The sequence below is a fragment of the Aquimarina atlantica genome, from assembly GCF_000626715.1.
GTDB lineage: Bacteria > Bacteroidota > Bacteroidia > Flavobacteriales > Flavobacteriaceae > Aquimarina > Aquimarina atlantica.
On sequence record NZ_AQRA01000007.1, the window covers coordinates 230,686 to 346,028 of the forward strand.

General features: G+C 33.8%; 100 protein-coding genes, 2 tRNA genes and 1 pseudogene (1 of these 103 running past the window's edge). 47 read left to right on the top strand and 56 right to left on the bottom strand.

What is annotated here, in order from left to right; all coding sequences use genetic code 11:
* On the bottom strand, positions 1-850 hold the 5' portion of the coding sequence (cysS, locus tag ATO12_RS17080; protein ID WP_034244043.1) for a cysteine--tRNA ligase. It extends 647 nt beyond the left edge of the window; 850 of the gene's 1,497 nt are visible here — the first part of the coding sequence; the start codon lies at positions 848-850; its stop codon lies beyond the left edge, outside the window.
* A 38-nt stretch (positions 851-888) separates the two neighbouring features.
* Positions 889-1,566, bottom strand: coding sequence for a GTP cyclohydrolase I FolE (gene folE, locus ATO12_RS17085; protein WP_025666690.1), 678 nt, complete (start codon positions 1,564-1,566; stop codon positions 889-891).
* A gap of 231 nt (positions 1,567-1,797) precedes the next feature.
* Between folE and ATO12_RS17090 the strand changes: the two genes are divergently transcribed.
* Positions 1,798-3,285 carry a T9SS type B sorting domain-containing protein gene (locus ATO12_RS17090; RefSeq protein WP_165583403.1) on the top strand — a complete coding sequence of 496 codons (1,488 nt, stop codon included), beginning with the start codon at positions 1,798-1,800 and terminating at the stop codon, positions 3,283-3,285.
* A gap of 84 nt (positions 3,286-3,369) precedes the next feature.
* Here ATO12_RS17090 and ATO12_RS17095 read toward each other — a convergent pair whose 3' ends face one another.
* Together ATO12_RS17095 and ATO12_RS25825 are read right to left on the bottom strand one after the other, a co-directional pair.
* On the bottom strand, positions 3,370-4,881 hold the full coding sequence (locus ATO12_RS17095; protein ID WP_034244049.1) for an OmpP1/FadL family transporter: 1,512 nt from the start codon (positions 4,879-4,881) through the stop codon (positions 3,370-3,372).
* 96 nt (positions 4,882-4,977) lie between these two features.
* Positions 4,978-6,087 (bottom strand): hypothetical protein, encoded by a 1,110-nt coding sequence (locus ATO12_RS25825; RefSeq protein ID WP_131248851.1) that lies wholly within the window; start codon positions 6,085-6,087, stop codon positions 4,978-4,980.
* Between the two features lie 99 nt (positions 6,088-6,186).
* Between ATO12_RS25825 and proS the strand changes: the two genes are divergently transcribed.
* The 4 genes from proS to rpsT all read left to right on the top strand — a co-directional run bounded on the left by proS (position 6,187) and on the right by rpsT (position 8,236).
* Entirely contained in the window at positions 6,187-7,665 is a 1,479-nt protein-coding gene (gene proS, locus ATO12_RS17105) for a proline--tRNA ligase (RefSeq protein ID WP_034244052.1), read from the top strand.
* Positions 7,666-7,742: 77 nt separating this feature from the next.
* A tRNA-Glu gene (locus ATO12_RS17110) sits at positions 7,743-7,814 on the top strand.
* A 67-nt stretch (positions 7,815-7,881) separates the two neighbouring features.
* A tRNA-Glu gene (locus ATO12_RS17115) sits at positions 7,882-7,953 on the top strand.
* A gap of 34 nt (positions 7,954-7,987) precedes the next feature.
* Complete coding sequence (gene rpsT, locus ATO12_RS17120; protein WP_024770782.1) at positions 7,988-8,236, top strand: 30S ribosomal protein S20; 249 nt, start codon at positions 7,988-7,990, stop codon at positions 8,234-8,236.
* A 96-nt stretch (positions 8,237-8,332) separates the two neighbouring features.
* On the opposite strand, the gene ATO12_RS17125 is transcribed toward rpsT, so the two are convergent.
* From ATO12_RS17125 to ATO12_RS17140, 4 genes are all read right to left on the bottom strand, one after another.
* Entirely contained in the window at positions 8,333-8,812 is a 480-nt protein-coding gene (locus ATO12_RS17125; protein ID WP_131248852.1) for a hypothetical protein, read from the bottom strand.
* Positions 8,813-9,044: 232 nt separating this feature from the next.
* Complete coding sequence (locus tag ATO12_RS17130; protein WP_034244063.1) at positions 9,045-10,289, bottom strand: glycosyltransferase family 4 protein; 1,245 nt, start codon at positions 10,287-10,289, stop codon at positions 9,045-9,047.
* Positions 10,290-10,351: 62 nt separating this feature from the next.
* On the bottom strand, positions 10,352-11,128 hold the full coding sequence (locus ATO12_RS17135) for a zinc ribbon domain-containing protein (protein WP_034244065.1): 777 nt from the start codon (positions 11,126-11,128) through the stop codon (positions 10,352-10,354).
* A gap of 3 nt (positions 11,129-11,131) precedes the next feature.
* Positions 11,132-12,226: a Nif3-like dinuclear metal center hexameric protein gene (locus ATO12_RS17140; RefSeq protein ID WP_034244068.1), complete on the bottom strand. Its 1,095-nt coding sequence runs from the start codon at positions 12,224-12,226 to the stop codon at positions 11,132-11,134.
* 105 nt (positions 12,227-12,331) lie between these two features.
* Here ATO12_RS17140 and lpxK point away from each other — a divergent pair, with 105 nt between their 5' ends.
* The gene (gene lpxK / locus ATO12_RS17145) at positions 12,332-13,342 is read left to right on the top strand and encodes a tetraacyldisaccharide 4'-kinase (RefSeq protein ID WP_034244070.1); all 1,011 of its coding nucleotides are present in this window, start codon (positions 12,332-12,334) and stop codon (positions 13,340-13,342) included.
* A 101-nt stretch (positions 13,343-13,443) separates the two neighbouring features.
* Here the strand turns inward: lpxK and ATO12_RS17150 are convergent, their stop codons facing one another.
* The 3 genes from ATO12_RS17150 to lipA form a co-directional block, all read right to left on the bottom strand.
* Positions 13,444-15,570, bottom strand: a complete 2,127-nt coding sequence (locus ATO12_RS17150) for a response regulator (RefSeq protein WP_081802108.1) — start codon at positions 15,568-15,570, stop codon at positions 13,444-13,446.
* Positions 15,571-15,695: 125 nt separating this feature from the next.
* Positions 15,696-16,700, bottom strand: coding sequence for a type I glyceraldehyde-3-phosphate dehydrogenase (gene gap / locus ATO12_RS17155; protein WP_034244073.1), 1,005 nt, complete (start codon positions 16,698-16,700; stop codon positions 15,696-15,698).
* 24 nt (positions 16,701-16,724) lie between these two features.
* On the bottom strand, positions 16,725-17,597 hold the full coding sequence (gene lipA / locus ATO12_RS17160) for a lipoyl synthase (protein WP_034244076.1): 873 nt from the start codon (positions 17,595-17,597) through the stop codon (positions 16,725-16,727).
* Positions 17,598-17,874: 277 nt separating this feature from the next.
* Here lipA and ATO12_RS17165 point away from each other — a divergent pair, with 277 nt between their 5' ends.
* Positions 17,875-18,105 (top strand): hypothetical protein, encoded by a 231-nt coding sequence (locus tag ATO12_RS17165; RefSeq protein ID WP_025666704.1) that lies wholly within the window; start codon positions 17,875-17,877, stop codon positions 18,103-18,105.
* A gap of 15 nt (positions 18,106-18,120) precedes the next feature.
* Here the strand turns inward: ATO12_RS17165 and ATO12_RS17170 are convergent, their stop codons facing one another.
* From ATO12_RS17170 to ATO12_RS17185, 4 genes are all read right to left on the bottom strand, one after another.
* Positions 18,121-18,693, bottom strand: coding sequence for an RNA polymerase sigma factor (locus ATO12_RS17170; RefSeq protein ID WP_025666705.1), 573 nt, complete (start codon positions 18,691-18,693; stop codon positions 18,121-18,123).
* Between the two features lie 38 nt (positions 18,694-18,731).
* Complete coding sequence (locus ATO12_RS26495) at positions 18,732-18,938, bottom strand: hypothetical protein (protein WP_034244079.1); 207 nt, start codon at positions 18,936-18,938, stop codon at positions 18,732-18,734.
* Between the two features lie 149 nt (positions 18,939-19,087).
* A complete protein-coding gene (gene murB, locus ATO12_RS17180; RefSeq protein WP_034244081.1) occupies positions 19,088-20,101 on the bottom strand; it encodes a UDP-N-acetylmuramate dehydrogenase in 1,014 nt (337 codons plus the stop codon).
* A 134-nt stretch (positions 20,102-20,235) separates the two neighbouring features.
* Positions 20,236-21,429 carry a pyridoxal phosphate-dependent aminotransferase gene (locus ATO12_RS17185; protein ID WP_034244084.1) on the bottom strand — a complete coding sequence of 398 codons (1,194 nt, stop codon included), beginning with the start codon at positions 21,427-21,429 and terminating at the stop codon, positions 20,236-20,238.
* A gap of 137 nt (positions 21,430-21,566) precedes the next feature.
* On the opposite strand from ATO12_RS17185, the gene ATO12_RS17190 reads away from it, so the two are divergent.
* Both ATO12_RS17190 and ATO12_RS17195 read left to right on the top strand, forming a co-directional pair.
* A complete protein-coding gene (locus ATO12_RS17190; RefSeq protein ID WP_051575912.1) occupies positions 21,567-22,913 on the top strand; it encodes a PDZ domain-containing protein in 1,347 nt (448 codons plus the stop codon).
* A 79-nt stretch (positions 22,914-22,992) separates the two neighbouring features.
* A complete protein-coding gene (locus tag ATO12_RS17195) occupies positions 22,993-24,342 on the top strand; it encodes an aspartyl protease family protein (protein WP_034244087.1) in 1,350 nt (449 codons plus the stop codon).
* A gap of 55 nt (positions 24,343-24,397) precedes the next feature.
* Here ATO12_RS17195 and ATO12_RS17200 read toward each other — a convergent pair whose 3' ends face one another.
* A complete protein-coding gene (locus tag ATO12_RS17200; protein ID WP_034244089.1) occupies positions 24,398-24,802 on the bottom strand; it encodes a DUF1573 domain-containing protein in 405 nt (134 codons plus the stop codon).
* A 257-nt stretch (positions 24,803-25,059) separates the two neighbouring features.
* Between ATO12_RS17200 and ATO12_RS17205 the strand changes: the two genes are divergently transcribed.
* A complete protein-coding gene (locus tag ATO12_RS17205) occupies positions 25,060-27,693 on the top strand; it encodes a valine--tRNA ligase (RefSeq protein WP_034244092.1) in 2,634 nt (877 codons plus the stop codon).
* Positions 27,694-27,743: 50 nt separating this feature from the next.
* Here ATO12_RS17205 and ATO12_RS17210 read toward each other — a convergent pair whose 3' ends face one another.
* The 6 genes from ATO12_RS17210 to rsfS all read right to left on the bottom strand — a co-directional run bounded on the left by ATO12_RS17210 (position 27,744) and on the right by rsfS (position 32,530).
* Positions 27,744-28,013 carry an acyl-CoA-binding protein gene (locus tag ATO12_RS17210; protein ID WP_034244094.1) on the bottom strand — a complete coding sequence of 90 codons (270 nt, stop codon included), beginning with the start codon at positions 28,011-28,013 and terminating at the stop codon, positions 27,744-27,746.
* 2 nt (positions 28,014-28,015) lie between these two features.
* Positions 28,016-28,663 (bottom strand): phosphatidylserine decarboxylase family protein, encoded by a 648-nt coding sequence (locus ATO12_RS17215; protein ID WP_034244095.1) that lies wholly within the window; start codon positions 28,661-28,663, stop codon positions 28,016-28,018.
* A complete protein-coding gene (locus ATO12_RS17220; RefSeq protein WP_034244097.1) occupies positions 28,653-29,462 on the bottom strand; it encodes a phosphatidate cytidylyltransferase in 810 nt (269 codons plus the stop codon). Before ATO12_RS17220 ends, ATO12_RS17215 begins: the two co-directional genes overlap by 11 nt.
* A gap of 1 nt (position 29,463) precedes the next feature.
* The gene (locus tag ATO12_RS17225; RefSeq protein WP_034244099.1) at positions 29,464-30,075 is read right to left on the bottom strand and encodes an LUD domain-containing protein; all 612 of its coding nucleotides are present in this window, start codon (positions 30,073-30,075) and stop codon (positions 29,464-29,466) included.
* A 116-nt stretch (positions 30,076-30,191) separates the two neighbouring features.
* Entirely contained in the window at positions 30,192-32,144 is a 1,953-nt protein-coding gene (ftsH, locus tag ATO12_RS17230) for an ATP-dependent zinc metalloprotease FtsH (RefSeq protein ID WP_034244101.1), read from the bottom strand.
* A gap of 14 nt (positions 32,145-32,158) precedes the next feature.
* On the bottom strand, positions 32,159-32,530 hold the full coding sequence (gene rsfS / locus ATO12_RS17235; RefSeq protein ID WP_024770761.1) for a ribosome silencing factor: 372 nt from the start codon (positions 32,528-32,530) through the stop codon (positions 32,159-32,161).
* Positions 32,531-32,620: 90 nt separating this feature from the next.
* Between rsfS and ATO12_RS17240 the strand changes: the two genes are divergently transcribed.
* The gene (locus tag ATO12_RS17240; protein WP_034244103.1) at positions 32,621-33,352 is read left to right on the top strand and encodes a biotin--[acetyl-CoA-carboxylase] ligase; all 732 of its coding nucleotides are present in this window, start codon (positions 32,621-32,623) and stop codon (positions 33,350-33,352) included.
* On the opposite strand, the gene ATO12_RS17245 is transcribed toward ATO12_RS17240, so the two are convergent.
* Both ATO12_RS17245 and pyrE read right to left on the bottom strand, forming a co-directional pair.
* The gene (locus ATO12_RS17245) at positions 33,353-33,745 is read right to left on the bottom strand and encodes a hypothetical protein (RefSeq protein WP_034244105.1); all 393 of its coding nucleotides are present in this window, start codon (positions 33,743-33,745) and stop codon (positions 33,353-33,355) included.
* A gap of 15 nt (positions 33,746-33,760) precedes the next feature.
* Positions 33,761-34,402 carry an orotate phosphoribosyltransferase gene (gene pyrE, locus ATO12_RS17250; RefSeq protein ID WP_034244107.1) on the bottom strand — a complete coding sequence of 214 codons (642 nt, stop codon included), beginning with the start codon at positions 34,400-34,402 and terminating at the stop codon, positions 33,761-33,763.
* Positions 34,403-34,410: 8 nt separating this feature from the next.
* Between pyrE and ATO12_RS17255 the strand changes: the two genes are divergently transcribed.
* From ATO12_RS17255 to ATO12_RS17265, 3 genes are all read left to right on the top strand, one after another.
* Positions 34,411-35,019 (top strand): NUDIX hydrolase, encoded by a 609-nt coding sequence (locus ATO12_RS17255; protein ID WP_034244108.1) that lies wholly within the window; start codon positions 34,411-34,413, stop codon positions 35,017-35,019.
* 67 nt (positions 35,020-35,086) lie between these two features.
* On the top strand, positions 35,087-35,548 hold the full coding sequence (gene lysM / locus ATO12_RS17260; RefSeq protein ID WP_034244109.1) for a peptidoglycan-binding protein LysM: 462 nt from the start codon (positions 35,087-35,089) through the stop codon (positions 35,546-35,548).
* Between the two features lie 102 nt (positions 35,549-35,650).
* Complete coding sequence (locus tag ATO12_RS17265) at positions 35,651-36,880, top strand: glycosyl hydrolase family 18 protein (RefSeq protein ID WP_034244112.1); 1,230 nt, start codon at positions 35,651-35,653, stop codon at positions 36,878-36,880.
* 30 nt (positions 36,881-36,910) lie between these two features.
* Here ATO12_RS17265 and ATO12_RS17270 read toward each other — a convergent pair whose 3' ends face one another.
* On the bottom strand, positions 36,911-38,656 hold the full coding sequence (locus ATO12_RS17270; protein ID WP_034244115.1) for a M14 family metallopeptidase: 1,746 nt from the start codon (positions 38,654-38,656) through the stop codon (positions 36,911-36,913).
* A gap of 161 nt (positions 38,657-38,817) precedes the next feature.
* Here ATO12_RS17270 and ATO12_RS17275 point away from each other — a divergent pair, with 161 nt between their 5' ends.
* Positions 38,818-40,659, top strand: a complete 1,842-nt coding sequence (locus tag ATO12_RS17275; protein WP_034244117.1) for a SulP family inorganic anion transporter — start codon at positions 38,818-38,820, stop codon at positions 40,657-40,659.
* A gap of 131 nt (positions 40,660-40,790) precedes the next feature.
* On the opposite strand, the gene ATO12_RS17280 is transcribed toward ATO12_RS17275, so the two are convergent.
* A complete protein-coding gene (locus ATO12_RS17280; RefSeq protein ID WP_034244120.1) occupies positions 40,791-41,939 on the bottom strand; it encodes a hypothetical protein in 1,149 nt (382 codons plus the stop codon).
* Between the two features lie 314 nt (positions 41,940-42,253).
* Here ATO12_RS17280 and ATO12_RS17285 point away from each other — a divergent pair, with 314 nt between their 5' ends.
* The 3 genes from ATO12_RS17285 to ATO12_RS17295 are packed head-to-tail and all read left to right on the top strand — an operon-like array spanning position 42,254 to position 44,593.
* On the top strand, positions 42,254-42,994 hold the full coding sequence (locus tag ATO12_RS17285) for a prolipoprotein diacylglyceryl transferase family protein (RefSeq protein ID WP_034244123.1): 741 nt from the start codon (positions 42,254-42,256) through the stop codon (positions 42,992-42,994).
* On the top strand, positions 42,984-44,378 hold the full coding sequence (locus tag ATO12_RS17290; RefSeq protein ID WP_034244126.1) for a radical SAM protein: 1,395 nt from the start codon (positions 42,984-42,986) through the stop codon (positions 44,376-44,378). The genes ATO12_RS17285 and ATO12_RS17290 overlap by 11 nt, the downstream gene beginning before the upstream one ends.
* The gene (locus ATO12_RS17295) at positions 44,375-44,593 is read left to right on the top strand and encodes a hypothetical protein (RefSeq protein ID WP_034244129.1); all 219 of its coding nucleotides are present in this window, start codon (positions 44,375-44,377) and stop codon (positions 44,591-44,593) included. The genes ATO12_RS17290 and ATO12_RS17295 overlap by 4 nt, the downstream gene beginning before the upstream one ends.
* Positions 44,594-44,816: 223 nt before the next feature.
* Here ATO12_RS17295 and ATO12_RS17300 read toward each other — a convergent pair whose 3' ends face one another.
* Positions 44,817-45,119: a hypothetical protein gene (locus tag ATO12_RS17300; protein ID WP_034244131.1), complete on the bottom strand. Its 303-nt coding sequence runs from the start codon at positions 45,117-45,119 to the stop codon at positions 44,817-44,819.
* Positions 45,120-45,313: 194 nt separating this feature from the next.
* On the opposite strand from ATO12_RS17300, the gene ATO12_RS17305 reads away from it, so the two are divergent.
* Together ATO12_RS17305 and ATO12_RS17310 are read left to right on the top strand one after the other, a co-directional pair.
* Positions 45,314-45,631 (top strand): roadblock/LC7 domain-containing protein, encoded by a 318-nt coding sequence (locus ATO12_RS17305; RefSeq protein ID WP_034244134.1) that lies wholly within the window; start codon positions 45,314-45,316, stop codon positions 45,629-45,631.
* A gap of 41 nt (positions 45,632-45,672) precedes the next feature.
* Complete coding sequence (locus tag ATO12_RS17310) at positions 45,673-46,047, top strand: hypothetical protein (protein WP_034244136.1); 375 nt, start codon at positions 45,673-45,675, stop codon at positions 46,045-46,047.
* A gap of 80 nt (positions 46,048-46,127) precedes the next feature.
* Here the strand turns inward: ATO12_RS17310 and ATO12_RS17315 are convergent, their stop codons facing one another.
* The 4 genes from ATO12_RS17315 to ATO12_RS17330 all read right to left on the bottom strand — a co-directional run bounded on the left by ATO12_RS17315 (position 46,128) and on the right by ATO12_RS17330 (position 48,574).
* Entirely contained in the window at positions 46,128-46,586 is a 459-nt protein-coding gene (locus ATO12_RS17315) for a GyrI-like domain-containing protein (RefSeq protein WP_034244139.1), read from the bottom strand.
* Between the two features lie 86 nt (positions 46,587-46,672).
* Positions 46,673-47,062 carry a VOC family protein gene (locus ATO12_RS17320; protein WP_034244142.1) on the bottom strand — a complete coding sequence of 130 codons (390 nt, stop codon included), beginning with the start codon at positions 47,060-47,062 and terminating at the stop codon, positions 46,673-46,675.
* Positions 47,063-47,071: 9 nt separating this feature from the next.
* Positions 47,072-47,527, bottom strand: coding sequence for a pantetheine-phosphate adenylyltransferase (gene coaD, locus ATO12_RS17325; protein ID WP_034244145.1), 456 nt, complete (start codon positions 47,525-47,527; stop codon positions 47,072-47,074).
* Positions 47,528-47,590: 63 nt separating this feature from the next.
* Positions 47,591-48,574 (bottom strand): D-alanine--D-alanine ligase, encoded by a 984-nt coding sequence (locus tag ATO12_RS17330; protein WP_034244148.1) that lies wholly within the window; start codon positions 48,572-48,574, stop codon positions 47,591-47,593.
* 198 nt (positions 48,575-48,772) lie between these two features.
* On the opposite strand from ATO12_RS17330, the gene ATO12_RS17335 reads away from it, so the two are divergent.
* The 5 genes from ATO12_RS17335 to ATO12_RS17355 all read left to right on the top strand — a co-directional run bounded on the left by ATO12_RS17335 (position 48,773) and on the right by ATO12_RS17355 (position 53,359).
* The gene (locus tag ATO12_RS17335) at positions 48,773-49,369 is read left to right on the top strand and encodes a PASTA domain-containing protein (RefSeq protein ID WP_034244151.1); all 597 of its coding nucleotides are present in this window, start codon (positions 48,773-48,775) and stop codon (positions 49,367-49,369) included.
* Between the two features lie 2 nt (positions 49,370-49,371).
* Positions 49,372-50,421, top strand: a complete 1,050-nt coding sequence (locus tag ATO12_RS17340) for an RluA family pseudouridine synthase (protein ID WP_034244154.1) — start codon at positions 49,372-49,374, stop codon at positions 50,419-50,421.
* Between the two features lie 61 nt (positions 50,422-50,482).
* Positions 50,483-51,574: a helix-turn-helix domain-containing protein gene (locus ATO12_RS17345; protein WP_034244157.1), complete on the top strand. Its 1,092-nt coding sequence runs from the start codon at positions 50,483-50,485 to the stop codon at positions 51,572-51,574.
* Positions 51,575-51,662: 88 nt separating this feature from the next.
* A complete protein-coding gene (locus tag ATO12_RS17350; protein ID WP_081802100.1) occupies positions 51,663-53,006 on the top strand; it encodes an amidohydrolase family protein in 1,344 nt (447 codons plus the stop codon).
* Between the two features lie 161 nt (positions 53,007-53,167).
* Entirely contained in the window at positions 53,168-53,359 is a 192-nt protein-coding gene (locus ATO12_RS17355; protein WP_034244160.1) for a cold-shock protein, read from the top strand.
* 75 nt (positions 53,360-53,434) lie between these two features.
* On the opposite strand, the gene ATO12_RS17360 is transcribed toward ATO12_RS17355, so the two are convergent.
* Positions 53,435-54,811: a glycoside hydrolase family 71/99-like protein gene (locus ATO12_RS17360; RefSeq protein ID WP_051575914.1), complete on the bottom strand. Its 1,377-nt coding sequence runs from the start codon at positions 54,809-54,811 to the stop codon at positions 53,435-53,437.
* A 403-nt stretch (positions 54,812-55,214) separates the two neighbouring features.
* Here ATO12_RS17360 and ATO12_RS17365 point away from each other — a divergent pair, with 403 nt between their 5' ends.
* From ATO12_RS17365 to ATO12_RS17385, 5 genes are all read left to right on the top strand, one after another.
* Positions 55,215-55,616 (top strand): VOC family protein, encoded by a 402-nt coding sequence (locus ATO12_RS17365; RefSeq protein WP_034244162.1) that lies wholly within the window; start codon positions 55,215-55,217, stop codon positions 55,614-55,616.
* 93 nt (positions 55,617-55,709) lie between these two features.
* On the top strand, positions 55,710-56,471 hold the full coding sequence (gene yaaA / locus ATO12_RS17370) for a peroxide stress protein YaaA (protein WP_034244164.1): 762 nt from the start codon (positions 55,710-55,712) through the stop codon (positions 56,469-56,471).
* Positions 56,472-56,590: 119 nt separating this feature from the next.
* Complete coding sequence (locus ATO12_RS17375; protein ID WP_034244167.1) at positions 56,591-57,091, top strand: TRAP transporter small permease subunit; 501 nt, start codon at positions 56,591-56,593, stop codon at positions 57,089-57,091.
* Between the two features lie 2 nt (positions 57,092-57,093).
* A complete protein-coding gene (locus ATO12_RS17380) occupies positions 57,094-58,440 on the top strand; it encodes a TRAP transporter large permease (protein WP_034244170.1) in 1,347 nt (448 codons plus the stop codon).
* Between the two features lie 117 nt (positions 58,441-58,557).
* Entirely contained in the window at positions 58,558-59,658 is a 1,101-nt protein-coding gene (locus tag ATO12_RS17385) for a TRAP transporter substrate-binding protein (RefSeq protein ID WP_117590070.1), read from the top strand.
* A 63-nt stretch (positions 59,659-59,721) separates the two neighbouring features.
* On the opposite strand, the gene ATO12_RS17390 is transcribed toward ATO12_RS17385, so the two are convergent.
* Positions 59,722-60,561, bottom strand: a complete 840-nt coding sequence (locus ATO12_RS17390) for a hypothetical protein (RefSeq protein WP_034244173.1) — start codon at positions 60,559-60,561, stop codon at positions 59,722-59,724.
* A gap of 283 nt (positions 60,562-60,844) precedes the next feature.
* On the opposite strand from ATO12_RS17390, the gene ATO12_RS17395 reads away from it, so the two are divergent.
* The 4 genes from ATO12_RS17395 to ATO12_RS17410 all read left to right on the top strand — a co-directional run bounded on the left by ATO12_RS17395 (position 60,845) and on the right by ATO12_RS17410 (position 68,908).
* Positions 60,845-64,297: a pyruvate carboxylase gene (locus tag ATO12_RS17395; protein WP_034244176.1), complete on the top strand. Its 3,453-nt coding sequence runs from the start codon at positions 60,845-60,847 to the stop codon at positions 64,295-64,297.
* Between the two features lie 184 nt (positions 64,298-64,481).
* A complete protein-coding gene (locus tag ATO12_RS17400) occupies positions 64,482-65,990 on the top strand; it encodes a GDSL-type esterase/lipase family protein (RefSeq protein ID WP_131248853.1) in 1,509 nt (502 codons plus the stop codon).
* Between the two features lie 40 nt (positions 65,991-66,030).
* Positions 66,031-67,257: a GDSL-type esterase/lipase family protein gene (locus ATO12_RS17405; RefSeq protein WP_034244179.1), complete on the top strand. Its 1,227-nt coding sequence runs from the start codon at positions 66,031-66,033 to the stop codon at positions 67,255-67,257.
* Complete coding sequence (locus ATO12_RS17410) at positions 67,250-68,908, top strand: MBOAT family O-acyltransferase (RefSeq protein WP_034244181.1); 1,659 nt, start codon at positions 67,250-67,252, stop codon at positions 68,906-68,908. Before ATO12_RS17405 ends, ATO12_RS17410 begins: the two co-directional genes overlap by 8 nt.
* 120 nt (positions 68,909-69,028) lie before the next feature.
* Here ATO12_RS17410 and ATO12_RS17415 read toward each other — a convergent pair whose 3' ends face one another.
* On the bottom strand, positions 69,029-69,412 hold the full coding sequence (locus ATO12_RS17415) for a VOC family protein (protein WP_034244183.1): 384 nt from the start codon (positions 69,410-69,412) through the stop codon (positions 69,029-69,031).
* A gap of 409 nt (positions 69,413-69,821) precedes the next feature.
* On the opposite strand from ATO12_RS17415, the gene ATO12_RS17420 reads away from it, so the two are divergent.
* On the top strand, positions 69,822-70,475 hold the full coding sequence (locus ATO12_RS17420) for a uracil-DNA glycosylase family protein (protein WP_034244185.1): 654 nt from the start codon (positions 69,822-69,824) through the stop codon (positions 70,473-70,475).
* A gap of 188 nt (positions 70,476-70,663) precedes the next feature.
* Here the strand turns inward: ATO12_RS17420 and ATO12_RS26500 are convergent.
* Positions 70,664-70,738 (bottom strand): annotated as a pseudogene (locus ATO12_RS26500) (30S ribosomal protein THX); the annotation flags it as partial.
* A gap of 653 nt (positions 70,739-71,391) precedes the next feature.
* Between ATO12_RS26500 and ATO12_RS17430 the strand changes: the two are divergent.
* The gene (locus ATO12_RS17430) at positions 71,392-72,045 is read left to right on the top strand and encodes an endonuclease/exonuclease/phosphatase family protein (protein ID WP_034244190.1); all 654 of its coding nucleotides are present in this window, start codon (positions 71,392-71,394) and stop codon (positions 72,043-72,045) included.
* A gap of 46 nt (positions 72,046-72,091) precedes the next feature.
* Here ATO12_RS17430 and ATO12_RS17435 read toward each other — a convergent pair whose 3' ends face one another.
* The 11 genes from ATO12_RS17435 to ATO12_RS17485 form a co-directional block, all read right to left on the bottom strand.
* Entirely contained in the window at positions 72,092-72,682 is a 591-nt protein-coding gene (locus ATO12_RS17435) for a DUF1287 domain-containing protein (protein WP_051575930.1), read from the bottom strand.
* 335 nt (positions 72,683-73,017) lie between these two features.
* Positions 73,018-73,779, bottom strand: coding sequence for a tryptophan synthase subunit alpha (gene trpA / locus ATO12_RS17440; RefSeq protein ID WP_034244193.1), 762 nt, complete (start codon positions 73,777-73,779; stop codon positions 73,018-73,020).
* Positions 73,780-73,859: 80 nt separating this feature from the next.
* Positions 73,860-75,041 carry a tryptophan synthase subunit beta gene (trpB, locus tag ATO12_RS17445; protein WP_034244196.1) on the bottom strand — a complete coding sequence of 394 codons (1,182 nt, stop codon included), beginning with the start codon at positions 75,039-75,041 and terminating at the stop codon, positions 73,860-73,862.
* A gap of 28 nt (positions 75,042-75,069) precedes the next feature.
* A complete protein-coding gene (locus ATO12_RS17450) occupies positions 75,070-75,735 on the bottom strand; it encodes a phosphoribosylanthranilate isomerase (RefSeq protein WP_034244198.1) in 666 nt (221 codons plus the stop codon).
* Positions 75,736-75,771: 36 nt separating this feature from the next.
* Entirely contained in the window at positions 75,772-76,563 is a 792-nt protein-coding gene (gene trpC / locus ATO12_RS17455; protein WP_034244200.1) for an indole-3-glycerol phosphate synthase TrpC, read from the bottom strand.
* A 43-nt stretch (positions 76,564-76,606) separates the two neighbouring features.
* Positions 76,607-76,969 (bottom strand): four helix bundle protein, encoded by a 363-nt coding sequence (locus ATO12_RS17460; protein WP_034244202.1) that lies wholly within the window; start codon positions 76,967-76,969, stop codon positions 76,607-76,609.
* Positions 76,970-76,998: 29 nt separating this feature from the next.
* Positions 76,999-77,994, bottom strand: coding sequence for an anthranilate phosphoribosyltransferase (trpD, locus tag ATO12_RS17465; RefSeq protein WP_034244203.1), 996 nt, complete (start codon positions 77,992-77,994; stop codon positions 76,999-77,001).
* 56 nt (positions 77,995-78,050) lie between these two features.
* Entirely contained in the window at positions 78,051-78,623 is a 573-nt protein-coding gene (locus ATO12_RS17470; protein ID WP_034244206.1) for an anthranilate synthase component II, read from the bottom strand.
* 139 nt (positions 78,624-78,762) lie between these two features.
* Positions 78,763-80,160, bottom strand: a complete 1,398-nt coding sequence (locus ATO12_RS17475; RefSeq protein WP_034244208.1) for an anthranilate synthase component I family protein — start codon at positions 80,158-80,160, stop codon at positions 78,763-78,765.
* A gap of 223 nt (positions 80,161-80,383) precedes the next feature.
* The gene (locus tag ATO12_RS17480; RefSeq protein ID WP_034244212.1) at positions 80,384-80,950 is read right to left on the bottom strand and encodes a YceI family protein; all 567 of its coding nucleotides are present in this window, start codon (positions 80,948-80,950) and stop codon (positions 80,384-80,386) included.
* 13 nt (positions 80,951-80,963) lie between these two features.
* Positions 80,964-81,347, bottom strand: a complete 384-nt coding sequence (locus ATO12_RS17485) for a MarR family winged helix-turn-helix transcriptional regulator (protein ID WP_316932930.1) — start codon at positions 81,345-81,347, stop codon at positions 80,964-80,966.
* 330 nt (positions 81,348-81,677) lie between these two features.
* On the opposite strand from ATO12_RS17485, the gene ATO12_RS17490 reads away from it, so the two are divergent.
* The 4 genes from ATO12_RS17490 (at position 81,678) to ATO12_RS17505 (ending at position 83,712) form a co-directional block, all read left to right on the top strand.
* Complete coding sequence (locus ATO12_RS17490) at positions 81,678-82,202, top strand: TlpA disulfide reductase family protein (RefSeq protein WP_034244218.1); 525 nt, start codon at positions 81,678-81,680, stop codon at positions 82,200-82,202.
* A 40-nt stretch (positions 82,203-82,242) separates the two neighbouring features.
* Positions 82,243-82,869 carry a thioredoxin family protein gene (locus ATO12_RS17495; protein WP_034244221.1) on the top strand — a complete coding sequence of 209 codons (627 nt, stop codon included), beginning with the start codon at positions 82,243-82,245 and terminating at the stop codon, positions 82,867-82,869.
* Positions 82,870-82,988: 119 nt separating this feature from the next.
* On the top strand, positions 82,989-83,306 hold the full coding sequence (locus ATO12_RS17500; RefSeq protein WP_034244224.1) for a rhodanese-like domain-containing protein: 318 nt from the start codon (positions 82,989-82,991) through the stop codon (positions 83,304-83,306).
* 10 nt (positions 83,307-83,316) lie between these two features.
* Entirely contained in the window at positions 83,317-83,712 is a 396-nt protein-coding gene (locus tag ATO12_RS17505) for a rhodanese-like domain-containing protein (protein ID WP_034244225.1), read from the top strand.
* A gap of 33 nt (positions 83,713-83,745) precedes the next feature.
* On the opposite strand, the gene ATO12_RS17510 is transcribed toward ATO12_RS17505, so the two are convergent.
* The 7 genes from ATO12_RS17510 to ATO12_RS17540 form a co-directional block, all read right to left on the bottom strand.
* Complete coding sequence (locus ATO12_RS17510) at positions 83,746-84,657, bottom strand: ROK family protein (protein WP_034244228.1); 912 nt, start codon at positions 84,655-84,657, stop codon at positions 83,746-83,748.
* A 220-nt stretch (positions 84,658-84,877) separates the two neighbouring features.
* Positions 84,878-87,220: a GH92 family glycosyl hydrolase gene (locus ATO12_RS17515; protein WP_051575916.1), complete on the bottom strand. Its 2,343-nt coding sequence runs from the start codon at positions 87,218-87,220 to the stop codon at positions 84,878-84,880.
* 81 nt (positions 87,221-87,301) lie between these two features.
* Positions 87,302-88,600: a sugar MFS transporter gene (locus tag ATO12_RS17520; RefSeq protein ID WP_034244232.1), complete on the bottom strand. Its 1,299-nt coding sequence runs from the start codon at positions 88,598-88,600 to the stop codon at positions 87,302-87,304.
* A gap of 93 nt (positions 88,601-88,693) precedes the next feature.
* Positions 88,694-89,602, bottom strand: a complete 909-nt coding sequence (locus ATO12_RS17525) for an ROK family protein (RefSeq protein WP_034244234.1) — start codon at positions 89,600-89,602, stop codon at positions 88,694-88,696.
* A gap of 79 nt (positions 89,603-89,681) precedes the next feature.
* Positions 89,682-92,687, bottom strand: coding sequence for a GH92 family glycosyl hydrolase (locus ATO12_RS17530; protein ID WP_081802103.1), 3,006 nt, complete (start codon positions 92,685-92,687; stop codon positions 89,682-89,684).
* A 162-nt stretch (positions 92,688-92,849) separates the two neighbouring features.
* On the bottom strand, positions 92,850-94,526 hold the full coding sequence (locus tag ATO12_RS17535) for a RagB/SusD family nutrient uptake outer membrane protein (protein ID WP_034244236.1): 1,677 nt from the start codon (positions 94,524-94,526) through the stop codon (positions 92,850-92,852).
* A 109-nt stretch (positions 94,527-94,635) separates the two neighbouring features.
* The gene (locus ATO12_RS17540; RefSeq protein ID WP_034244239.1) at positions 94,636-97,791 is read right to left on the bottom strand and encodes a SusC/RagA family TonB-linked outer membrane protein; all 3,156 of its coding nucleotides are present in this window, start codon (positions 97,789-97,791) and stop codon (positions 94,636-94,638) included.
* 489 nt (positions 97,792-98,280) lie between these two features.
* Between ATO12_RS17540 and ATO12_RS17545 the strand changes: the two genes are divergently transcribed.
* On the top strand, positions 98,281-98,736 hold the full coding sequence (locus ATO12_RS17545; RefSeq protein ID WP_231389287.1) for an Lrp/AsnC family transcriptional regulator: 456 nt from the start codon (positions 98,281-98,283) through the stop codon (positions 98,734-98,736).
* A 70-nt stretch (positions 98,737-98,806) separates the two neighbouring features.
* Here the strand turns inward: ATO12_RS17545 and ATO12_RS25050 are convergent, their stop codons facing one another.
* Positions 98,807-101,881, bottom strand: coding sequence for a basic secretory protein-like protein (locus tag ATO12_RS25050; protein WP_081802104.1), 3,075 nt, complete (start codon positions 101,879-101,881; stop codon positions 98,807-98,809).
* A gap of 927 nt (positions 101,882-102,808) precedes the next feature.
* Between ATO12_RS25050 and ATO12_RS17560 the strand changes: the two genes are divergently transcribed.
* The 6 genes from ATO12_RS17560 to ATO12_RS17585 all read left to right on the top strand — a co-directional run bounded on the left by ATO12_RS17560 (position 102,809) and on the right by ATO12_RS17585 (position 113,136).
* The gene (locus tag ATO12_RS17560; RefSeq protein ID WP_034244241.1) at positions 102,809-106,018 is read left to right on the top strand and encodes a SusC/RagA family TonB-linked outer membrane protein; all 3,210 of its coding nucleotides are present in this window, start codon (positions 102,809-102,811) and stop codon (positions 106,016-106,018) included.
* A 4-nt stretch (positions 106,019-106,022) separates the two neighbouring features.
* Positions 106,023-107,459 (top strand): SusD/RagB family nutrient-binding outer membrane lipoprotein, encoded by a 1,437-nt coding sequence (locus ATO12_RS17565; protein ID WP_034244248.1) that lies wholly within the window; start codon positions 106,023-106,025, stop codon positions 107,457-107,459.
* Positions 107,460-107,718: 259 nt separating this feature from the next.
* Positions 107,719-108,648, top strand: coding sequence for a dihydrodipicolinate synthase family protein (locus ATO12_RS17570; RefSeq protein WP_034244258.1), 930 nt, complete (start codon positions 107,719-107,721; stop codon positions 108,646-108,648).
* Between the two features lie 84 nt (positions 108,649-108,732).
* Entirely contained in the window at positions 108,733-110,316 is a 1,584-nt protein-coding gene (locus ATO12_RS17575; RefSeq protein ID WP_034244261.1) for an aldehyde dehydrogenase (NADP(+)), read from the top strand.
* 279 nt (positions 110,317-110,595) lie between these two features.
* Entirely contained in the window at positions 110,596-111,888 is a 1,293-nt protein-coding gene (locus ATO12_RS17580; RefSeq protein WP_034244263.1) for an aminopeptidase P family protein, read from the top strand.
* A gap of 27 nt (positions 111,889-111,915) precedes the next feature.
* Positions 111,916-113,136, top strand: coding sequence for a M24 family metallopeptidase (locus ATO12_RS17585; protein WP_034244265.1), 1,221 nt, complete (start codon positions 111,916-111,918; stop codon positions 113,134-113,136).
* A 94-nt stretch (positions 113,137-113,230) separates the two neighbouring features.
* On the opposite strand, the gene ATO12_RS17590 is transcribed toward ATO12_RS17585, so the two are convergent.
* Both ATO12_RS17590 and ATO12_RS17595 read right to left on the bottom strand, forming a co-directional pair.
* Positions 113,231-114,295 carry a proline racemase family protein gene (locus tag ATO12_RS17590; protein WP_034244268.1) on the bottom strand — a complete coding sequence of 355 codons (1,065 nt, stop codon included), beginning with the start codon at positions 114,293-114,295 and terminating at the stop codon, positions 113,231-113,233.
* Positions 114,288-115,247 (bottom strand): ornithine cyclodeaminase family protein, encoded by a 960-nt coding sequence (locus ATO12_RS17595; protein ID WP_051575920.1) that lies wholly within the window; start codon positions 115,245-115,247, stop codon positions 114,288-114,290. Before ATO12_RS17595 ends, ATO12_RS17590 begins: the two co-directional genes overlap by 8 nt.
* Positions 115,248-115,343 lie beyond the last annotated feature (96 nt).

Here is a 115,343-nt window from a genome sequence, read left to right on the forward strand (position 1 = left end):
GCATATTGGCATGCATCCAATAATTTACAGGAGTTTGACCACAAGCGGCTTCTCCCTGTGCAATTTCACATTCGTGATGAGGAAATTTTAAATCCATCCCTCCTCCATGAATATCGAATCGCTCTCCTAGGTATTTAGTACTCATTACAGTACACTCCAGATGCCAACCAGGGAAACCATCACTCCACGGAGATGGCCAACGCATAATGTGCTGAGGTTCTGCTTTTTTCCAAAGCGCAAAATCCTGAGGATTTTTTTTGTCACTTTGAGCAGATAACTCCCGGGTATTTGCAATCATATCCTCTAGATTACGTCCACTTAACTTTCCGTAATGATTGGTATCATTAAATTTTTGAACATCAAAATAGATAGAACCATTAGATTCGTATGCAAAACCATTATCAATAATGGTTTTGATAATTTCAATTTGTTCTACGATATGTCCAGTAGCTGTAGGCTCTATACTTGGCGGTATTGCATTAAATTTAGACATCACATGATGAAAATCTAAGGTATATCGCTGTACGATTTCCATAGGTTCTAACTCCTCTAATCGTGCTTTTTTAGCTACTTTATCCTCACCTTCATCTGCATCATTTTCGAGATGACCAGCATCAGTAATATTTCTAACATAGCGAACTTTATACTCCAGATGTCTCAGGTATCTAAATACTAAATCAAAAGAAATAAATGTACGACAGTTTCCTAAGTGTACATTGCTATAAACCGTAGGGCCACATACATACATTCCTATATTACCTTCTATAATAGATTTAAATGTTTCTTTTTGACCTGAAATGGAATTATAAATTTTTAATTCCTGAGTTTTATACAACGAAGTTGCTGCCATGATGTAGAGTGATGCTTATGATTTTGTTGAAAATAAAATTAAAAGGTAGTGTCTAGTTTGATATAGTCTAAAAATTCTCGTTTTACAGATTGCTCTTTAAATTTACCACCAAACTCGCTGGTAACCGTACTGCTTTCTATGTCTCTAATTCCTCGGGAATTAACACATAGATGTTTTGCGTCGATAACACAAGCTACATCCTTTGTTCCCAGAACTACCTGTAAATCTTGAACAATTTGCATGGTTAAGCGCTCTTGTACTTGCGGACGTTTTGCATAATAATCAACAATACGATTCATTTTGGATAATCCAACTACAGTACCATTAGAAATATATGCTACATGGGCACGACCAACGATTGGGAGTAAATGATGTTCGCAGGTAGAATATACAGTGATGTTTTTCTCTACCAACATCTCTCCGTATTTATAATGATTGTCAAATGTAGAAGCATCTGGTTTTCTTTGAGGATGAAGGCCCGAAAAAATCTCATTTACAAACATTTTTGCTACACGTTGAGGAGTACCTTTAAGGCTATCATCTGTTAGATCTAGTCCCAAAGTTTCCATAATATGTTTTACATCTTCTTTAATCAAAGCAATTTTTTCGGCATCACTAAGTTTAAAGGCATCTTCTCTAAGAGGAGTGGTAGCGCTAGTAGCTACATGATTATCACCTAGCGCTTCAATAGCTTCGAGGGCCTTGTCAATTTTCACACTTCAAAATTTTATAATTTATTAAAATTCTCATTTTTTTGTAACATAAATAGAATCGTATTAATGAATACCTTCTATATTATGGTGTGCAAAGATACAATTTTGTTGTTTTACTTAGTAAAAGCTATGTTAAACAATTGTAGATATTAGTTTTCTTAGAGAAGTTCTGTATATTTAAGTCCCAAATTGAACTGTAACACACGAAAAATAAAGTTTTAACGTTATATGAAAATGGCAAAAGGATTACCTCAAATTTTGTTACTTTTTAGCATTCTTGTTTTTAAAAGTACATTTTTTTATGCTCAGGACTTTGATGTAGCTTGTAGAGCTGCTCAGCCTTTTTGTTCTGATGCTTCTTTAGAATTGACTTTCCCTAATGTAACTGGTGATATGGATGGCCTTGGTGAAGTAGGTTGTTTAAATACTACTCCTAATCCGGCATGGTACTTTATTCGTATCGATCAACCAGGGGAATTGATTTTTGATATCCAGCAATGGGTGGATAGTAATGATAATAGTAATTTAGATAGAGGAGAAAGGCAGCTTGATGTAGATTTTATTGCATGGGGTCCTTTCCCAACTTCATTTGTGAATTGTGATATCCTTTCTCAGGGATGTGATAATAATGGAGACGGAGATAATATACGTCCTGCAGAATGTGTAAATAATGTCGATGATCCAGATTATTATGTTAACAATATGGATAATACCAATATCATAGATTGTAGTTATGCAAGGACGCCGGATGATGATATTTATATAGAAACATTAACGATACCTAATGCGCAATCTGGTGAGTACTACATTATTCTAATTACTAATTTTGCAGATGAGGCAGGAGTTATTCAGCTTCAGCAAACCAATCTTAATGAAGATAATGCAGGAACTACAGATTGTAGTATTTTAGAACCAGGTGTAGGACCTGATATTGCTACATGTGGTGAATTTCCGATTACTATAGAAGGCAGATTTCCCAGAGCTGTAACGTATCAATGGGCCAGAGCAGATGTGGGAACTACTAATTTTGTAAATGTTCCAGGGCCTCCTGGGGTAATACCATTTTTAGAAGTTACTACAGAAGGAGTGTATCAATTAAGAGGTTTTGATGAAACAGGAGCAGAGGTTCCTGATTCTCCCGATGATTTAGTAGTACTGGATGTTTCAGATGCTGTTGTTTCTGTAGGATATTCTATTGCAGAAGAATCTTTTGCAGGAGGGTATACTATTACGGCAGAAGTAGTTGCTGCTCCCGATGTAGAAGCTGCAGGGTTTGATGATTTTGAGTATAGACTTGACCGGGATATAGGAAATGGCTTTTTAGAATATAGACCTTTTCAATCTTCACCAATATTTACTAATGTTCCGCCAGGAGATTATTTTATTACAGCCAGATATGCAAATTGCCCTGCTAGTGAAGAAATATCTGATGTTATTATGATCTTAGGGTATCCAAAATATTTTACCCCAAATGGGGATGGTTTTCACGACACCTGGAGCCTGATTAATATCGAAGACCAGCCTACCGCACTAATCTATATATTTGATAGATATGGTAAGCTGTTAAAACAGCTAAGAGCAGGAGGCCCGGGGTGGGATGGTACTTATAATGGAAAAAATATGCCTTCTTCAGATTATTGGTTTAGGGTAGAGTTTAATGAACCCAGAGATCCGAATATGCGACGGAGAGTTTTTGCAGGTAACTTTTCGTTGATACGATAAAAATACTGTTATACAAAAAAAATACTGTTATACAAAAAAACCGAGATTGTAGTATCTCGGTTTTTTTGTATGATAAATATTATTTTAGAAATTCATGCCAAAAGTGAATGTAAGATTTCGCATTTGGCTATCTACAAGAGCTGCATTGTTAAATCCAGAATTAGGATAAAATTGTTCGGTGCGTTCTTGCTCACTGTAATCATAAGCAATATCAATTTTGAATTTCCCAAAAGAATATCCTGTTCCAACAGAATATCCTGTTTTTTCTCCAAGGATCAAATCGTTTTTATAAGGGCTTTCTTCAAAACGATATCCGCCTCTAATGCTCCAGTTTTCTACCCTCCATTCGGTACCTATTCTTATGGTAGATGCGCCTTGTAGGTTGTCATTAATTTCTCTATTAAGGTTAGAGAAGCTAATGTTTTCGTCAGAGCTTAATTTTGTTGTAGAATAATCTTTATAAGAGTAATCAAGGCTAATTAATCCATGTTGTTTAAATAATATAGCAATACTACCCGTTGCTTTTGCTGGTGTACGTAATTTATATTCTGGAAAAATATTGATAACATCGGGATCAACAATAGACCTCCCGTCTGTATCGCTAAATGTTTCGAGGCGCTGAGTGGTTTCTTCTTCGATGTAGTACCATGTAGGAGATTCAAAAGAAGCTCCTAAACGGATCATTTCGGATACTTTGGCAATACCTCCAATTTGAGCAGAAAACCCTCCACCGGTAGTAGATAATTTATTGGTAAATGTTACTTCGTTAACATTACTACCTGCATTGTTATTTCCTTCAAAAAACTCAGTAACTCTGTCGTAATTAATAAAATGAGAATTAACATTAAACCCTACATAAAAAACTTGATTAATTTGCGCACCTCCATTTAAGGTGAATTTCCCATTTAGACCAGTACTTTCATAATAATATTCCTGATCAAAAACACCAGGTGCAATATTCGAAAAATAAGAAGTGTTATTGGGGTTATCAACATCTGTTGCTTCTATAACAAAAGCTTCGCGACCCAGGAATGCTTGCTGAGTAGCATACCCTTCGGATTCTCCAAGAAAACTATAAAGCTGGTCTATAGATTCTCCCGATCTTCTCGAAATCAAATCGAGAGGTAGTCCTTGTGCTTCGGCAAGAAAAAAGTTATCGATAGAATTAGAACTTCTCCCGAAAGCAGCAAATTCATTAACATTATTTGCAGTTTGATCATACGCTAATCCTAAAGAAAGTTTATTAATGATCGCATCATCATTGTAATGATCGAAAATAAAAACGGCCCCTACCTGGTTAAAATTTAAATTTCTAGAATCACGATTGGCTAAACGATCAGAGTAATTTACATCGTTATCAATATGGCTTGTAGAAATGGTTACCGATCCATGAGAGTTTAAAAAAACGGCTGATCCCGCTGGGTTAATTTGCAGGGCAGACAAATCTCCGCCCAAGGCTCCAAAAGCACCACTCATGGCTCTGTAACGTGCAGTACCAAGGATATCTTGTTGTGAATAACGTAATGCATCGGTCATATCTTGAGCACTCATAAAAGACATAGATAGTACACCTATGAATAAGAATAGCTTTTTCATCAATTTTTTAAATTTTGAATTACAGAATACCTCAAAAATAAGTAAGATATTTGGGAAAGTTATCTAACAATTGTTATAAGGTTTGAATTAAGTTTTTTAGTTTCTTCCGCGACTTCTGCTGCCACCACGACTTCCGCTACTTCTGGATCTACTACTGCTTCCTGATCGTGAATACCCACTGCTGCGAGGTACACTACTTCTTGAATACCCAGAGCTTCTACTTCTTGAAGAATTATTCGACGAAGGAGAGTATCCTCTACTTCTGGTCGAATTACTTCTGGATCTTGTCGTAGTTGCTGGTCTGGAGTATCTTGTCGAATTACTTCTTCCTACCGAAGATGATCGTGAACGAGAATATGTATTATTTGAAGACCTGGATCTGTTGTAATAATTGTTTGATGAAGATCGCGTTCTTCTTGCGGCATCAACTCTTCTGCTGCTATACCCTTGCCTGCTTCTGCTATAAGTTGAAGATCTTCGCGACCTGGTGTTGTATTTTGAATTATTATAAGCTCTTCGACTTCTGGTAGAGTATGCATAAGAGTTTCTTGCACTTCTGTTATATGCTCTATAACGAGATCTCCCATAGTATGGATACCTGTTATAATATGGGCGATGATATCCTCTGTAGTATCCTGCATAACCTCCATAAAAGTAAGGAGGGCAATAGTAACCACCATACCAGTAAGGATTACCCCAACCAAATCCCCATCCAGGGCCATTCCATCCCCATCCGGCGTTCCATCCCCATCCATTGCCGTACCAACCATTCCATCCCCATCCGGAGTTCCATCCCCATCCAGGACCCCAGTTATTCCAACCGGTATTGTAAAGATTAACGCTGATTTCTGTAGGGTTGCTGCCCCATGCTGGTTGTCCAACTTCGTAGTTTAATGCAGTGGCAGTTGTGTCTGCAGCATCATACCCTTCGCTAGAATAAGAATCAATATCAGTAAAAATTACATCTTCCTCAATTGCAGTATCGATTTGTGCAGATTTTTCAGAAAAATAACTAGAATAATAATTAGATTTTTTATCTGTATTATTAGGTTGGGTCTCAATGTTTTTTTGGCTTCCTGCGTCACCATAAATACCATCTCTGTAAGGAGTATATTCATATGAGCCACAAGATGTCAACATAAGGATGGCAGCCAAAAGTAAAAAACCTAAAGCTCCACTTTTCTGAAAATAATTTTTAAGTCGCATATCTTCTTATTTTATTGTTGAACATTACAAATTTAGTTAGTTTTGCGCTAACTAAATTATATTTAACAGAGCCACAACATTTGTGCCAAATAGGAGTTTATGAGTAAGAATTTAACAAAGCGTAGCGAAGATTATTCGAAATGGTATAACGAATTGGTCGTTAAGGCCGACCTGGCCGAGAATTCGGCAGTAAGAGGATGTATGGTGATCAAACCATATGGATATGCTATTTGGGAAAAAATGCAGGCAGAATTAGATAAAAAATTTAAAGAAACAGGGCATCAAAATGCTTATTTTCCATTATTTGTACCTAAAAGTTTATTCGAAGCAGAAGAAAAAAATGCTGAAGGATTTGCAAAAGAGTGCGCAGTAGTTACTCACTATAGATTAAAAACTGACCCAGAAGATAGTTCTAAATTAATTGTGGACCCTAAAGCTAAGTTAGAAGAAGAATTGATTGTGCGTCCAACTTCTGAGGCTATTATATGGAATACATATAAAGGGTGGATACAGTCATATAGAGATTTACCTTTGTTAGTGAATCAATGGGCTAATGTAGTACGATGGGAAATGCGTACCAGGCTATTTCTTCGAACTGCAGAGTTTTTATGGCAGGAAGGGCATACTGCTCATGCCACAAGACAAGAAGCAATTGCTGAGACTGAGCAAATGAATAATGTATATGCAGATTTTGCAGAGCAGTTTATGGCTATTCCTGTAATAAGAGGAAGGAAAACAGAGAGTGAGCGTTTTGCCGGAGCAGAAGATACGTATTGTATCGAGGCACTAATGCAAGATGGAAAAGCATTACAGGCAGGTACTTCACACTTCTTAGGGCAGAATTTTGCAAAAGCTTTTGATGTGAAATTTACATCAAAAGAAGGTAAATTAGATTATGTCTGGGCTACTTCGTGGGGAGTTTCTACTCGCTTAATGGGAGCTTTAATTATGACTCATAGTGATGATAACGGCTTGGTACTGCCACCTAACTTGGCTCCTATTCAAGTAGTGATTGTTCCTATATATAAGGGAGAAGAGCAATTAAATCAAATTTCTGAAGTTGCTAATGCATTAGTCGCTGACTTAAGATCTAAAGGGATTTCTGTTAAGTTTGATAATAGAGATACACATAGACCTGGGGCTAAATTTGCTCAATATGAGTTACAGGGAGTTCCTCTTAGGATTGCAATAGGGCCTAAGGATTTAGAAAAAGGAACTGTAGAACTTGCTCGTCGTGATACGTTAACAAAACAATTTGTTGCTAAAGATGAAGTTGTTGCAACTATAGAATTGTTACTTGTAGAGATTCAGGAAAGTTTGCATCAAAAAGCAACTCAATATAGAGATGAACATATCACAGAAGTAAATTCTTTTGATGAATTTAAAGATGTTTTAGAGAATAAAGGAGGGTTTATTTCGGCGCATTGGGATGGTTCTGCAGAGACAGAGCAAAAAATAAAGGAGCTTACTAAAGCTACAATACGATGTATTCCTTTTGATGCAAAAGAAGAGGAAGGAAGCTGTGTTTATAGTAATAAGCCATCAAAAATGAGGGTGTTATTTGCTAAGGCATATTAAGGGTTTTAGAAAAAAATAAAATAACACTTGCAGCATTAAAAAATAGTTGTATTTTTGCATCCGCAATTAGACAACATGGCCCGTTCGTCTATCGGCTAGGACGCCAGGTTTTCATCCTGGTAAGAGGGGTTCGATTCCCCTACGGGCTACAATAATGAAATTAATTGCAAATTTAAAGTGAAAGCTATAAATTTGCAATCCTTGAAAAGGGAAAATGGCCCGTTCGTCTATCGGCTAGGACGCCAGGTTTTCATCCTGGTAAGAGGGGTTCGATTCCCCTACGGGCTACAAATTTTATAGTAAGAAATTTAATAGAAGAGAGATGGCAAATCATAAGTCAGCATTAAAAAGAATCAGAAGTAACGAGACAAAACGTCTTAGAAACAGATATCAGCATAAAACTACGCGTAATGCTATAAAAAAATTACGTGAGTCTGATAAGAAAGAAGCAGAGACTTTGTTTCCTACAGTTGTTTCTATGCTTGATAAGTTAGCTAAGAATAATGTTATTCATAAGAATAAAGCTGCTAACTTAAAATCACAATTAGCAAAACACGTAGCTGCGCTTTAAGTAGCTGTACTTTTATTATAATATTAAATCAGGAGTGATACGTTATGGTGTCACTCCTGATTTTTTATTTATCATCAGAATTATTTTTTAAGGAATTTAGAAAATAATTACAATAACAAGTCCATTAGAACAGACAATAATAATAATTATTGTTACTCTTTTGCCTTCGTGTGTCACTCCTTCAAAAACAGTTACAGGCTCATTTTTGTATTCGTGATGTACCTGGATTACTTCTCCGTTAATTCTATGTTCAGCTAGCCCAATTCCAGAAAATTGTCTTTCGGTGATTCTGTAATCGGCAAAATCATCTTTTTTGAGATTTGCTTTTTCTAAAAATGTTTCTAAAGTAATTTCTGTGCCTCTACGTTCCATAGGGTACTCATCTGCTCGTATGACACCATATTTTTCATGATAATCGAGTTTTATGTCATCAGGTATTTCAGATCTCTTGATGCCGGTAATGTCTTCTTGAGTAATTGTTTCTGGAGTTTCGATTGTGGTGTTAACTTCTTTTTCACAAGATGAGAATAGTAGTAACATAAAACTCGTCAAGATGGTTAGTGTGAATTTTTTCATAAGGTTTTAAGATTTATACCAGTTTCTGGTCGAATTTATATAGTAACAGAAACCAGTACTAGTTGTTCATACTCTGTTAAAGGATTTTCTGATTCCTCCTAAAATTAATTTTGTTGGTAAAGTAAAGTTAGAGATATTTTTACCTTAATAAAAGGGGGATTTCCCCTGTTTTTGGGTTTTATTAATTGATTTTCAGTGTTTTGTGATTTAAGTGTTGTCTTGGAGTGCTAGTTTACTTGGCTTTGTTTTTTTCTTCTATCCATCTAGACATAAATTCGGTACTGCGTAGTGTATGATGCTGTAGTATACTGCCTATAAAGTTTTCGGTACGATGTTTATTAAGGTTTTTTTGAAGTTTAGAGACCTGATCCAGAAATGGATTGGAGAACTTTTCTTTTTGAAATCGTGTATTTATAATCTCTATTCCATTTTGTTGAGATTGTTGCCATAAACTTTTGTTATTATATAGCCTTATAGCTGCTTTGGCAAACTTTGAAGGATCATCGATAACAAAACCGTTCCAGTCGGTTTCCTCATCATCAAACATTCCTTCTGATCCAATAGAAGTGGTTACACTTGGTGTGCCACAAAGCATGGCTTCTGCAAGTTTTCCTTTAATTCCCGCTCCAAATCGCAAAGGAGCCAGGCAAACACGAGCTTGCGACATTATTTCTGTTGCATCTTTTGCCCATCCTTTAATGTGAAACCCTTCTGCTGGATGATGTAGTTGTGTTGCTTTAGGAGGAGGATATGCTCCATAGATATGCAGTTCTGTTTCTGGAAGTTCTTTCCTGATTAATGGCCAAATGACTTCTTTAAGATATAATACACTATTCCAGTTAGGTTCGTGGCGAAAATTTCCTATAGTAACAAAATGTTTTCTGTTTTTGTATTCTAACCATCTTTTTTTTATCTCTGTAGTAATGGGGTCAAACAGAAAAGGTAAATAGAATAATAGATTTTCGTTTATTTTAAATATGTCTTTAAGAAGTTTTATTTCAAAATCAGAAATAATTAAGGATAGATCACATCGATATATACTTGCGATCTCTCGTTTTGTAATATCGCTAGATAAAAGAGTGTCGTTGTTAAAGGTTATATTGCTTTTAAATGATTCTTGACGGGTTTTTCTAAGACTATGTAGGTCTTCTGTATTTAATATTTTTAATGCATTAGGGCAATGTTTTGCGACTCTCCATCCAAACTGTTCTTCGGTCATAAATCGATCAAATATCACTATGTCTGGTTGTAATTTTTTGATAAAATTATCAAAACTGGAATTATTAAGTGCTATAGCTACTTTAGAGATGTTTGTGTTTTCGAGGTTTACCATATGCTCTGTTTCTGCTGCAGGACTGGTAAAGGTGATTTTCCAGTTTTGCGCCTCGAATAATGCTATAAGCTGCATCATTCTGCTTCCTGCTGCCGAAGAATTGGGTTCTGGCCAAACAAAGCCTATAATAAGGATATGATTCATTATTTGTGCAATCAAAAAAGCCTCAGTAAAACTGAGGCTATATGTTGTTTAACTATTATTTATTATAGTTTTGCAAAAAGTGCATTCATTTTTTCTTTTTCTTCTTTTGCAAGTTCCTGATCAACCAAAATTCGACCACTGTGTTCATCTGTGATGATTTTCTTGCGAGAAGCAATTTCCATCTGTACTTGCGGCGGAATGGTAAAGAATGATCCTCCAGAAGCACCACGTTCAATTGGCACAACGGCAAGTCCATTTTTTACATTACTACGTATTCTTTTATAAGCATTGATTAAGCGTTCTTCGATTTCTTTTTGGTAATCTTCAGACTTAGAAATTAAAGCTTGTTCTTCTTTTTCAGTTTCAGCTAAAATAGCATCAAGTTCTCCTTTTTTGTGAGAAAGGTGAGCGTTACGTTCTCCCAGTTTTGTTTTGGTTTGATCGATGATCTCATTTTTTTGAACAATCTGAGCTTTGTGTTCCTTGATGTGCTTTTCTGCTAATTGAATTTCTAATTCCTGGAATTCAATTTCTTTACTAAGTGAATTGTATTCGCGATTATTACGAACATTTTTTTGTTGTTCTCCGTATTTTTTGATTAGTGCTTTAGCTTCTTCAATTAGATTTTTCCTGTTGCTAATGCCTTCAGCGATAGTCTCAAGATCATTGTTTAGCTTTTCTAATCTTTTGTTTAATCCGGCTACTTCATCTTCAAGATCTTCAACCTCTAAAGGTAATTCTCCGCGTACATTTCTGATCTCATCAACTCTAGAGTCTATTAATTGCAAGTCATATAATGCTCTTAATTTTTGCTCAACAGTAACTTCTTTCTTTGCCATATTTTATATGTATTGAATAGGATTGGTATTTTTATCCGATAAAATGATTGCAAAATTACTGATTTTTTTTCTAAGATAACTAACAATTAGGTTTTTTGTGTATTGTTCGCTTTCATAATGACCAATATCGGCTAATATTAACCTCCCTTCGGCTTCATAAAATTGATGATATTTTAAATCTGCAGTGATAAAAATATCTGCACCTGCCCGATGTGCATTAGCAATAGCAAAACTACCGCTACCACCAAGAACAGCTACTTTTTTTATAGGTTTGTTTAGTAATGCCGAGTGTCGTACACATCCGGTTTTGAAAACTTTTTTGATGTGTTTTAAAAAATCGAGTTCTTCTACCGGATTTGGTAGTTCTCCAATCATGCCCATCCCAATATTTTGATTTTTATTTTCGAGAGTCGTAATTTCATAGGCAACTTCTTCATAAGAATGATTCTCAAAAAGAGTTTTGAGGATTTTGCCTTCGCAATGTTTGGGGTACGTAACTTGAATCTGAGTCTCTTTTTCGTGATGTGTTTTTCCGATTTCGCCAATTGAAGGATTTGCAGTATCAGAGGCTCTAAATGTTCCCGTGCCTTCAGAAGAAAAACTGCAATTGTCATAATTACCAATGCTTCCTGCCCCGGCTTCGAATAGTTTGTCGCGTAGTGCTTCGGCTTCAGCAGTAGGAGCAAAAGTGACTAATTTCTTAATATTTCCGCTTTGCGGGATAAGAATCTTACGATTCAGAAGGCCTAACTGTTCGCATATCATATTATTTACCCCATGTATCGCATTGTCTAGTGCAGTATGAATCGCAAAAATAGCTATATCATTTTTAATAGCTTTCATTACTACTCGTTCTACATAGTTATTACCATTAAACTTTTTGAGTCCCTTAAATACGATAGGGTGAAAACTTATAATGAGATTACAGTTATTTTCTATCGCTTCATCTACTATATTTTCGAGAGTATCCAGGGTTACCAGAATCCCTGTCACGACAGTTTCGCGACTACCTATCAATAAACCAACATTATCAAAATCCTCTGCGTATGTGATCGGAGCTAAAGTTTCAAGATGTTGTATAACCTCTTTTATTTGCATTATAATATGTTTTTGAATAAAAATTGAATGTAAAAAAACTTTTATCAATAATCAAAGTTTCGTTTTATACTTTTGTTGCAGTGATATATTGAAAATTTTAAACGTGTGAATTTACTGCGAAAAATACTTCTACCTTTTGTACCTTTTTATTATCTGATTACCTGGTTGAGAAATAAATTGTATGATTTGGGGATTAAAAAATCTACGACGTATACCTTTCCGATAATAGCTGTAGGAAATCTTAGTGTAGGAGGAACAGGTAAATCACCAATGATAGAATATTTAGTGACTTTGCTTAAGGATACGGTGTCATTAGCAACACTTAGTCGGGGATATAAAAGAGAAACCAAAGGATTTAAGCTGGTCGCTACTTCTTCTACAGCAAAACAAGTAGGAGATGAGCCACTTCAGTTTAAAAGAAAATTCGCAGATGTCATCGTAGCGGTAGATGCAAATCGTCGTAGTGGAATTTCTAATTTAAGATCGTTGACACCTCAACCAGAAGTAATTTTATTAGATGATGCTTATCAACATCGTAAGGTAAAAGCAGGATTCTATATTTTGCTTACGGCATATTATGATCTCTACTGTAATGACATTGTTTTGCCTACAGGAAATTTAAGAGAACCAAAAAAAGGAGCCGATCGAGCAGATATTATTATAGTTACAAAATGTCCTCATTCATTGTCTTTTGAAGAACAGAAAAGAATTACAGATAAACTAGCAATAAAACCCAATCAGGATTTGTTTTTTACTACTATTGATTATGGAAATGATATTGCAAATGTTTCAGAAAAAAAATCAATCAGCTCCTTACAAAATGTTCATTTTACTTTGGTGACTGGTATTGCTAATCCTACTCCTTTATTAGATTATTATACTTCTTTAGGACTAACATTTGATCATATTAGTTTTTCTGATCATCATAATTTTACCGATACCGAATTGGATAAATTAAATAATCTTGAATGTATTATTACTACAGAAAAAGATTATGTAAGATTAGCTTCGGATATTTCTGAAGAGAAATTATGGTACCAGCCTATAGAAGTAAGGTTTTTAGAAGGAGCTTCTTCTTTTAATGATAGAATATTGAAGTTTATTGAAAAAAAATAAGACCCTATTAAAGGATCTTATTTTTTAATTCTGGCTAACTCAAATAAGTTTATGTATATAAACTCGATTAACCTTTGTTTTTCAAAAGCCGTGCCAAATCACTAAGCAGTGGCTTGTTTTTTTACCAGTGCCTTATGGAGTTTTGTGAAAAACTCTTCAGTTTTATACGGTTTTGGTATAATGTCATTAAAACCGTTATCATAGAATTCATCCAGATTATCATCAAGAGTGACTGCTGTTAATGCTATAATTGGAATTTCTTTATTGAATTTCCTAATTTGTTTGGTGGCTTCAATACCGCTGATTCCTGGCATATGAATATCCATAAGAATAAGATCAAAGGTGTTTTCTTTTGTTTTATTTACTGCAATATCACCATTATCTGCAACATCACATTTTATCTCATTCTTTTCTAATATTTTTCTCGTAATTAGTTGATTAATTTTATTGTCTTCGACTACCAGTATGTGTTTATCAACCATTATACTGTAATCAATTTTCTTAGCTTCTTCAGCATAATTGGTACTCTTGTCTTCAAAAACTTCGAATTTAAGATCAAATAAAAATTTTGATCCCTTACCTAATTCACTTTCTAATTTGATCTCACTATCCATTAAGGATAATAAATTCTTTACTATTGATAGTCCTAAGCCTGTACCACCAAATTTTCTATTAATTTGTACAGAACCTTGAGTAAAGTTTTCAAAAATGCTAAGTTGTTTCTTTTCTGATATTCCTACTCCGTTATCTTCAATTTCAAAACTAAGTGAAACTTTATTGTCAATTCGATTAACAGGTTTTACTCGTATCCAAATATCTCCGTTTTGTGTAAATTTTATTGAGTTTCCGATAAGGTTAATTAAAACTTGAGAAACTTTAAGGGGATCTCCTTTAAGTTTAGCCGGGATAGACTCATCAAATTCATAGTGTAAATTATTGTTTCTGTCTTTAGCAGATTTGCCTAAAGCTATTAATACATCGTTTATTCGTTTTTTTAAATTGAATGATGTGTTCTCTAGTTCTACTTTGTTAGCTTCGAGTTTATTGAGGTCGAGAATATTATTGATTAGTGATAAAAGATATTCTCCAGAGAATTTGAGAGAATTAAGATGTTCTTTTTGATTAGGTGTCGGGCTTTCTTCGAGTAACAAATGTGTTAATCCTGTAACAGCATATAGTGGTGTTCTTAGCTCATGTGTTATGGTAGAAAGGAATTGAACTTTGGCCTCACTAGCTCTTTCTGCATTCTCTTTTGCCAAGATAAGTTCGGTGTTTTTATTTTGTAATAACTCGTTTGCTCTGGCTCTTAGATTGTTGTTTTTATAAAGAGAAAGCGTTAAAAGTGATAGTATTGTTATTAAAGCAATACTTAGTATGGTTGTAAGTCGTCCTAATTTTAAAGATCTTTGTTGTTGTATATTTTCTTCTGTTAACTCTTCTATAAGAACATTGTTTTCATTTAAATTTAGTTTCGCACCTGCTTCCTGAGCTATAATTTCTTTATTGGTATTAAAAAGAGCATCTTTTATTTTTTCATGTGCCCTAAGGTTTTTAAGAGAAGCAGGATAATCTTCTTTTCGTTCATATATTTGACTATACAGTTCGAAACATTCTGATTGTATTTCTGCATATCCCATATCTTCACCAATTTGCATAGCCAAATCATTAGTTTTCATGGCTTCGTCAGGTTGGTTTATTGATAATTGTGCTCTGGCTTTATTTGTATAAAGTTTTGCTTTGAAATAATACTGATCAAATGAATTTATGATAGGAAGTCCACTGTTAAAGTGTTGTATAGCTAATTTGGGTTTTTCCTGAGCGAGAGCTAAAAGTCCAAGGTTTAATTTTATAGGCCCTTCCTGATTTTTGTAATCATTTTTTTTGGCAATTATTAATGCATCTTGAAGGGATTTTAATGCTGTTTTAAATTTTCCGAGTTTTGTGGCAATTGACCCATATATTCTATATGAAGAAACAAGCATAAATTCGTCATTGGTTTCTTTCTGAAAAGCAATAGCGTCTAGGATCTGTTCTTCAGCTTTTTTTAGATCTCCCAATTCTCGGTATAACTTAGCAAGCACCATGTTGGTTTTTGCTATATAGGTTTTATTTTGTTGTTGTAAAGCAAGTTCTTTTGCGTTGATAATATTAGAAAGTGCAGGTTCTAATCTAGTTTGATCAATAGATTGTGAAGCATTCATCAAATAGCTCTCAATAGAGTCGTTCATTTGATTGTTTTCTGAAAGCTCATTCGTTTGTGCAGAACCAAAAAAACAACAAATAAGTAAAAATTGCGCTATAAAATATTTGATTTGGGTTGGCATTTTCCTCTGAAATATCTCAACTAAGATAGTTATTTCTTACAAATGTTAATAATTAAATCAATTATTCTATTGCTATATCCTATTTCATTGTCATACCAACCTATGATTTTTACCATTTTTCCTATCACAGAAGTCATTAAAGAATCAAACGTACAGGAGTATGGATTGCCAAGTATATCAACAGATACGATTGGATCCTCTGTGTATGACAAAATACCTTTTAGACTGGTTTGGGAAGCTTTTTTAAATTCGTTGTTAATTTCTTGAATAGAAGTTTGTCTTTTTACATTAAAGGTAATATCTGTGAGAGATCCATTCGGAACGGGGACTCTAATACCACATCCTCCTATTACATTACTTAGTTCGGGGAAAATTTTTGTTAGTGCTTTTGCTGCACCGGTTGTTGTAGGTACTATAGATTGGCTTGCAGCTCGCGCCCGTCTTAAATCCCTATGTGGTTGATCATGCAAACTTTGGTCGGTAGTGTAACTGTGTACAGTGGTGATATAAGCTTGTTCAATTCCGCATAAGTCATTAATTACCTTAATCATTGGTGCTGCATTATTTGTGGTGCAAGAAGCATTAGATAAGATAGTTTCTGACCCATCAAGGATATGATCGTTTACACCTACAACGATAGTTTTTATACTATCCTCTATAGAAGGAGCAGATAGGATAACTCTTTTTGCTCCGGCTCTAAGGTGTTTTTCTGCATTACCTCTAGTTTTAAATTTCCCAGTTGATTCGATAACAATGTCTACATCGTATTTTTTCCAGTTGCAATGTTCTGGATCCTTCTCATTAAGTAAAGGTATAGATACATCTTGTACTATAATATGATCTTCGGTATGAGATACCTCAAAAGATAAAATACCATGTATGCTATCGTACTTAAGAAGGTGACTTAAAGTTTTTGAGTCGGCAAGGTCGTTTATTGCTACAACTTGTATGCTAGGATGATTTATTAATAGTCTAAACAAGTTACGGCCTATTCTTCCAAAACCGTTGATAGCAATTCTAATAGGTGTATTCATTAAATCCTTACTACTGTTTTTGGATTAAGTTAAATGCTTTTGAGCTTTATATGAAGATCTTACCAGGGCACTACTTTCTACATGCCTAAATCCCATTTCTAAACCTATTTCTTCATATTTTTTAAACTGATCCGGAGTTATAAATTGTTTTACAGGAAGATGTTTTTTACTTGGTTGCAGATATTGCCCTATAGTAACAATATCCAGGCCTACTGCCTTAAGATCACTTAGTGTTTGTATAACTTCTTCTTCTTTTTCACCAAGCCCTAACATAATTCCACTTTTGGTACGATTAATACCATTTTCTTTAAGGTATTTTAATACTTGTAAGCTTTGTTCGTATTTGGCCTGGATGCGAACTTCTCGAGTTAATCTTTTTACAGTTTCCATATTATGAGAAACCACCTCTGGTTTTACTGCAATAATTCTATCGATATTTTTTGTTTTTCCTTGAAAATCCGGAATTAATGTTTCTAACGTAGTTTCTGGATTCATTCTGCGAATAGCTTGAATAGTTTCTGCCCAGATAATTGACCCGCCATCTAATAAATCATCCCTATCTACAGATGTAATAACAGCATGTTTTATCTTCATCAATTTTATAGATCGAGCTACTTTTTCGGGTTCTTCCCACTCTACAGTTTCTGGTCTTCCGGTTTTAACACCACAAAAACCACAGGAACGGGTACATATATTACCTAATATCATAAAAGTAGCGGTTCCTTCACTCCAGCATTCTCCCATATTAGGGCAACTTCCCGAGGTGCAAATGGTGTGTAGGCTATATTTGTCTACTAATCCCCGAAGCTCAGTGTATTTCTTTCCCGTAGGAAGTTTAACACGTAACCATTTTGGTTTTCCTTTAGGAGGTGCTACGCTAGCAACATTGTTATTCATACAAGCAATATTTTTAGCAAAAATACAAAGAAAGCTTAGATTAAAATGAAGTTTTGAATAAAGTTAATACATCATTGTAGGTGGTATCTTAATTTTGAAAAAGAAGTATGTTGTTAAACTATGTGATTTTAAAGAGAAACGAGGGCTATAATTTCTATATATTTCTCCTTACAGTAAAACCATATCTATACAAAGTCTTAACATCAGGTTAAAATTAAGTTAACATAAAATTTTTTTTGAATTTGACAGTTATCACATGTGATAAAGAGAAAAAATCATGCCCGAAGAATTGATAAGTCTTAAAAAAACAAAAAACAATCGAAAGCGTGTAGAGAAATGGTTGCTTAATAACCAGAAGTATATTAATATCACTGCTATAGAAAAAGAGATTTCTGCGCCAAAAGGATTGATACAAAAGTTTGTGAAATACGATAAAAAGATCAATGATAAATGGATTGATCCTTTGTATAGTGTTATCAAAAGGTTTACTTCTTTTACCTTGCGATAGTTTTTCGTTTATAAATTAGTGCTTTGCATTGGTAATTATTTCAGAAAGTAGTTTTCTGGCCCTCAATAGCTTTACTTTAACATTATTTATAGGTTCATTGAGGTGATCAGCAATTTCTTTATAACTTAATTCCTGAAAATATCTTAAGTTAATTACTTTTTGGTAATTAGGTTTTAGTTGTTTAATGTAAAGGAGTAATTGAGCTAAATTTTGCTCAGTAATTAGCTTGTCTTCTGGTGTTGGATTGTGATCGATGATCTTATATACAGCATCATCTACTTGTGTTGTAGTTTTGGATTGTATCGATGCATTTTTTTTTCGCAATAGGTCTATATGTATGTTTTTTGAGATCTGAATCAACCATGTTTTAAAGTTATATTCTTCTTTAAACGTGTTAATTTTATCAAATGCTCGAGAAAAACTTTGTATAGTAATGTCCTCAGCTTCGTACTCATCCTGAGTTTTTTTCAACTGAAAATTGTAAACATCATTCCAAAAAGTATCAAGAAGATAATTAAAAGATATTTGTTTCCCTTCTTTAGCTTTTTTGATATGATCTTCTAAGAGGATAGAGTCTTCTTTTTTCAATACATTGTTTTTGAGTGAAATAGATAGTCGATAAGAAACTATTTAGCGTGCTTTTCCTCGTTACAGCTTGAGTACTGATCCGGTGTCTTACCACAAAGAGAACATGATTCACCTTCTTTATTTAAAAACGGACTTTGACTTGCACATGTCCCGGCAAATTTACCATCTTTTTTCGCCCATAGTTTAATTGCGATACCACCAAATGCTAATAGTAATAAAACAATTGTAAGTAATAAAAGCTTCATAATAATATAAAAAATCAAAATTGATTACAAAGATACAAAGAATGTATGGCTAAGAAGCTATTAAACAAAAAATTAAGAATAATGTGTCAATTCTTGATGAATATTAACCTTTTTTGATTAGATATCCTTATTAATATCTCAATATTGTATTATATAATATTAACTTCGGTCTCCAGAAGAATATCAAATTTTTCTTTTATCTCGGTCAAAATTCTTTTGGATACATCCAAAATTTCATTTCCAGAGGCATTATTGTAGTTTACTAAAACCAGAGCTTGTTTTTCATGTACTCCTGCATCACCCCAACGTTTTCCCTTAAAACCAGATTGCTCAATCAGCCATCCTGCCGGAATTTTAATATGTTCTTCATCTATTTTATAGAAAGGAATGTCTGGATATGTCTTTTGAAGACTGGCAAAATGTTTGCCATCAACAACGGGGTTCTTAAAAAAACTACCGCTGTTTCCTATTTGTGAGGGATCGGGAAGTTTGCTTTTTCGTATAGCAATCACTGCTTCAGAAATGTCTTTAATTGTTGGGTGTGTAATTCCTTTATCTGCCAGAGCATTTTCTATAGCACCGTAACTTGTATTAAGAGTGTGTTCTTTTTTGGTTAATTTAAAAGTGACTTTGGTGATTATATATTCACCTTTAACATCGTTTTTAAAAATAGAATTGCGATATCCAAATTTGCAATCTTTATTTGAAAAGGTATGCTTCTTTCTGGTATTGATATTGATTGCTTCGCAACTTATCATTGTATCCTTAAGCTCTACGCCATAAGCGCCAATATTTTGAATAGGAGCACTACCAACATATCCGGGAATTAAAGATAGATTTTCTAAACCTCCATAATTGTTTTTGATACAGTATTGTACAAAATCATGCCAGTTTTCCCCTGCATTTACAGATACAGATACATACTTGTCTGATTCTTCTATAACTATAATTCCTTTTATAGCAATATGCAGCACTAACATATCGAGATTTTTTGTCAATAGCATATTGCTTCCGCCACTCAAAATAAAAAGTGGATTTTTATTGTTTTTTAAGAGTACTGTATCGAGTTCGGATTCTGATGTGATAGCTGCAAATTCTGCTGCAACCACGTCGATCCCGAAAGTATTATATTTTTTCAGGGATTTATTATATTCGATTTTCACACGTTTAAATTTTAGTAATTATTTGATGATAAATTAATTATAAAATTGAGAACATGTGTAATCACTACGTTCTCTCATTAAAAATCTTAAACATTTCCTTTTAGGAAAATAGGTTTAGTTTTTTAATGTTCGTTTCATTGATTCTTGTATTTTTCAAGAGCTATTTTTAATATTTCAATCGCCTTTTTAAGATCTCTTCGATTTAGAACATATGCTATTCTTACTTGATTTTTCCCTTTGTTAGGTCCCGAGTAAAATCCAGAAGCTGGCGCTACCATAATAGTTTGTTTATCTAAATCAAATTCATCTAGAAGCCATTGCGCAAAATGATCCGCATCTTCGATTGGTAATTCGGCGATACAATAAAAAGCACCTTTCGGGACTCCTACTTTCACTCCTGGGATTTCTCTAAGTCCAGCAACCAAGGTGTCTCTTCTTAATTTGTATTTTTCAACCGTTTCTTTATAATAAGATTCTGGTGCTTCTAATGCCGCTTCACTAGCAATTTGTGCAAGAGTAGGAGGGCTTAGTCGTGCTTGTGCAAATTTCATAGCGGTTTCCATTACACTCTTGTTTTTACTTATCATGCATCCAATACGGGCTCCGCACATGCTGTATCGTTTAGAGACAGAATCTACAATAATGGCATATTCATCAAGGCCCTTTTCTTGTAAAATAGAGTAATGCTCTGAGTCGTCATATACAAATTCTCGATACACTTCATCAGAAATCAAAAATAAGTCATACTTGATAGCAAGTTCTGCTAATTGTTTTATTTCTTCTTTGCTATAAAGATAACCTGTTGGATTACCAGGGTTACAGATTAATATAGCTTTGGTTTTTTTAGTAATTAATTTTTCGAACTCTGCAATCGATGGTAAAGCAAACCCGTTTTCTATTTTAGATATAACAGGAACTACCTTAACAGTAGATTGTGTCGAAAAACTATAATAATTTGCATAAAAAGGTTCGGGAACTATAATCTCATCACCAGGATCTGTAATACTACCCATGGTAAAAATTAATGCTTCACTACCTCCTGTAGTGACCAAAATATCATCAGAAGATACAGTAATATTATGTTTTGCATAATAGTCGGCTAACTTATTTCTAAAACTTTCAAATCCGGCAGAGTGGCTATATGCTAAGATATCTAATTTGTGGTTTCGTACGGCATCCATGGCTTCAATCGGTGTTTTTATATCTGGTTGACCGATATTTAAGTGGTAAATATGCTTACCTTCTTTTGCAGCTTTTTCTGCAAAAGGCACCAATTTTCGAATTGGTGATTCGGGCATAGCTTTCCCTTTATGCGATATTATTGGCATCTGATCTGATTTAAAAAAATAAAATAGCGGTAAATTTCCTAAATATTTTAGGAATAGGAGTGTAGTTGGGGTGTTTTTTTAACTATTTTTTTATATTTAATGCAATCAAGCTTCTATGACTTAAATTTTGTTGCTTTATGAAAGGTAGGCTTTTAATAATATTTTTGCTTTTCAATTTTGTTCTTCACGCCCAAAATGATTTCAGATTACCATTTAAACAAAACAGCACTAAGATTAAATTTCAATTAATCAATAATCTAATTGTTATTCCTGTTGTTGTAAACGATATCAAGCTTTCTTTTATTTTGGATACTGGTATTGGTTCTACAATTGTTTTTAGTGTTGATGATACAATTTCTTTTAAGCATAAAAATATTTCAAAGATTCAGCTTAGGGGATTAGGTAATGATGAGCCGGTAGAAGCTATGCGAACAGTTAATAATGTAATCAAGATTGGTGATGCGCTAAGTATTAGTCATACGATTTATAAAGTTTTGGATGCATCAATTAATTTTTCGCCCAGAATGGGAACTATCATACATGGGGTTATCGGCTATGATTTTTTTAAAGATTTTGTTTTTGATGTTAATTATGCCAAAGAATACATAAGAATATACAAACCAGAATTTTATAAATATAAGAAATGTAGGAAATGCTATCAGACGAAACTTTATTTAAGAGATGGGAATAAAAAACCATTTGTAGCTGCAAAATACATGTCAGAAAATCGATTGATTGATGTTAATCTTTTGTTAGACTCGGGTTCTGGATCTTCTTTATGGTTGTTTAAAAATGTTGAAAAAGGTATTCTAATAACTAGAAAATCGTTTAGAGATTTTTTGGGCAAAGGGTTTAATGGAAATGTATACGGTGAAAAAACTAAAATCAAAGAATTTCATATTGGTAATTTTAAAATGAAAGAAGTAAAAGCTTCTTTCCCAGATTCCATTTATACTCAGAGAATGTCTCTTATTGACAGAGAAGGATCATTGGGGGGTGATATTTTACATAGGTTTAACCTTATTGTAGATTATTCTGGTCAGAAAATATCATTTAAAAAGAATGGCTTTTATAATAAACCATTTTATTACAATATGAGCGGAATCATTGTTCAGCATAGAGGTTATACTGCTATAAATGATTATGATATTAATGGTATAAAAAAAGAATCTTATACAGAAAAAAATGAAGCTTATTTGGGAGTTGATAATATCGTAAGTGAACAAAAATTAGTGGTTTCAGATAATTTTATACTTAAGCCCAAATATGAGATTTCAAATATAAGACAGGGTTCGCCGGCAGATCTTGCAGGTTTAAAAAAAGGAGATATTCTTTTACAGGTGAATGGGATAAATGCCTATAAATATAAACTTTCGGATCTTAATAATTTATTTTCTTCTGAAGAAGGTAAAAAGATTAAGATAAAAGTAAAACGATTAGGAGTAGAAATGAAGTACAAATTCTATCTAAAAAAGGTTATCTAACAAAAGAATAATGTGTTTGAATTTGTAAATCCCTATTTAGTTTGTAGGTTTTTCAACTATATTTTTTATATTTAGAGTAATGAAGATTTTACCACTAGATTTTTGTAATTTTTTAAAAAGTAAGATTTTAGTACTATTTCTAATCTTTAGTACAGCTCTTTTTGCCCAAGAAAACTTCCAGTTGCCTATTGGGAAAAAAAGTGATAAGATTAGATTCGAATTAGCAAATAACCTTATTGTTGTTCCTGTTGTTGTAAATGGTGTCGAACTTTCCTTTATTTTAGATACTGGTGTTGGATCAACAATTATCTTTAGTGTAGACAATAAGAGCTCATTAGAACTTAAGAATGCATCAAAAATTTACCTTAGAGGGTTAGGTGATAATGAACCTGTAGAGGCTATAAAATCAATTAATAATGAAGTAAGGATAGGTGATGCTGTTAGTACTAATCATAAGATTTACCTGGTTTTAGACGAGTCAATTAATTTTTCTCCCAGAATGGGATTTCCTGTACATGGGATTATAGGTCATGATTTTATTAAAAACTTTGTTTTGGATATTAATTATGCAAAGCAATACATAAAAATGTATAATCCGGGATCGTATACTTACAAAAAGTGTAAAAAGTGCTATCAGACCAAAATTGATTTTAGAGAAAAAAAGAAAAGGCCTTTTATTACGGCTCAATACGAATCTGCTAATGGGTTGATTGATATCAATCTTTTATTAGATTCGGGTTCGGGTTCTTCTTTATGGTTATTTGAGAATAAAGAAAAGGGGATATACGCAGGTAAAAATTCCTTTAGAGATTTTTTGGGTAAAGGTTTTAGCGGCGATATTTATGGCGAAAAAACTAAAATTAAAGAATTGCGTATTGGTGATTTTAAAATGAAGGAGGTAACAGCTTCATTTCCCGATTCTATCTACATACAAGGAATATCTTTAAATAACAGACAAGGATCATTAGGAGGAAATATCTTAAGGAGGTTTAACCTTATTTTGGATTATACACGCCAGAAAATATCGTTTAAAAGGAATAGCTTTTTTTATAAACCTTTTCATTATAATATGAGCGGGCTTACTATCCAGCATACAGGATTTACAGCTGTAAGAAATTATAAAGAAGAAGATAGAGTGTATTTGGGGTTAAATAAATTAGTAAACCAAAAAACGATTGAGTTGACAAACAACTTTATTCTTCAGCCTAAGTACGAAATTTTGGATGTTAGACCCAATTCGCCAGCAGATCTTGCAGGTTTAAAAAAAGGAGATGTTATTTTACAAGTAAATGGTAAAAATGCATATAGGTATAAACTTTCGGATCTTAATGATATGTTTTATTTTGAAGAAGGAAAGATAATTAGGATGAAAATAGAACGATTAGGGATAGAAATAAGTTACAATTTTTCACTTAAAAAAGTAATCTGAAAATAAAAAAAAGGATACTCTAAAGTATCCTTTTTTGTTATTATATAATAGAGTTTTAATTTTTCTTTTCTAAAACACTTTTATCAAGGACAGTTCCTTTAATTTTTATAGCCATTGTAGGAGTATCTCCTGCATTAGATGTTACAGTAATAGTTTTACGAATTGGTCCCACTCTTTTGGTGTCGTATTTAACTTCGATAACACCAGATTCTCCTGGAGCAATTGGTTGCTCTGGTTTTTTAGGAATGGTACATCCGCAGCTTGAATATACTCTGGAGATAACTAAAGGAGCATTTCCTGTATTTGTAAATTCAAATTGGCGAACACCGTCACTACCTTTGGCGATTTCACCATAGTCAACAACTTCGGATTTAAATTTTATTTGCGCTTTATTAGTATCTTGTGCATATAAGGTTGTGCCAAGAAAACCAATAAATAAAATTATCATTATTTTTTTCATGATGTAGGTTTTTGTTAAACGTAAAAGTACTTACTTTTTATTCAACTGCAAAATGATACTTAAAAGTAAGAAGTCAAAAGCTAGAGATGCAAGGTTAGAAATTTTGATATAATGGGAGATATATACTATTATATTTTTATAGCCACATTATTTAATTTCATTACTCAGGTTTTTTTTAAATTTTCATATTTCTAACTTCGTACTTCATACTTTAATAAGTACTTTTGCACTTCTTAATTCAAAAATCAGACCAAAGTATGTCTTTAGCAGGAAAATACGATGCAAAATCGATAGAAGAAAAGTGGTATGCCTACTGGATGGAAAATAACTATTTTCACTCAGAGGTTGATGAAAGAGAAGCGTATACTATTGTTATTCCGCCGCCAAATGTCACTGGTGTTTTGCATATGGGACATATGCTTAACAATACAATTCAGGATGTATTAATTCGTAGAGCTCGTCTAAAAGGGTATAATGCATGTTGGGTACCAGGAACAGATCATGCTTCGATAGCAACAGAGGCTAAAGTTGTTGCTAAGCTAAAAGAGGAAGGGGTTGATAAAAACGATCTTACCAGAGAAGAGTTCTTAGAACATGCCTGGGAATGGACTCATAAACATGGAGGAATTATCCTCGAGCAGTTAAAAAAACTAGGAGCTTCTTGTGATTGGGAACGTACTGCTTTTACTATGGATGACAATTTGTCTGCATCTGTAATCAAAGTTTTTGTAGATCTGTATAATAAAGGGTTGATTTATCGTGGGTACAGAATGGTAAATTGGGATCCCCAGGCTAAGACCACCTTGTCTGATGAAGAAGTGATCTATGAAGAAAAACAAGGAAATTTATACTACCTTAATTATGCAATAGAAGGTACAGAAGATACGCTAACTATTGCAACCACTCGCCCAGAAACGATTATGGGAGATACTGCAATCTGTATTAACCCAAATGATGATCGATTTACACATCTTAAAGGTAAAAAGGCTATTGTACCTATTGCTAATCGTGTTATACCAATAATCGAAGATGAATATGTGGATATGGAGTTTGGTACCGGATGTCTTAAAGTAACACCTGCTCATGATCCTAACGATAAGATATTGGGAGATAAACATAACCTCGAGGTTATAGATATCTTTAACGACGATGCTACCTTAAACTCTTTTGGATTACAGTACGAAGGAAAAGACCGTTTTGTGGTTCGTAAAGAGATTGTAAAGGAACTTGAGCGTATTGGAGCACTTGCAAAAACCGAAACACACCTTAATAAAGTAGGAACAAGTGAACGTACCAAGGCTGTGATCGAACCAAAATTAAGTGATCAATGGTTCTTAAAAATGAAAGATCTGGCTAAGCCAGCTTTAGATGCTGTTATTGATAAAGAGGTAAATCTGGTTCCCGAAAAATTTATAAATACCTATCGCCACTGGATGGAAAATGTTAGAGATTGGAACATTTCACGCCAGTTATGGTGGGGACATCAAATTCCGGCATATTTCTATGGAGATGGAAAAGAAGATTTTGTAGTTGCAGAGAGTAGAGAAGAAGCTTTGGTTTTAGCTAAAGAAAAGACAGGAAATACAAAGTTAACTAATGCAGATCTTACTCAGGATCCTGATGCTTTGGATACCTGGTTTTCTTCCTGGTTGTGGCCAATGAGTGTTTTTAATGGTATTTTAGAGCCAGATAATAAAGAGATTAATTACTATTATCCAACTAATGATTTGGTTACTGCTCCAGAAATCTTATTCTTCTGGGTGGCGCGTATGATCATTGCCGGATACGAATATCGAGGAGAAAAACCTTTTACCAATGTATACCTTACTGGTATTGTAAGAGATAAAAAACGTCGTAAGATGTCTAAATCTTTAGGTAACTCTCCAAATCCATTGGATTTAATTGATCAGTATGGAGCAGATGGTATCAGAGTAGGAATGTTGTTAAGCTCCCCTGCAGGAAATGATTTAATGTTTGATGAAGACTTGTGTAAACAAGGTAGCGCTTTTGTTAATAAAATATTTAATGCCTCTAAACTTATTCTTGGTTGGGAGGTTGATAATACTATAGATCAACCAGAAGCTTCGGCTATGGCGATAGCATGGTATTCTTCAAAATTTCAGAAAGCATTGTTAGAACTAGAAGATAGCTATGCAAAATATCGCATTAGTGATGCTTTAATGACAACCTATAAGTTAGTGTGGGATGATTTCTGTAGTTGGTTGTTAGAGATGGTTAAACCTGCTTATGGTAATCCTATTGATGGAAAAACTTACCAGGAGATAATCAAAATTTTAGAAGATAATTTAAAGATTTTACATCCTTTTGTACCTTTTATTTCTGAAGAAATATGGCAACAAATTACAGATAGAACGACAGAAGAAGCATTAATTATTGCCAGTTGGCCAGAACCACAAACTGTTAATGAAAATTTAATTACCGAATTCGAAATTGCAGCAGATGTAGTTTCTGGAATTAGAACTATACGAAAGGAGAAAAATATAGCGTTTAAAGAAACCATAGAATTATCTGTATTGAATAGTGAAAACAATAGCTCAACTTTTGATCCGGTGATTAGTAAACTTGGAAACTTGTCGACATTAAATTATGTAGATGAAAAGGTTGAAGGAGCACTTTCTTTTAGGGTAAAATCTAATGAATACTTTATTCCGATTTCTGGAGCAATCAATGTAGAAGAAGAAATTAAAAAGTTAACCGATGAGCTATCGTATACAGAAGGTTTCTTAAAATCTGTGCAGAAAAAATTACAAAATGAACGTTTTGTAAATAATGCACCAGAGCAGGTTATTGCTAATGAAAAAAAGAAGCAAGCCGATGCCGAAGCTAAAATTGCTACTATAAAATCAAGTCTAAAGAGTTTACATAATTAGACAGATGCAATATAATTCATAAAAAAGGCCTTGATTTATCAAGGCCTTTTTTATGAATCGGTAATATATTTATTTACCAATTCTATGTATTTTTCTTTAGCTTCTTTTGGAGTAAGGTTTTTTGCTTGAAAAAATGCATTTAATTTAAATGCATTTCTAAGTTCACTGTTTCCTGATGGGGTAAAAAAACCTTCAGTATGTGTTGCTCTTTTGTAATATGCATAGAAATGAAGCATGATATCGGGAGGCAATTGTATTTTAGTATTGCAGGCGCGCTCATATGCGTCATCGAAGGCGATATTTAATTCTTCTTCGGTCATGATTAAAGATTAGCAATAACACTTTCTCCTCCTTTTACTTTTTGATTTAAAGTAACACTTACATCGGTTCCTATAGGTAAATATACATCTACTCTTGATCCAAACTTAATAAAGCCGCTATCAGAGCCCTGAACTACCTTTTCTCCTTCTTTAGCATAATTTACGATTCTTTTTGCAAGGGCTCCTGCTATTTGTCGATAAAGTACTTCTATGCTATTGTTTTTTACGACAACGGTAGTTCTTTCATTTTCTTCAGAAGCTTTAGGATGCCAGGCTACTAGGTATTTCCCAGGATGATATTTACTAAAAATAACGTCACCATTTATGGGGTGGCGCGTTACATGAACATTTACCGGAGACATAAAAATTGAAACCTGTAAACGGTTATCTTTAAAATGCTCTTTTTCGAATACTTCTTCGATGACTACTACTTTTCCGTCAACAGGTGCAACTACAGTGCTATCACTTACAGTCGTATGTCTTTTAGGATTTCTGAAAAATTGCAAAATCAAAATCAGAAATACCAATGTAACCGAAAATATAGCGATTTGCCATTCATCTATCTGAATAGCTACGTAAGAGGCCAAATTAATGCCTAGAAATAATACAAGCGCTACCGATATTATCTTATATCCTTCTTTATGAAACATGTTTTAATATTTGTAAAAATGCATATAAAAATGGGCTGGCAAATATAACACTGTCTAATCTGTCATATATACCGCCGTGACCTGGCATTATAGTACCACTGTCTTTAACTCCAGCCTGTCTTTTGAACTTAGATTGGATTAAGTCTCCCAGAGTTCCAAAAATACTCATAATTATGCTTATAATCAACCAAATGCCTATTGATAAAGTATTGGTAAATATGGCGATTAGATATCCTGCTAATAATGAGAAAATAAACCCTCCGATAAATCCTTCTATAGTCTTTTTTGGAGATATTCGTTCTAATAGTTTATGTTTTCCAAAATTTTTACCCACCAAATAAGCAAAAGTGTCATTAACCCAGGTTATTAAAAATGCTCCCGCAATAATAAAAGGTTGGTACTTTCCTGTGTAATAAGGTACAAGCGTTAAAAACACAATAGATGTGATTAGGTAAAAAATACTGGTACGATATTTTCGTTTCTCGAACATTGGGATAATACGAATCGTAACTAAATCTTTTACCAAAAACAATTCTGTAATAATAGTAAGGGTTAAAACAGGGAGAATAAGATAAACATAAAGTTTATCCTGAAATATATTTAATACTGCTAAAAGGGTAATGAATATAACATACAATCTTTTATTTCTAAGGTGAATTAATTTTTGAAATTCATATATAGCGATTACTCCAAAAACCAAAAAGATTCCAATAAAGGTATATCTATTGATACATATAGATAGTAGTAAAATAGAGACATATAAAAGCCCCGATAAAGATCTTGTAAGCAGTTCCTTCATATTATAAATCTTCCAGCAGCAGCAAATATAAATTTTTTGAACTATTTCCGTAGCTTAAGAAATCCTTTTCTTTTTGCGGTTCAAAATCTTTGATTGTAGTAATGTTAGAAGGAATAGAATTTTTGTTTTTATTTTTTATACCCTTTAGTCCCTCACCAATACTTTTAACTAGTTGACTAGTAGATGCTAAGATTACAAAATTATCAGGGAGTTCGGTAAGTTTTTTCTCTCTAAGCTGGTTTGAAGACACTAATATAGATCCATTATCTGCAATTAAATATTCGCAAGTTGCAAAAAAGAAAGAAGCAGAAATACTCTTAACATAGTTTAGATTGAAACCAGAAAATTTATGTTCTAAAGCAATATCAAAACAGCACACATCTTTCTCATACCAATCATTTTCCAAAAGAATCTTATCAAAAGAATCAGAGACTTCATTTTCATCATCACAATAAAGAAACTTACCACCGTTTCTTTTAAAATTTATCATAAAGCTTTCATCAATCGGTAGATCAATTTCCGGCATATATTTACTGCGATCATCTAAGTGACGTTCTTTACTCTTCTGGTCTGATTTAGATTTTGAGGAAAATATTCTTCTAAATAGACTCATTGTTTAGATTGGGATTGGGAAATTACGGTTTTACATTACCTCCAAAGATAAAAAAAATCTTAACCTAATATTCCGTTAGGTTAAGATTTTTCATTTTACAAGTAAAAATAATATGCTTAAGAGGGTTCTTTAATGATTTCTTCTTCTTTTTTGCCGAATGGTCTTTCGCCAAAAATCTTTTCTAAGTTATCTTTAAAAATCACTTCTTTTTCTAATAGAACCTCTGCTAATTCTGTTAACTTATCCTTATTTTTTTCTAATAATTTAATTGCACGTTGATACTGCTCTTCAATTATATTTGAAATTTCTTTATCAATAAGTTCACTGGTTTGTTCGCTATATGGTTTTGTGAAATTATATTCACTTTGTCCCGAAGAATCATAATAAGTAAGATTCCCTACTTTGTCATTTAATCCATATACGGTAACCATAGCTCTTGCCTGCTTAGTTACTTTTTCTAAGTCACTTAGGGCACCTGTAGAGATTTCATTAAATATAACTTTTTCTGCAGCACGACCTCCCAGTGCAGCACACATTTCATCAAGCATTTGATTTGGCCGAACAATTAGTCTTTCTTCAGGTAGATACCAGGCAGCACCTAGAGATTGTCCTCTGGGTACAATAGTAACTTTTACCAGTGGAGCAGCATGTTCTAACATCCAGCTTACCGTTGCGTGACCTGCTTCATGAAAAGCGATAGCTCGTTTTTCTTCTGGAGTAATAATTTTATTCTTTTTCTCTAATCCTCCTACAATTCTATCTACGGCATCAAGAAAATCTTGTTTTCCTACTGCTTTATTACCTTTTCGTGCGGCAATTAAGGCAGCTTCGTTACATACGTTTGCAATATCAGCACCAGAGAATCCTGGAGTTTGTTTTGCCATGAATTCGGTGTCGAGTTCATTTTCAACTTTCTTTAATGGCTTTAAATGAACATCAAATATTTCTTTACGCTCACGAATATCAGGAAGATCTACATATATCTGGCGATCAAAACGACCGGCACGTAATAACGCTTTATCAAGTACATCTGCACGGTTGGTAGCTGCAATAACAATTACATTGGTATTAGTGCCAAAACCATCCATTTCTGTAAGCAGTTGATTTAGCGTATTTTCTCTTTCGTCATTTGATCCCGAAAAATTACTTTTACCTCTAGCTCTACCCACAGCATCAATTTCATCGATAAAAATAATAGCAGGAGATTTCTCTTTTGCTTGTTTAAACAGATCTCGAACACGAGAGGCTCCAACACCAACAAACATTTCTACAAAATCTGATCCTGACAGAGAAAAGAATGGCACTTTTGCTTCACCAGCTACAGCTTTTGCTAATAAGGTTTTACCAGTTCCTGGAGGTCCTACCAACAAAGCTCCTTTAGGAATTTTACCACCTAAAGAGGTATATTTTTCTGGGTTTTTAAGAAAATCTACAATTTCTTGTACTTCTTCTTTTGCTCCTTCTAATCCAGCTACATTTTCAAAAGAAACCTTTACTTCTGTATTTTGGTCAAAAAGTTTGGCTTTAGATTTACCGATATTAAATATTTGTCCCCCGGCACCACCACCAGAGCCACCACTCATTCTTCGCATGATGAATATCCATACTCCGATTATAAGTGCAAATGGTAAGAGGGTGATAAAAATTTCTCCCCACACATTACTTTCGGTATCGTAATTTACCTGAGTTGATAATCCGTTTTCCTTTTTGATTGTGGCAATTTTGTTTTCAAAATTTTGTAAGTCACCAAATTCAAATTGGTAATCAGGGTCATTGGGACTTGCAGGTAATAGAGATTTGTTCTTGTTTTTTTGATGCTTATCTAATGCTTTAGCTTCGCTGGTAAGAAATACCTTAGCATTTCGGCGATTTATGATCACCACTTTTTCTACTTCTCCGTTACTTAAAAATTCTTGAAATTCTGAAGGAGAAGTAGTGGGGGCAGATCCTAGTCCGCTTCCACCCATAAAATTCAATATTAAAAAACCAACAATAATAATTGCATAAATCCAATATGCACTAAACTTTGGTTTTTTATTCGGTTCTGTTTTTTTATTTTCTTTCGCCATTTACGGTGTTCTTTTTAATAATTCGTTTCGATAACTGTAGTTTTTGCATCTCCCCAAAGCCCTTCTATATCATAGAATTCTCTGATGTGTTTTTGAAAAACATGCACAACAACATTAACATAATCAATTAATACCCATTCTGCATTTTCGCTACCTTCGATATGCCAAGGTTTGTCTTTGAGTTCTTTACTTACCGTTTTTTGGATAGAGCTTACAATTGCATTTACTTGCGTATTAGAAGTTCCGTTACAGATTACAAAGTAGTTACATACTGTATTTTCGATATCTCTGAGATCTAAAATATTGATATCCTTACCTTTTACTTCTTCAATACCTTTTAATATTTGAGTAATTAATTGATCGTTACCGATTTCTTTTTTAGTCATGCATTTTTTTAATTTGTGTAAAGTTATTACTTTTTATGATTTTAATGTCTGTATTAGTCCGACATTTGCAAAACTTTTACACCTTAATACATGCATATAATCAAAGTTGATGCCATTGACTCTACAAATACTTTTCTAAGAGATCTTAATCGCGAAAAGCATTTTACAGCTCCAGTTTGTGTAATTGCAAGAAAGCAATTGTCGGGTAAGGGGCAGATGGGTACAGTTTGGCAAAGTAATCCCGGCGAAAACCTCACATGCAGTGTGTTTATGCCTATTGAGGGACTACCGTTAATTGATCAATTTTATGTTTCTATAGCTACCTCACTGGCTGTTTATGATACTTTAAATCGTTTTATGATACCTAAATTGTCTATAAAATGGCCTAACGACATTCTGTCAGATAGGCAGAAATTGTGTGGTATTTTGATAGAAAATGTGGTCAAGAATGGCAGTATGATCGGAGCTATTATCGGAATTGGAATTAATATCAATCAAACAGAATTTAATGACTTACCCCAAGCAGGGTCCTTAAAACAAGTTTTAGGGCAGAGTATAAATGTTGAAGAAGTTTTGCAATCTTTATTAGTTCAATTAGAAAAACGATTTTCTGAGCTGTGTGTTTCTAATTTTGTAGATCTTAAAAAAGAATACGAAGCGGTACTTTTTAGAAAAAACAAACCCTCTACATTTTTAGATGTAAAGGGTGAATCTTTTGTTGGGATTATCAAGACTATTAACAACGAAGGTAAGCTTCAAGTTTTAATAGAGGACGAAATTATTTCGGATTTTGACCTCAAAGAAATTAAACTACTGTACTAATTATAGCTTACCTATATTTTCTATTAGTGTATTGATAAAATTCTGGATGGGATTTTTAATCATCATCGACATCATAGCATTAAACTGACCGTCAAAAGTAAGTTTTGCTGTGCTTTTTCCATCTCCAGAATCAGTAATATCTGCTGTTAATGTAAAAGGAAGCTTATCACTAGCAGCTCCAAGAACAACCTGACTTGGACTCGTACTTTCTTTTTGATCTAATACTAATTCTGGCATTCCTTTTAACTGGAAAAGAAATCTCGAATCACTTATTTTTTCAAATTTTTGCTTACTTTCTGGCATAAGCTGTTCAAAATTTTCAACTTTAATTAAAAATTCGAATACATCTTCTGCTGTTTTATTTACAGTAACAGTAGGGCTTTCTAAGTTCATAATGTTATTAAATTGTTATATATCCCACTCGGCAGGATTTGTTCTCCAGCTTTGTAGTGTTTGTTGTTGTTCTTTTGTAATATATTTAGTATCAACTGCCTGTTCCAAAAGATTTTCATAGTTACTTAACGTATGCAAAGACAATGCCGCTTCTTTAAAATTTTGTACCGCAATATCAAAACCGTAGTCAAATATAGCTACCATTCCTTGTACGTTAGCATTAGCCTCTTTTAGCGCTTTTACAGCATTAAGACTACTTTTTCCTGTGCTAATTAAATCTTCGACAACCACAACATTTTTATGGGTTGGAACAATACCTTCGATTTGGTTTTTTCTACCGTGTTTCTTCGCTTCAGGACGTACATAGATGAAAGGAAGGTCTAATTGTTCTGCAACAAGAATCCCTATGCCAATAGCACCTGTAGCAACTCCGGCAATTACATCGGGTTTACCATATTCTTTTTCTATAAACTCAGCAAGATGCTTACTTAGGAAATTTCGAATTTCTGGATAAGAAAGCGTAATTCGATTATCACAATAGATAGGAGATTTCCATCCAGATGCCCAAGTAAATGGTTCTTGTGGTTTTAATTTAATTGCATTAATTTGCAGTAGTAGTTCAGCAGTTTTTTTTGCTGTATCTTTATCAAAAATCATAGTTGCAAATGTATAAAGTTTTTGTGAATAATACCCCTATTATTCTATCTACAAAAAAGTCGATCGAGGATTATGAAATGATCCCAATAAAAGAAGCTAGCTTTCCGACAATTATAAGAGATATTCTAAATAAGGAAGCAATACATGAAGAAGCAAAATATCATCTCTATCATAAAAAAGAAGATAAACTAATAGAACATTTATATTCGAAATTACCAGTAGTAGTTGCCGGAGGAGGAAAGGTGTATAATGAAAATAAAGAGATTTTGTTTATTCGTCGCAATGGAAAATGGGATCTGCCAAAAGGTAAAGTTGAAAAAAAGGAAGATATGGAAACCGCAGCAATGAGAGAAGTAGAAGAAGAAACAGGCGTTTCGGGATTAGAAATTACCAAATTCTTATATCGAAGCTATCATATCTTTAAAAGAAATGGAGAGTTTAGACTAAAGGTAACATACTGGTTTGAGATGAAAACTAACTATAACGGAGAGTTAGTACCACAAAAAAATGAAGGAATTACCAAAGTGAGATGGAAAAACACTAAAAAAGCTAAAAAAGCTTTACAAGATTCTTATTCGAATATTAAGCTGTTGTTTTCTCATGATTATTTGTCATAATGTTGTTTTTTAATTTTATTAAAAATATTTTTACTAGATAATCAATTACTAACTAAAACAAAACATTATGGGTTTATTTTCATTTATTAAAGGAGCAGGAAAAAAGCTATTTGGTATTAAAGACGAGGCAGCTAAAGAAGAAGTGGTAACGCCAAAAAGTAAGACCGATTTATTAAAAGCCGAAATTGATCGATTAGGTATACCCGTTTCTGGTCTTGATGTATCTGTTTCTGAAATGATAACCGTATCAGGACAAACAGAAACCAATGCAGATAGAGAAAAAATTATTTTGGCAATGGGTAATATTGATTGTGTTGGTTGCGTAGAGGATAATATTACTGTGACTAATCCAGAACCTGAAGCTAAATTTCATGTAGTTAAGAGTGGAGATACACTTTCAAAAATATCTAAGGAAGTTTATGGAGATCCTATGAAATACAATGTTATTTTTGAAGCAAACCGACCAATGCTCGAGCATCCTGATAAGATATATCCAGGGCAAACATTACGAATTCCTGTAATGAGCTAATATTACAACTAGATATAATGCGAAATAAAAAAGGGAGGTTGTTATCTCCCTTTTTGTTTAATATGGAGTAATTAGTTTTAAAATTTGATACTCGATAATAAAATGAAAATTAACATATTAGCACTGCTTTTTCTAATTCTTTTTTGTGTTATAGCCTGTAATACCAGAGAAAGTAAAGAAAAAACCAAATCTAATGATCTGGATTCTACTAACACATATGTTGGCCCTAATCATTCACATTATACACAATTTTCTGACTATAATTTTACAACAGAACAACAATGGGACAGTTTGAATAATATGACTCATCATTTTAAACCAGCATCTGGGTATAGTATTCATAAAGATTATAAAACTTTTGGATGGCATATATTTTCTAAAGGATCTGCTTATAAGAGTTATAATTTCTCATTATTATGGGGTGTTTCTTATTTTTCGTACATGGTTAATGCAAGAACAGGGAGCTATGATCATATTCATCAATGGAAAACGACTGCTTTGGTAGATAGCGCAAAAGTGAATAATTGCAAGGTATTTCTCACGGTGTCTAATTTTGGAGAAAAAAGAAATGCTCAGTTTTTAAAGAATCCAAAAGCCCAAAAAACTCTTGCAGATAGTTTAAGTGTATTGTTGGATCTTAGAAAAGCAAATGGTATAAACATAGATTTTGAAGGAGTATCATCAAAAAACAAAAAAGAATTTAATCAGTTTATTGTTACATTATCAGATCGGTTGCATAAGATAAATCCTGATTATATGATTTCGGTAGCATTATATGCGGTTGATTATCATAAAGTCTTTGATATCAAAACAATTGATGCTTCTATCGATTTTTACACACTTATGGGGTATGATTATTATGGAGGGTTTAGCGAACATGCAGGACCAGTTTCTCCATTAAAAAGTAGTAAGCTTTGGGGAGATCATAGCGTTGAATCTTCTGTGAATTATTATATAAACCAAGGTGTTGAACCAGGTAAATTAATAGTAGGATTACCTTATTATGGAGGTAAGTGGAAAACTCAAAATACACCTATACCAAGTAAAGCCGAAAAATTTATTTCTCACGATATGTATAGCACAACACAAGAATTGCTTGATACAAAAAAATATAAAATAAGTTTTGATACCATTAGCTCTACACAGTATGGTATATATGAAGAAAAAGGAGTGACAAAACAACTTTGGTTCGATGATAGCCTTTCGTTATCCTATAAATATGATTGGATTAAACATAAAAAACTAGCTGGAGTAGGAATATGGGCTTTGGGCTATGATCATGGTTATACCGAATTATGGGAACTTATGGCCAATAAGTTTGGACAACAATAATAGATAAAACCCTATTTTTTTGATCTTAATTTATTTCAAAACTCGGTATATTGGGTACCTCATATGTGCTTTTTCATAATTATTAGAGTGTTTATGTATCCAATCTAGTTGCGCATACCAGTTATTAGCAAAAGCTGTATCTTTTTTCTTATCCTGAAACTGCACTCTTAATTCGTTATTGTTATTTAATAATTCTGCAGCTTTATCTTCCCATACATAAGGAGAAAACCCTTCTTTCTGTTGTAAAATAGCATCAAAAAAATTCCAATTAAAGAAAGAATCTGGAGCTTCTGGTTCTAAAGTTTCTATAAGATATCTAAATGCTTTTTGATCTGTTTTAACAATGAGATCTCCTTTTTTAAAAACAACTTTCTCAATATCCTTTTTAATCGAAACACCGTAGTGTAAATAATGTCCCTCATAAGGTGATGTTCTGGTCTTATAATCTTTAATATGATATACTTCGACAGTAATTGTAGAATCTTTTTCTAGCGGTTTAAATTCTACATGATTCAGGGTTAATAACTCAATCACTCTCCATCGGCCCCTAGGAATAATATAGGCCTGCGGAATACTAATTTTGGTGGTAGAAGTAAAATAGTTTTTATAGGTTATTTCTTTTGTGTAAGGCTTATCCCGATCATATTTTAATCGCTTTGCTCCTGTAATCTCACTATCTATATATTCTCCTTCATATCCTTTAAAATCAAAAGTAGTAACCTTCGTAGTATCTACTTTCCAATGTATTGGATATGCTTTTTGTTTAGCTTGTTTGGCAAAGGTTTTTTCTCGTAATGAACGAATTTTAACACCATCTTTTTCTGTGATTTCAATCATAGATTTCATAAGTTCATAAGTGCCTTCAACTCTTGGCTTGTAGGGTTTTAACATGTGTGTTTCTACCATCATCCCCAAAGTATTCCATAAGGTTGTATATCCGGTAGAATAACGAGGAGAATCCATAAACTGAGTCCAGCCTTTTTCGGGAGTAGTTCCCCATACATTTACATAAGGTGTAATATCCCATTTTTTCGCTTCGAGTGATGCCTCTAGTTGTGGATGCATTTCTTTATGCAAATACTCTCCTAATTCACCACCTAATTTATTGTGTTGAGTAAATAAATGAGTAAGTGTATATTGATAATCTGCACCGTTACTTACATGATTATCAATAAAAACATCAGGTTTTGTTACATGAAATATTTTAGCAAAAGTTTGCGCATTTTTAGTGTCATTTTTTATAAAGTCTCGATTCAAATCATAATTACGTGCATTACCTCTAAAACCATATGCTTTAGGGCCATTTTGATTGGTTCTCGTTCCCGAATTTCGATTTAAGGCTCCTCCAATATTATATATAGGAATCGTCACTAAAACTGTAGCTGTAGGAGCATTAATTTTACCTTGGGCAATATCTCTAAACAATAACATTGTAGCATCAATACCATCACTTTCGCCAGGATGAATCCCATTATTAATTAAAAGCACGCGTTTTGTTTCTCTAATTTTTTCAAAATCAAAAACAGCATCAGGATTTAGTGTCACGATATGTAGTGGATTTCCACTATCTGTCATTCCGATTTCCTGTATATGAATTGAAGGGTAGGCCTCTGCCAAATTTTTATAGAACGCAATAACTTCTGGATATGTCGGAGTTTCGGTTCCATTACTTTTTTCAAAGACAGTAGTGAAATCAAAATCCTGAGAATTTTGCTTTTCAGAAGTATTACAAGAAATAATGCTTAGAAAGCTAACAATGAGAGTAATTTTTCGCATCTGTATTGTATATAAAGAAGGCTAAATATACTAAAGATTTCAAGTTTTAAAATTCTATGTAAGTATTTAGTATAATTTTATGAGATATGTGATTATGAACCCTGTTTTACTTGTAGGGCTATAAAATAACTGTATTTTTGCACCCTCAAAATATCACAACTATGACTGAGTTTGTAAGAAAAAGAGTAGCGAATGCTAAAAATGATATTTTATCTGGGTTAACGGTAGCATTAGCTTTGGTTCCCGAAGCCGTTGCCTTTGCCTTTGTAGCCGGGGTAGATCCATTAGTAGGGTTATATGCTGCGTTTATGATTGGGTTGATCACTTCTGTTTTTGGAGGTCGCCCTGGTATGATTTCTGGTGCTACAGGAGCATTAGCAGTTGTTATGGTTACCCTTGTTGCAGAAGGAAATGAAATGGGAGCTCCCGGAGAAGAATTAGGATTATACTATCTTTTTGCAACTGTTATCCTTATGGGGATTATACAGATGTTTGCCGGAGCTTTTAAGCTGGGTAAATTTGTACGTTTGATCCCGCATCCCGTAATGATGGGATTTGTAAATGGTTTGGCAATTGTGATCTTCCTTTCGCAATTAGGAATGTTTAAAGAAGTTGAGAAGGATGTATTTAATAATAACAAGTATGTCACAGAATCTCTTGAGGAAAAATTTGAAATTAGAGCAGATAATATTGTATATGATATAACGACAAATAAGGCTTTGTTTAGTTTTGAAAACAATAGGCTGTCTGATATCGATTCTAAGGAAGGGAAATATATGGTGTATGAGGGGCAGGTTTTTGACCTCAATACCAAAGAAGTAGTCTTTAACTATAAAGATAATGTGATTTATAGTATTGCAAAAAAAGGGAAAGCAAAATCCTGGCTGCCTAAAAATGAACTGTTATTAATGTTAGGATTAGTATTGCTTACAATATTGATCATGTGGGGATTGCCTAAATTAACAAATAAACTTCCAGAAGCATTATTGGCAATTATTGTAGTTTCTGCTATAGTGATTATAGGAAAATTGGATGTAGCTACTGTAGGTAGTTTTATTAGGGATGGAGGAGGAGAAGGCCTTAAAGGAGGTTTGCCACAGTTTCAGATCGATATTTTTAAGAAGATCCCATTTACCTGGGAGACATTTCGTTTTATAGCACCGTATTCAATAATTCTTGCTGCAATTGGATTAATAGAGTCATTAATGACTTTAAATTTGATTGATGAATTAACCGAAACCAGAGGTAATTCGAACAGAGAATGTATGGCCCAGGGAGGCGCCAATATCATTACTGGACTTTTTGGCGGAATGGGAGGTTGCGCAATGATTGGTCAATCAATTATTAATATTAAAGGTGGTGGACGAACACGACTTTCTGGTATTGTTGCTGCAGTAACATTATTGTTATTTATATTATTCGCTTCGGGGTTGATTGAGCAAGTTCCTATCGCTGCATTGGTTGGAGTAATGTTTATGGTAGTTATAGGAACCTTTGCGTGGTCTAGTTTTAGAATCCTTAATAAAATTCCATTGGCAGATGCCATTGTACTGATCGCAGTGTCTTCATTAACGGTATTTTTCGATTTGGCAATAGCAGTAATCGCAGGTGTTATTATGTCTGCCCTGGTATTTGCCTGGGAAAATGCAAGACGTATTAGAGCAAGAAAACATATCCTCGAAGATGGTACCAAAGTTTATGAAATATGGGGACCACTTTTCTTCGGAAGTATCCAGGCATTTAATAACAAATTTGATGTCGCAAATGATCCCGAAAATGTAGAGATTGATTTTATAGAATCTCGTGTTAGTGATCATTCGGCATTAGAAGCTATTTTTAATCTTGTGGGAAAATATGAAGATGCAGGAAAGAAAGTAAAAATTAAACATCTTAGTGAAGAGTGCCAGGCTCTTATGATAAAGGCTTCTCCTAGATTAGCTAGTGTTATAGAGCATGATATCGATGATCCGAGGTATCATGTAATGGCAGAAACAATGGAGTAAAATGTTGGTTTCTTACTAACAGAAAAAAAAGATAAATTAGTAAATGAAAACAGGGGTATGATTTTTAAATCATACCCCTGTTTTTTATTCATATACAAATTGGTGTCTTTGTAGACACAATGATCTGTTTTTTAATTACTTGGAGTAATTTCTGCTTTGCTAATCATGTAAATGTTAGCACTTAGAGGCTTGTCAATTTCAAAACTGTGAGCTGTCGTAGAAGCATCAAATTGTTTAGAATATTCGCTAGTAATGCTAGTCTTAGAACCTCCATAACCAAAACTTAGTCCACACATCTCATAACCTGTGTTTAATTGATACTCAATTTTTAACTTCGTATCACTTATTGATGATATATTTATGTGTCCTACATCAGAACTGTTTGTAATATCACATCCATCAGGGTTAATAAGAAGTTCTATGTCAACTCCTTCGTCACCTTTACTATTGATAAAAGTATGAGCTAGGAAAGTAGTAAAAACATTGTCTTCGCAAAATCCACAAGCGGCATGAAATCCATATGCTTGGATACACTCAACTTTACATTCTTGTTTGCAATAGCTAAATGATCTTACCCAGTCACCATAATAAACACAACTCCACCATCCGTAGTAGCTATATTGCTGATCTAAAGTTTTGTCATAAGCAAAAGATGTATAGTAACAACGACTATCTTTGTTGTATACTTTAGAATATGCTACGATTTCAAAACAATCAAGATCTATTGATGATAATGGAATAACATAAGTAGCTTTTTTCATCCCCCCGTAGTAATAAGGAAAAGCTTTGTAATTAAATTTACGAAGATTAGGAAACCCATTAGAGTAGAAAGGTATATTTTCTTTCGCCCCTATATAGAGGTACACTTTCTTCATAAGGTTACGGTCGTTAGCCTCAAAATTTAAGTATAGATTTTCACCATCATTAGATACGGTAACGCTACCAACTTCTAGTTTTCTGGTTCCAACTAATAGTGGCATAGTAGTAGTTTCACCACAAGCTTCAACATCAACGTCTGATGGTGTAAGTAATGTATAGTTACAATGTCTGTAGCTTTTAGAATTAATATCTGTTGTAAGGATAGGTTCTTCTTCTTCTAATTGTAATTCATCTTCTATTCCTTCAGAACCATCATTTTTAATAAAATCTGGCTCAATAGCAGTTTTTTCAGATTCAACAATAACTTCATTTTCAATAACTTCATTTTCGTCTTTACTACAAGAAGAAAAAATTAAAAATAAAGCAATGAACCAATACCCCAATGCGTAATTTGTTTTCATATAAAGTGTTTTTAATTAATTAGTGCGGCAAAACTAACAAAAAAGTGTATTTCTGAGGCTAAAAAAATTAAATAAATAAATAGAATTTTTATTGTATATTACTGAAAATTAAATAAATAGGTTTATTCTTACAAGTAGGTTTTATAGATTTTGATGAAGTGCAAAATTAATCGTTAGAAGTATGTGTTTTAGGGGAAATTTCTCCTAAATAATTTTGTTGTTTACTAAAAATGTATCGTTTAGAATAAATTTTAATTATTCGAATTCTATAAATAAAACTTATATTTCGGTTATAAAATCGAATTAAGTACTGCATGGATATCCCTTTTGAACCTATTGTCTTTGGCTATAAAGTGAATATCCATTTGATTTTAGAATACACAGCTTTCTTTATTGGATTTCGATATTATGTATATCTCAAAAAACGTACTCAGGATCCCATTTCATCATCTAATAGGTTATCTATAATCATTGGGGCGGTATTTGGAGCTTTTTTTGGGTCTCGGTTTTTTGGTTTTTTAGAACATCCGGCTTTTTCTTTCGACCCAGAATATGTAGTTCGGCTATTAAGTATAAAAACTATAATGGGTGGTCTTTTTGGAGGTTTACTAGGAGTAGAGTTGGCAAAAAAAATAATCGGCGAGAAGCACTCTTCGGGTGATTTATTTACGTTTCCTATTATATTGGGAATTATCATAGGGAGAATAGGCTGTTTTTTAGCTGGAGTTAAAGAATTTACATATGGTAAGCAAACTACTTCATTTCTAGGAATGGATTTAGGAGATGGTCTTTATAGATACCCAATAGCATTATTTGAAGTCGTTTTTCTATTGGTTTTGTGGAGAATTCTGAAGTATTTTCAAACAAAATCCGAAATGGAGAGCGGGTTACTGTTTAAGTATTTCATGATTTCTTATTTTTTATTTAGGTTTTGTATTGAATTTCTGAAACCTAATACTTTTTTTGTGCTAGGCCTTAGTAGTATTCAGTATTTATGTATCTTATGCATGATTTATTATCAAAAAACCATTCGAAACCTTTTACATGCCCACTAGAAATTATACGTATTACGATTTTACATTAAGTTTATGTCCTACTTGTCTAAAAAGGATTGAAGCCAAAATTGTTTTTGAAGAAGATAAAGTATTTATGCTTAAGCGATGTCCAGAGCATGGTAGATCAAAAGTTTTGATTGCAGATGATATAGCCTATTATAAGAACATTAGAAATTATAATAAACCTTCTGAGTTTCCTTATAAATTTAATACAGCTACAGATTACGGATGTCCTTATGATTGTGGATTATGCCCTGATCATGAGCAGCATTCGTGTTTGTCGATTATCGAAGTAACAGATCGGTGTAATTTGACTTGTCCTACCTGTTATGCTTCTTCATCCCCACATTATGGAAGGCATCGATCACTAGATGAAATAAAGAAGATGCTGGATACCATAGTTAAAAACGAAAAAGAACCAGATGTGGTGCAAATAAGTGGGGGAGAACCTACAATACACCCTCAGTTTTTCGAAATTATAGACTATGCTAAACAATTGCCCATCCGACATCTAATGGTAAATACGAACGGAATACGTATTGCCAAGGATATTAAATTCACCCAGAAGTTAGCAAGCTATATGCCGGATTTCGAAATTTATCTTCAGTTTGATGCATTAGACGCCGAAGTTTTGCAAAAATTGAGAGGAGAGGACCTTACCAAAATTAGAAAACAAGCAATAGATAACTTAAATAGTGTAAATCTATCGACTACTCTGGTGGTGACTTTAGAAAAAGGATTAAATGATGCTCTAATTGGCGATATACTAACATTTGCTACACAACAAAGATGTGTGAGAGGTGTTACATTTCAGCCCACTCAAATAGCAGGTCGATTAGAAGATTTTGATGCTCAAACCGATAGAATTACATTGACCGAAGTACGAAGAAAGATTTTAGAACAATTTCCTGTTTTTGAATCCGATGATCTTATCCCTGTACCTTGTAATCCAGATGCCTTGGTTATGGGATATGCTTTAAAAAATGAAGATGGAATCCTACCTCTTACCCGATATATTAATCCAGCAGATTTGTTGGATAATGGTAAAAATACAATTGTATATGAGCAGGACGAAGCATTACATGGTAAAGTCCTGGAGCTATTTAGTACCGGAAATTCTGTAGAAACAGCTTCAGAAAATCTAAAATCTATAATGTGCTGTTTACCAGAAATCGATGCTCCCGATTTGGGATATGATAATCTGTTTAGAATTATAATTATGCAATTTATTGATGCTCATAATTTTGATGTACGAGCGATTAAAAAGTCTTGTGTGCATATTGTAAATAAGGATTACAAAATTATTCCTTTTGAAACGATGAATTTATTTTACAGAGATGATAAGCAGGAGTATTTAGAACGATTAAGAAAAGAAACGATATGATTGCAAATACCATTTTTTTAGAAGTAGGTAACCTCGATGGATTAGTGTATTTAATTCTTTTAATCCTCTTAGGCCCTCCGATATTTCTTTCGATTATAGGCCTGATCTTATTTAAAACTAAAAACCGAAAAGCAGGAAAAATTTTCTTTATCCTTGCTGGGGTATACCTTGTTGTAGGATTAGGAATCTGTGGAGCTCTTATGGCTGGGTTTTAAGATGAAACTGTTATAAGTAATTGTATAACAAAACGACCTATAGTAAGCTTATGTTTGTTTATTAGAAACGATTTCTTAGATTATAATTAAATCGCTTCGTTTTTAGAAACACGACCCATAGTGGTAAGTGAATTAGAAAATATTAGTTTACCATTTGATTTACAAAACCTTATTAATGTTTTTATAAGTTCGTATATCATCAATACTAAAGATAGAAATCATACTAAAAACGACTTCTTCTTTTTCCAAAATAGCCTCCTTTTATTTTTTCGGTATATGTTTTTGTAGCTTTAGTGGTATCTGTCGAGTTTGCAGAATTGTTAGCACCAGATTTTTTCTTCTTTTTAGAAGAAATTTCTGCTTCCTTTTGAGTTAACCGTTCTATTACTTCAGAAATATCCTCAGTAGAAGCATCTTCGATGTTTTGAGAGACTTGTTTTTTTCCTACCCTGTAGGAATTAAACTTTTCTTTTCGAGTTTTTAGAATTGCCTTTAGTTCAGGGTTTGGTAGATTAAGTAGCGTCATAGTTTAGACATCATTTTATATTGTTAGATTTTTTGTCAATTTAATTATTTGTAGGAATTTTTCTACAAAATACATTTAGCACAAGATACGAATAATCGTTTAAAAGTAAAAAAAAACGACGAAAGAATTTTTTTAAATGATTATTGTTTCTATATTTACCAAATAGAGAATAAAAACACCCTAATTTTGGACCTATGATTGATCTGAAAAAGATTAAAGAAGATACTGAAGTTGATAGCATTGTTATTGCTGATAAAGATGGTAATGTAATAGATGCATTAGACACAAAACATGATACGAATATTGCCTTGATGATAGAAACAGCGTTTTCGATGTGTGGTGATATGGTTAAGGATTTACTTAAAGGGGATCTTGATCAATTGATGGCTAAATCTTCAAAAGGATTTCTTGTTGCAAATAGGATTAAATCTGATTCGATCATACTAGTTGTATCTAAAAATATGTCAAAGCTTGGGCTACTTCTTAAATATATGAGCTCTTTAGAGAAATAATTTTATAGAAAATATTATTAATAATTAAATCAAATTAAACTATGTCAAATTTTTTAGAACAATTCATCGATGATATTAAATCTAATGTACCAGGTTATATTGCAGTTACTGTTACAGAGGTAAGTACAGGTGTATGTTATGCGTCTAATTCTGATAAAAAAGATTTTGATCCTGAAACCGCTTCTGCTTATAATTTGGAAGTTGTAAAAGCTAAGAAAAATGCTATCGAGGCATTAGGTTTGAAATCGAAAGTTCAGGATATTATAATTACTCTTGATGGTCAAATTCATATCATCGATGTTTCCGAAAACGGTGAATATTTTATTTATTTGGCAGTTGATTCTACAAAAGCAAATCTAGGAATGACACGTGCACTTTTGAAAAAATATAAAAAAGATGTAGTATCACAACTATAATTAAACGACTTTTTTATGTAAAAATATTACTTTAAAAGACTTCACAATGTTAACATTGCGAAGTCTTTTTTTATATAACTTTATTCAATTGCAACAAAAATATCTACTTCGGCATCTTTAGGATTTACGGCTTCTTCTCCGTATACTTCAAAATCAGTGGTATAGGTTCTATCCAAATCTATTTCCCAAATATCGGTCCATTTATCATAAATAACACCTTTGGTAATGTCTCCTTTGGCCGTAAATCGAGAATAGATACTTCTTTCGATTTTTACACTAGTCATTCCTGGTGGGATAGTATCTAAGCTTGCAACCTTACATCCTATGATAGTCGTATATGCTTCAGTATGATCGCTTTCATAATCTGTGTATACGGCATAGATAGAATCTTCAAGTTTATTTGGGATTTTATGCATTGTGCCTTCAGACATAAAAGTATTCCATAAATTAGGAATGTCTTCTGCAAATTGTTCGTTTTTTTTAGTTGTACGTACCGAAATTCCAACGATCCAGAAAGGTTCGATTTTTGTTTTTATCATAATTATTTGATGTTAGAAATTAATAGTACGACAAAACTAAATGCAGATAGTGACAAAGGTATGTCAGGAAGGATTTATAATTTGCATTATTTTAACTCAAGTAAGTCCCATTTGGTACCGTATAAATCTTCAAAAACAACAACAGTTCCGTAGGCTTCTTCTCGCGGTTGTTCCAGAAACAAAACTCCCTTAGACTTCATAGTATGGTAATCTCTCCAAAAATCATCGGTATGAAGAAATAAAAAAACCCGACCACCTGTTTGATTTCCAATTGCTTTTTCCTGCTCAGGAGTAGCTGCCCGAGCCAGAAGAATCGTAGTCTCGGTTCGATTATTAGGAGCAATAAGGACCCATCGTTTTTTGTCATCAAGCCTGGTATCTTCTATAAGTTTAAAATTGAGCTTTTCTGTGTAAAACTGAATAGCTTCATCATAATCTTTTACAACCAGAGCGATAGCTCCTATTTTTCTGTTCATATTAGCGTGTTATTTTACACGAACCGTATCTGGTACTAATTCTGAAACATCTCCACCATTACGAATTACATCACGAACAATAGAAGAGGAAATATAACTTTTGCCAGAAGAGGTTAATAAAAATACCGTTTCGATATCCGACATTTTTCTGTTGGTGTGGGCGATAGCTTTTTCAAACTCAAAATCACCTGGATTGCGAAGACCTCTTAATATAAAATCGGCATTTTGTTGTTTACAAAAATCAATAGTTAGCCCTTTATATGTCATTACTTTAATTTTAGGCTCATTCTTAAAAGCTTCTTCGATAAATTGCTTTCGTTCTTCAAGAGAAAACATATATTTTTTCTCAGAATTTACGCCTATAGCAAGGATAACTTCATCAAATAGGGTAAGACCTCTTTCGATAATGTCATAATGTCCTAATGTAATGGGGTCAAATGATCCGGGAAAAACAGCTCTTCTCATTGGTGATTATTAGTTATTGTACATACAAAGATAATCCAAATTATAGATTTATAGACTGCACTTCTATTTTTGTAAACGTATACAGGATTCTATAGCATTAGAAAATAATTCTTTTAGGCTAATTCCGGCTTTTTCTGCTTGTTGAGGTAAGATACTGGCTTCACTTAATCCGGGATTAGTGTTCATTTCTACAAAGTAAGGCTCTCCGTGATGAAAAATATATTCGCTTCTCGAAAATCCTTTCATTTTTAAAATCTGATATACTTTTAAGGCCAAATCTTTAACTTTTTGAGTATCCTCATCAGATAAACGGGCAGGAGTGATTTCTTCAGATTTCCCCATGTATTTGGCTTCGTAGTCAAAGAACTCATTTTCGGATACAATTTCGGTTATGGGTAATACTGTATCTTTTCCGTTATGTTGAATAACTCCTACAGACACTTCGGTTCCGCTTAAAAAAGACTCTATAATAATCTCATCATCTTCTTTATAAGCCACTTCTATTGCGGGTAGAAGATCTTCTATAGTTTTAACTTTAGAAACTCCATAACTACTACCAGCTTTATTCGCTTTTACAAAGCAGGGTAACCCTACTGTGTCTATAATAGCTTTGCTGTCTATAGTATCTCCTTTATTTAAAAAATAGTTAGTGGCAGTAGGTATTCCATAAGGTTTTAAAGTACTAATACAATCTCGTTTATTAAAAGTAAGTGCTGCAGGATAAAAATCACAAGCCGTTTGTGGGATTTCAATTAATTCAAAATATGCCTGTAGCAAACCGTCTTCACCTGGGGTACCATGCACTGTGTTAAAAGCAGCGTCAAAAGTAATTTTAGAACCTTCTAAGGTTAACGAAAAATCGTTTTTGTCAATACTATACTTCTGATCGTGATCATCTACATAATACCAACCATCTTTTGTTATATGAACACGAAACGGAATATATAAATCTCTGTCCAGGTATTTATATACCACATTTCCACTTTGAATCGAGATTTCAAACTCGCTAGAATACCCACCCATTAAAATGGCAATATTTTTCTTCATAGAGTGACTTTTGAAAACAAAAATATCATTTATCTTATAAGAAAAGCTTAAAACTTTCCGTTTTTATATATTTGTCCAAATTATCAAATAAGCCATTACAATAAAGTTAATACTAATAATTAAAGTGATTATTAGTAAAATTTGCTTACATGATCAGGAAGATTGTGTTTGACTATAACAATAACAGGTATAAAACAGATGAGTGCATTTATAAATTTCTTCAGGGGTCTATTCAAATTTATTTATAGTAAAATATTTTTGATACAATTGGTTATAGCGGTAGCAATGCTCGCTATTATATCTTATGTTGCACTAGAGTGGCTAGAAAGTACAACAAATCATCATCAACGTATTGTAGTCCCCAGCTTAAGTAAAAAGACATTGGATGAGGTAGGGAAGATACTAGAAGAAAAAGAGTTGAGATACGAAGTTCAGGATTCTGCAAACTTTAATCCTGATTATCCAAGATATTCTGTATTAGAACAAAACCCTGTTGCGGGTAGCGAGGTAAAAGAAAATCGTAAGATATATGTTACCTTAAATCCATCGGGTTACCGTAAGATAGAAGTCCCTAATGTAATACAAAGAACCAGAAGACAGGCAGAACCAAAATTGGTTGCTCTTGGTTTTAAAATAGGTTCTGTTACCTATCAACCCAATATTGCGAGAGATATGGTATTAGAATTAAGACATAATGGTAAACGGTTAAAACCAGGAACAAAATTAATGAAGACTTCTGTTATAGATTTGGTTCTGGGGAACGGAGAAGGAGGAACGATAAATCTATCTAATTAATTGTGAAAGAAAACGAAGATACAGGAGGTTTTGATGCTAGTGAGGATGACCTCTATGAACATCATCGGTTTGTGGCCGGAGCCGGACAGGTACCGTTAAGGGTGGATAAGTTTTTAATGAATTTTGTAGAAAATGCAACCCGTAATAAAATACAACAGGCCGCAAAAAATGGAAGTGTTTTTGTAAATGATATTCCGGTAAAATCAAATCATAAGGTAAAGCCAAATGATATTGTTCGAGTATTGTTCTCTCACCCTCCTTATGAAAACTTACTAACGCCAGAGAACATTTCTTTAGATATTGTATACGAAGACGATGTGTTATTGGTTGTTAATAAACCAGCAGGAATGGTGGTGCACCCAGGTCATGGCAACTATTCGGGAACTTTAATTAATGCGCTGATTTATCACTTTGATAATCTTCCTAATAATAGTAGTAATCGGCCAGGATTAGTACATCGTATTGATAAGGACACCAGCGGGTTGTTAGTGATTGCCAAAACAGAAGAAGCTATGACGCACCTGGCGAAACAGTTTTTTGATAAAACTAGTCAACGCGAATATGTTGCGATTGTATGGGGTAATGTAACCGAAGATGAAGGTACAATAGAAGGCAATATAGGACGACATCCTAAAAATAGATTGCAAAACACTGTTTTTGAAGGTGATGAAGCCGATAAAGGAAAACCGGCAATCACACATTATAAAGTTATAGAACGATTGGGATATGTTACCTTGGTTTCTTGTAGATTAGAAACAGGGAGGACACATCAGATTCGAGTGCATATGAAACATATTGGTCATACTTTATTTAATGATGAACGCTATGGCGGAGAGAAAATATTAAAAGGGACCACGTTTACCAAATACAAACAGTTTGTAGAAAATTGTTTTAAAGTTTTACCCCGACAAGCTTTACATGCCAGAACTCTTGGTTTTGAACACCCGGTAACTAAAGAGCATATGCATTTTGAAACCCCGATTCCGGAAGATATGCAACAATGTATAGAACGCTGGAAAAAATATGCTAAAAATCAATTATCTGGGGAATAAAGATGTAATACCTACATTTGATATATTCAAATAACAATTTAGCTTTTAAAACATCCAGATAATGGAAATTTCTTTTTTAGAAATCTTTATTCTTATAGGAGTTATTCATGGTTTTGTCCTGGGGTTAATAATCTTATTTTCGAGGTTTTTTAAAAATGAAGACAACGCCTATTTGGCATATACTCTAATTATATTATCCGTTATAGGATTAAATAATTGGTTTTGGGATTTAGGAAAAAACCCAGTACTGATTTCAATATTGGATCTGTTTTTATGGCAATTCTTGTATCCGGTTACTTTATTGGTGTTTTTTATAAAAAAAGTAAAGCATCCCCTGGCAAACAGTAGTACAGCTTTTTTTCTGTACATTCCTTTTTTTGTCTTAAGTCTACTTAATAGTATTATATCTCTGGATACGATTTTTGGCCTTTATGAAATCGTCATACCTCATAAAAAAGAAATCATTTTTTTCTTTTATAAAACAATAAGCATACTATCTGTTATTTTTCCAATCGTTTTTATGGTAATATCATTTAGGTATTTATTCTATTCAAAAACAACGTTTAGCATAAAATGGATAAAGAGAATCTGGGTTTTTATTTCTCTGTTAGAAATTTATGGAGTTATTTTAGAAGTATATAGGTTTATGTATGATTATAAAATGCCATTAACATATTTGTGGGTGGGGGTTTCTGTTTTTATGTATTGGCTTATCTATAAAGGACTTTATCAGTTTAAGCTATCTAACGATCAGTATGAAATTAGAAATCAACTACAACGGTCTAAAATCAACAAAAAAGCATCTAAAAACGAAGTAAATTCCTATATGCAACAACTATTAGTATTGATAGAGCGCGAAAATATTCATCATAACCCAGACATTAGCCGGGATAGCGTGGCTCAAAAGCTTGGGATAAGTAGCGGGTATCTTTCAGAACAAATCAAAAAATCAAGTAATAAAAATTTTTCAGAATTTATAAATAGTTACAGGGTAAAAGATATACAACAAATGATTCTGGATCCTGAATTTGATAAATATAGTATTCTAGCCATTGGCCTGGAGGCCGGATTTAATTCTAAAACTACTTTTTACACAGCTTTTAAAAAGGAAACAGGATTGTCTCCTAACGAGTTTAAAAAACAAAATCAATAGGTTCGGATTCCTCATATTCTGACAATATAGAACGATAAAAATATACTATCAAGATAGGTTTGCAGCATATAAACTAAAACAAATAAATATGTGTAAATCAAATAGTCATATAGTATTTTCTTTACTATGTTGCTTTTTCTTTGCTGTTGTGAGCAAAGCGCAAACCGAAACTATCTCTTTTGAAAACGTAAATGTAATCCCAATGCATAAAGAGGTGGTATTGTTTAATCAAAGAGTGATTATTGCAGATGGAAAAATAGCTGCAATAGAACCAGCTTCTCAAAAACCTTCAGAAAACATCAATATAACTATTAATGCTAAAGGTAAATATCTGATTCCTGGTTTAGCAGAAATGCACTTTCACCTGGAAAACAATGCAACCAATGAGTTTAAACTTTTAATAGCTAATGGAGTAACAACGGCTAGAAATATGGCAGAATATGAAGGACAGGATCAAATTGCTATTCGTAAAAAAGCAAATACTAATGAAATATTAGCACCTTATTATGTTACTACCGGGCCTTATCTAAAAACTAATCATTTGCAAACTATTGAAGATGTAATTAGTATAGTAAAAAAACACCATGAAAAAGGATATGATTTTTTAAAATTGGCAGATAATCTTCCTAAAGAGATATATCTAAAATTACTAGAAGAAACTCATAAATATAATATTCCCGTTATTGGTCACGGTCAAAGAAAACTTCCATTAGAATATTCTCTTAGAATGAAATCTATAGCGCATATAGAAGAGTTTATGAATATATTTAATACCTCGCAAAAAGCAGATACAGATTATCTAAAACAAGCGGCCAAACAGATCAAAACAAGTGGAGTATATGTGTCTCCAACTTTAGGTGTTTTTGAAATGATCAGCCGATATGCAGATGATAAAAAATTCGAAATACTTAAAAAAAGCGATGAGTTAAAATACCTTCCTAAGGCATATGCAGCATACTGTACTTCTGATAGCATTCATTACCGTACCAATACCTGGTTTACTGCGTCAGAATCTCTTATTCGTCTTAGTAAAGAATTACAATGGCAGAAGAGATTTACAAAAATATTAAATGATGAAAAAGTGTTTTTACTAGCCGGAAGCGATACTTACGGTCTTTTTTTGCCAGGGTTTTCATTACATAGAGAATTAGAATTAATCTGTAGTGCCGGGCTTTCACCTTACGAAACCTTAAAAACAGCCACGGTGAACCCCGCCCGATATTTGAATCGAATAGCAGTAAGTGGAACAGTTACTGAAGGCAAAAAAGCAGATTTGGTGCTACTTAATAAAAATCCTTTAGATGATATTCGAAATACAAAAACTATTGAAGGTGTGATGATTAAAGGGAAATGGTTGGCAAGAAATGAATTAGATAGAATGCTGAAAGAGGTAGAATATGAGTATAGTGCTAAAAAGAAAAAAGAAAAGTAAATCCCTTAATGTTTTAATTAATAAGTTAAGTTTGATATAATTATTTAGTTCATTATCATCATATTTAGAGCATATTAAATAAAGGTTACTAAAAACTTTATTTTGAAATAAATAAGGATTACTGATCAAATAATAGTACCTTTGCTTTTTAATAAATTATAATGAACAAAGGAACAGTAAAATTTTTTAATGACTCCAAAGGATTTGGATTCATAACAGAAGAAGGATCAAACAAAGATCATTTTGTACACATTTCAGGTTTAATCGACGAAGTGCGTGAAGGTGACGAAGTAGAGTTTGACCTTAAAGAAGGTAAAAAAGGAATGAACGCGGTAAACGTGAAAGTATTATAATATACATTTAACTTTTTTAAAACACAAGCCTGTCGATTAGACAGGCTTTTTCCATTTTATAATAATATACCGGTTTCAATAAAATCGCTTAACAGCTTTTAAAACCTTATCAGCACGCTGCATATCAAGTTGTTTTATGTATTTGTATGCACGATTTAAAATATTTTGTACTTCTTCGTTGTTCTTAAATTTTTTTCTGATATGATACAGATCCAGAGCTACTTGCAGATCATTAGGAGAAAAAGAAACCCCTGTATATTGTTGTAAGAGTTGTAAATAGGTAAAACCAAACTCTTGTGTAGGTTCTATCATAGTACCTTCGCCAAAATCATTCCAGGTAATGATTTGAATAAAGTCTGCAAGTTCGTGATGTGTATAATTAAGAGTTTCTGCAAAAGTGTGACCAGAATTAAGGTCAATAGTCCAATCATTACTACCATCAGACCATCCTCCTTCTGTATAAAAACTCCTAAAACCAGGATAAGAAGATCCCACGGTTATTACATTAGATGCTTGATAGGTATCATAATAATTTTGATGAGCGAGTAAATGATCTTTATCCACCCATAAAAATTCTCCAGAAGCATTCACTCCAACACGATCACTTGCTGCCCATAACGTCAAAAAGTTTGGGCGATTTTCTGTAGGGAGTATATCAAATACCAGATTCCATTCGGTTTCTGTGGTGAGATGATGAGGACCAAATACAAATAACATATTTTTGCCATTATATTGCATGTATTTGGGGCTAGAGAAATAGGTGTCGTTAATATATGTAAAATCCTCTTGCGCAGCTTCTATGATATTTGTAGATATAGATTGTTCTACAGCTTGGGCAGCGACACGATCTTCGTACATAATCGAAAATTCAAGACCTAAATCTTCAAGAGTATTAATAAAAGTTTCTGTTGACTTTTTTATCAATCCATAGTCATGTACATCTCTACTACCATACCAATCAAAAATTACCCCATCTACTCCCGAAAGTTTCATCATTAAAAAATGATATTCATGTAAATCAGGGTCATTAGAAGAATATGGACCAATAGCAGGGTAATAATACGAGGCTATTTGCCGGTTTCCATTTTCATCTTTGATTTCGGGATCTTGGTTGGTCATTGTCCAGTGTTGTCCCCAATAACCGTCAAAATCTTTATTTTGAAACCAGGGTAGATAATGTACATATACTTTTTTTGGATTCTCTTTAACCACATCCATACCAGAAATATCAACAATATACCCCTGTTTCTCAAGCTCTAGAAATTCTATTTCTTCCTCCAGAACTTTTAATAATTCGGCATCGGTATATGTTGTGTCCTGAACAACTTCTGCTGCAGATTGTTCTTCAATCTGTTGTTGTTCAATTAAAGTAATGTCTTCTTTTTCACAAGAATAAAAGAAAAAAATAATAAGAAAAAGGAAAAAAATAAAGGTACTCGAAGATCGTAACATATCACAAATATTAAATTAAACGTTAAACAAAATGTCTAAAGAGTTTTTATGTTTAGAAGAAAATTTGTGAATAATTAGACAATGTGTTCTAATGTTTAATACATCAGAGTTCATGCTTTTGTGACGAAAGTGAGGGTTTCCCCTCTTTGTAATACGTTATTTGCATTAAAATTAGTTAAATTCTTTTTCTCTAAAAAGAAATATGCTGTTTTTTTATTTTTTATTATCTGAAAATCAGTTATTTATATTTATTTCAAATAAAATTTAATACCTGCTAATGATACTTCACTTCAATAATGATAACCTATAGATAGAGATCATCAATACTACAATAGATAAGAAATACCTTGATTCATTTATGATTTTCATAATATCTCTTACTTTAATCATAAAACCTTTTAGAATGAAAATTAAAAGAACCGGGATTATTTTATATGTTAAAAAATATGAGGAATCTATTGTGTTTTATAAAACTATTTTAGAGCTACCTATTTTATTTCAAAATAATGAATTAACATGTTTTGATTTGCATGGCACTTATTTAATGGTTGAAAAAGAAGATAGAGAAGATTATTTGAAAATGACTGAAATAAACGCAAAGGCATTTAGCTGTATACGAATAAATGTAGATGATGTACAAAGAGTAGCAAACGATTTAAAGAAAAAAGGAGTAGCCGTTGATTATCAGGAACATCATTGGGGAAAAGTAGCAAAATTCTACGACCCCGATAGCAATCTAATCGCATTTAAGGATGAAGAAACTTTTGCTAAACAGATAGAAGAATATATTCTGAAATCAAAATAACTTTTGCAAATACCTAAATAGAGAATAAATACAGGTATAGATTTTAATTGTCGATAGACAATTGTATTTTTGAAGAACAAAAAAGTCACCTACATGAAAATTGTAATATCTCCCGCTAAATCATTGGATTTTGAAACCACATTGCCAACTCAGCAGTATACGGCTCCGACTTTTCTTACCGAAATAGAAAAGTTAAATAGTGTATTAAAGAAAAAGACACCCAAAAAATTGTCTGAACTAATGAGTATAAGTGATAAGTTAGCACAACTTAATTGGCAACGTAATCAGGAGTTTCATCTCCCGTTTACAAAAGAAAATGCAAGACCTGCGGTATATTCATTTAATGGAGATGTGTATATCGGATTAGATGCGTATACTATTCCCGAAAAAAAAATAGACGCATTACAAGATCAATTAAGAATACTTTCTGGATTGTACGGAGTTCTAAAACCTTTAGATCTAATGCAACCTTATCGTCTTGAGATGGGGACTAAATTAAAAGTGGGGCGAAAAAATAATTTATACGAGTTTTGGAAAAAAACAATTACCCAGTATTTCAATGATGAATTACAGGATGATGAATTGTTTATTAACCTGGCAAGTAATGAATATTTTAGCGTAATCGATAAAAAAGCATTAAAAGTACCTGTGATTACTCCACAATTTAAAGATTGGAAAGGAGACAAACTTAAAATGATAAGCTTCTTTGCCAAAAAAGCCAGAGGGATGATGGTTCGTTATATTATAGATACTGGTGCAGAAACTATTGAAGATTTAAAAGGGTTTAATTATGAAGGATATGGGTTTAGTGAAGAATATACGACTAAGCCCAATGAATTGGTTTTTGTACGGTAACTTAATATGGTAATTGTAATATGTAAGTAAGTATCAAAATCTTCAATTACTAACTTCCGTTTTCAAATGCATCTAATTTTAGTATCTTCAACCCAGATATTAGTAACACAAATCATTAGATGCAAAAAATTATCAATTTTCTCGATAGAGTTGGTGAGAAAATAGGAGTACTGGTTAGTTGGGTAGCAGCGTTACTGGCAATAGTCATTGGTCTTGATGTAATTATTCGCTATATCTTCAAGTTTACATATGTCTGGATGATCGAAATAGAGATTTATCTCTTTGGGATGATATTTCTTCTAGCATCTGGGTATACTTTTAAATACGAGAAACACGTACGGGTAGATGTTTTTTATACCAAACTTTCTAGAAAAGGAAAAGCCTGGATAGATCTTTTAGGAGGAGCTCTTTTGCTTATTCCCTGGTGTTATGTAGTTATTGTTTCTTCCTGGTATTATGGATTATCTTCTTTTATGATAGGAGAAGGTTCGCCTCAACCAGGAGGCTTACCTGCGCTATATGTACTTAAGTTTTGCATTACTTTGGGGTTTGTTTTTCTGTTACTTCAAGGAATATCCCATATGTTGAAATCAATTCAAATTATTTTTAATAAGAATTAGAAATGGAATACCTGGCAATAGTATTATTTGTAATTATCTTCATTCTGATTCTAAGAGGATATCCGGTTGCTTTTACGTTAGGAGGGATTTCGGTTGCTTTTGCCTTTGGGGTATCTATTTTTGCTCCAGAAGCGTTCCAGATGTCTACATTTTATTTACTTCCTGCAAGAATAATGGGTGTAGTCAATAACTATGTGTTAATGGCAGTTCCTCTGTTTATTTTTATGGGAATTATGCTAGAAAAATCAGGTCTTGCAGAGAGTTTATTAGAAACTATGGCGATGATGTTTGGTCGTGTACGTGGTGGTTTGGCAATTTCTGTAGTGATTGTTGGTGCTTTACTTGCCGCATCTACCGGGATTGTGGGAGCAACAGTTGTAACAATGGGATTGATAAGCCTGCCCACAATGCTTAAACGAGGATACAAAACAGAACTTGCCACCGGAGTGATAGCATCGTCAGGAACATTAGGGCAAATCATTCCGCCTTCGATTGTATTGGTATTATTAGCAGACACCATCAATAGCTCATCAAGAGGATCGGCCTCTGTAGATGTAGGAGCATTATTTTCTGCAGCACTATTACCAGGCTTGATATTGGTAGGACTATATATTCTATACATTTTAATAAAGTCTTTTATTCACAAAGAAGATGCACCCAGTATTCCTGCAGAGGAGATAGCTGCATTTAGAGGAGCTGATTTTACGTCAAAAATTCTAAAAGTACTCTTCTTGCCAATACTCTTAATTGTATTGGTGTTAGGTTCTATTTTTACCGGAATTGCTTCTCCTACAGAAGCCTCTGCTATCGGAGCTATTGGTGCAACTCTATTAACTGTAATTCAAAAAAAGTTTTCGTTTAAAATTCTAAAAGAAGTGGCTCAGGAAACTACAAAACTAACATCGATGGTGTTTTTTATTCTTTTAGGAGCAACGACATTTACCTTAGTGTTTAGAACGTTAGGAGGAGATGCATATCTGCAAGAATTGATTATGTCATCTAATTTAACACCTCTTATGTTTTTGCTATTGGTAATGGTAGTGATTTTTATTGCAGGTTTTTTTATAGATTTTATTGAAATTGTTTTTATTATTGTGCCGGTAGTAACTCCTATTTTTAATGCTTTTGGTATGGATATGTTGTGGGTTGGGATTTTACTAGCATTAAATCTGCAAACGTCATTTTTAACACCACCATTTGGCTTTGCTTTGTTTTATCTTAAAGGTGTGGCACCAGATCATGTAAAAACCAGTCAGATTTATAGAGGAATTATACCATTTATCATCATTCAATTAATTATTGTTGGTGTTGTTGTATTTTTTCCTGAAATTATTTTTATATCAAAATAGAATACTTAAAAATATATCCTTTAGAAACGATAAAAGAATATCCTTTTTCTATTTCTAAAGATGTTTACTAATATAGTACTAAGTCTTATGAAATTTGTTATCATCCAAAAGCATAAAATGTTAAGGTATTTGACCTTAGTAGCCACTGTAGTGTTATTTCTTTCTTGTTTGGGAGACCCACCGGCAAGTATGCGTACTACTTCGTATGATGTGACTAAACCAGATAAAGTTTTTTATTGGAAAATGACGACTACCTGGCCACCAAACTTTCCGGTAGTAGGTGAAGTTGCAGAGAAATACTCAGAATGGGTAGACGAGTTGTCTAATGGGCAGATTAAAATAAAAGTATATGGAGGAGGAGAATTAGTCCCCCCGCTAGAAGCTTTTGATGTAGTATCCCAGGGAACTATAGAGATGGGATGTGGAGCAGCATATTATTGGGCTGGAAAAACCCCGGCAGCTCAGTTTTTTGCAGCCGTACCATTTGGGATGAATAGCCAGCAAATTACCTCCTGGTTAGAAACGGGAGGAGGATATGAATTATGGAAAAAGACATACGCCAAATTTAATCTCGTACCATTTATGGGAGGAAATACTGGGGTACAGATGGGCGGATGGTTTAACCGCGAAATCAATTCTGTAGAAGATTTTAAAGGACTAAAAATGCGTTTACCGGGAATTGGCGGGAAAGTATTAGAAAAAGCCGGCGGGGCAGCAGTTTTGGTTGCGGGCAGTGAGGTGTATACAAGCTTAGAAAGAGGAGTTATCGATGCGACAGAATGGATTGGCCCGTATCATGATTATAAAATGGGATTTCATAAAATTGCAAAATATTACTACACCCCGGGATGGCATGAGACCGGTTCACAACTCGAGTTTTTTATTAATAAGAACCTATATGATGGTTTGCCTCCACATCTACAAGCAGTTTTAGAAGCAGCTTCTAAGCGTGCACAAGTATGGGTTTTGGCAGAGTTTGATAGACAAAATGGGATTTATCTCGATAAATTAGTGAATGAAGAAGGTGTTGAGATTCGCGAATTTTCTAAAGAAACTCTGGATGCTCTGCGAGGATTTACCGATGAAGCTATCCAGGAAATGATAGGAGACGATCCACTTTCTAAAGAAGTGTATGAGAGCTATTCTGGTTTTCAAAAAAAGATATCTAAATGGTCCGAAGTAACAGAAAAAGCTTATTATAATAAAATACAGAAATGATCAAAAAAACCGTTTCAAAAGAACTCTTTTGAAACGGTTTTTTTACTTATTATAGGGTGTTTGTTATAATTCTATTGTGGTTTCATTACCATCTGCATCGGTTTGGGTTGCGATATTATCACACTCTCCATCACCATAGTTCAAGGTAATTACCGCGCTATTTTCTGTCGTTACCATAACACCACTCACAGTATATTGGCACGAACTTTCGTCACGTAAAGGAGTTGTAATCTCTACAGCAAATCGATCACCATTACTAAACTGAGTAAGGCTACTACCTGTGGTTAAGCTATAAAAAATTAGATTAGGTGGCGTATCTGGATTACTGTTTCCGGGGAAAGATTCTGTTTCAAAATTTGTTTTACTAGTTGCCGAAAGTCCATCTTTCCATGCAAATGCAAAATCAGAATTTGTAGTAAATTTGGTATTACCCGTATCACTGTTAAAAGAGAATATCGTAGTTGCAGTTCCGCTTACGGTAATATCTTTATAAACAATTTTATCCAAACTATAAGTAATTTCTATTTTACTTTCTGTATCCAGCTTAAGGCTAAAACTCATCTGAATTCTACCAGAAATTACTTCGCCATTGGGTAGCTCACAATTATCTCCAAAATCGATAGTAACCGTTTTCTTTTCATCTGTTACTTCAGAAGTAATAGTTGCACACTCAGGTGTTTTTACATTAGAAAAAGATTTGTTACCAATATTAGTTTCGGTATTGAAAACATTTTCTACAATAGAATTGATTTCTTTATTAGCCGATGTGATGTCTTTATATTGTTTAGAAGTCGTAACTGCAGTAGTTGGTATTTGTGTTTCGTCGTCATCATTGTTACAGCTTAGCAAGAAGCTACAGGTTATGAATAACAGGCCTGCATAGGCAAAAACTCTTTTTTTCATTGTTAAAGGCTTTAATTAATAAATTGAAAAATTATTTGTGGGACGTATGATCAGTAAACGATCATAACCTACAGAATCTTATAAAGAGTGTAGTTAATTTGTGTTAAGGTTATGTTATAAGATGTTATTGTTATAGAATCAATTAGGATTGAAATATTGTTAAAGATATCACAGATTGGTTTTATTTATATCAATTTTAATAGTACTGTTGCACAGCATTTTTCTTATGAATATCTTCGTAGCGAATGTTCGCTAAAAATGGTTTTAACTCATAATTTATATCATGCAAATCAAAAAAGTTTTAGTAGCTAATCGGGGGGAAATTGCAATCCGTATTTTTAGAGCTTGTACAGAAATTGGATTAGAAACAGTAGGAGTGTATACCTACGAAGATCGATATTCTTTACATAGGTACAAGGCGGATGAAGCGTATCAGATTGGTGAAAATAATGAACCATTAAAGCCTTATTTAAATGTAGAGGCTATTATAAAGGTTGCCAAAAAAAATAATGTAGATGCAATTCATCCTGGGTATGGATTTCTTTCTGAGAATGCAGAATTTGCACAACAATGTTTAGAAAATGATATTATATTCATTGGTCCCAAAGTATCAGTTTTACGTTCTCTGGGAGATAAGATTACAGCTAAAAAAGTAGCGATCGAGAATAATATCCCTATTATAGAAAGTAATAAGGAGGACCTTACAGATATAAAAATTGCTTTAAAAGAAGCAAAGCGTATTGGTTATCCGATAATGCTTAAAGCTGCTTCTGGAGGTGGAGGCCGAGGGATGCGAGTGATTCGAAATGATGAAGAACTCGAAAAAGCATATCCAGAATCCCGAAGAGAAGCCTTAAATGCATTTGGAGATGATACCGTATTTCTAGAGAAATTTGTAGAGAATCCAAAACATATCGAAATACAGATTGTAGCAGATCATCATGGTAATATGGTACACCTTTTTGAACGGGATTGCTCGGTACAACGACGCTATCAAAAGGTAATCGAGTATGCACCTTCTTTTGGAGTATCCGAAGCTATAAAACAGGATTTGTATACGTATGCCCTTGCAATATGTAAAGCAGTAGATTATAATAATATTGGTACTGTAGAATTTTTGGTAGATGAAGATCAAAGTATCTATTTTATTGAAGTAAATCCTCGTGTACAGGTAGAACACACAGTGACAGAGATTGTAACAGGAATAGATCTGATCAAAGCCCAGATATTTATTGCTGGAGGATATAAATTATCTGATAAGCAGATCAAAATTGAAAGTCAGGAGAGTATAAAAACAACAGGGTTTGCATTACAATGTAGGATTACAACAGAAGATCCCGAGAATGATTTTAAACCCGACTACGGGACTATTACAACCTATCGTAGTGCTTCGGGGTTTGGGATTCGGTTAGATGCTGGTAGTGTGTATCAGGGAGTAACCATTTCGCCATTCTTTGACTCGATGTTGGTTAAAGTTTCGGCAAATAGCAGAACTCTGGATGGTGCATGTAGAAAAATGTTAAGAGCATTATCTGAGTTTAGAATTCGTGGTGTAAAAACCAATATGCCATTTTTAGCCAATATTCTAAGGCATGAGACTTTTAGAAAAGGGGAGGTAACCGTTAATTTTATTCAGAATACAAAATCGTTATTTACAATTAAAGAACCTCGTAATCGAGCTACCAAATTGGCTAATTTCTTAGGGGATATTATTGTTAACGGTAATCCTGATGTTAAGAAGATAGACCATACCAAAACGTTTGTAACACCTGTTGTTCCAAAATTTGATGAAACCTCGGGATATACAAAAGGAACCAAAGATTTACTTACCGAATTAGGACCAGAGAAGTTTGCAGCATGGCTCAAGAATGAAAAGAAAATTCATTTTACAGATACTACAATGCGTGATGCGCATCAAAGTTTGTTGGCAACCAGGATGCGTACCTATGATATGGTTAAAGTGGCAGAAGGATTTGCCAAAAACCATCCCGAAATCTTTAGTATGGAAGTCTGGGGAGGAGCTACTTTTGATGTATGTCTTCGTTTCCTTAAAGAAAATCCATGGGAAAGACTTCGTTCGCTACGAAAAGCAATGCCCAATCTATTGCTTCAAATGTTGATTCGTGGCTCTAATGGTGTAGGATATACGGCATATCCTGATAATTTGATCGGAAAATTTGTAGAACAATCCTGGGAGAATGGAGTAGATGTATTTCGAATTTTTGACTCCTTAAACTGGATGAAATCTATAGCTCCCTGTATCGAACATGTACGTACCAGAACACAGGGCCTTGCCGAAGGATCTTTATGTTATACAGGAGATATTTTAGACCCTAATCGAACAAAGTATACTCTCGAGTATTATATTCAGCTGGCAAAAGATATCGAAAATGCAGGAGCACATATCCTGGGAATCAAAGATATGGCAGGATTACTAAAACCATATGCCGCTTATGAATTGGTTTCGGCATTAAAATCCGAAATTAATATTCCAATACATCTGCATACGCACGATACTTCTTCGGTACAATCTGCTACATATCTTAAAGCAATAGAAGCAGGTGTAGATGTTGTAGATGTTGCTTTAGGGGGATTATCCGGGCTAACAGCGCAACCCAATTTTAATGCCATAACAGAAATGATGAGATTTCATGAGCGCGAGAACGTTATGGATATCTCTAAATTAAATGAGTATTCTAATTATTGGGAGGCTGTACGCGAATATTATTATGTTTTCGAATCTGGACTAAAAGCAGGAACAGGAGAGGTATATCAACACGAAATTCCGGGAGGGCAATATTCTAACTTAAAACCACAAGCGCAAGGATTAGGGTTAGCAGATCGCTTTCATGAAATTACTAAAATGTACGGAGAGGTAAATGAGCTTTTTGGAGATATTGTAAAGGTAACACCAAGTTCTAAAGTAGTAGGGGATATGGCGCAATACCTGGTGAGTAATAACCTAACCATAGAAGATGTAAAAGAGCGGGGAGATACTATTTCATATCCACAATCGGTGGTTAGTTTGTTTAAAGGAGAATTAGGGCAGCCCGTTGGCGAATTTCCAAAAGAACTTCAGAAATCAATACTAAAAGATCAAAAACCGTTTACAAACAGACCCAATGCACATCTGGAACCTGTTGATTTTGAAATCGAATTCGCAGAGTTTGTCAAAATTTTTAAAAGAGGTATGGGAAGAGAACTGGATATTACAGATTTCCTTTCTTATAAGCTGTACCCAAAAGTTTTTACAGGAGCTTATAATCATCACTTAAAATATGGTAATGTGATGACGATCCCAACCAAAAACTTTTTTTACGGAATGACACCCGGAGAAGAAATTATTATAAAACTGGATAAAGGGAAAATACTGTTAGTAGAATTAATATCGGTAGGAAAACCTAATGATAATGGTAAAGTCACTGTATTCTTTAAAGTAAATGGTCAAACCAGGAATGTAGAGATACAAGACCATTCCATTAAGGTAGATAAAGTAATACATGCCAAAATTGATAAAGCAGATACCAAGCAGATAGGCGCCCCTTTACAGGGATCATTATCTTCAATATTAGTAAAAACAGGTCAGGAAATAAAAAAGAATGACCCACTCTTTATTATCGAAGCCATGAAAATGGAAACCACCATCACAGCCAATGAAGATGCTGTGATTAAGAAAATCGTTCTTAAATCAGGTACAATGGTCAATGCAGATGATTTGGTGATTATGCTTAAATAGTTTACCCGTTTTCGTGCTATGTTATCCTGTTATAGCATAGAACAAAAAAATATAAACCTCACAGGTTTCAAAAACCTGTGAGGTTTTAAAACTACTTTCTATTCGTTTGCAACTACTTATCAGATCCCTTTGTAGTTTAGAAAATCTTTCTATTTTTACAATAGAATAACATTTCAGGGAAACATTGAGAATCAGGCCTATTCAAATATCATTATTTATACTATTCGTATTAGGAGCATTATTTGGGCTCATGTTTTTAAGTCAAAAAGGAGGCGTTCAAAAAGCTCAAACACAAGATGATGGGTTCTCGTATGAAGGGATTTCGGTTAAATACCCCACGCATACTACGTTTTTGGGATTAGAAAAAGATTCATCACTTACAAGAGAAGATATTCTTGAAGTTACTCAGATTGTAACTCCACTGGATATCGAGACCGATGAAAGTAAAAAAGATATTGCCTTAACAGAGGAAATTAAAAAGCTTCCTGACTTCTCAAAAATTGATACAACTCGCATTGTTAGGATCAAATACCCAGAGAGTAATCCCGGTTTTGCAGATGAGTTGAGAGAAAAGCTATCTTCCAGATCGTGTAGAATTATACATTATGGTGATTCTCAGATCGAAGGAGATCGTATTACAGGATATCTTCGTAACAGGCTTCAGGGGATGTATGGTGGTAGTGGCCCCGGGTTTCTTCCTGTGTTACCTGTGTATAACCAAATAAGTGCTATTATAGAACCAAGCGAAAATTGGCAACGTCATGCGCTTTTTGATCCAACCCAAAAAAAGTTTTCACATCGAAAATATGGAGCATATCTTTCTGCTTCTCGTTTTACAGCATATCAAAAAGAGCTTCCGGATAGCACTATGGTTGATTCTTTACCAATCATCAAAGCTTCTGTAAAAATAGGGAAGTCTAAGAAAGCATATGCAAAATTCAGGTATTTTACCAATATAGGTTTGCATTATGGTAATTGTAACTTTCCGATCAAAGTATCGGTATATAATGGTGGAGTTTTAATTCAGCAAGATGATTTGATTGCAGATGGTAAATACCATCAATATAAAATAAGAACAGCAACTACACCTACAGATCTTAAAATTGAACTGGAAGGTAAGGTGAGCGCCGATTTTTATGGATTAACATTAGATGGGGGAGCTAAAGTGCAAATCGATAATGTAGCGATGCGTGGTGCTTCGGGAACTGTTTTTACAAGCTCTAATGCTACTGTCTATAGTCAGATGATGAGGCAACTAAGGCCCAAAATTGTCATTATGCAATATGGGGGTAATACGATGCCATATCTTAAAGATTCTACAGATGTAACCAAGTATACTAAACGAATTGTCAGGCAGATAGATTGGATTAGAAGACGAGCAAAAAATACCAACGTTTTATTTATAGGGCCTACAGATATGTGTCTTCCGGTAAACGGTAAAATGGAAACCTACCCATTATTGCCGTATCTTAATGCTGAATTAATGAAAACCTGTCTCGAAAATAATGTAGCCTATTGGAGTATGTATGATGCTATGGGTGGAAAAGGTGCGATGAAATTATGGGTAGACGAAAAACTAACCGCCAAAGACTATATGCATTTTACCTGGAAAGGAACCAAAATAATTTCAGAACTATTTTTTACAGCCCTATACCTTGACCTCAAAGAACCTAATAACCATGATGACACGTAACAAATTATTCATTTATATATGGCTTTTAACATTACCTTTGATGGCACAAACCTATGTTATAGATACCATACAAAATAAATATCCTTTTGTGAATTGGAAAGCCAATACCATAAAAATGGCAGAAAATTCACCAGCATTTAAAACACTTTTTCGCAAATTAGACACCATTGCAAAAGGGGGAAAAGAAAATTTGCACGTTTTTCATATCGGGGGATCTCATATACAAGCAGATATTTATTCGAATCGCTTACGATCATACCTACAGATGATGAGCCCTACTGCAAAAGGACAACGCGGATTTATTTATCCATTTAGTATTGCCAAGACCAATAATCCTGGTAATTATAGAGTAAAGTATGATGGCGAATGGAAAGGATATCGATGTTCGGTTCGAAAAGATAGCGTTGCCTGGGGATTATCGGGAGTAACAGCAGTTTTTAAAGACAGTATATCGAATGTGAAAATAATAGCGAATGGAAATAATTATCATGAAAAGATGTACGATTTTAACAAAATCAGGATTTTTTATGATAATTGGAGCGATGACTATGAAATATCTTTTAAGCAAGATTCGCTGGTATCAGCAATTAAAGAAAATAAGGAAGCTCACTTTATAGAATTTGCATTACATAAAAGTGTTGAAGAAATAGAGTTTTGTATTCGCAAAATTAAAGATGAAGAAAAAGCCGAGTTTTTGATGATGGGTATCGAATTGATGAACGATAATAATGGGATTCAGTATACTTCTATTGGGGTGAATGGAGGTAGTTTTTCATATTATAAAAGATGCCGCTTTTTTGATGATCAATTATTGCTATACAAACCAGATTTATTTATAGTATCTATTGGTACCAATGATGCATATCACCCCGATTTTAATCCAGATGAGTATAAAGCATACTATACAGATTTAATCAAATTAATACAAAAGGCTAATCCCGATTGTGCTGTATTGCTTACGGTACCTAATGATTCTTATTATAAAAAGAAATTTCCGAACCCTAGAACCAGAATTGCTCAAAAGATTATTTATGAAGTAGCAAAAGAGCAAAAAATGGCGGTTTGGGATTTTTATGAAATCATGGGAGGTTTTAATTCTTCAAAAGATTGGTATGCAAATAAACTAATGCCTAGAGATCGTATTCATTTTACGGTTATGGGATATCGTATAAAAGCAGATCTTTTGTTACAGGCACTGGCGCATTCATGGGAAAACGAATTGCAATTAGAACCAAACTCTATTTTGAATCAGGTAATTAATGAATAGACTTATTGACATATTTTCTTTTTCAGAAGATTTTCCGTTGATCTTTACACAGGCGAACTTCTGGATTTTCTTTGCAGTAATATATTTTATTTATGCTATAGTGTATAGCAAAAAAAGTTTACGAAGTGCTTATCTCTTTGCTATAAGTTTACTTTTTTATTATAAAACCAGCGGCCTTTTTATTGGGATTTTACTATTTAGTACGGTAAATGATTTCTTTTTGGGTAGAGCTATTTATAAAAGTAGATCGGTACTGGTTCAAAAAACATTGGTTGCTATAAGTGTGATTATTAACCTGGGAACACTCTGTTATTTTAAATATGCCTATTTCTTTACAGAATCATATAATTTCCTTTTTCAGACCGATTACGAAGTTATTAATTACCTCGCGCAATGGACTAATACCTGGAGCGGGGTAGATTACTTTACAGTAGATAAAATTATTCTTCCTGTTGGGATTTCTTTTTATACATTTCAAACGATTAGTTACAGTGTAGATATTTATAGAAAACAAATCAAACCATTAACATCTATTATTGATTTTGGATTTTTTGTTAGCTTTTTTCCGCAGTTGGTTGCTGGACCCATAGTAAGGGCTGCTGATTTTGTGCCTCAGATCAGAAAAGAAATTACCATTACCAAAAAAGATTTTGGCCAGGCAACTTTTATGATTCTAAAGGGCTTGATCAAAAAAATGTTGTTTGCCGATTATATTGCAGCTAATTTTATGGATCGGGTATTTGATGTCCCCGAGATGTTTTCTGGTTTTACCAATATCATGGCGATGTTTGGGTATTCGCTACAAATCTATGGTGATTTTTCTGGGTATACCGATATTGCTATTGGGTTAGCATTGCTTATGGGGTATAAACTACCAGTTAATTTTAATTCGCCGTATAAAGCGATTCACTGTGGCGATTTCTGGAGACGTTGGCATATTTCGCTATCCAGCTGGCTTAAAGATTATTTATATATACCTATTGGGGGTAATCGTAATGGCTCTATTTTTTCCTATACATTTATACTGATTTTTACATTTTTAGGAGTTTTTGCAATATCTGATTATTCGATAGCACTATTGGCCGCTTCGGGAATTGGTGCTATGCTTATTATTACATTGTTCTCTCCCAGATTGGCCTGGCATTTTAATAGAAATGTTAATATTATGATTACCATGTTGGTCGGTGGATTATGGCACGGCGCCTCATGGAAATTTGTAATCTGGGGCGGACTTAATGGTATCGGAATCGTAGCATACAAATATTGGCGTAAGATAAGCCCGTATGAAGAATCTAAAGCCTGGTATGTCTTGCTATGGCGAATTGCACTGACTTTTGTGTTTATTACGTTTACCCGTATCTATTTTAGAGGAAACAGTATGGATCACATTGATCGTTTTTATCAACAAATAGTCACTAATATGGATTGGCCGAATGCCCTGGCTGTACTATGGGAGTATCGTATGGTATTTATTGTTATGCTTTTGGGGTATATTACTCACTGGTTACCGTATCGTACCAAAGGTTGGATAGAAAACGCATTTATTAAAAGTAATATGCTTGTTAAAGCTGTCGTTGTGATAGCGGTAGCAATTGTCTGTTACCAAACCTATGCAGCCGATTTTCAACCTTTTATTTATTTCCAGTTTTAGACAGTAAAGCGTTAGAGTAGGGGAAGGATTTGAGTTGTTATTCCTATATTCTTCGAACCCTAATTATATAAGTACCCACCCCCACTTGTGTAAGTAGGTATTGGGCAATAATGTTAGTGGTTATTTATTTAATGGCTGATGTAAAGCAATTCTGTTTCCTTCACTATCTTCAAATTCTGCAACAAAACCCAGGTCTCCATTTGATGTTTTTGGATACAACATTTGTCCACCACTTTCAATTGCTATTTTTAAGGTCTTGTCTATGTTTTCTGTATTGAAGTAAATTACAACTCCGTTATGTGTTGGGTTGTAGATTTCTCCCTTTGCCAGTGCTCCCGAAATTCCGGTGTTTTCTTCTACAAAAGGAAACAAAGCCATTTCGTTATTATCAATAATTTCTCTTTCAAAAGTGAAGTTAAATACAGATTTGTAAAATTGAATAGCTCTATCAATATCTGTAACCGGAATTTCAAAATAAACAACTGGATTACATTTCTTTGTCATCTTATTATTTTATAATTGGTTAACGATATCTTTTGATGTATCAGAACAAGAAGTTATCGTTAGCACAAAAGTAATATATAGAATGTACTATTTGGTTCTTATCATTTATATATTCTTATCCTCCGCTTGTCTTGTCCTGCAATAAGGCTTTGTCATATCCAGCGATAAGGCCCCGCTGTACCTAACGAATACATGGAAGAAAAGCAATCGTAAAAAAACGATATTAATGTAAATGTTTATGTCGGTTTTTATCAGGATAGTCCTAACTCCCTATCTTTTGGGGTATATGGCCAGATCAATTTCTTCTTTTACTTTTTTAAATAATACTACTACCTTCGTAATTCGTAATTCGTAATTCGTAATTCATAACTCGTAATTCATAATTCGTAATTCATAATTCATAATTCATTTGTTTCTACATACCCACCCATATGAACCGTTTTTCCCTAAAGGAGCTACCAAACTAATTATAGGAACATTGCCGCCACCAAGGTTTACTACCAGAGAATTAAAAAAAGGAGATGTCGATTTCTGTTATGGTAGTATAAGTGGTTTGCTATGGCCTGTTTTGGATAACATATTTGATTTGGGTTTAAAATTTGAGACTACGCAACAAGCAATAGATCAAAGAAAAAACTTCTTAACCTCTAGAGGAATAGGAGTTTGTGATATAGTGCATAGTTGTGAGCGAGAAAAGATCGATGCATCAGACTTAGGAATGCAAAATAGTACGCTTAGGGATGTGATATCATATTTAAAACAATATCCACAAATAGATACATTGCTTTTTACAGGGGGCAATAGTAAAAATGGCCCCGAATATTTTTTTAGAAGACACCTAAAAGGATATGATCTCAAATTAGAATTGGTATCAAACGATATTCCAAGAATACATCGATTTAGTTTAGAAGATAGAATCATCAATACAGTATCTCTTACTGCACCATCGGGAGCCGCTAATCGATCTATAGGAAGTTTACAGGAATATAAGGCATTAAAAAAAGCAAACCCTAAATTCAATACTATTGATTTTAGGGTGATGCAATATCAAAAATATTTTTAATCCGGGTTTAGAGTTTATTCAGATTCTTCCTCGGTTTTCTTCTTTGTAGTTTTCTTTGCAGCTGGTTTGGCTTTTGGTTTTGATTCGGCTTTTGGGGGCGTCTCAGCTTTTGTTTTTGGCTCAGTTTTTGGCGTGGGTTCTGTTTTAGCTTCTGTTTTAGGTTTTGCTGCTGCTATAGCAGTTGATTTTTTGCGACGTCTTAATCTTCCATATGTCCCCATAATGATTTTACCACGACGTGTTTTTTTATCTCCTTTGCCCATACATTAGAATTTTAGATTAAAGAATTGATTAAGTGTGAATTACTAATGTAAGGATTTAGAAATAGAAATGAAAAAACCTGTTGTGCATTTAGATGTTTTTTTAACTATAATCCGTCAATTCGAGTGATTCGACTTTAGGAGAAGTGTATCGAGAATAGGATTTTAGCTTAAAAAAGCTATTCTCGATAGTTCTGCTGAGTCCTTCGATAAACTCTAGACAGGCCTTGTCGAAATGCTTTTCAAATGTCTTCGACAGGCTCAGACTGACATTATAAGCTTAACTAAACGATATTACCCAGATCATGCATTAGAAAATCTATTGCATCTTGAAACTACTTCGATAAAAAAAAACTATTTTCGAGCGAATCAAAAAAGTAAGGATGAGTTCATTTCGAAAAACAGTAAAACACCGGTATCGTATTTCGAAAAGAAAGTTTCTTCTTATTCTTTATGGTATACTCATTTTTATTCATTTCGTTCTTAGGGATACTATATACCCCATCAATATTATATATTATGCATTTCCTGTACTAGTTCTACTGATCGGAAATTTAGTGTTATGTGTATTGTTTTTTAAGGTGAAAAAAATATTGTATTTCTTAATCGGATGTTTTGTGTGTGTATCGTTGTATTGGTATACGGGCTACTATAGGATGCAATCCCCACCAGAACTTTCTGATAAAAGCAATAGCATATTGTTTTGGAATATCGCAAGAAAAGGAAAGCGATCGATGGATATTATTATCAAAAAAACAAAGGAACAAAGACCGTCTTTTATAGGATTGGTCGAAGCCGAAGAGTTGACCGATAAGGATATAATGCGATTTGAGGAGACATTTCCATCATACAGTATACAAAAACTGAAAGGAGGGATGGTGCTGGCAGTAAAAGGAGAGATCGATGATATCCGGTATTACTGCAAAGACGAGAGTTTTAAGTTTAATTATATAACCGTTACTCTTGCGAATCAAAAAACAGCAATACTGGTTGCAGATGTTAATGCCGTACCTTTTACCAATAGAAAATCGGCATTACATACGATCTATGAATTCACTATAAAAAATAACCCTTCTTTTATTATAGGAGACTTTAATACCCCTTATGAAAGTGTGCATTTTGGTGATTTTAAAAATAACCTGAATAGTTTTCATAAGATGTCGAAAGGGTTTACAGCAACCTGGCCTTATGGGATTCCTTTATTCGAAATAGATCAAATATGGAGTGCCAAAGCGATTAGACCGGTTTTGCTAAAAAAAGAACATTACAAAATATCAGATCATGCGCTCTTAATAGGGGTATATGAATGAACACAATGGGTGTGATAAATGTACCACCAGATTTAAAAAGAAGCTACTACTTTTTATATTGATAGTGACCAATAATCTTATAATCAAACAGACAATCTGCTACTACTTGTCCGCCACCAATGTTATGAACGATTAAATAGCGTTGTTGATCACCAGATTTTTTATTGACTACCATACCAATATGGGTTAGCCCTCCTCCCAGGCTCCAACATACAATATCACCTGGGATATAGTCTTTTGGGTCATTAGTTATCGGTTTTGTTTTCCCAAATCTTGAAAAAAACTTCATCAGGTTAGGAACTCTTCTGTGATCAATATTTTTATCGGTTTTAGACAATCCCCAATTTTTGGGATATAACCCAAAATTAGCACGCATATCTTCATGTACTTCTTTCTGTAAATCAATATCTAAAGCTCTGTAGGCTCTAATTACTACATCGGTACATACTCCTTTATCGCTGGGGACATCACCATTTGGATAGTCGATAGAGAAATAAGTAGGATCATATGTAACTTTGTTTTTGGTTAATGCTATGGCAGCATCAGATAATTGATCTTTAAAGTCGGTTTGCCCAAAATTAAATTGAACAAAAAGCACGAAAAGACATAAAGAAAGTATGCGATGTTTTGTAATCATAGATTGATTCTTACTATAGTATACAGGTTGTGCATTTTGAGCTAAAATAGTTTTCAAAATGTCAGTTCGAGTGATTTTTTGATAAAAAAATTGTATCGAGAACCCTTTAAAGTTTAGAATTCTTATTCTCGATATAAATTTTACTCATTTTAATCGTAAAATTCACTCGAATTGACAGAATTTTATCAAAATGCACAACTGGTTATTTTATAAATGTTAATACAAGGATAATGCCATGTATTAACATATTATGATATCTTTTTACTCTGAATTCGAAACGTTATCAGCAATGAGAAATATCGTTATATCTCAGTGATTGATCAAAAGATACAAAATCACCGAATACTTTTTACAAAGTTACCAATGTTATCTGTTCCATGTTGAGTTACATGTTTTATAAAAGCAGAACCAATGATAGCACCTTTGGTTGTTTTGGTTGCTTGCATAAATGTTTCATTGTTACTGATTCCGAAACCAACAATTTGCGGGTTTTTAAGATTCAAAGCTTCGATACGTTCAAAATACTGCTGTTGCGTATCACCAAATGTACTTTTGGCTCCAGTTGTACTGGCAGAACTCACCATATAGATAAACCCATTAGATACATCATCTATAAATCGAATACGCTCATCTGAAGTTTGCGGAGTAATTAAAAACACATTGATCAAGCCATATTTCTCGAAAGTTGCCTGGTAATGTTCGTGATATTCATTAACCGGTAGATCGGGAATAATCAATCCGTCGATACCAATTTCCTGGCACTTGGCACAAAAAGCTTCTATGCCGTACTGCATCATAGGGTTAAAATATCCCATAATGATTAGAGGAATGTTAACCGATTTACGAATGTCTTTTAATTGTTCAAATAGAAGTTGAGTGGTCATACCATTTTTAAGGGCTGCGGTCGAACTCTCTTGTATTGTTGGCCCGTCTGCCAAAGGATCACTAAAAGGTAATCCGATTTCGATCATATCTACTCCATGTTGTTCTAGATCTTGTATGATTTTTGTAGTATCGTGAAGTGATGGATATCCAGCTGTAAAATATATAGATAGTAATTTTTTATCTTGCTCCAACGCTGTGTTTATTCTGTTCATTTTTTAGTATTTAGTATTGAGTATTTAGTATTGAGAGGCTCATAATTAGTGCTCATTACAATGTACTTACTACTGAATTGTTATAATTTAAAATAGTCTATGTAGGTGTCAAGGTCTTTGTCACCACGACCAGAAAGGCTTATGACAACAACATCTTCGGGTCTAAATTTTTTATCATTAAAAATAGCCAGGGCATGTGAGGATTCTATTGCAGGGATAATTCCTTCTAATTGCGATAGTTCTAATCCGGCCGCCATGGCATCATCATCGGTTACAGAATAAAACTCTCCGCGTGCAGTTTTATATAGATGAGAATGTAATGGTCCAACACCTGGGTAATCCAATCCTGCAGAAATAGAATAAGGCTCTGTAATTTGTCCGTCCGGGGTTTGCATTAGCAAGGTTTTACACCCATGAATAATTCCTTCTTTTCCTAATTGCGAAGTAGCTGCGCTTTCACCACTATGTATTCCCTTTCCGGCAGCTTCTACTGCAATAATCCCAACACTGGGTTCTTCTAAAAAATGATAATATGTCCCCGCAGCATTACTACCACCACCAATACATGCTACTACATAGTCAGGATGTTCTCTTCCTTCTTTTTCTTTTAGTTGCCACTTAATTTCTTCTGAGATGATTGATTGAAATCGTGTTACCATATCTGGGTAAGGATGAGGTCCTATGGCAGAGCCAATAATATAATGTGTATCGACAGGGTTATTAATCCAATCTCGTATGGCTTCATTGGTAGCATCTTTAAGGGTTTTACTTCCCGACTTGGCAGGTCTTACTTCTGCACCAAGCATTTTCATTCGGGCTACATTGGGTGCTTGTCGTTTAATGTCAATTTCACCCATATAAACAATACATTTAACCCCCATAAGAGCACATACTGTTGCTGTAGCTACCCCGTGTTGTCCTGCTCCTGTTTCTGCAATGATTCTGTTTTTACCTAATCGTTTTGCTACAAGAATTTGCCCAATTGTATTATTTACTTTATGCGCACCGGTATGATTTAGGTCTTCGCGCTTAAGGTATACTTTGGTATTGTGTTTTTCTGAAAGGCGCTTGGCAAAATACAAAGGAGAAGGTCTCCCTACATAGTCTCTTAATAATTGATCAAACTCTTTTTTGAAAGAAGGTTCGTTCATAATATCGAGATAGGTAGTTCGTAATTCTTCGACATTAGGGTAAAGCATTTCGGGTATATATGCTCCTCCAAAATCTCCGTAATATCCTTTTTCGTTTACTTGATAATTCATTTTTTATTGTTTTTGGTTGTCATTGCGTTTATGCTGAAATGACAAGCTTTATAAATTTTTCGAGATTTTCTGTTTTTTTAACTCCGGGTTCACTTTCGAATTTGCTATTTACATCGATAGCGTGTAAATATTTAGATTCGGGACGCTTCTTAAAAGAGACAATAGCTTCGGTTTCATCAAGTCCGATACCACCACTTAAAATGAATGGAGTAGAAGAGGGGTAGCCTTTTAAGACACTCCAATCAAAAGTATATCCATTACCTCCTTTTTCTTTTCCTTTGGTATCAAAGAGAAAATAATCTACAATACCTTCGTAGGGTTGTAAACGGTTAAAATCAAATTGATCTTTGATCGAGAATACTTTCCAGAGCTTGATTTGGTTAGACCTCACAGGTCTCGAAGACCTGTGAGGTCTATTTAGACTATAATTTAACTCCTGGCAGAACAGAGGAGTTTCATTTCCGTGCAATTGAATAGCTTTAAAGTCATATTGCTTTACTTTTTCTACGATAAAATCTACAGAGGCGTCTACAAATACCCCTACTTTTTTTATTGCAGAAGGTAATTTTGGAATTTCTCCTTCAAAATTTCTGGGAGAGTTTTCATAGAAAATAAAGCCAAGGTAATCTGGTTTGAGAGCTGCAACGGCTTCTATGTTTTCCTGGTATTTCATTCCGCAAATTTTCAACTTCATCGTTTGTTGTTTTTTTAGCTTTTACTAAGTTAGACCTCACAGGTCTTTGTTTAGTTTTTGTATAAATTCTACTGCACTGGCTCCGGGGTTTTCGGTTTTCATAAAGTTTTCACCGATAAGAAAACCTTTGTATCCATATTGTTTTAGGTCTTTTATAGCCTCAATAGTACTAATACCACTTTCTGAAACTTTTACAAAATCATCGGGGATTTGAGTACTTAGGGTTTTACTAATATCTGTACTTACCTCGAATGTTTTTAGATTTCGATTGTTTACGCCCAGCATATCCAGAGATGGCATGATTGATTTTTGTAGTTCGTCCTGGTTATGAACTTCTAGTAACACATCGAGAGATAAGCTTTTGGCAAACTGGGATAAAGATTTGATCTCATCGCGCGATAAAACGGCTGCTATTAATAAGATTACATCGGCTCCATGAGCTTTGGCTTCTACTAATTGATATTCGTCGATGATAAATTCTTTGCGTAGCAAGGGCATTTGTACTGTGGCTCTGGCGAGTAAGAGATCTTCCAGCGATCCTCCGAAATACTTACCGTCGGATAGTACCGACATCCCACAAGCTCCTGCATTTTGATATCCATCGGCTACATCTTGTACACTTACTTTTTGATTGATTACAGATTTAGAGGGAGACCTGCGTTTATGTTCTGCTATGATACCGGTATCGCTATTCTGTAAAGCTTTGGCCAATGAATTTGTTTCGCGATCAAATAATACAGAATTCTCTAATTGTTTGATAGGAATGATGCTTTTTTTAAGGGCAACTTCTTTATGCTTATCGGCTATTATTTTGTCTAGGATATTCATCTATTGTTGATAGTGATTTGTTGATAGTTGTTTGTTGACGATGTTATTTTGTTGTTAGCGTTTTATAGTAATTAATAAACCCATTCAACAATTTTTTACAACTTATAATTTGTTCAATTAAATTTTTATGCTCTTTTACTTCTATATAATTTTGATCTAATGCTAAATATAACTGGGTTTCTAATTCATATAATGAACCTCTGGAAATATGGAAAAAATGTATGCTATCTGAAGAAGTTCTTCTACCACAACCTTCAGCTATATTTGAAGGAATAGAAATAGCAGATCTTCTCATTTGACTTGTCAATCCATATGTTTCGTCTTTGGGGAATTTTTTGGTTATATCATAAAGATTGTTAACCAATTTCCTTGTTTCTTTCCAAACTTTTAATTCTGTATACTCCATACGATCAATGATCAACGAATAACGATCAACTAATTTTTACTTAGTTCCTGAACTTTTTTCAATGCTACTAATCCTTTTCCAGAAAGTAGTGACTCTTTTGCTTTTTCGAATCCTTGTTTTGGTTCGAGACCTTCTACTGTGGCGATAGCCATTCCTGCATTGGCACAGACTACATTGTTTTGTGCTTCGGTACCATTACCACTTAGAATATTCATAAATATGCCAGCAGATGCTTCGATAGAATCTCCTCCGTAAATATCTTCTTGTTTCAATAGTGGTACTCCAAAATCTAAAGGAGAAAGCATTCCTTCGGTAGTATTAGAAATTGTTTTTGTGTTTCCGGTTAGCGAAATCTCATCATACCCATCCAGGGCATGGATAATAGTGAATTTTTTATCTGTATTTTGATACAAATACCCATACATCCTTGCTAACTCTAGGTTAAACACTCCTACGATTTGATTTTTTGGAAATGCTGGATTTACCATAGGTCCAAGCATATTGAAAAACGTTTTTACTCCTAATTCTCTACGTATCGGGGCGACATTTTTCATCGCAGGGTGAAATAATGGAGCATGTAATACACAAATCCCTGCTTCATCGATACTGCGTTTTAAAAAGTCTTTATCATTACTAAACTTAATTCCCAAATGTTCCATTACATTAGAGCTACCACAGGTTGAAGAAACTCCGTAATTACCGTGTTTAGTAACTTTAATTCCGGCTCCTGCCGAGACAAAAGAAGAAAGTGTTGATATGTTAAAGGTATCTTTACCGTCTCCTCCTGTGCCACAAAGGTCTACAGGGTTATACTCGCTAAGGTCTATTGCGATACAAAGCTCTAGTAAGGCATCTCTAAATCCTTCTAATTCTTCGATAGTAATGCTACGCATCATATATACGGTAAGAAATGAAGCAATCTGACTTTGATTGTATTCTCCTTTAGAGATGTTAACCAAAACCCTTTTGGCTTCTTCTTTAGAGATGGTTTCGTGATTGATTAATCGATTGAGTAAGTTTTTCATGATGTTGTTTTTAAGACCTTCATGGTTTTTGAAACCTTGAGGGTTGTGTCTATGCTTTAGTTATTAACCCAGTTTTCTAATATCTTTTTTCCATCGGGAGTTAATACAGATTCTGGATGAAATTGCACACCGCGAACATCTAGTTCTTTATGACGCAGCGACATGATTTGTCCGTTTTCATCATATGAAGTCACTTGCAGGCAATCGGGTAAATTTTTATCTGCTACTACCCAGGAGTGATATCTTCCTACATCAAAACTGGTGTCTAGTCCTTCGAAAAGAGATTCGTCTGTAACAGATAATGTTACATTGGTTGCCACACCATGATACACTTCATTAAGGTTGATAAGGCTACCCCCAAAAACTTCACCTATGGCTTGTTGTCCCAGGCATACTCCAAAAATACTTTTGGTTTCTGCATATTTGCGGATAATGTCTTTTAACAATCCTGCTTCGTCTGGGATTCCCGGACCGGGAGATAATAGGATTTTTTGAAATGCATCTACATCTTCTAATCGTAATTGGTCATTGCGTTTTACCACAACCTCACAACCAAGATCTTCTAGGTAATGAACCAGGTTGTATACGAATGAGTCATAATTGTCTATTACTAATATTTTTGTATTCATTGTTCTTTTTTTAATTTACATTTGGCTTCTAACATCTGACTTCTGACCTCTGATTTTATACTACTTTTTTGTGTTAGGGATAGCAGCTGGCTACCTTGTAGCGCGAATAGCCCGACCCCAGGTAATTGGGGGAACACCCTTATATTTCTTCTGCTATTTTTAACGCTTTTGTTAATGCTCCTAGTTTATTGTATACTTCTTGTAATTCATTCTCTTCATTTGATTCATTAACCAATCCGGCTCCTGCTTGCCAGTGTAATTTGTGATTTTTACTTAGAAAAGTACGGATCATAATGGCGTGATTAAAGTTTCCTGAAAAATCCATAAAACCAATTGCTCCCCCATAGAAATCACGATTTACGTTTTCGTATTTTTCGATAAGTTGCATGGCCATGTGTTTTGGCGCACCACTTAATGTACCTGCCGGGAAAGTATCTCCTACTATTTGCATAGTGGAGGTATCTTTATGTTTTTTGCTGGTCACTTTACTAACCAAATGGATCACATGAGAATAAAACTGAACTTCTCTATAGGTTTCTACAGTAACATGATTTCCGTTTCTACTTAGGTCGTTACGTGCAAGGTCTACTAACATCACATGTTCTGCATTTTCTTTTTCATCTACAGATAGTTTTTTTGCTAATTCTGCATCTTGCTCATCATTACCTGTACGTTTAAAAGTACCTGCAATTGGATGAATCTCGGCAATATCATCTTTTACAACGAGTTGTGCCTCGGGAGAACTACCAAATATTTTAAAATCACCATAATCAAAGTAAAATAGGTAAGGCGAAGGATTAACGCTGCGTAATGCTCTGTAGACATTAAATTCGTCTCCTTTAAATTTTTGTGAAAAACGCTTGGATAGTACTAATTGAAATACATCCCCGCGATGACAATGTTTTTTGGCAAGGGAAACATGTTCTTTATATTGTTCGTCGTTAAGGTTAGAGGTTGTATCCCCAACTGTCTCAAAATTATAGGAGGCAAAATTTTTGACTTTAAGTAGCGATTCTATTTCGGCAATATTACTTTCTGATTCATAGCAATGCGCAAAAATATAGGCTTCATTAGTAAAATTACTAATGGCAATAATATTTTGATATACTGTATATTGTATGTCGGGTATATGTAAACCATTTTCTTTTTTAGTAATAGAAATATCCTCAAAATATCGAACCGCATCATAAGAGATATAACCAAAAAGACCATTGTTAATGAATTTAAACTCGCTTTTTGAGGTTACAAATTTTTTGCCAAATTGCTCAATAACTTCGGCAATATTAGTGTCGTCTGTGATACGTGTTTCTTCGATACTCTTATCAGGAAAGGATTGGTAAATAGTTTCGTTTTCTACCTTGATATTGGCGATTGGATTACAGCAGATATAAGAAAAGCTATTTTCACTACCTCGGTAATCGTTGTTTTCTAGTAATAAACTATTAGGAAAACGATCTCTGATTTTTAGATAAACACTTACCGGAGTAAAGGTGTCTGCCAGAATTTGTTTGAAATGTGTGGTTAATTTATAAGTCATTTTGCGTTTTTAATTTTTAATTACAATCCTTGTTTAGGGAACAAAAAAAAGGCTTGTCGTGATTCGACAAGCCTTTGATATGTTTACTTAACACAATGATAGGAGCTATCTCACGACGTTTTCGTTTTGAGATGACCACCACCAATTATTTGTTAAGATTGTTTTCATTTTTTATTTATTGGGCCAAATATATAAATTAATTATAATTAAGAACAATAAAAAATTACATTTTTAAACTAACAGCTAATTCAAATTCGTCATTGATCGCTTTATCACCTAGGTTATCAAAGAAACTTCCTGATCCGTATTTGATGTCATACTTAGTTCTGTCAACTTTAAGTGTTGTTGATGCAGTACCTCCATTCACGGCAAGAATAAATTTGATTGGATTTGTTTTTCCTTTAATGGTAAGATCACCGGCTACTGTATAACCTTTATCTGTTTTTTTGGTTTTTGTAACCACTAATTTGGCATTTTTATGATTAGCTATTCCAAAGAAATCATCAGAACTTAAGTGCCCTTCTAATTTTTCTTTTCCTTTTCCAGCTTCAAGATCAGTAACGGCAAGTGAGGTCATATCTACTACAAATTCGCCACCTGTAATGTTATCGCCATCAAATACTAAAAACCCTTTTGATAGTTTTAGTGTTCCCGTATGCGATCCTGTAACTTTTTTACCTGTCCAGTTAATTGTACTTTCTGAAGTTTTGATTTCTTTCTTTTGTGCGAAAGTAGATGTTGTAGCAACTACTGCAATTGCTAAGAATAATGATTTAAGTCTAGTTTTCATGATTGTTAAAAAATTAATAGTTATTTATTGAGTTAGAATTTCGAAGTTTGTTTAATAATTCATTTAATTGAATTAAATCTTCTGTAGAAAAATTTGAAGTAACTCTATTTTCAAATTCATCCATTATGGGACTTACTTTATCCAAAAATTTTTTTCCTTGTTCTGTAATAGTAATTTCAACTTTTCTTCGATTAGATTCGCAGATTATACGTTTTACATAGCCTTTGTTAATGAGTTTATCTACTAATCGGGTTGTATTACTCATTTTGGTAACCATTCTTTCTTGTATGGTAGAGAGGTTGGCCGGCTTATCCTTTTGCCCCTTTAAGATTCGGAGTACATTAAATTGTTGAAGAGAAATATCAAAAGCTTTTAATTTGATATTGATTTTATCCATTATCCAGTTTTCCGTATATAATAAATTTATTACGACTTTTTTAGGTAGCGGAAGTTCAATTTCTGTTTTTATAATCTTTTCTATATTCAATTGTATCTACAATATTTGTCTATACAAATGTATGTTAATTTTTATTTCAAAAATTGTAAAATGTTATTAATTCTTTGTTAAATTCAAGTTTTGAGATCAGGTTTAATAGTATTATTGTGATTTAGAAAAGTATCGTTGTTGAGTTAAACAATTGTGAAAAATTCTGAAAATATTTAGATAAAATATAGAAACCTTGTTAATTTTCTTTTACGTAATTAATGGTTTTGATACATTAGTATGATGTCGAGATTAATTTTATATACCGTATTTATTGTGCTTTTTACTAACTGTAAAGGAGAGCAACAGACTGTGGCTCTTGATGCAACAGATGTTTTCGAAAGTAGAGGTGTAGAAATACCTGTGTATGATTTTGAAAGTTTTAAGCCATTATTATCGATTAATGACGGAAAAGTAAGAGTGATTAATTTCTGGGCTACCTGGTGTAAGCCATGTGTGGCCGAGTTACCTTATTTTGAGTTGATCAACAGTAGGTATCCCAAGGATAAAGTTGAGGTGATTTTGGTAAGCCTGGATTTGCCCAGTCAAGTAGAAGCTAAGTTAATTCCATTTGTTAAAAAACAAAAAATAGGAAGTGAAGTCATATTATTAGATGATCCAGATGCAAATAGCTGGATTCCTGAAGTTAATGCTGAATGGTCGGGTTCTATTCCGGCAACAATCATATATAAAGATGGAAATAGTAATTTTTATGAAAGATCTTTTACCTATAATGAATTAGAAAAAGAACTTAAAAAAATGCTGTAATCACCTATATGTATCAAAGAATAGATTAAAAAATAAACCAATGAAAACTTTAAAGATTCTGGTTGGAGTAGCTTTTGTAATAGCAATAAGTGCATTTGCATTAGATAAAGTATCTGGTGCTAAAATTGATAAAGGATATTCGATTGGAGATGTTGCTACAGATTTTAAACTTAAAAATGTAGACGACTCATTAGTGTCCTTAGAAGACTATAAAGATGCCAAAGGATTTATTGTGGTTTTTACATGTAACCATTGTCCGTACTCAGTGGCATACGAAGATAGAATTATAGCGTTGGATGCTACTTTTAAAACAAAGGGATATCCTGTTGTGGCTATAAATCCTAATAACCCAAAGGCCTATCCAGATGATAGTTTTGATAATATGAAAATAAGAGCAAATGATAAAGGGTTTACTTTCCCGTATTTGTTTGATGATGGACAAAAAATATATCCACAGTATGGAGCTACAAAAACTCCTCATGTCTATGTTCTGGAGAAAACACCTCAAGGTAATATCGTTCGATATATAGGGGCTATTGATAATAACTATAAAGATGCATCGGCAGCCGATCAAAAATATGTCGAAGATGCTGTAAATGCTTTATTAAAAGGAGAAAAAGTTCCTGTAGAAGTCACAAAAGCTATAGGTTGTAGCATTAAGGCATAATATTTTTCTGATTTTTTAATAAATTGAAGGTGTAGTTTTACTACAATTAATGAACTACTTTTTATATTTGTAAGGAGTAAAAAAAACAAAAGTCCAATTTTAGTAGAACACATTTTATAATGGCAGAAGATATCACTCAAGAAGAATGGCAAGAGCAAATCGCTAATGACAATAATGCAGTAATTTTAGATGTAAGAACAGAAGAAGAAGTAGAAGACGGTTATATACCTAATATGCTTAATGTAGATATTCGTCAGGGACAAGGTTTTCTTGATGAAATAGGAAAGCTGGATAAAACTAAAAATTACTATGTATACTGCCGTTCTGGAGCACGTAGTGCCCAGGCATGTATGTTAATGAATCAAATGGGATTCGAAACTACATATAATTTGGTAGGTGGTTTTATGAATTGGGAAGGTGAAATCGTAGAAGAGTAGAATACACTTTATGAAAATCAAATCATTTTTAATAGTCATTTGTATTGCTTCTGTATTGCTTAATTGTAAACAGGTCGAAGAAGATGCTGTTGTAGAAGTAATTACTGTTGAAGAAATGGATGAGCTATTAGAAATGGGTAAAGTACAACTTATCGATGTAAGAACACCGAGTGAGTATGCCCAGGGATATATTGAAGGGGCTGTAAATATCGATTTTAGAGATGAAAATTTTGAAGATTTAATTTCTAAAATCGATAAAACAAAACCCGTAATTGTATATTGTGCCCGTGGAGGAAGAAGTAATAAATGCTCTAACTATATGAAAAAAGCAGGATTTACTAAAATCTACGATCTCGATGGTGGTATTACAGAATGGAAGTTTAAAAAGAAAAAGGTGATCAAATAAAATTTATTACTTTATACTTATCTACGTTATACACTAAAAGGCAAGTCCCTTATAAAAAGTATCATTAACTAATCTTGCACTCCCTAGTAATATTGCTTTTTCCTGAAGTTCGCTTTTGTGTATTTTTACATGACAATCCTGAGCATTTATTTTTTTCTCTAACTCATTAGCAAAAAAAGGCCATGCTTTGGCAATATTACCTCCTATAACTATAGCTTCTGCATTATAAGATTTTAACCAGGGACTTAAAAATTCGGCGAGATTTTCTGAAAACTCATTAAAAACCTGTTGTACTGCAGCATCATTTTCTAAAGAAGCTTCTGTAAGTTCTTTAACATTATTAATCGTAATATCTGTAAGCTCTTTATATCTTTTGATAAACCATCGAGTAGAAAAATAATCATCTGCAATCCCATCTTTATATGAGATGTGATACAGCTCTCCATCTTTAGGAATTCCATCTCCAGAAAGGATCGGAAGTCCGTGAAACAGAAAAGAAGCCCCAAAACCTGCACCCAATATTATCCCTAATCCTCTTCGGATTGATTTAAGTTTTCCTTTCCATACCTCACCAATACCAAAACAAGCAGCATCATTGTAAAAGCGTATCGGAATATCATCGGATAATTGTAACTTTTTTTTCAATATTTCTTTAATATTTGCGCAAAAAAGAGATGCATATTTTTGTTTCATTTTGAAAGCAAAAATTCCATTATAATAATCAAATGGCCCAGGTATAGCGATACCAATTCCTTCTAGAGAATCATCTGCCAGAGTATCTATAACTTTCTGTATTGCAAACAACCATCGTTCTAATATTTCATTAGCTTCAGCGGTATTATCTACAGTAATAGAAACTAGATTAGCTTCTGATAATTTATTTGTTTTGGTGTCTATTCCGGCTACAGTAATATAATTACCTCCAATATCTACTCCTAATATCATTTGTTGTATATAGTCTGTTTAAATAACACTAACTAAAAAAGCTAGTCGTTAAAATTACAATTTAAAATAGTTTTTGCTTTGATTATTATTAATTATTCTTTCTGTAAATTGAATTGCATAGCAAACCCCAAGTCATAGCCTTGGGGTTCTTATTGTATTTTTTTGTTAAGGTATAGTATTCACCTTGTCTTGTTAAGGTATATAGTATATAGATGTAATACTATTCTATACTTTTTGGAGTGCTTTGCATTTCAAAAATAATCTCTCCACCATTTATAATATCATTATGAGAAAGAGTAGTAGTATTGAGAACTCTACCATTTACCGTCACCCGGTTTACATAGATATTATCTTTACTTTGATTTTTTGCTATGATTGTAAGCTCTTTTCCGTTTTCCAGATGTAGTACAGCTTCTTTAACCAGAGGGCTTCCTATTGCATAATTAGGAGATCCTGGGGTAACCGGGTAAAACCCTAAACTACTAAATATATACCATGCACTCATTTGCCCTGCATCATCATTACCACACAATCCATCTACCGTAGGTCCATACATAGTATCCATAATCATACGAACACGTTCCTGGGTTTTATGTGGTTTCCCTGTCCAGTTATATAAATAAGGGATATGATGCCCCGGTTCATTGCCATGTACATAATTACCTATAATTCCGTCTCGAGTTATGTCTTCATGCTTTTCTATATACTTGTCTTCTAATTTCATGGTAAATAAAGAATCCAGGTGTTGGCTAAATCGTTCGTTTCCTCCCATCATTTTTACCATTTTTTCTAGTTGATGAGGTACATATAAACCATAATTCCATGCATTTCCTTCAATAAACCCTTGCCCGTGCGTATCTAAGGGATCAAACTCTTTTCTAAATTCACCATTAGATAGTTTTGGGCGCATATATCCAATTTTGGGATCATATACGTTGTTATAATACTCTGATCTATTTAGAAATTGATCTGTGGTTTTCTTATCTCCTGTACTATTTGCAATCTGTGCAATACACCAATCATTGTAAGCTAATTCTAATGTTTTAGAAACCGAAGAGTGGCTTTTATCATCGGGAACATATTGATATTTGATATAATCTCCTAAACCATCAAAATAGGGTACGTTGGCAGTACTTACTGATGCAGAAAGGGCTTTGTTTTTATCAAAATCTCCAACATTTTTGGCGATAGCATCTGCTATTACCGAAGTTGCATGATAGCCTATCATACACCAGTTTTCGTTAGCATAATGACTCCAGATCGGTAACATATGATGTACGCTTTGTTCTTGATGCGCAAGCATTGATTTGATCATGTCGTTATTACGACTGGGTTGTGTAATATTAAACAAAGGATGCAAGGCTCTATATGTATCCCACAACGAGAAAATCGAGTAGTTTGTAAAATCTTCAGAAGTATGAATATTTTGATCCAATCCAAGATAACTACCATCTACATCTTCATAGATAATTGGGCTGAGCATAGTGTGGTATAAAGCACTATAAAAAGTAGTTTTGTCTGCTTCGGTAATCGTTTTTACTTCTATTTTAGATAATTCGTTATCCCATTTATTCTCGGTTTTCTGTTTTGTTTTGTCAAAATCCCAACCTGGTAGTTCTGACTGCAGATTTTTTAATGCCCCATTGGTACTAACAGAGGATAATGCAAATTTAATACTGATTTTTTCGTTGGTTTTTGTATCAAAATTAAAATATGCTCGAATGTCTTTTCCTGCCATTTCAGGAAAATTTTCCTGTTGCTCAAAACGACGATAAAATCCATCGTATTTTACAGTATCGTACTTTTTGTGTCCGTAACTACTAAAAGGCTTAGAGAACTGCATAGCAAAAAATACTTTTTTGGTTCTAGCCCATCCTTTGGTTTGTCGATATCCGGTTACTAAAGAATCATTTTCTACTCGTAAGAATGTCCACACATTTTTATTATCATGATGGTAAACATTGTAAACTAAGTCCAAAATAATATGTGCATCTTTTGTTTCTGGGAACGTATATTGATGAAACCCTACACGTTCTGTTGCAGTAAGCTCTGCGGTAATGTTATAATCCTTTAATTCTACTCTGTAGTATCCTGGAGAAGCATACTCTTGATCATGAGAGAACGTAGAATAAAACCCTTTAGAACCATCAGCAGTTTTTAAGGGATCGAGTACTAAACTCCCTGTTGTTGGCATTACCAAAAAATCTCCCAGATCAGAGTGCCCTGTACCGCTTAAATTGGTGTGAGAAAAACCTAGTATGGTAGAATCTCTATGTTGATAACCAGCACAATATTCATAAGTTTCTCTGTTGTAACTACCATCTTCATTAAACATTACTTCAAAATTCGTTTGTGGGCTTAGCTGTACCATTCCGAATGGTGCTGTTGCTCCCGGATATGTATGTCCCATTTTACTGGTACCGATAAATGGATTGACATATTTTGTAAACCCCGTTTTTTTAATAATTTTTGGTATAGAATCCTCGGCTACAGGATCTGTAGAGTCTTTCTTGCATGAAGAAAAACAAAGTATCGCTGCTAGTATAATTGATAGATATTTCATTACGATATGATTTTTATGTTCACTTTTAATAAAAGTTTTAGCTTTTAAAATTTTAGTATATAGAGTGATGAGTGTTTATTTTTAAGTATTAGCTTTTCTTCTGCCATAAAAGACTATATAGATATAGCAGATTAAAACAAGGACCAGTGCGGTCTTAAACCCTGTTTGATCAGAAAGTAACCCAAATAGGGGAGGGATTATTGCGCCACCAACAATCATAGTACATAAAACACCAGATGCTTGTGGTTTTAAATCATCTAACCCTTCTATAGATAAAGAAAATATAGTTGGGAACATAATAGAATTAAATAATCCTACTGCCAGGATACTCCACATGGCTATAAAACCAGATGTTGACATAGATATTAAAATCAATAGGGTAGCACCAATAGCAAAGAAACTTAAAACCTTTGCAGGTTTTATAATTTTGGTTAGATGTGCTCCTATAAACCGACCAATCATTGCGCCGCTCCAATAAAAAGTAACAAAAGCACCTACTATTGCTTTATTGTCTAGTGTGTGACTTTCTGCCCCCAAAATCCCTTCAGAAATACTTTTCATAAATGTACTCTCTTTGATTAGAGATGCCAGGTTCATATCCAAAAAATAATTAATTAAATAACTACCTATAGCAACTTCGGCTCCGACATATACAAATATTCCAATAGCTCCCATCACCAAAGATTTACTTTGTAAAGCTTTTATGTATCCACCTTTTGGGCTACTTTTTATTAGCTTAGGAAGTTTGATAAATATAAAGATAAAGGCCAGGATGGTTACAAATATGGCAATTCCCACGAAAGGGGATTGAACCGCAGCTGCCTCTGAAATATAATAATTTTCTTTATCTAGAGTATTTAAAGCGGCAATTTCCTGAGGGGTTTTAACTTTGTCACTTAAAATAAACATAGCTCCAATAGCCGGAGCGATGGTGGTACCTAGGGAATTAAAAGCCTGAGACAAGTTAAGCCTGCTCGAAGCGCCTTCCTCAGAACCTAATACAGCTACATATGGATTAGCAGCAACTTGTAGAATAGTAATCCCGCTTGCTACTACAAAGTATGCTAGCATAAAAATACTAAATTCGCGATACGATGCTGCAGGATAAAATAATAAACATCCTGTTGCCAGGGTTAATAAACCCAGTATAATCCCTTTTTTATACCCAATTTTAGATAGAATAAACCCAGAAGGAATTGATAATAAAAAATAGGCTCCAAAAAACGCAAATTGAACTAATCCAGCCTGAAAGTAATTTAACGTAAAAACTTCCCGAAGTCTTGGGATTAGAGAATCGACGAGTACCGTTATAAATCCCCATAAAAAAAATAGGGAAGTCAAAAATATAAAAGCACTTTTATATGTTGTACTGTTTTTCAAAATAGTGTTTTTTTAAGATTATAATTTGTTTTATCTTTTAATATTGTATTGCTATGCTTTACTCTTTTGCCAATATACTTCCTTTATATAATTCTAAAAACAGAGGCTCTCATAAAACATATTGTTAACCAGACGTGCCCCACCTAATAAAATTGCCTTTTCTTTTAATTCGCTTTGGTATATTTTGGTATTACATCCCTGATTTTTTAATTCCATATTCAGGTTATCTGCAAAAGAGTTCCATGCTTTAGATATGTTCCCTCCAATTACAACTGCCTCTGCATTATAATCTTGTAACCATGGAGACAGGAAGATGGCTAAATTTTTGGAAAATTCATTGAATATTTGATCTGCATACAGGTTAGAGTTCGAATCCGTAATTAAATCTTTTACTCCGCGTATTGTATTTCCTGTTGCTTCCTTATATTTTTTAATAAACCAACGGGTAGAGAAATACTCATCTGCTATACCATTTTTAAAAGGAATATTGTATAGTTCCCCATTTTTTGGGACACCATCTCCAGAAAGTACGGGGAGTCCTTGTAATAAAAAGGTAGCTCCGAAACCGGTACCTAAAGTTATAGCTAGTGCTTTTTCTGTAGACTTAAGTTTTCCTTTCCAGAATTCTCCTATGCCAAAACAGGCTGCATCATTATAAAATCGTAATGGTGTAGTAGCTGATAATGCTAATCGGTCACTAATTATTTCTCTAATGCTTATACCAAAAAGAGAAGTGAACTTATTCTTCATTTTATAGGCGAAAATTCCTTGATGGTAGTCAAAAGGCCCTGGCAATGCTATGCATATTCCTTCAAGAGGTTCATTGCCAAGAGCATCTATACTTTTTTGTAAAGCATAAATCCATTGATCAATAATCTCGCTTGCTTGAGCGGTGCTGTCTACTTTTATTGAAATTAAATTAGAATCTGGTATTTCATGGTTTTTGGTATCAATGCGGGCTACAGTAATATGACTACCTCCTATATCTACTCCTAATATCATTTTTTATTCTATGTTTTTGTGTGTTAGTTGTTACCTATGCTGCCAACGGTTAAGTTTATTTTTGCTGTTTTTTCTAAAGTCATGGATTAGATTTCTTTTTATTGTGATCTGCCATATGATAAAGATAAGAGGTGTCAATTTCTGTTTTCTCAAAATCAGGACCACTCCATAATGCTTTTAGCCCGATATTATCTGAACATTGAAAATATCGTATCGTAAATTTATGCAGTCCTTTAGATAAAATTATATCGTTTTTTTGAATAAAACTAAATGATTTTCTTCCATCACTTTCAAACAATTCTTTACCATCAATTAATAATTGAGCACCATCATTTGCGGCAATTTCAAAATTATATACACCATTTTTGGGAATATTGATAAATCCATCAAATTCGAAACCTATCCATTCGTCTCGCAAACGAGATGCTATATTAATAGTTTGGACTTCTCCTTTTTGTATAGGATCTTCTTGTAGAAAATCGTAAACAGATCGAAAAATACCTTCGTAATATTTATATGAAAGTCCGCTTTTAAGTTTGGTTTTTAATTTCTTTGGGTCTATACTCTCTAGTTTCTCTAGAGATATTGTTGTTGTATAACTAGATATTAAACTATTTTTGAAAGCTTTGATTTTAAGCTCTGTAGATTTTTTTATCTCGAAAGGAGAGCTGTATCGCATACTGTTTTTTGTGGGCTCACTACCATCAAGTGTATAGTATATATCTGCATTTTCTGTATCGCAACCTAGAACAATTGTTTTAGTATCTAAAAATGTGGTGTGATCAGATTTTAGATATGGGATGCTTACTGTTCTTTTGGTATCTGATAATGGTCTGTTTGATGGATCAATACCCCAATCTTTATTGGGAATATCTGTCATTTCAAAAACTAATTCTCCTCCTTTCAGAATATCTTCGTGTTTTAGATATGTGTTAGGATATTCTTTACCATTAAGTTTTAGTGAAGAAAAATGAATATTTTTTTCACTGGCATTATGAGCCAGTATTGTAAAGGTCTTTCCGTTATCGAGGTGAATTTCGGCCTTTTCAAAAGATGGACTTCCAATAACGTATTCTGAAGCTCCCGGGGTAACAGAGTAAAATCCTAAACTACTCAATACATACCATGCAGACATTTGCCCGCAATCATCATTTCCGCAGAGTCCATCAGGTTCAGAAGTATACATTTTGTTTAATATTTTATGAATAGTTTGTTGTGATTTCCAGGGTTTACCAGCATAGTTGTATAGGTAAGCGAGATGGTGGCTCGGCTCATTTCCGTGAGAGTATTGACCTAGTAGTCCAGAAACATCAGAATCTTCACTAATTTCTTCATCAAAATTTTTAGAGAAAAGATTGTCTAACCATTGATTAAAATTAGTGTCACCACCAACCAAATCAATTACACTTGCTATATCATGAGGGACAAACAGACTGTATTGGTATGAGTTTCCTTCTGTAAAGTTGAAATTATACGTTTTTTCGACAGATGTGGGGTTAAAATCTTCGTACCATTTTCTATTAGAGTATCGAGGTCTCATAAAACCTGTTTGCTGATCATATAGATTAACAAAAAATTGAGCTCTTCTCGAATATTCATTGTAGATATCTGTTTTATTTAGTGCTTTGGCCATTTGTGCAATACACCAATCATCATATGCATATTCTAGTGTTTTGGAAACAGATTGACTGCTTTTGTTTGAAGGTACAAAACCTAGTTCGGTATAATAGTTAATACCTCTTTTTTTTACATTAGAACTTTCTATCATGGCAGTTAATACTTTTTCGGCATTCACATCTGTTATTCCTTTTAGGTATGCATCTGCCATAACTGAAACCCCGTGATACCCAATCATACATCTTGTATCATTTGCGGCCAATTCCCACATAGGGATTTCTCCGTATTGTTCGTGTTTTTTTTGTAAGGTAACAACGATATCCCGGGTTACATCTGGCTCAATAATTGTTAATAATGGGTGTAGCCCTCTAAATGTATCCCAAAGAGAGAAAACCGTATAATTATTAAACCCTTTTGCGGTATGTATATTGTCATCCATTCCTCGGTATTGACCATCAATGTCGTTATATAAATTAGGGGTCAGAAGACTATGATATAGAGCGGTATAGAATATTTCTTTTTTATCTTCGTTGCTATCGGATATTGCTATTTTACTTAACGAAGTATTCCAGATTTTTTTAGCTTCTTTTCTAATTTCACCAAAGTTCCAATGTGGTAATTCTTTTTTTAGATTTTTCCTGGCTCCATCAATACTTACAGCAGATAATGCCACTTTTGCGATAACTTGATCTTCTGTACTGTCAAAATTAAGAGCAGCTATTATTTTCTTGTTATTAAATTTGGTTCCTGTAGTTACTGTTTTTTCTCCAGTAAGAATTTGATAAGATACGATAGGTTTAGAAAATTGTGCCACAAAATACTGGCGTTGATTACCAGCCCATGCCTTTGATCTTCGATACCCGGCAATTTCTGTTTCGCTTATGATTTCGAATGTTGCTTCTATTACCGGATCACGATGTTCTAGATCGATGATGATACTTGTTTTCTCTGCGTTTGGATATGTGTATCGATGTACTCCGACCCGTTTTGTAGTGGTTAGTTCTGTCTTTATTTTGTAATCATCCAGAGTAACCGAATAATATCCAGGTTCGGCAAATTCATTTTTGTGACTAAATCTGGAACGATATCCAGAATCTGGGTTTTCTGGAGTTCCAGCCTGAAATTGAACTTCTCCGGTTGTAGGCATGAGTAAAATATCACCTAAATCAGGAACTCCTGTTCCTGATAAATGTGTATGGGTAAATCCTATTATAGAAGTATCTGTGTAATCATATCCTGCACAGGCCGGCCAGCTGGTGTGGTCATTTCTGGTATCTGGACTTAATTGTACCATCCCGAAAGGAAGCATAGGGCCAGGAAATGTATGTCCGGGTGATTTTGTTCCGATAAAAACATCTACATAATCTACCGGCTTTTTTACTTCTTCTTTTTCTTTATTTGTGCAATGGATACCTAATCCTGCAATTATGAGGGTTAGGAGTATTCTTCTAAGCATAAACAATTTCATAACTCATTTATTTTGAAATTTATGGTTGAATTACATTAGATGTTAAAAACGTATGATGAATTAATATGTGAAAGACAGAATCTGTATGAATGATTCTGTCTTTACAATCTAAAACAAATAATAACTAATGAAACAGATCTATTAGTAGAGCATGGTTAATGATTAATATCCTGAATTTTGTTTTAAAGCTCCTCCTGAAGAGTTTATTGCATCTAGAGGAATAGGGTAGTATTCGCTTTTTCCCTGAGTAAAACTTGCTCCGTTAAGGTAAACACGTTTTGAAGATTCTTCACTAATGTATTTGTTTAATACTTGTGGAGCTATCCCCCAACGTACCAGGTCAAAAAATCGATGCCCTTCTGAGGCTAATTCTAATCTTCTTTCAAAACGAACCGCTTTAATGGCATATTCCTGGTCGGGAAATGATGTGTATTCATTGATTACATAGTTTGCAGCCGGTGTTCCGTCGGGGTTTTTAACAAATCCATCTGGATTTGCAGCTCTGGCTCTTATTCTGTTTACAAGATTCATGGCATCGGTTAATTGGCCATCTTGGGCATATACTTCTGCTCTCCATAATAATACATCAGAATATCTTATTAGAGGTGTGTTAATCGCATTGTATTGTGGTAATCCTGCGGCAGACATGGAGCCTTCCTGAGATTTTAATATTTCATGTTTCTTACCAACATACGGTCCACCGTTAGATTGATCACGTGTCCATCTCGCCCCAGGCATAATCCCCCAACCTAAATATTCTATACCTCTTCTACCTACGGTCCAGTCTAATCTTGGATCTAGATTTCCGGTATATGGTGTAAAAGGTTGGTCAGATGTGATTCCCTGGTCATTAGTAACATCAGAGTCATTAAAAGAATCTAATAATGGTAATCCATTAGCATCGGTTTTAAATGCATTTACCAAATTTTGACTAGGTTGAAAAAAACCACAACACCCTCCACCAGGAGCATCAGGAGCATATGGGTGGTTTAATCTATTTCCTCTGTTACCGTTAATAAATCCATCTCCTCCATCATTTACAGAGTTTTGAACAGCAAATACAGATTCTGAATTATTATCTTTTTCGGCATTAAAATTATCATGATAATTAGGAACCAATTGAAATGGTCCTTCATTAATGATATTGTCTAAAATAGGTCTGGCTGCCGCATAATCATTTTGGAACATATGTGCTTTTGCCAGGTACGCTTTGGCTATCCATGAATTAGCTCTTCCGGCATCATCCTGGCTTTCGGGAAGATTGTTTATTGCATATGTTAAATCTTCTTCTATTTGTGGCCAGATATCGGTATCATTAGATGGAGTAGTGGTTAATCCTTCTTTCATAAAAGGTATATTGTTCCATATTTTTTTTGCATCCATATGATAATGTGCTCTTAAGAAACGTGCTTCTGCACCTAGAATAGTTAAATCTTTTTCTGGAGTTCCTTTTTCTATGGCTTTAGTAATTGATTCTATCGTTTGATTTGTTCTGGAAATACCTTCGAATAAAGATTCCCATTTTCTGGATAGATAAATGTTTGTTGTTCCCGAAGAGAAACGCTCAACATCATTCAATTGAGGTTGATCATCTATAGATGAACCTTTATGGAAATCATCAGAAGCTACATCTCCAAGCGCCCAGTTAGAAGCAGGTGCCCAGAAATAGCCAGGGTTTCCGTCTAAAATAGCATAGGCACTAATAAGCTGTTGGTCGACCCATTCTTTATCAAATTCTATTACCCCTTCTACAAGAGATCCTTGTGGTTCAATGTCTAGTTCTTTCTCGCAGGAAATGACTAGCAACGTAACGAATACAAATAAGATTATTTTTTTCATCTGTTTATATTTGATTTTTTTGATTATTGTGTAGCATGAGCAATAAGAGATTATCATTGGTTTCTTCTTCATTTGTTTATCTATGCTCAATTTTACCTCGTTTTTTAATTTATAGCGCAAGATTAACGCCTAGTATATAAGTTCTTGCTACGGGATATGCCCCTCTATCAATACCAATATCCAGATTTACAGTATCACCACCATATTGTTGTAAGTTGATTTCAGGATCCAGACCAGAGTATTTTGTCCAGGTAAATAAGTTTTTGGCCTGTACAAAAAATCTTAATTTCGAAATCTTTAGTTTAGATGTTAATCGTCCCGGTAAACTGTATCCTAATTGAACATTTTTAAGTCGTAGGTACGATCCATCTTCTATATAATAACTACTAGCACTAGAGTAGTGTTCTGCAGGGTTATTAGAGAGTCTAGGTAGAGTAGCACCTGTATTAGATGGACTCCAGGAATTTAGATAATTTCTGCTTTTTGCCCCAGGAAAACTGTTGTAATCGGTAAAGAATTTAGTGAAGTTATAAATATCATTCCCCTGGCTTCCCTGGAAGAATATTCCCAAGTCAATATTTTTATATTCTAACCCCATATTAAAACTATACGTAAAGTCAGGGTGAGGACTTCCGATAAAATCTCTATCGTCATCATTAATCACTCCGTCATTATTCACATCTCTATACTTAAATGTTCCTATCTCTTTTCCCAGGTAATCACCGGTAGCTGCAAGTTCTGCATCATTCTGTATGATACCATCAATAATAAAACCATGAAATGAAGCAATAGGGTGACCAGCTTGTGTTCTGGACGGTCTGGTTTCTCGTGCCAAATTTCCTTCTAAGAAATAGTTAGGATTGTTTCCTAATTCTTTTACTGTGTTTTTATAAGTAGAAACATTTATTGAAGCGTGGTATTTTAGGTTTTCATTAATCTGATCGCTATATCCCAGTGAAAAATCAAATCCTTTGTTTTCTACAGATCCTGCATTTATGTATTTTGCCTGAGCAAGACCTATAAGAGTTACATTCGCTTGATCCTGAACTAATAATTTTTTTGTGAGTGCATTATAGTATTCAAAACTGAATGTTAATTTTCGATCAAGTAAAACACCATCAATTCCGATGTTTTTTGTTGTCGTTGTTTCCCACTCCAAATCCGGATTTCCGAATATGAATAAACTATATCCAGGTGTGACATTAGAATTGTTTCCTCCTATATCGTAATTACTGTCATCATTATTTACATATTGACTAAATATTCTACCTTGAGGGATACTTTCGTTTCCTAGTTCTCCGTATCCAGCTTTTATTTTAAGATCATTGATAAACGATAGGTTTTTCATGAAATTTTCGCTAGATATTCTCCATGCAGCACTATATGAAGGGAAATAATCTGATCTTTTGTTTTGTGCAAATTTTGAAGTAGCATCTCTTCGTAGAGAAAATGATAATAAATACTTATCGTCGTAGCTGTAATCTACTTTTCCGAAGCTAGAGAAATATCCACTTTTAATTCCGCTACCATTATTATCTCTAGAACCGGTTCCTCTGTCTAAATATCTGTAATCTAATTCATCAGTAAAGAAATCAGTTCTTGAAGCACTCAGGAATTTTCTTTGTGTTTTATTAGATTCTGTTCCTAGCATGGCGCTAATAGAATGGTTTCCTATGTTTTTAGCATAACTAAGGGTGTTGTACCAGGTAGAAGAGATCGTATAGTCGTTACTTTCTATCAATCGATTAACAGAATTTGGTTCTGCAACTTCTGGGTTAAGAAAAACATAAAAGGAGCTATTGTTATTAGTATAGTCTAGTCCTATGTTTGTTTTAAAAGTGAAATCGTTTAAAAAGTCTAGCTCTGCATATGCATTACCAATTGTTCTATAGCTTCTTTGCAGGTTGTTCTTGTTTCGGGTTGCACTGGCTACAGGGTTAATTCCATTACCTAATCCCGGACTTTGAGGGCCTGCATAATTACCTGCAATATCGTATACAGGAATGATAGGCTGTGCTCTATATAAGAAAGAAATATCCCCTCCAGTAGATTGATTTCCAACAGAGCCAACCCTATCAGAATAAGAAAGGTTAAACGATTCTCCTATTCTGAAATTATCGGTTATTTTAAATTCAGAATTTGCTCTTAATACATATCTGTTATAGAAAGTATGCAAGGCTACACCTTCTTGTTTTAATGCGCCCATTCCTACATGAAATTTTGCGTTTTCAGACCCTCCGGATAATCCCAGGTTATAGTTTTGAACAAAAGCGTCATTAAAATATTCGTCAAACCAATCTGTACCTTGTTTATTTGCTCTGGTAATCTTATTGGTTTGAGCGTCATATGTGGATAGATCTGCAGAATCTGCTCCGGCAGGGGTTAGATAGTTTGGTAATACGGGAGTACTACCATTACCATATTGCGGGTGAGAAGGAGCAAAGCCATCGTTGTTAAAACGGGTCCAAATAACATTTGCGGTCTCCTGAGGAGATAGTAGATCAGGAAAAGCAGATTTTGGAACATTGTCAATTCCTAGGCTTGTATTAAATGTAAATTTGGTTTTGCTATTATATTTACCTCCTTTGGTGGTAATAAGGATTACTCCATTAGCAGCTCTAAATCCATAAATTGCAGAAGAAGATGCATCTTTTAGTATCTGCATAGATTCAATATCTGCTGGATTTAATTGGTTAATTCCGGTAGTTGTTGGTGTACCATCGATTACATAAAGGGGGTCATTATTATTAATGGTTCCAAACCCTCGTATTCTTACCATTGCAGATCCTCCGGGGCCTCCCTCAGAACCTACAGTAACTCCCGAGGCTAACCCTTGCAAAGATTGCTCGATATCGACAGGAGTAGTGGCAGCTAGGTCTTCTGCTTTGATTACAGTAACAGATCCTGTTATATTTCTTACCGATTGTTTTGAATATCCTGTAACTACGATTTCTTCTAGTTGATTAGAACTCTCTTGCATAGAGATATTGTATACTCCCGAATCTGATACTGTAATACTTTGAGTTTCCATTCCCAGATAACTAAATAACAGTATATCTCCTGATGAAGCTGTTAATGAATAGTTCCCGTCAAAATCGGTTTGTGTTCCTGTAGAAGAGTCTTTTATAATAATGTTTACTCCTGGTAATAACATTCCTGTATTATCGGTTACGTTCCCGGTAATTGTAATTTCCTGGGCAGTAACCATATTGGCAAATGACATGAAGGTAAGCACAAAAAATAGATATCCTAATTTATTCTTCATATTAAAATTGGTTTAGTTAATAATTTGACTGCTGATTTCTCTAATAAACTCTTGATCAATTTGTGTTTCTAAAAGATTAACAATGTATTATGATTAAGAGAATTATTGTTTTCAAATTTATAATATGAAGACTAATATTTGTATTTTGATATAAATATTAGTGATTTTTATGGTTAAAACTAATTTATAAAGTTTTTTTATCTTTTTTAAATATATAATATTGTGTTATTAAGTTTTTTTTCGTGTTAAAATTCTACTCTTTTTTTAATGAAAATGGATATATATGTGTATTTATACAGATTTAGTGTACTTAAAATGTTAATTTAATATGAAATTTACTTGGTATTAGGTTTTATGATTTATTTCTTAAATATGGTTATATTTGGTTAAATAGATTGAATAAATGTATAATTGTGGTGAAAAAAACTTTATTATTGTAAAATAAAAGTATTTTTATCTGTATAGTATAATAGTATGAATAATATGGAAATGTTAGATAACACAGACAAAACTATTTTGCGTATCCTTCAAAGAGATTCAAAAAAAACTGCGAAGGAAATAGCGAACCTTTTGAACTTAACTGTTTCTCCTATATATGAAAGGATAAAACGCTTAGAAAGTAAAGGGTATATAGAAAAATACGTTGCAATTGTAAATAAGAATATGGTTGGTCTGCCTATTACAGCGTTTTGCCAGGTATCTTTACAATCTCATGGAGAATCATTTATTGATAAGTTTGAAAATCAAATAAAAAATTTGAAAGAAGTTCAAGAGTGCTTTCATATGGCAGGCCAGGTAGACTTTTTACTAAAAATCAATATGCCAAGCTTAGAAGAATATCATGAGTTTATGCGTTCTAAATTATCAAAAATCGATAATATTGGAGTCCTAAACACTACTTTTTCATTAAAGGTGATTAAACACACTTCAGAATATTATTTATAAAAAACACCTGTACATAACGTAGCAGGTGTTTTTACAATTCTAATTAACTATGGTATAGTATAAACCGATGTTATCGCTTTATAAATCTATTTCTATATATGGTTTTTCCATTTTGTTTTACAATTATAAAATACATTTTACTTTCTAAATGATCTAGATTTAGTTCGCTTCCCGAAGTATGTTCTGTAAAAACTAGAGAACCTTGAGTGTCATAAATTTCAAAAAGTAAAGAGGTGCTTTTTAAATTTTGTGATTTTACAAAATGCAATTTATCCTTTATTGGGTTAGGATATGACTTTAGATTAAAAGCATCTTCTGGATTTTGATTTTCTACTGTTTGGACATTGTTTCGATTGTTGCCACCACAATCCAGGCTCCATGGATAATCCCCGTCATAATCGAGAGTATTGCCAGTATTGATATAGTTTTTGTATTCATTCCATACTGTTTCTACACCTTTTCCAAGAATGTTTTTAAAAGCATTGTCAAAAGACCACGAGTTCCCTAAGTCTTTTGCAGCTTTATTAAATTTATAGATAAAATTCTTGTCATATTTTTGAGTAACATACTGTAAGAAAAACCCAGTTGTGGTATATCCACCCAGCCATTTTCTGGAATCATTTACATCTGGAGTTCTGGTTTGATGAAATCCTGCGTATATTCTTACACCATCTGCTATACCTTCTGTATATGCCCAAAAAGGAGAAGATCCGTCATATGTTCCTCCTGTAGTTGGGGAGTAATTATAACCATGGGTTACTTCATGAAATAGAATCCCATCAATTTCATCTTTTATAACTTGTGAATTGTTGCCCGAATCTCTATAGATTTTTGCCAGGTGTTGTGTACTCACTTCTATGGTCATTTGATCACCCTCTCCAAATTTATGAGCTACAAAATCTTCGTTTTTTAAGTTGAATTTTAATAACCTAAATTTAGGTGCATCTGCAGAATTACGATATAAGATCTTAGCTACATCTAAGCAGCGTTGCTTCATATAATTTTCTGCATTAGGGATCACCTGATTAAATATTTGTGATCCAATGGTTGATCCATCAAAATCTCTAAATTCTACTCTAGGAGTAAGAAAATCGCTACCCCATGAGCATGAACCTCCTCCAGTAGTATTTCCTTTTCCAAACAATTCGAGTTCAGATACTTGAAGAATAGTTCCGCTATTGTTTCTCATTGATAATCGATAATAGTTGTAAGAAGAAGAAGTACTTACCTGAAAAGTTCTTTTTTGATTTCTATTTTGAAAATCCTGATTAGATCTTTGGTCAATAGTCTCCCAGGAACTTCCGTTTGTAGATCCTTGCAAAGTCCAACTTTTAGGATCTCTTTCTGGAGCATCGTTTCCAGAGGTTATTGTATATGAGGATAACGTATAATTTTTAGTCGCTTTATATTGTACCCATGCAGAAGCATTAAAAGTTAAAAACTTAGAATTAGGATTATTATCAATCAATTTAGATATATCCTCATAAGATGGTGAATCATTATGTTGATCAGAAATAGTTCCCCCGTCATTAGTGATGTCAATAATTTCTCCACCATCATTTTTTGAAGACACAGTGATGAAATCAGATTTAATTTTGGTATCCGAACCATCTCCATTTATTGCTTTTAGAGTTACCGAATAGGTTCCTGCTCTGTCATATTTCACTACAGGGTTAGGTTGTGTACTGCTAGATGGGCTACCACCATCGAATGTCCAATTATATGAGGTAGCATCGGTAGAAGAATTGGTGTAGGATATACTTTCTCCTTCTTTTATATTGGTTGTATTAGCCCTAAAATCGGCTATAGGAAGTTGTTGTGCGGTTTTTTCTTTTCCAAATAATTCAACTTCTGCAATCTGTAAAATGGTTCCACTATTATTGGTCATCGATAATCGATAATATTTGTAGGCAGTAGAAGTGTTAACTGTAAAACTTCTTTTTTGATGTCTGTTCGGAAAATCTTGATTAGACCTTTGATCGATATTTTGCCACGAGTTTCCATTTGTTGACCCTTGTAAAGTCCAGTTTTTTGGATCTCTCTCTGGAGCATCATTTGCAGAGGATAAAGTATAAGAAGATAAAACATAAGATGTACTGGCTTTATACTGTACCCATGCAGATGCATTAAAGGTTAGATACTTCGAATTGACTGCGTTGTCGATTAGTTTTGATATCCCTTCATTAGATGGAGAATCATTATATTGACTAGAGATTGTTCCGCCATCATTAGTAATATCGATTAAGTTTCCATTGTTGCCGCCACAATCCAGGCTCCATGGATAATCCCCGTCATAATCAAGAGTATTACCAGTATTGATATAGTTTTTGTATTCATTCCATACCGTTTCTACACCTTTTCCAAGAATATCTTTAAAAGCATTATCAAAAGACCAAGAGTTCCCTAAGTCTTTTGCAGCTTTATTAAATTTATAGATAAAATTCTTGTCATATTTTTGAGTAACATACTGTAAGAAAAACCCTGTTGTGGTATATCCACCCAGCCATTTTCTAGAATCATTTACATTTGGAGTTCTGGTTTGATGAAATCCTGCGTATATTCTTACACCATCTGCTATACCTTCTGTATATGCCCAAAAAGGAGAAGATCCGTCATATGTTCCTCCTGTAGTTGGGGAGTAATTATAACCATGGGTTACTTCATGAAATAGAATCCCATCAATTTCATCTTTTATAACTTGTGAATTGTTGCCCGAATCTCTATAGATTTTTGCCAGGTGTTGTGTACTCACTTCTATGGTCATTTGATCACCCTCTCCAAATTTATGAGCTACAAAATCTTCGTTTTTTAAGTTGAATTTTAATAACCTAAATTTAGGTGCATCGGCAGAGTTACGATATAAGATCTTAGCTACATCTAAGCAGCGTTGTTTCATATAACTTTCTGCATCAGGGATCACCTGTTTAAATATTTGTGATCCAATAGTTGATCCATCAAAATCTCTAAATTCTACTCTCGGAGTAAGAAAATCATTCCCCCAAATACAGGCTTGCTTACTTTGAGAAGAAAAGGTATTATTTTCATGATTTGCAGTTTGATGTAAAGGTTGTGCACTCATTTTGAATACAAATACCATCGTTGATAACATGCTTATCCAAAGCATGTGTTTTTTGTAATTTTTCATTGTGAAGTTTGTGTTTTTTTATTAATCTTTTTTATAAAAAACTAATAAGTGTTAGTTGCAATAAAATTACAGTATCGAGGTATGTTTTCATTTTTTACGCTTAATTTCAGTGATTTTTATTCTTTTTTAGTTTTTTTTAGTCTTTTTTCTTTTTAAAAGAAGATATGTTCATTTTATAAAGTGTTTTTTATGTCAAAAAAATAACATCTCTATAGGATAAGTATAGAATAAAAAGGTGTTTTCTAAGAATTATGAATACATAGGGCTTTTAAATAGGTACTTTTTAAACCATTTAAGTCAATCTAAAATTGCTTATCATATATAGGAATACGCTTGATTATACTGTGTGTAGATATGTTATGATATAGTACCTCTTATCTTTTAAATATTGTAGAATATTCTTCAGAAACATATTAATATATTTCATTTAGAACAGTATTTTCTTCTTTTACTATTCATAAAAATCTACATCTAATTTTAGTGTTTTTGGTAATTGTATAATCTTTATTGATTTGTTAAAATCAAAGAAAAATATGTAAAGATTAGTACTAAAATATCCATATATAATACTTTATTAATCCAAATGGTGGTAATACCATAACTCTAAGATATATTTCGCTTCTAAATAATCAATCTTAAAATAATATGGAAAAAAAAGTAGACACAAATCAGTTCTCAAAGCTTTTTTCGATAGAAGCATGGAAACTAAACTTTACAAAAATCGTAAACAAAACTAAAATCCCATATCCTTCTTTCTAAGATATTATAAAGTAGGTTACTAAGAAAAGGTAGATAGAAATAACATTGTAAAAGCTAATTATAGCTGTGTTTCTAGGCCTTAAATCTTTCTACAAAATTATGGATCAGGTACTTGGGAAAACACCAGAAGATCCGTCAAGTAATTTTAAAATTTAATAAAACAAACTAATGAACACAAAAATTAATCTTTCGGTTATACTCATGCTGATTTTTTGTACAATAAGTTTTGCACAAGTAAAAACAGTGTCGGGTAAAATAACAGAGGATTCTGGGATTCCTCTTCCTGGAGTGAATATTCTAATCAAAGAAACGTCATCTGGTACACAATCTGATTTTGATGGTAATTACTCTTTGCAGGTAGAAGCAGGTCAAACACTTGTTTTTTCTTATCTGGGTTTTAAAACAGAAGAAAAACTAGTAGGTGATGAGACTACATTCGATATGATAATGTATCAAGATGCTACTTCACTAGATGAAATTGTAGTAACAGCTCTTGGGATAAGTAGATCTAAAAAATCTTTGGGGTATGCTACTCAACAAATAGAATCAGAAGATATTAGCAAAGCTAAAGGCGTAAACTTTGTGAATTCATTATCTGGTAAACTTGCTGGAGTTACTGTTTCTAGAAATAATAACTTCGGGGGTTCAACAAATGTAATTATCAGGGGATATTCTTCTTTAACCGGTAACAACCAACCCTTATTTGTAATTGATGGCACTCCGATTAGTAACCGAATTAACAATTCAAGAAACTCAACAGCAGGTAGAGGAGGGTATGATTATGGTAATGCTGCGTCAGATATTAATCCAGATGACATAGAAACTATAAACGTTCTAAAAGGAGCTGCTGCTTCTGCTTTATACGGATCTAGAGCAGGAAATGGAGTAATTATAATCACGACAAAAAAAGGAGCTAAAAATAAAGGGTTAGGGATAACAATTAACTCAAATACTACATTTAGCAAATTTGACCCTAAAACATTTGCGAGATACCAAAAAGAATACGGAGGAGGTTATGGAGCTTCTTTTGTACAGGAAGATGTAGATGGAGATGGTATTTTAGATAATGTTGTAGATACAGGGGGTGATGCTTCTTGGGGACCGAGATTTGACCCTAATCTTTCAGTATATCAGTGGGGAGCTTTTTTTCCAGAAAACCCTAATTATCGTACTCCTACACCATGGGTAGCCGCAAAAAATGACCCTACTTCTATTTTTCAGACAGGTTTATTGCAATCAACAGGGGTTAGTGTTGATGGTGCTTCAGACAAAGGAGATTTTAGGTTAGGATTTACCAATGTAGAACAAACAGGTATTTTACCCAATAGTTTAATTAAAAGGCAAACGGTAGATTTTGGCGGAAGTTATAAGTTAACCGATAAAGTCATAGCGAGAGCAAAGGTTACATATACCAAAAATAGTGGGCGAGGTAGATTCGCAACAGGGTATGACGAAAATAGTGTTTTGCCCGGATTGAGACAATGGTATCAAACAAATGTTGACTTAAGAGAGCAGAGAGATGCATATTTTAGATTAAGAAGAAATGCTACCTGGAATATAAGATCATCAGCACGTACAGGTGACGATCCTTATGCACCAAGACCACAATATTGGGATAATCCATATTGGACATTATATGAAAATTATCAAACCGATGGCAGAGACCGTGTCTTTGGAAACGTAGCGCTAACGTATAAAGTAAATGATTGGTTTGATGTTTTGGCCAGAGTGACTATGGATAGGTTTGATGAAATAAGAGAAGAAAGAGTAAACGTTTCTAGTTTCAACCCATCTAATTACAATAGATTTAATGGGTTTTTTAGAGAAATGAACTATGATATGATAGGAAACTTTAATTTTGATATTACTGAAAAGCTTAATTTTAAAGGACTTCTGGGGATGAACCTTACCAGAACAAATAGAAGTTCTATTTTTGCACAAACCAATGGAGGACTTAATACTTTTGGATTTTACTCTTTATCCAATTCGGTAAATCCAATAGCCCCACCTATAGAAAGAAAGTCTAGTATGGGGGTTAATGGGTATTATGCCAGTGCATCATTTGGTTATGATGATATATTATTCTTAGATGCAACCTATAGAATAGACAGATCATCAACATTACCAGATGGTAAAAGACAATTTAATTACCCATCTATTTCTACTAGTTTTCTTTTTTCTAACCTCTTTACAAGCGATTGGTTAAATTTCGGAAAACTGAGATTGAACTACGCCGAAGTGGGTAATAGTGCCGGAGTACTTCTTGTAGACGATGTATATACTTTTGTTAATGGTTTTGCAGGACAATCTCTGTTCTCATTACCAAATAATAAAAACAACCCTACACTTAAGCATGAAACCGTTATAAGTTATGAGGTAGGATTAGAAATGAAACTTTTTAAGAATAGATTTGGGTTTGATATAACTGCATATCAAACCAATAGTAAAGATCAAATTCTTCCATTAGATATATCTACTTCTACAGGATTTAATTCAAAAATTGTAAATGCTGGTGAAATTGAAAATAAAGGATATGAAGTTAGTCTTTTTGGAACCCCAATCAAAACAGAAAACTTCGAATGGAATATCAATGTAAACTGGAGTACTTATAAAAGTGAAGTAGTTTCGCTATTAGATGGAATTGATAATTTAAGTTTATCAGGAACACTACAAGAAGATGTTTCTATTAATGCCACTGTAGGAGAACCTTACGGAACGATTAGAGGATCTAGTTTTAAATATCTTAATGGCCAGAGAGTTGTTGATGAAAACGGATATTACGTAACTAACGAAGAAAATGGAGTGATTGGTAACATAATTCCAGATTGGAATGGAGGAATCAACAATACATTCAGGTATAAAAATGCTTCGCTTAGTTTTTTAATCGACATGCAAAAAGGAGGAGATATCTACTCTCTTGATCATACCTATGGATATGCTACAGGAATATTTCCTGAAACCGCAGGACTTAATGATTTGGGTAATCCTATAAGAGATGCTGTTGCCGATGGAGGAGGGATAATAGCCCCAGGTGTTAGAGAAGATGGGACCCCTAATACAGTAAGAACTCCGGTAAATAGCTTTGATAGTCCATTTATTTATTACAGATCAACAGATGAACAGAATGTTTATGATGCTTCTTTTATAAAATTAAGAGAAGTGATATTCTCATATTCATTACCAACAAAATTATTAGATAACCTACCTGTTAATGATGTAGTGGTTTCTCTAATTGGTAGGAACTTATGGATTATTGACAAAAACATCCCATATTCTGATCCAGAAGCAGGATTAAGTGCAGGTAACTTACAAGGGTTTCAGTCTTCTGCATATCCCACATCTAAAGAATATGGTTTTAACCTAAAAGTAAAATTCTAAAAAAATGAAAAATAGTAAAATTTTAACCATACTATTCTGCTTGTTTATGATCTTTTCCTGTAAGGTAGATGATCTTAATGTGAGCGATAAACAGATTTCTGACGTTCCTTCGTCAACATTATTTACTAATGGACAACGAAATTTGGTTGACCAAATGGTGACTCAAAGTGTTTTTGATAATCATTTGAAATTTTATGCGCAATATTGGGCAGGTACAGGTTTTATAGGTCCAGAAACTAATTTTCAAGATCTTAAGAGTTTTCCGCAAAATTATTGGAATACACTTTATAGAGATGTTCTAAGTGATCTTAACGAAGCGGCTCGATTAATTCCCGAAGAAGAAATATTCGGTCTTACTGAAATAGATAAGCAAAATAGATTAGCGATTATCGAAGTTTTGAAAGTATATACTTTTCATGTCCTGGTAGATCTTTTTGGAGATGTTCCGTACTCAGAAGCCCTGTCTTTGGACAAAGATATCTTAAACCCGGTATATGATAATGATCAGAATATTTATACCAATATTATAAACCAGCTAAATACTGCTATTGGTAACCTTAATACTTCTGGGCAATCATTTGGTGATTCAGATTTGATGTATCAGGGAGATGTTTCTAAATGGGCAAAATTTGCAAATTCCTTAAAGTTACGATTAGCACTTAGGATTGCTGATGTAGATTCTAATCAGGCAGGGACACTAGCAACAGAGGCAGTTAACTCTGGGGTATTTACATCTAATAATGATAATGCTTCCTTAAGCTACGAATCGACAACACCTAATACAAATCCAATATGGGAAACTCTTGTAAATAGTGGTAGAGAAGATTATGTTGTAGCAGAAGCTGTAGTAGATATTATGCAACCTATAAATGATCCAAGACAATCTGTTTATTTTGATAATAATCTAACTCCTTATGTAGGTGGAGTATTAGGTAACCTAAATATATTTGATGATTTTACACATATTGGGACTGCTTTTCATCAACCAGATTTAGAAGGACTGTTGCTTGATTATGCAGAAGTAGAATTTTTATTGGCAGAAGCTGCAGAACGTTCTTTGGTTGGATCTCCGGCAGACGCAGAAAATCATTATAATAATGCTATTACAGCATCTATTACGTACTGGGGAGGCTCATCTGGTGATGCAACAACCTATCTGGCACAAGCAAGTGTAGCTTACACTACTGCAACCGGAAACTATAGACAAAAGATAGGAACTCAACAGTGGATCGCTTTTTATAACAGAGGTTTCGATGGATGGTCAAGCTATAGAAGATTAGGTTTTCCTAATTTAAGTAATAGTTCAGAAGGTAATCCTGTACCGAGAAGAATAAAATATCCTATTAGAGAATATAACACTAATGGTACAAATGTAACCAACGCTGCTTCAAATATTGGAGGAGATGAATTGACAACTAAAGTATTTTGGGATGTAAATTAAGAGATATAGAACTCATTTTTAATTTGTGATAGTCCTTTCCCTCTTAATAGACAAGTTAGCCTGTCAATTGAGAGGGAATTTTATTTATAAAATCAATATTTAAAACACCATTTCCTTTTCTATTACCTGAATGAATATTAATCAAAAAAATCAATATTTAACACTGTATAAGTTAATTTAGTATTATACATGGATAATTTCTAGGTACTTTACACCTTAAATTCATGGTATATTTGACCCGAAATATTAAACCACAATTATGGCTATAAATTGGAAAGGCGTAATGCCAGCAGTAACAACTAAATTCACTAATGAGGATACTTTAGACCTTGATATGTTTGAAGTTAATATCAATGCACAACTAGAAGCCGGAGTTCATGGAATTATTCTGGGAGGAACTCTGGGAGAGGCTAGTACATTAAGTGATACAGAAAAAAGAATTTTGGTAAAAAAGACAGTAGACATTGTTAATGGCAGAGTTCCTGTAATTATGAACATCGCAGAACAAACAACCAAAAATGCAATTGATGCAGCTGCAAAAGCAAAAGAAGATGGAGCTCAGGGATTAATGATGCTACCTCCAATGCGTTACAAAGCAGGAGATCGCGAAACAGTAGTGTATTTTAAAGAAGTAGCTAAAAGTACAGAGCTACCAATTATGGTATATAATAATCCTGTAGATTATAAAATTGAAGTAACTCTAGATATGTTTGAAGAGTTATTAGAAATGGATAATATACAAGCAGTAAAAGAATCTACAAGAGATATATCTAATATTACAAGAATTAAAAATAGATTTGGTAATCGCCTAAAAATCCTTTCAGGTGTTGATACTTTAGCCTTAGAGAGTCTTTTGATGGGAGCAGACGGTTGGGTTGCCGGGCTTGTAGATGCTTTTCCTGCAGAAACCGTTGCAATTTACGAATTACAAAAGGCAGGACGAATTAAAGAAGCACTCGAGATATATAGATGGTTTTTGCCTTTGTTAGAGTTAGATATCAATGCAAAACTAGTACAAAATATTAAACTCGCAGAAGTAGCTACCGGAATCGGTACCGAAAATGTACGTGCACCAAGATTACCACTTGTTGGCGAAGAACGTAAAAATGTCCTTAGCATTATTGAAAATGGATTAAAAACAAGGCCTACTTTACCAGAGTATAAAGAACTAAATGCTGTAGTGAGTTAGATTTTTTTGCCCCAAATATCTTGTTTTTACTTTAATCAATTTTATCATTAATTCATTTTACACTAAAACCATTAACCAATATATATGATAACCGGAAAAAATTATATAGGAAACAGATTATCGGCAACAGGATCAGTTTCTCGTAAAACATTCAACCCAAAATTAAATATTGAGAACGAATATGAATTTTATGAGGCTACTTTAGAAGAAGTGAATGAGGCTACAGAGCTAGCACATCAGGCTTTTAAAGAATATAGAAATGTTACAGGAGCTAAAAGAGCAGAATTCTTACATGCTATTGCAGATGAGATTTTGGCTTTAGACGATGAATTGATTCAAGCATATACCTCAGAAACTGGGTTGCCAGAAGGAAGAGCAATAGGAGAAAGAGGTCGAACAGTTTTTCAATTACGTTCTTTTGCAGAACTAATCTCTAATGAAGAGTGGAGAGAAAATACAATCGATTCGGCAGATACTAACCGTACTCCTGCACCTAAACCAGATATTAGAAAAACTAATATTCCTTTGGGGCCAGTAGTGGTATTTGCAGCCAGTAATTTCCCTTTAGCATTTTCTACTGCAGGAGGAGATACTGCCAGTGCATTAGCTTCGGGATGCCCGGTAATTGTTAAGTCTCATGCCATGCATTCAGGAACAGGAGAATTGGTATCATCTGCTATCATCAAAGCAGCCGAAAAAACAGGAATGCCAAATGGCGTTTTTTCAAATATTACAGGAAGCGGAAGAGTAGTAGGAGCTGCCCTGGTAAAGCATTCAAAAGTAAAAGCCGTTGGTTTTACAGGAAGTATCTCGGGAGGAAGGGCTTTATTTAATCTGGCGGCAAACAGAGAAGAGCCAATTCCTGTTTTTGCAGAAATGGGAAGTATTAATCCTGTAATTATTACACCCGAAGCAATTGCCAAAAGAGCAGACGAAATAGCAACTACGTATGCTAATTCTATTACAGTTGGTACAGGTCAGTTCTGTACAAATCCTGGATTGATCTTAACAATAGATGGTGATAACACTAGAAGCTTTATCAAAGACCTTGCAGAAAAAAGTACTGCAATAGCTCCCCAGTGTATGTTGCATCCTAATATAAAAAGAGACTTTGTAGAAAATAGAGCTACTATATCTTCTCAATCAGGAGTAGAAGTCGTAGCCTCTTTAACCGAAGAAGTAGAACCTAATTTTGCTCCTACTCAAATTTCTGCTGTTTCTGGAGCCGATTTTTTAACCAATCCAAAAATGCACCAGGAAGTTTTTGGCCCTTTTTCATTAGTGGTTAGATGCAAAGACGAAGCAGAACTTGTTGAGATTATTAATAACCTCGAAGGGCAATTAACAGGAACTATCCTGGCAGAAAAATCAGAATATCAAAACTTAGGGAACATCGTTGATGCACTTCAGGATAGAGTTGGACGTATTATTTTTAATGGAGTCCCAACCGGAGTAGAAGTTTGCCCATCTATGACCCATGGAGGACCATATCCAGCATCGTCAGATTCTAGGTTTTCTGCCGTAGGAACCAATGCTATTAAGCGATGGGTAAGGCCATTTAGCTACCAGGATTGGCCAAACGAATTGCTCCCAAATGCACTTAAAAATGAAAACCCTGATGAGATCATCAGAACTGTAGATGGAACTTATTCTAATGCAAAAGTATAAGTTTTGATTCTAGAACAATACTCTAAAAATAATCTGTTTAAATGTTGGTTGGTATTGTTAAATTTATAACCAAAAGGGTGTGATTTTTGTCACTCCCTTTTGGTTTTACCTATAAAAGAATAAGGCGTAGAAATGAATTTTGTGTATAAAAAAAACAGAAAAAAGAATGAAATGAATAAAACAACTTATAAATTGACGGCTGTACCTTTAATAACGAAACAAGAAAAGGTGCAACAGGAAAACAACTATTAATCATTTTATTCGGATAGAATTTCTAATATGCGTTACGAAAACTTACCAAATACCGTTTTTAAACAGAACCGAAATAATTTTGCTTCCAAAACCCTCGAGAATACGATTACTATTCTAACATCTAACGATATTATGCATACCAATGCAGATGATGTTATGGGGTTTGCCCAAAACAATGATTTATTTTATTTGTCAGGAATAGATCAGGAAGAAACAATACTAGTGTTGTATCCAGATGCTTATAAACCCGAAAACAGGGAGATTTTGTTTATAAAAGAAACGAATGAGCATATCAAAATCTGGGACGGTGAAAAATTAACCAAAGAAGAAGCTGGTCAGATTTCAGGAGTCCAACGAATAGAATGGATACATGATTTTGAAAAAATACTTCAATTAATGGCCTTCGAAGCAGATGGTTTTTATTTAGGACATAATGAACATATAAAGCGAATTACACATAACAAACAAACACAACAGGATCGAATGATTAACTGGTGTAAAGAAAAATATCCTTTGCACCAGTATCATCGAGCCGCCAAAATTACAAGAGCTTTACGTCCTGTTAAATCAAGCGAAGAAATAGCACAAATACAAAAAGCAGCAGATATTAGTATCGAAGGTTTTTATAGGGTACTCAAAGCAGTAAAACCTAACTGTAAGGAATATGAATTAGAAGCAGAATTAACGTATGCACTCCTTAAAAATGGAGGGACAAGACATGCTTTTAAACCTATTGTTGCTTCAGGAAAAAATGCTTGTGCATTACATTATAATACTAATGATAATACCTGTCGGGATGGTGATATGATACTTCTGGACTTTGGGGTTTGCTATGGTAATTATAATAGTGATACCACACGCTGTATTCCTGTAAATGGTACGTTTTCTGATCGACAAAAAGAAGTATATGCTGCGGTTCTTTATTGTTTAAAAGAAGGAAGCAAGCTACTTAAGCCCGGAGTTATCCCGGCGGATTATGAAAAACAAATGGCTGGTTTAGTCGAAGACCAACTGATCAAAATTGGAGTTCTCGACGCTTCTGAAGTTGCCGCTCAAAACCCGGATAAACCTTTGTATAAAAAGTATTTTATGCATGGTACGGCACATCATCTTGGGTTAGATGTTCACGATGTCGGTTTGTACTCCAGGCCTTTAGAAACGGGAATGGTACTTACTTGTGAGCCTGGTATTTATATCCCCGAAGAAGGAATAGGTTGTCGCCTAGAGAATGATTATCTCATTACAGAAACAGGAAATATAAATCTCACACAAGCGATGCCTATAGAGATTGAAGAAATTGAAAAGTTGATGACTGCATAGCAGTATATCTCATAAAAATATATAGTTATGAATGCATTAGGAATAGGTGGTTCTACCATCGAAAAAGAATTAAATGCAATACAGCCAAAAGCTCATCTTGCAAAACCCATTCAAAAAGAAGAATTTCAAGCCAGAATAGATAAAGCTTGCGATCTTATGAAAGAGCAAGAGATTCCTGCAGTATATCTGCATGCAGGAACAAATTTATTTTACTTTACAGGAATGCGATGGAACCCAAGTGAGCGAATGGTAGGAGTATTACTATTTCCAGATGGAGAAGTGCATTATATAGGTCCTCGGTTTGAAGAAGGAACTATTTTAGATTTCATGGTAATAAAAGGCCCTGTTCATTGCTGGGAAGAACATGAAAGCCCATATGCCTTATTTGTGAATATTCTCGACAAGAAAAATATCAATGGTAAGGATGTAGCTATGGATGAAGCAACTCCCTTTTTTATTATTGATGGAATTCTAAAAGAACAATCCAATTACAATCTAATTAATGCCAAACCGATTACTGCCGGGTGTCGAATGATAAAATCTGAAGCAGAAATTGCCATCATGCAAACTGCAATGGATATTACGATGGAAGTACAAAAGGCTGCAGCAAGAATATTGAAACCGGGAATCAGTGCCAAAGAAGTTACCAGTTTTATTAATGAAGCTCATAAACGATACGGTATTCCTTCGGGGTCATATTTTTGTATTGTGTTATTCGGAGTAGATTCCTCTTTTCCGCATGGGGTAAAAGCACCAAAAAACTTAGAAGAAAACGAAATAGTATTAATTGATACAGGATGTGTCCTGCATGATTATATTTCAGATATTACCAGAACATATGTATATGGTGAAATTAGTGAGTTACAACGTGAAATATGGAATCTCGAGAAAGAAACTCAACTTTCTGCATTTGAAGCTGCTCAATTAGGAAAACCATGTTCTGTAATAGATAATGCCTCAAGAAAAACATTAGAGGCCAAAGGCCTGGGACCTGATTATAAATTACCAGGGCTACCACACCGTACCGGCCACGGCATAGGGTTAGATATCCACGAATGGCCGTATATAGCAAGACATGAAGATGCGATCCTTGCATCAGGAATGTGTTTTAGTAATGAACCTATGATATGTGTACCTGATGAGTTTGGAATTAGATTAGAAGATCATATCTATATGACCGAAGAAGGGCCAAAATGGTTTACACAACCTGCACATTCTATTGATGATCCTTTTGGATTATCTCTATAATAGAGATAGAACTCTAAGTAAACAATCTGAATACTAAGTAATTGAAAGATTATTCTAAAGCATTATTAATAATGCTTTAGAATAATCTTGTTTGTTATCTAAAAATAAACCCATTTTTCATTGGATCATCAGGATCGATGATAAAAGTGTTCATTCCTGTAATATGCGCCGTTCCTTCAACTTGCGGTATTACTGCTTTATAAGGGCCAAATTCTTCTTCAGAAATAACAGAACCTTTAAATACAGAATCTGTTATACTTTCTATAGTCATTGTATCCCCATATTGTATTTCATTTCTCATTTTATGTATTGCCATTCTACCAGAAACTCCAGATCCGGTGGGGCACCTGTCTACTTCTCCTTCAGCAAAAATACATACGTTTCTACTATCAATATTTTCTTTAGAAGAATTTCCAATAAAAATGGTACCGTATAAAAAACTAAGATCTTCTTCATAAGGATGTAGAATATTAGAATCCTGCTCTATTACAGCATGTTTTATATCCATTCCCTTGGTAATTAATTTTCTATATGAATTTGAAGTTAAATCAAAATCAAAATTATTTTTAGCCATATCTACATATGCATAAAAAGCACCTCCGTAGGCCAAATCATAGATAATGTCTCCTATACCCTCTACCTTTACCTTTCTATCCAATCCAACTACAAAACTAGGAACACAATGAAAACGAACACCGGTTACTTTTCCGTTTTTTACATGTGCATAAGAAATGATTCGACCACAGGGAGCATCAATTTTTATGATATTATCTCCTTCCTGATAATCGATCCAATTCATTTCGACAGCCAATGTAGAAATTGCAATAATAGCATGGCCGCACATGGTGCTGTATCCTTCGTTGTGTATAAACAAAATCCCAAAATCCCCATCATTATCATTAGGAGGGAGTAAGATACATCCATACATATCGGCATGGCCACGAGGTTCAAACATAAGAGAGGTACGTAAGTGGTCATAATGCTCCTTACAATATCTCCTGTATTCTAATATCGAATTTCCTTTCAGTTCGGGAAACCCATCGACAATTACCCGAAGCGGTTCTCCTCCTGTATGCATATCGATGGTTTTGATTTGTAACCAATCTTTTTTGGGGTTGAAATTGGTATTTTTTAGAATGTTTTGATATGTTTTACTCATGCGTATATTGATTATAATAATAAGTAGCTGCTGCTAAATCTTCGAGAGCATGCCCTACAGATTTAAAAATAGTTATTTCATGATCACTGGTTCTTCCTTGCTTAGTTTCAGAGCAGAGCTCAAATAAATCAGCTTTGATATCTTCTTCTTTTAGAACACCTTCTTTGAGAGGAATAACAATGTCTCCACTTTCTTTAAGTCCCCCCTGATAAGTGTCTACAAAAACAGTGGCTTTTTTTATGCTTTCATTATCAGCTTCACGCATATCCTTTTTGTAGGCTCCAACTAAATCTATATGCTGTCCGGCTTTTAAATAATTACCCAACACCAAAGGAGTTTTGGATAATGTTGCACAGGATATAATATCTACTTCAGAAATTTTTTCTTCGATTGTAGGTATAGCATGGATATGAAAACTTTCTCCTTCTAATTCAGCTGAGATTTTTTTCGCTTTTTCATAATTCCTTCCCCAGATATAGACAGTTTTAATAGGTCTTACACTGGCATGCGCTTTAATTAGATTAGTAGAGAGTGCACCTGTACCGATCATTAATAAGGAAGAAGCATCAGGTTTAGATAAATACGATGATGCCAGGGCAGAGGCCGAAGCAGTTCGTTTTACGGTCAAACTTTTTGCCTCCATTATTGCTTTGATAGTACCTTTAATGGCGTCCATATATAAATATGTACCTTGAATCGAAGGTAAATCAAACTGTCCATTTTTGGGACTTACTGTTACGATTTTTACCCCTGCTTCTTTACCAGGATTCCAGGCAGGCATCAACAATAGCGTAGAATCTTCCTGAACCACAGGGTTTGGAAAATCATGATGATGACGCATAGGCACCAGTATAGAATCTGATGCAAATTTGTTTTTTAATTCAGCAATTAGCTCATTAAAATTAGTGTTACTTTCAATAAAATCGGTATTGATCTGAACAATTGTATCCATAGGTTATAAATGTAAACAAATCCCAATTCGTAATGGCATACTAACTTAAATCTTATTAAAATGATACCATTCTTGGGTAATATAGTATCATTGAGT

What these genes read in the sequence shown, in the direction of transcription:
- ATO12_RS17315 (WP_034244139.1), bottom strand. Translation starts at nt 46,586, where the DNA reads ATGATAAAAACAAAAATCGAACCTTTCTGGATCGTTGGAATTTCGGTA.
- yaaA (WP_034244164.1), top strand. Translation starts at nt 55,710, where the DNA reads ATGAAAATTGTAATATCTCCCGCTAAATCATTGGATTTTGAAACCACA.
- pyrE (WP_034244107.1), bottom strand. Translation starts at nt 34,402, where the DNA reads ATGATTTTTGATAAAGATACAGCAAAAAAAACTGCTGAACTACTACTG.
- ATO12_RS17365 (WP_034244162.1), top strand. Translation starts at nt 55,215, where the DNA reads ATGAAAATTAAAAGAACCGGGATTATTTTATATGTTAAAAAATATGAG.
- ATO12_RS17385 (WP_117590070.1), top strand. Translation starts at nt 58,558, where the DNA reads ATGTTAAGGTATTTGACCTTAGTAGCCACTGTAGTGTTATTTCTTTCT.
- trpD (WP_034244203.1), bottom strand. Translation starts at nt 77,994, where the DNA reads ATGAAAAACTTACTCAATCGATTAATCAATCACGAAACCATCTCTAAA.
- ATO12_RS17360 (WP_051575914.1), bottom strand. Translation starts at nt 54,811, where the DNA reads ATGTTACGATCTTCGAGTACCTTTATTTTTTTCCTTTTTCTTATTATT.
- ATO12_RS17500 (WP_034244224.1), top strand. Translation starts at nt 82,989, where the DNA reads ATGGCAGAAGATATCACTCAAGAAGAATGGCAAGAGCAAATCGCTAAT.
- ATO12_RS17460 (WP_034244202.1), bottom strand. Translation starts at nt 76,969, where the DNA reads ATGGAGTATACAGAATTAAAAGTTTGGAAAGAAACAAGGAAATTGGTT.
- ATO12_RS17130 (WP_034244063.1), bottom strand. Translation starts at nt 10,289, where the DNA reads ATGAATCATATCCTTATTATAGGCTTTGTTTGGCCAGAACCCAATTCT.
- ATO12_RS17140 (WP_034244068.1), bottom strand. Translation starts at nt 12,226, where the DNA reads ATGCAAATAAAAGAGGTTATACAACATCTTGAAACTTTAGCTCCGATC.
- ATO12_RS17165 (WP_025666704.1), top strand. Translation starts at nt 17,875, where the DNA reads ATGCCCGAAGAATTGATAAGTCTTAAAAAAACAAAAAACAATCGAAAG.
- ATO12_RS17290 (WP_034244126.1), top strand. Translation starts at nt 42,984, where the DNA reads ATGCCCACTAGAAATTATACGTATTACGATTTTACATTAAGTTTATGT.
- coaD (WP_034244145.1), bottom strand. Translation starts at nt 47,527, where the DNA reads ATGAGAAGAGCTGTTTTTCCCGGATCATTTGACCCCATTACATTAGGA.
- ATO12_RS17135 (WP_034244065.1), bottom strand. Translation starts at nt 11,128, where the DNA reads ATGGCAAAGAAAGAAGTTACTGTTGAGCAAAAATTAAGAGCATTATAT.
- ftsH (WP_034244101.1), bottom strand. Translation starts at nt 32,144, where the DNA reads ATGGCGAAAGAAAATAAAAAAACAGAACCGAATAAAAAACCAAAGTTT.
- lipA (WP_034244076.1), bottom strand. Translation starts at nt 17,597, where the DNA reads ATGAATAACAATGTTGCTAGCGTAGCACCTCCTAAAGGAAAACCAAAA.
- ATO12_RS17565 (WP_034244248.1), top strand. Translation starts at nt 106,023, where the DNA reads ATGAAAAATAGTAAAATTTTAACCATACTATTCTGCTTGTTTATGATC.
- ATO12_RS17300 (WP_034244131.1), bottom strand. Translation starts at nt 45,119, where the DNA reads ATGACGCTACTTAATCTACCAAACCCTGAACTAAAGGCAATTCTAAAA.
- ATO12_RS17525 (WP_034244234.1), bottom strand. Translation starts at nt 89,602, where the DNA reads ATGATATTAGGAGTAGATATAGGAGGTAGTCATATTACTGTAGCCCGC.
- ATO12_RS17405 (WP_034244179.1), top strand. Translation starts at nt 66,031, where the DNA reads ATGGCACAAACCTATGTTATAGATACCATACAAAATAAATATCCTTTT.
- ATO12_RS26495 (WP_034244079.1), bottom strand. Translation starts at nt 18,938, where the DNA reads ATGAAGCTTTTATTACTTACAATTGTTTTATTACTATTAGCATTTGGT.
- ATO12_RS17265 (WP_034244112.1), top strand. Translation starts at nt 35,651, where the DNA reads ATGAAAATTAACATATTAGCACTGCTTTTTCTAATTCTTTTTTGTGTT.
- ATO12_RS17310 (WP_034244136.1), top strand. Translation starts at nt 45,673, where the DNA reads ATGTCAAATTTTTTAGAACAATTCATCGATGATATTAAATCTAATGTA.
- ATO12_RS17195 (WP_034244087.1), top strand. Translation starts at nt 22,993, where the DNA reads ATGAAGATTTTACCACTAGATTTTTGTAATTTTTTAAAAAGTAAGATT.
- ATO12_RS17295 (WP_034244129.1), top strand. Translation starts at nt 44,375, where the DNA reads ATGATTGCAAATACCATTTTTTTAGAAGTAGGTAACCTCGATGGATTA.
- ATO12_RS17225 (WP_034244099.1), bottom strand. Translation starts at nt 30,075, where the DNA reads ATGAGTCTATTTAGAAGAATATTTTCCTCAAAATCTAAATCAGACCAG.
- ATO12_RS17560 (WP_034244241.1), top strand. Translation starts at nt 102,809, where the DNA reads ATGAACACAAAAATTAATCTTTCGGTTATACTCATGCTGATTTTTTGT.
- ATO12_RS17590 (WP_034244268.1), bottom strand. Translation starts at nt 114,295, where the DNA reads ATGAGTAAAACATATCAAAACATTCTAAAAAATACCAATTTCAACCCC.
- ATO12_RS17150 (WP_081802108.1), bottom strand. Translation starts at nt 15,570, where the DNA reads ATGAACGACTCTATTGAGAGCTATTTGATGAATGCTTCACAATCTATT.
- ATO12_RS17485 (WP_316932930.1), bottom strand. Translation starts at nt 81,347, where the DNA reads ATGGATAAAATCAATATCAAATTAAAAGCTTTTGATATTTCTCTTCAA.
- ATO12_RS17505 (WP_034244225.1), top strand. Translation starts at nt 83,317, where the DNA reads ATGAAAATCAAATCATTTTTAATAGTCATTTGTATTGCTTCTGTATTG.
- ATO12_RS25050 (WP_081802104.1), bottom strand. Translation starts at nt 101,881, where the DNA reads ATGAAAAATTACAAAAAACACATGCTTTGGATAAGCATGTTATCAACG.
- ATO12_RS17220 (WP_034244097.1), bottom strand. Translation starts at nt 29,462, where the DNA reads ATGAAGGAACTGCTTACAAGATCTTTATCGGGGCTTTTATATGTCTCT.
- ATO12_RS17545 (WP_231389287.1), top strand. Translation starts at nt 98,281, where the DNA reads ATGTTAGATAACACAGACAAAACTATTTTGCGTATCCTTCAAAGAGAT.
- ATO12_RS17355 (WP_034244160.1), top strand. Translation starts at nt 53,168, where the DNA reads ATGAACAAAGGAACAGTAAAATTTTTTAATGACTCCAAAGGATTTGGA.
- ATO12_RS17305 (WP_034244134.1), top strand. Translation starts at nt 45,314, where the DNA reads ATGATTGATCTGAAAAAGATTAAAGAAGATACTGAAGTTGATAGCATT.
- ATO12_RS17205 (WP_034244092.1), top strand. Translation starts at nt 25,060, where the DNA reads ATGTCTTTAGCAGGAAAATACGATGCAAAATCGATAGAAGAAAAGTGG.
- ATO12_RS17415 (WP_034244183.1), bottom strand. Translation starts at nt 69,412, where the DNA reads ATGACAAAGAAATGTAATCCAGTTGTTTATTTTGAAATTCCGGTTACA.
- ATO12_RS17580 (WP_034244263.1), top strand. Translation starts at nt 110,596, where the DNA reads ATGCGTTACGAAAACTTACCAAATACCGTTTTTAAACAGAACCGAAAT.
- ATO12_RS17125 (WP_131248852.1), bottom strand. Translation starts at nt 8,812, where the DNA reads ATGAAAAAATTCACACTAACCATCTTGACGAGTTTTATGTTACTACTA.
- ATO12_RS17430 (WP_034244190.1), top strand. Translation starts at nt 71,392, where the DNA reads ATGCAATCCCCACCAGAACTTTCTGATAAAAGCAATAGCATATTGTTT.
- ATO12_RS17495 (WP_034244221.1), top strand. Translation starts at nt 82,243, where the DNA reads ATGAAAACTTTAAAGATTCTGGTTGGAGTAGCTTTTGTAATAGCAATA.
- ATO12_RS17335 (WP_034244151.1), top strand. Translation starts at nt 48,773, where the DNA reads ATGAGTGCATTTATAAATTTCTTCAGGGGTCTATTCAAATTTATTTAT.
- trpB (WP_034244196.1), bottom strand. Translation starts at nt 75,041, where the DNA reads ATGAATTATCAAGTAAACGAAAAAGGATATTACGGAGATTTTGGAGGA.
- ATO12_RS17375 (WP_034244167.1), top strand. Translation starts at nt 56,591, where the DNA reads ATGCAAAAAATTATCAATTTTCTCGATAGAGTTGGTGAGAAAATAGGA.
- gap (WP_034244073.1), bottom strand. Translation starts at nt 16,700, where the DNA reads ATGAATACACCTATTAGAATTGCTATCAACGGTTTTGGAAGAATAGGC.
- ATO12_RS17090 (WP_165583403.1), top strand. Translation starts at nt 1,798, where the DNA reads ATGGCAAAAGGATTACCTCAAATTTTGTTACTTTTTAGCATTCTTGTT.
- ATO12_RS17515 (WP_051575916.1), bottom strand. Translation starts at nt 87,220, where the DNA reads ATGAAATATCTATCAATTATACTAGCAGCGATACTTTGTTTTTCTTCA.
- ATO12_RS17240 (WP_034244103.1), top strand. Translation starts at nt 32,621, where the DNA reads ATGCATATAATCAAAGTTGATGCCATTGACTCTACAAATACTTTTCTA.
- ATO12_RS17475 (WP_034244208.1), bottom strand. Translation starts at nt 80,160, where the DNA reads ATGACTTATAAATTAACCACACATTTCAAACAAATTCTGGCAGACACC.
- trpC (WP_034244200.1), bottom strand. Translation starts at nt 76,563, where the DNA reads ATGAATATCCTAGACAAAATAATAGCCGATAAGCATAAAGAAGTTGCC.
- ATO12_RS17390 (WP_034244173.1), bottom strand. Translation starts at nt 60,561, where the DNA reads ATGAAAAAAAGAGTTTTTGCCTATGCAGGCCTGTTATTCATAACCTGT.
- ATO12_RS17255 (WP_034244108.1), top strand. Translation starts at nt 34,411, where the DNA reads ATGTATAAAGTTTTTGTGAATAATACCCCTATTATTCTATCTACAAAA.
- ATO12_RS17200 (WP_034244089.1), bottom strand. Translation starts at nt 24,802, where the DNA reads ATGAAAAAAATAATGATAATTTTATTTATTGGTTTTCTTGGCACAACC.
- lysM (WP_034244109.1), top strand. Translation starts at nt 35,087, where the DNA reads ATGGGTTTATTTTCATTTATTAAAGGAGCAGGAAAAAAGCTATTTGGT.
- ATO12_RS17330 (WP_034244148.1), bottom strand. Translation starts at nt 48,574, where the DNA reads ATGAAGAAAAATATTGCCATTTTAATGGGTGGGTATTCTAGCGAGTTT.
- ATO12_RS17245 (WP_034244105.1), bottom strand. Translation starts at nt 33,745, where the DNA reads ATGAACTTAGAAAGCCCTACTGTTACTGTAAATAAAACAGCAGAAGAT.
- ATO12_RS17185 (WP_034244084.1), bottom strand. Translation starts at nt 21,429, where the DNA reads ATGCCAATAATATCGCATAAAGGGAAAGCTATGCCCGAATCACCAATT.
- ATO12_RS17345 (WP_034244157.1), top strand. Translation starts at nt 50,483, where the DNA reads ATGGAAATTTCTTTTTTAGAAATCTTTATTCTTATAGGAGTTATTCAT.
- ATO12_RS17530 (WP_081802103.1), bottom strand. Translation starts at nt 92,687, where the DNA reads ATGAAATTGTTTATGCTTAGAAGAATACTCCTAACCCTCATAATTGCA.
- ATO12_RS17275 (WP_034244117.1), top strand. Translation starts at nt 38,818, where the DNA reads ATGACTGAGTTTGTAAGAAAAAGAGTAGCGAATGCTAAAAATGATATT.
- ATO12_RS17395 (WP_034244176.1), top strand. Translation starts at nt 60,845, where the DNA reads ATGCAAATCAAAAAAGTTTTAGTAGCTAATCGGGGGGAAATTGCAATC.
- ATO12_RS17410 (WP_034244181.1), top strand. Translation starts at nt 67,250, where the DNA reads ATGAATAGACTTATTGACATATTTTCTTTTTCAGAAGATTTTCCGTTG.
- ATO12_RS17435 (WP_051575930.1), bottom strand. Translation starts at nt 72,682, where the DNA reads ATGATTACAAAACATCGCATACTTTCTTTATGTCTTTTCGTGCTTTTT.
- ATO12_RS17490 (WP_034244218.1), top strand. Translation starts at nt 81,678, where the DNA reads ATGTCGAGATTAATTTTATATACCGTATTTATTGTGCTTTTTACTAAC.
- ATO12_RS17570 (WP_034244258.1), top strand. Translation starts at nt 107,719, where the DNA reads ATGGCTATAAATTGGAAAGGCGTAATGCCAGCAGTAACAACTAAATTC.
- ATO12_RS17510 (WP_034244228.1), bottom strand. Translation starts at nt 84,657, where the DNA reads ATGATATTAGGAGTAGATATTGGAGGTAATTATATTACTGTAGCCGGA.
- rpsT (WP_024770782.1), top strand. Translation starts at nt 7,988, where the DNA reads ATGGCAAATCATAAGTCAGCATTAAAAAGAATCAGAAGTAACGAGACA.
- ATO12_RS17210 (WP_034244094.1), bottom strand. Translation starts at nt 28,013, where the DNA reads ATGACCGAAGAAGAATTAAATATCGCCTTCGATGACGCATATGAGCGC.
- ATO12_RS17270 (WP_034244115.1), bottom strand. Translation starts at nt 38,656, where the DNA reads ATGCGAAAAATTACTCTCATTGTTAGCTTTCTAAGCATTATTTCTTGT.
- ATO12_RS17480 (WP_034244212.1), bottom strand. Translation starts at nt 80,950, where the DNA reads ATGAAAACTAGACTTAAATCATTATTCTTAGCAATTGCAGTAGTTGCT.
- ATO12_RS17540 (WP_034244239.1), bottom strand. Translation starts at nt 97,791, where the DNA reads ATGAAGAATAAATTAGGATATCTATTTTTTGTGCTTACCTTCATGTCA.
- ATO12_RS17470 (WP_034244206.1), bottom strand. Translation starts at nt 78,623, where the DNA reads ATGAATACAAAAATATTAGTAATAGACAATTATGACTCATTCGTATAC.
- ATO12_RS17450 (WP_034244198.1), bottom strand. Translation starts at nt 75,735, where the DNA reads ATGAAGTTGAAAATTTGCGGAATGAAATACCAGGAAAACATAGAAGCC.
- ATO12_RS17585 (WP_034244265.1), top strand. Translation starts at nt 111,916, where the DNA reads ATGAATGCATTAGGAATAGGTGGTTCTACCATCGAAAAAGAATTAAAT.
- ATO12_RS17350 (WP_081802100.1), top strand. Translation starts at nt 51,663, where the DNA reads ATGTGTAAATCAAATAGTCATATAGTATTTTCTTTACTATGTTGCTTT.
- rsfS (WP_024770761.1), bottom strand. Translation starts at nt 32,530, where the DNA reads ATGACTAAAAAAGAAATCGGTAACGATCAATTAATTACTCAAATATTA.
- trpA (WP_034244193.1), bottom strand. Translation starts at nt 73,779, where the DNA reads ATGAACAGAATAAACACAGCGTTGGAGCAAGATAAAAAATTACTATCT.
- ATO12_RS25825 (WP_131248851.1), bottom strand. Translation starts at nt 6,087, where the DNA reads ATGCGACTTAAAAATTATTTTCAGAAAAGTGGAGCTTTAGGTTTTTTA.
- ATO12_RS17575 (WP_034244261.1), top strand. Translation starts at nt 108,733, where the DNA reads ATGATAACCGGAAAAAATTATATAGGAAACAGATTATCGGCAACAGGA.
- ATO12_RS17190 (WP_051575912.1), top strand. Translation starts at nt 21,567, where the DNA reads ATGAAAGGTAGGCTTTTAATAATATTTTTGCTTTTCAATTTTGTTCTT.
- ATO12_RS17595 (WP_051575920.1), bottom strand. Translation starts at nt 115,247, where the DNA reads ATGGATACAATTGTTCAGATCAATACCGATTTTATTGAAAGTAACACT.
- ATO12_RS17280 (WP_034244120.1), bottom strand. Translation starts at nt 41,939, where the DNA reads ATGAAAACAAATTACGCATTGGGGTATTGGTTCATTGCTTTATTTTTA.
- ATO12_RS17320 (WP_034244142.1), bottom strand. Translation starts at nt 47,062, where the DNA reads ATGAACAGAAAAATAGGAGCTATCGCTCTGGTTGTAAAAGATTATGAT.
- ATO12_RS17535 (WP_034244236.1), bottom strand. Translation starts at nt 94,526, where the DNA reads ATGAAAAAAATAATCTTATTTGTATTCGTTACGTTGCTAGTCATTTCC.
- ATO12_RS17380 (WP_034244170.1), top strand. Translation starts at nt 57,094, where the DNA reads ATGGAATACCTGGCAATAGTATTATTTGTAATTATCTTCATTCTGATT.
- ATO12_RS17215 (WP_034244095.1), bottom strand. Translation starts at nt 28,663, where the DNA reads ATGTTTCATAAAGAAGGATATAAGATAATATCGGTAGCGCTTGTATTA.
- ATO12_RS17285 (WP_034244123.1), top strand. Translation starts at nt 42,254, where the DNA reads ATGGATATCCCTTTTGAACCTATTGTCTTTGGCTATAAAGTGAATATC.
- ATO12_RS17095 (WP_034244049.1), bottom strand. Translation starts at nt 4,881, where the DNA reads ATGAAAAAGCTATTCTTATTCATAGGTGTACTATCTATGTCTTTTATG.
- proS (WP_034244052.1), top strand. Translation starts at nt 6,187, where the DNA reads ATGAGTAAGAATTTAACAAAGCGTAGCGAAGATTATTCGAAATGGTAT.